The organism is Enterobacter sp. RHBSTW-00994 (assembly GCF_013782625.1).
Classification (GTDB): Bacteria; Pseudomonadota; Gammaproteobacteria; order Enterobacterales; family Enterobacteriaceae; genus Enterobacter.
The window spans coordinates 114,466-229,808 of sequence record NZ_CP056199.1; the positions used below are offsets into that span (position 1 = coordinate 114,466).

Annotated in this window: 102 protein-coding genes, 5 tRNA genes, 1 other RNA gene and 1 riboswitch (2 of these 109 only partly in view); of the genes, 55 read left to right on the plus strand and 53 right to left on the minus strand. The window is 52.0% G+C overall.

Going from position 1 to position 115,343, the window contains the following annotated elements:
* The 4 genes in view from rfaQ to rfaD are tightly spaced (at most 3 nt apart) and all read right to left on the minus strand, a layout consistent with a single transcriptional unit that may run on beyond the window.
* Positions 1-851, minus strand: the 5' portion of a protein-coding gene (gene rfaQ, locus HV346_RS00550) for a putative lipopolysaccharide heptosyltransferase III (RefSeq protein WP_181621711.1). Its footprint begins 253 nt before the window's first position; the window shows 851 of its 1,104 coding nt (coding positions 1-851); it begins with the start codon at positions 849-851; its stop codon lies beyond the left edge, outside the window.
* A complete protein-coding gene (rfaC, locus tag HV346_RS00555) occupies positions 844-1,830 on the minus strand; it encodes a lipopolysaccharide heptosyltransferase RfaC (protein WP_181621712.1) in 987 nt (328 codons plus the stop codon). Before rfaC ends, rfaQ begins: the two co-directional genes overlap by 8 nt.
* Before the next feature lie 3 nt (positions 1,831-1,833).
* Positions 1,834-2,880, minus strand: coding sequence for an ADP-heptose--LPS heptosyltransferase RfaF (gene rfaF / locus HV346_RS00560; protein ID WP_181621713.1), 1,047 nt, complete (start codon positions 2,878-2,880; stop codon positions 1,834-1,836).
* 2 nt (positions 2,881-2,882) lie between these two features.
* Positions 2,883-3,815, minus strand: a complete 933-nt coding sequence (rfaD, locus tag HV346_RS00565; protein WP_181621714.1) for an ADP-glyceromanno-heptose 6-epimerase — start codon at positions 3,813-3,815, stop codon at positions 2,883-2,885.
* Positions 3,816-4,030: 215 nt separating this feature from the next.
* Here rfaD and kbl point away from each other — a divergent pair, with 215 nt between their 5' ends.
* From kbl to HV346_RS00595, 6 genes are all read left to right on the plus strand, one after another.
* Positions 4,031-5,227 (plus strand): glycine C-acetyltransferase, encoded by a 1,197-nt coding sequence (gene kbl, locus HV346_RS00570; RefSeq protein ID WP_181621715.1) that lies wholly within the window; start codon positions 4,031-4,033, stop codon positions 5,225-5,227.
* Between the two features lie 9 nt (positions 5,228-5,236).
* On the plus strand, positions 5,237-6,262 hold the full coding sequence (gene tdh / locus HV346_RS00575) for an L-threonine 3-dehydrogenase (protein WP_181621716.1): 1,026 nt from the start codon (positions 5,237-5,239) through the stop codon (positions 6,260-6,262).
* Positions 6,263-6,441: 179 nt separating this feature from the next.
* Positions 6,442-8,022 carry a phosphoethanolamine transferase gene (locus HV346_RS00580; protein ID WP_181621717.1) on the plus strand — a complete coding sequence of 527 codons (1,581 nt, stop codon included), beginning with the start codon at positions 6,442-6,444 and terminating at the stop codon, positions 8,020-8,022.
* A gap of 183 nt (positions 8,023-8,205) precedes the next feature.
* Positions 8,206-9,336 (plus strand): O-antigen ligase family protein, encoded by a 1,131-nt coding sequence (locus HV346_RS00585; protein WP_346010419.1) that lies wholly within the window; start codon positions 8,206-8,208, stop codon positions 9,334-9,336.
* Between the two features lie 71 nt (positions 9,337-9,407).
* Positions 9,408-10,256 carry a glycosyltransferase gene (locus HV346_RS00590; RefSeq protein ID WP_181621718.1) on the plus strand — a complete coding sequence of 283 codons (849 nt, stop codon included), beginning with the start codon at positions 9,408-9,410 and terminating at the stop codon, positions 10,254-10,256.
* Positions 10,257-10,275: 19 nt separating this feature from the next.
* Positions 10,276-11,187: a capsular polysaccharide synthesis protein gene (locus HV346_RS00595; RefSeq protein ID WP_181621719.1), complete on the plus strand. Its 912-nt coding sequence runs from the start codon at positions 10,276-10,278 to the stop codon at positions 11,185-11,187.
* A gap of 35 nt (positions 11,188-11,222) precedes the next feature.
* Here the strand turns inward: HV346_RS00595 and HV346_RS00600 are convergent, their stop codons facing one another.
* The 3 genes from HV346_RS00600 to gpmM are packed head-to-tail and all read right to left on the minus strand — an operon-like array spanning position 11,223 to position 14,999.
* Positions 11,223-12,158 carry a divergent polysaccharide deacetylase family protein gene (locus HV346_RS00600; RefSeq protein WP_181621720.1) on the minus strand — a complete coding sequence of 312 codons (936 nt, stop codon included), beginning with the start codon at positions 12,156-12,158 and terminating at the stop codon, positions 11,223-11,225.
* A gap of 3 nt (positions 12,159-12,161) precedes the next feature.
* Entirely contained in the window at positions 12,162-13,421 is a 1,260-nt protein-coding gene (gene envC / locus HV346_RS00605) for a murein hydrolase activator EnvC (protein WP_249415159.1), read from the minus strand.
* A gap of 33 nt (positions 13,422-13,454) precedes the next feature.
* Positions 13,455-14,999 (minus strand): 2,3-bisphosphoglycerate-independent phosphoglycerate mutase, encoded by a 1,545-nt coding sequence (gene gpmM, locus HV346_RS00610; RefSeq protein ID WP_181621722.1) that lies wholly within the window; start codon positions 14,997-14,999, stop codon positions 13,455-13,457.
* A 248-nt stretch (positions 15,000-15,247) separates the two neighbouring features.
* Here gpmM and HV346_RS00615 point away from each other — a divergent pair, with 248 nt between their 5' ends.
* The 5 genes from HV346_RS00615 to cysE all read left to right on the plus strand — a co-directional run bounded on the left by HV346_RS00615 (position 15,248) and on the right by cysE (position 18,411).
* Positions 15,248-15,679, plus strand: a complete 432-nt coding sequence (locus HV346_RS00615; RefSeq protein ID WP_181621723.1) for a rhodanese-like domain-containing protein — start codon at positions 15,248-15,250, stop codon at positions 15,677-15,679.
* Between the two features lie 11 nt (positions 15,680-15,690).
* Positions 15,691-15,939, plus strand: coding sequence for a glutaredoxin 3 (grxC, locus tag HV346_RS00620; protein ID WP_181621724.1), 249 nt, complete (start codon positions 15,691-15,693; stop codon positions 15,937-15,939).
* A gap of 33 nt (positions 15,940-15,972) precedes the next feature.
* The gene (gene secB, locus HV346_RS00625; protein ID WP_181621725.1) at positions 15,973-16,440 is read left to right on the plus strand and encodes a protein-export chaperone SecB; all 468 of its coding nucleotides are present in this window, start codon (positions 15,973-15,975) and stop codon (positions 16,438-16,440) included.
* Positions 16,440-17,468 carry an NAD(P)H-dependent glycerol-3-phosphate dehydrogenase gene (gene gpsA / locus HV346_RS00630; RefSeq protein ID WP_181621726.1) on the plus strand — a complete coding sequence of 343 codons (1,029 nt, stop codon included), beginning with the start codon at positions 16,440-16,442 and terminating at the stop codon, positions 17,466-17,468. The genes secB and gpsA overlap by 1 nt, the downstream gene beginning before the upstream one ends.
* A gap of 121 nt (positions 17,469-17,589) precedes the next feature.
* On the plus strand, positions 17,590-18,411 hold the full coding sequence (gene cysE / locus HV346_RS00635; RefSeq protein ID WP_059180464.1) for a serine O-acetyltransferase: 822 nt from the start codon (positions 17,590-17,592) through the stop codon (positions 18,409-18,411).
* Here cysE and trmL read toward each other — a convergent pair.
* The 8 genes from trmL to HV346_RS00675 form a co-directional block, all read right to left on the minus strand.
* Positions 18,408-18,881: a tRNA (uridine(34)/cytosine(34)/5-carboxymethylaminomethyluridine(34)-2'-O)-methyltransferase TrmL gene (gene trmL, locus HV346_RS00640; protein WP_181621727.1), complete on the minus strand. Its 474-nt coding sequence runs from the start codon at positions 18,879-18,881 to the stop codon at positions 18,408-18,410. The two genes, cysE and trmL, sit on opposite strands and share 4 nt — an antisense overlap.
* A gap of 80 nt (positions 18,882-18,961) precedes the next feature.
* The gene (gene lldD, locus HV346_RS00645) at positions 18,962-20,149 is read right to left on the minus strand and encodes an FMN-dependent L-lactate dehydrogenase LldD (RefSeq protein ID WP_181621728.1); all 1,188 of its coding nucleotides are present in this window, start codon (positions 20,147-20,149) and stop codon (positions 18,962-18,964) included.
* Entirely contained in the window at positions 20,146-20,919 is a 774-nt protein-coding gene (gene lldR, locus HV346_RS00650; protein WP_181621729.1) for a transcriptional regulator LldR, read from the minus strand. Before lldR ends, lldD begins: the two co-directional genes overlap by 4 nt.
* The gene (gene lldP, locus HV346_RS00655) at positions 20,916-22,571 is read right to left on the minus strand and encodes an L-lactate permease (RefSeq protein ID WP_181621730.1); all 1,656 of its coding nucleotides are present in this window, start codon (positions 22,569-22,571) and stop codon (positions 20,916-20,918) included. The genes lldR and lldP overlap by 4 nt, the downstream gene beginning before the upstream one ends.
* Positions 22,572-22,853: 282 nt before the next feature.
* Complete coding sequence (locus HV346_RS00660; protein ID WP_181621731.1) at positions 22,854-23,216, minus strand: YibL family ribosome-associated protein; 363 nt, start codon at positions 23,214-23,216, stop codon at positions 22,854-22,856.
* A 58-nt stretch (positions 23,217-23,274) separates the two neighbouring features.
* Positions 23,275-23,865 carry a mannitol operon repressor MtlR gene (mtlR, locus tag HV346_RS00665; protein ID WP_181621732.1) on the minus strand — a complete coding sequence of 197 codons (591 nt, stop codon included), beginning with the start codon at positions 23,863-23,865 and terminating at the stop codon, positions 23,275-23,277.
* A complete protein-coding gene (mtlD, locus tag HV346_RS00670; RefSeq protein ID WP_181621733.1) occupies positions 23,862-25,010 on the minus strand; it encodes a mannitol-1-phosphate 5-dehydrogenase in 1,149 nt (382 codons plus the stop codon). The genes mtlR and mtlD overlap by 4 nt, the downstream gene beginning before the upstream one ends.
* Before the next feature lie 109 nt (positions 25,011-25,119).
* Positions 25,120-27,030 carry a PTS mannitol transporter subunit IICBA gene (locus HV346_RS00675; protein WP_181621734.1) on the minus strand — a complete coding sequence of 637 codons (1,911 nt, stop codon included), beginning with the start codon at positions 27,028-27,030 and terminating at the stop codon, positions 25,120-25,122.
* 659 nt (positions 27,031-27,689) lie between these two features.
* Between HV346_RS00675 and HV346_RS00680 the strand changes: the two genes are divergently transcribed.
* From HV346_RS00680 to yiaY, 6 genes are all read left to right on the plus strand, one after another.
* Positions 27,690-28,046 (plus strand): DUF3302 domain-containing protein, encoded by a 357-nt coding sequence (locus HV346_RS00680; RefSeq protein ID WP_181621735.1) that lies wholly within the window; start codon positions 27,690-27,692, stop codon positions 28,044-28,046.
* 2 nt (positions 28,047-28,048) lie between these two features.
* Complete coding sequence (locus tag HV346_RS00685) at positions 28,049-29,185, plus strand: HlyD family secretion protein (protein ID WP_181621736.1); 1,137 nt, start codon at positions 28,049-28,051, stop codon at positions 29,183-29,185.
* Positions 29,186-29,275: 90 nt separating this feature from the next.
* Positions 29,276-29,884, plus strand: a complete 609-nt coding sequence (locus tag HV346_RS00690) for a glutathione S-transferase (RefSeq protein WP_181621737.1) — start codon at positions 29,276-29,278, stop codon at positions 29,882-29,884.
* A gap of 101 nt (positions 29,885-29,985) precedes the next feature.
* Positions 29,986-31,371 (plus strand): L-seryl-tRNA(Sec) selenium transferase, encoded by a 1,386-nt coding sequence (gene selA / locus HV346_RS00695; protein ID WP_181621738.1) that lies wholly within the window; start codon positions 29,986-29,988, stop codon positions 31,369-31,371.
* On the plus strand, positions 31,368-33,239 hold the full coding sequence (gene selB / locus HV346_RS00700) for a selenocysteine-specific translation elongation factor (protein WP_181621739.1): 1,872 nt from the start codon (positions 31,368-31,370) through the stop codon (positions 33,237-33,239). The genes selA and selB overlap by 4 nt, the downstream gene beginning before the upstream one ends.
* Positions 33,240-33,390: 151 nt before the next feature.
* The gene (yiaY, locus tag HV346_RS00705) at positions 33,391-34,542 is read left to right on the plus strand and encodes an L-threonine dehydrogenase (protein WP_181621740.1); all 1,152 of its coding nucleotides are present in this window, start codon (positions 33,391-33,393) and stop codon (positions 34,540-34,542) included.
* 38 nt (positions 34,543-34,580) lie between these two features.
* Here yiaY and HV346_RS00710 read toward each other — a convergent pair whose 3' ends face one another.
* Positions 34,581-35,018: a glyoxalase gene (locus HV346_RS00710; protein WP_181621741.1), complete on the minus strand. Its 438-nt coding sequence runs from the start codon at positions 35,016-35,018 to the stop codon at positions 34,581-34,583.
* Positions 35,019-35,182: 164 nt separating this feature from the next.
* Here HV346_RS00710 and aldB point away from each other — a divergent pair, with 164 nt between their 5' ends.
* Entirely contained in the window at positions 35,183-36,721 is a 1,539-nt protein-coding gene (gene aldB / locus HV346_RS00715) for an aldehyde dehydrogenase AldB (protein ID WP_181621742.1), read from the plus strand.
* On the opposite strand, the gene HV346_RS00720 is transcribed toward aldB, so the two are convergent.
* Entirely contained in the window at positions 36,718-37,683 is a 966-nt protein-coding gene (locus tag HV346_RS00720) for a LysR family transcriptional regulator (RefSeq protein ID WP_181621743.1), read from the minus strand. The two genes, aldB and HV346_RS00720, sit on opposite strands and share 4 nt — an antisense overlap.
* Before the next feature lie 116 nt (positions 37,684-37,799).
* On the opposite strand from HV346_RS00720, the gene HV346_RS00725 reads away from it, so the two are divergent.
* The gene (locus HV346_RS00725; RefSeq protein WP_181621744.1) at positions 37,800-38,540 is read left to right on the plus strand and encodes a MipA/OmpV family protein; all 741 of its coding nucleotides are present in this window, start codon (positions 37,800-37,802) and stop codon (positions 38,538-38,540) included.
* A 227-nt stretch (positions 38,541-38,767) separates the two neighbouring features.
* On the opposite strand, the gene araD is transcribed toward HV346_RS00725, so the two are convergent.
* The 8 genes from araD to yiaK are packed head-to-tail and all read right to left on the minus strand — an operon-like array spanning position 38,768 to position 46,328.
* Positions 38,768-39,463 (minus strand): L-ribulose-5-phosphate 4-epimerase, encoded by a 696-nt coding sequence (gene araD, locus HV346_RS00730; RefSeq protein ID WP_181621745.1) that lies wholly within the window; start codon positions 39,461-39,463, stop codon positions 38,768-38,770.
* Positions 39,457-40,317: an L-ribulose-5-phosphate 3-epimerase gene (locus HV346_RS00735; RefSeq protein WP_181621746.1), complete on the minus strand. Its 861-nt coding sequence runs from the start codon at positions 40,315-40,317 to the stop codon at positions 39,457-39,459. Before HV346_RS00735 ends, araD begins: the two co-directional genes overlap by 7 nt.
* Positions 40,299-40,973: a 3-keto-L-gulonate-6-phosphate decarboxylase UlaD gene (gene ulaD, locus HV346_RS00740; RefSeq protein WP_181621747.1), complete on the minus strand. Its 675-nt coding sequence runs from the start codon at positions 40,971-40,973 to the stop codon at positions 40,299-40,301. The genes HV346_RS00735 and ulaD overlap by 19 nt, the downstream gene beginning before the upstream one ends.
* Entirely contained in the window at positions 40,970-42,475 is a 1,506-nt protein-coding gene (locus tag HV346_RS00745) for an FGGY-family carbohydrate kinase (RefSeq protein ID WP_181621748.1), read from the minus strand. Before HV346_RS00745 ends, ulaD begins: the two co-directional genes overlap by 4 nt.
* A 54-nt stretch (positions 42,476-42,529) precedes the next feature.
* Positions 42,530-43,849, minus strand: coding sequence for an MFS transporter (locus tag HV346_RS00750; RefSeq protein ID WP_181621749.1), 1,320 nt, complete (start codon positions 43,847-43,849; stop codon positions 42,530-42,532).
* Between the two features lie 47 nt (positions 43,850-43,896).
* Positions 43,897-44,823, minus strand: a complete 927-nt coding sequence (locus tag HV346_RS00755) for a DUF4862 family protein (RefSeq protein ID WP_181621750.1) — start codon at positions 44,821-44,823, stop codon at positions 43,897-43,899.
* 27 nt (positions 44,824-44,850) lie between these two features.
* Positions 44,851-45,318: a YhcH/YjgK/YiaL family protein gene (locus HV346_RS00760; protein ID WP_181621751.1), complete on the minus strand. Its 468-nt coding sequence runs from the start codon at positions 45,316-45,318 to the stop codon at positions 44,851-44,853.
* An 11-nt stretch (positions 45,319-45,329) separates the two neighbouring features.
* Complete coding sequence (yiaK, locus tag HV346_RS00765; protein ID WP_181621752.1) at positions 45,330-46,328, minus strand: 3-dehydro-L-gulonate 2-dehydrogenase; 999 nt, start codon at positions 46,326-46,328, stop codon at positions 45,330-45,332.
* Positions 46,329-46,554: 226 nt separating this feature from the next.
* On the opposite strand from yiaK, the gene yiaJ reads away from it, so the two are divergent.
* Together yiaJ and HV346_RS00775 are read left to right on the plus strand one after the other, a co-directional pair.
* A complete protein-coding gene (gene yiaJ, locus HV346_RS00770; RefSeq protein ID WP_181621753.1) occupies positions 46,555-47,370 on the plus strand; it encodes an IclR family transcriptional regulator YiaJ in 816 nt (271 codons plus the stop codon).
* A 126-nt stretch (positions 47,371-47,496) separates the two neighbouring features.
* A complete protein-coding gene (locus HV346_RS00775) occupies positions 47,497-47,958 on the plus strand; it encodes a 4Fe-4S dicluster domain-containing protein (protein WP_181623658.1) in 462 nt (153 codons plus the stop codon).
* Between the two features lie 361 nt (positions 47,959-48,319).
* On the opposite strand, the gene avtA is transcribed toward HV346_RS00775, so the two are convergent.
* Together avtA and HV346_RS00785 are read right to left on the minus strand one after the other, a co-directional pair.
* The gene (gene avtA, locus HV346_RS00780; RefSeq protein WP_181621754.1) at positions 48,320-49,576 is read right to left on the minus strand and encodes a valine--pyruvate transaminase; all 1,257 of its coding nucleotides are present in this window, start codon (positions 49,574-49,576) and stop codon (positions 48,320-48,322) included.
* A gap of 175 nt (positions 49,577-49,751) precedes the next feature.
* Positions 49,752-51,782: an alpha-amylase gene (locus HV346_RS00785; RefSeq protein WP_181621755.1), complete on the minus strand. Its 2,031-nt coding sequence runs from the start codon at positions 51,780-51,782 to the stop codon at positions 49,752-49,754.
* Positions 51,783-52,096: 314 nt separating this feature from the next.
* On the opposite strand from HV346_RS00785, the gene HV346_RS00790 reads away from it, so the two are divergent.
* A complete protein-coding gene (locus HV346_RS00790) occupies positions 52,097-52,924 on the plus strand; it encodes a protein bax (RefSeq protein WP_181621756.1) in 828 nt (275 codons plus the stop codon).
* Between the two features lie 45 nt (positions 52,925-52,969).
* On the opposite strand, the gene xylR is transcribed toward HV346_RS00790, so the two are convergent.
* The 4 genes from xylR to xylF all read right to left on the minus strand — a co-directional run bounded on the left by xylR (position 52,970) and on the right by xylF (position 57,948).
* Positions 52,970-54,148 (minus strand): D-xylose utilization transcriptional activator XylR, encoded by a 1,179-nt coding sequence (xylR, locus tag HV346_RS00795; protein ID WP_181621757.1) that lies wholly within the window; start codon positions 54,146-54,148, stop codon positions 52,970-52,972.
* Positions 54,149-54,182: 34 nt separating this feature from the next.
* Positions 54,183-55,364 (minus strand): xylose ABC transporter permease XylH, encoded by a 1,182-nt coding sequence (gene xylH, locus HV346_RS00800; RefSeq protein WP_181621758.1) that lies wholly within the window; start codon positions 55,362-55,364, stop codon positions 54,183-54,185.
* Positions 55,342-56,883, minus strand: coding sequence for a xylose ABC transporter ATP-binding protein (locus HV346_RS00805; protein ID WP_181621759.1), 1,542 nt, complete (start codon positions 56,881-56,883; stop codon positions 55,342-55,344). Before HV346_RS00805 ends, xylH begins: the two co-directional genes overlap by 23 nt.
* Before the next feature lie 72 nt (positions 56,884-56,955).
* Positions 56,956-57,948, minus strand: coding sequence for a D-xylose ABC transporter substrate-binding protein (xylF, locus tag HV346_RS00810; protein WP_181621760.1), 993 nt, complete (start codon positions 57,946-57,948; stop codon positions 56,956-56,958).
* Between the two features lie 372 nt (positions 57,949-58,320).
* Here xylF and xylA point away from each other — a divergent pair, with 372 nt between their 5' ends.
* Both xylA and xylB read left to right on the plus strand, forming a co-directional pair.
* Positions 58,321-59,643, plus strand: a complete 1,323-nt coding sequence (gene xylA / locus HV346_RS00815) for a xylose isomerase (protein ID WP_181621761.1) — start codon at positions 58,321-58,323, stop codon at positions 59,641-59,643.
* A gap of 71 nt (positions 59,644-59,714) precedes the next feature.
* Positions 59,715-61,169: a xylulokinase gene (gene xylB / locus HV346_RS00820; RefSeq protein ID WP_181621762.1), complete on the plus strand. Its 1,455-nt coding sequence runs from the start codon at positions 59,715-59,717 to the stop codon at positions 61,167-61,169.
* A gap of 47 nt (positions 61,170-61,216) precedes the next feature.
* Here xylB and HV346_RS00825 read toward each other — a convergent pair whose 3' ends face one another.
* On the minus strand, positions 61,217-62,212 hold the full coding sequence (locus HV346_RS00825) for an acyltransferase (protein WP_181621763.1): 996 nt from the start codon (positions 62,210-62,212) through the stop codon (positions 61,217-61,219).
* Positions 62,213-62,396: 184 nt separating this feature from the next.
* On the opposite strand from HV346_RS00825, the gene HV346_RS00830 reads away from it, so the two are divergent.
* The 3 genes from HV346_RS00830 (at position 62,397) to glyS (ending at position 65,853) form a co-directional block, all read left to right on the plus strand.
* The gene (locus tag HV346_RS00830; protein ID WP_181621764.1) at positions 62,397-62,702 is read left to right on the plus strand and encodes a YsaB family lipoprotein; all 306 of its coding nucleotides are present in this window, start codon (positions 62,397-62,399) and stop codon (positions 62,700-62,702) included.
* A gap of 160 nt (positions 62,703-62,862) precedes the next feature.
* Positions 62,863-63,774, plus strand: a complete 912-nt coding sequence (glyQ, locus tag HV346_RS00835; RefSeq protein WP_003860141.1) for a glycine--tRNA ligase subunit alpha — start codon at positions 62,863-62,865, stop codon at positions 63,772-63,774.
* Positions 63,775-63,783: 9 nt separating this feature from the next.
* Positions 63,784-65,853 carry a glycine--tRNA ligase subunit beta gene (glyS, locus tag HV346_RS00840; protein ID WP_181621765.1) on the plus strand — a complete coding sequence of 690 codons (2,070 nt, stop codon included), beginning with the start codon at positions 63,784-63,786 and terminating at the stop codon, positions 65,851-65,853.
* 13 nt (positions 65,854-65,866) lie between these two features.
* On the opposite strand, the gene HV346_RS23345 is transcribed toward glyS, so the two are convergent.
* Positions 65,867-66,247: a hypothetical protein gene (locus HV346_RS23345; protein ID WP_249415117.1), complete on the minus strand. Its 381-nt coding sequence runs from the start codon at positions 66,245-66,247 to the stop codon at positions 65,867-65,869.
* Positions 66,248-66,675: 428 nt separating this feature from the next.
* Between HV346_RS23345 and HV346_RS00850 the strand changes: the two genes are divergently transcribed.
* Positions 66,676-68,295 (plus strand): ABC-F family ATP-binding cassette domain-containing protein, encoded by a 1,620-nt coding sequence (locus tag HV346_RS00850; RefSeq protein ID WP_181621766.1) that lies wholly within the window; start codon positions 66,676-66,678, stop codon positions 68,293-68,295.
* Positions 68,296-68,337: 42 nt separating this feature from the next.
* On the opposite strand, the gene HV346_RS00855 is transcribed toward HV346_RS00850, so the two are convergent.
* The gene (locus tag HV346_RS00855; RefSeq protein ID WP_181621767.1) at positions 68,338-68,625 is read right to left on the minus strand and encodes an HTH-type transcriptional regulator; all 288 of its coding nucleotides are present in this window, start codon (positions 68,623-68,625) and stop codon (positions 68,338-68,340) included.
* Between the two features lie 331 nt (positions 68,626-68,956).
* On the opposite strand from HV346_RS00855, the gene HV346_RS00860 reads away from it, so the two are divergent.
* The gene (locus HV346_RS00860) at positions 68,957-69,667 is read left to right on the plus strand and encodes a DUF3053 domain-containing protein (protein WP_181621768.1); all 711 of its coding nucleotides are present in this window, start codon (positions 68,957-68,959) and stop codon (positions 69,665-69,667) included.
* Between the two features lie 252 nt (positions 69,668-69,919).
* On the plus strand, positions 69,920-70,132 hold the full coding sequence (gene cspA, locus HV346_RS00865; protein ID WP_006177792.1) for an RNA chaperone/antiterminator CspA: 213 nt from the start codon (positions 69,920-69,922) through the stop codon (positions 70,130-70,132).
* A 59-nt stretch (positions 70,133-70,191) separates the two neighbouring features.
* Here cspA and ghrB read toward each other — a convergent pair whose 3' ends face one another.
* The 6 genes from ghrB to HV346_RS00895 all read right to left on the minus strand — a co-directional run bounded on the left by ghrB (position 70,192) and on the right by HV346_RS00895 (position 76,194).
* A complete protein-coding gene (gene ghrB, locus HV346_RS00870; RefSeq protein ID WP_181621769.1) occupies positions 70,192-71,166 on the minus strand; it encodes a glyoxylate/hydroxypyruvate reductase GhrB in 975 nt (324 codons plus the stop codon).
* 26 nt (positions 71,167-71,192) lie between these two features.
* Positions 71,193-72,473 carry an MFS transporter gene (locus HV346_RS00875; RefSeq protein WP_181621770.1) on the minus strand — a complete coding sequence of 427 codons (1,281 nt, stop codon included), beginning with the start codon at positions 72,471-72,473 and terminating at the stop codon, positions 71,193-71,195.
* A 116-nt stretch (positions 72,474-72,589) separates the two neighbouring features.
* Positions 72,590-73,528 carry a sugar kinase gene (locus HV346_RS00880; RefSeq protein WP_181621771.1) on the minus strand — a complete coding sequence of 313 codons (939 nt, stop codon included), beginning with the start codon at positions 73,526-73,528 and terminating at the stop codon, positions 72,590-72,592.
* 4 nt (positions 73,529-73,532) lie between these two features.
* Positions 73,533-74,282, minus strand: coding sequence for a sugar phosphate isomerase/epimerase (locus HV346_RS00885; RefSeq protein ID WP_181621772.1), 750 nt, complete (start codon positions 74,280-74,282; stop codon positions 73,533-73,535).
* Positions 74,283-74,384: 102 nt separating this feature from the next.
* Positions 74,385-75,401 (minus strand): LacI family DNA-binding transcriptional regulator, encoded by a 1,017-nt coding sequence (locus HV346_RS00890; RefSeq protein WP_181621773.1) that lies wholly within the window; start codon positions 75,399-75,401, stop codon positions 74,385-74,387.
* Between the two features lie 130 nt (positions 75,402-75,531).
* Positions 75,532-76,194, minus strand: coding sequence for an OmpA family lipoprotein (locus HV346_RS00895; RefSeq protein WP_181621774.1), 663 nt, complete (start codon positions 76,192-76,194; stop codon positions 75,532-75,534).
* Between the two features lie 213 nt (positions 76,195-76,407).
* Between HV346_RS00895 and HV346_RS00900 the strand changes: the two genes are divergently transcribed.
* The gene (locus HV346_RS00900) at positions 76,408-78,687 is read left to right on the plus strand and encodes a molybdopterin guanine dinucleotide-containing S/N-oxide reductase (RefSeq protein WP_239006618.1); all 2,280 of its coding nucleotides are present in this window, start codon (positions 76,408-76,410) and stop codon (positions 78,685-78,687) included.
* Here the strand turns inward: HV346_RS00900 and HV346_RS00905 are convergent.
* Together HV346_RS00905 and tag are read right to left on the minus strand one after the other, a co-directional pair.
* Positions 78,650-79,096 (minus strand): N-acetyltransferase, encoded by a 447-nt coding sequence (locus tag HV346_RS00905; RefSeq protein ID WP_181621776.1) that lies wholly within the window; start codon positions 79,094-79,096, stop codon positions 78,650-78,652. The two genes, HV346_RS00900 and HV346_RS00905, sit on opposite strands and share 38 nt — an antisense overlap.
* Positions 79,074-79,655 carry a DNA-3-methyladenine glycosylase I gene (tag, locus tag HV346_RS00910; protein WP_181621777.1) on the minus strand — a complete coding sequence of 194 codons (582 nt, stop codon included), beginning with the start codon at positions 79,653-79,655 and terminating at the stop codon, positions 79,074-79,076. Before tag ends, HV346_RS00905 begins: the two co-directional genes overlap by 23 nt.
* Positions 79,656-79,815: 160 nt before the next feature.
* On the opposite strand from tag, the gene HV346_RS00915 reads away from it, so the two are divergent.
* The 10 genes from HV346_RS00915 (at position 79,816) to dppF (ending at position 90,571) form a co-directional block, all read left to right on the plus strand.
* A complete protein-coding gene (locus HV346_RS00915; RefSeq protein ID WP_181621778.1) occupies positions 79,816-80,520 on the plus strand; it encodes an autotransporter domain-containing protein in 705 nt (234 codons plus the stop codon).
* Positions 80,521-80,757: 237 nt separating this feature from the next.
* Complete coding sequence (locus HV346_RS00920) at positions 80,758-81,960, plus strand: MFS transporter (RefSeq protein ID WP_181621779.1); 1,203 nt, start codon at positions 80,758-80,760, stop codon at positions 81,958-81,960.
* Between the two features lie 261 nt (positions 81,961-82,221).
* Positions 82,222-83,913 (plus strand): kdo(2)-lipid A phosphoethanolamine 7''-transferase, encoded by a 1,692-nt coding sequence (gene eptB, locus HV346_RS00925; RefSeq protein ID WP_181621780.1) that lies wholly within the window; start codon positions 82,222-82,224, stop codon positions 83,911-83,913.
* Positions 83,914-84,004: 91 nt separating this feature from the next.
* A tRNA-Pro gene (locus tag HV346_RS00930) sits at positions 84,005-84,081 on the plus strand.
* 32 nt (positions 84,082-84,113) lie between these two features.
* A non-coding RNA gene (locus HV346_RS00935) (RtT sRNA) lies at positions 84,114-84,244 on the plus strand.
* A gap of 622 nt (positions 84,245-84,866) precedes the next feature.
* Positions 84,867-86,474 carry a dipeptide ABC transporter periplasmic-binding protein DppA gene (dppA, locus tag HV346_RS00940; RefSeq protein ID WP_181621781.1) on the plus strand — a complete coding sequence of 536 codons (1,608 nt, stop codon included), beginning with the start codon at positions 84,867-84,869 and terminating at the stop codon, positions 86,472-86,474.
* Positions 86,475-86,635: 161 nt separating this feature from the next.
* On the plus strand, positions 86,636-87,655 hold the full coding sequence (gene dppB / locus HV346_RS00945) for a dipeptide ABC transporter permease DppB (RefSeq protein WP_181621782.1): 1,020 nt from the start codon (positions 86,636-86,638) through the stop codon (positions 87,653-87,655).
* Between the two features lie 9 nt (positions 87,656-87,664).
* On the plus strand, positions 87,665-88,567 hold the full coding sequence (gene dppC, locus HV346_RS00950; protein WP_181621783.1) for a dipeptide ABC transporter permease DppC: 903 nt from the start codon (positions 87,665-87,667) through the stop codon (positions 88,565-88,567).
* Between the two features lie 10 nt (positions 88,568-88,577).
* Positions 88,578-89,561 (plus strand): dipeptide ABC transporter ATP-binding protein, encoded by a 984-nt coding sequence (dppD, locus tag HV346_RS00955; RefSeq protein WP_181621784.1) that lies wholly within the window; start codon positions 88,578-88,580, stop codon positions 89,559-89,561.
* Positions 89,558-90,571, plus strand: coding sequence for a dipeptide ABC transporter ATP-binding subunit DppF (gene dppF / locus HV346_RS00960; protein WP_181621785.1), 1,014 nt, complete (start codon positions 89,558-89,560; stop codon positions 90,569-90,571). The genes dppD and dppF overlap by 4 nt, the downstream gene beginning before the upstream one ends.
* A gap of 54 nt (positions 90,572-90,625) precedes the next feature.
* Here dppF and coaA read toward each other — a convergent pair whose 3' ends face one another.
* Positions 90,626-91,576: a type I pantothenate kinase gene (gene coaA / locus HV346_RS00965; protein ID WP_220131483.1), complete on the minus strand. Its 951-nt coding sequence runs from the start codon at positions 91,574-91,576 to the stop codon at positions 90,626-90,628.
* A 322-nt stretch (positions 91,577-91,898) separates the two neighbouring features.
* Between coaA and HV346_RS00970 the strand changes: the two genes are divergently transcribed.
* The 13 genes from HV346_RS00970 to rpoC all read left to right on the plus strand — a co-directional run bounded on the left by HV346_RS00970 (position 91,899) and on the right by rpoC (position 105,959).
* Positions 91,899-91,974: transfer RNA gene (locus tag HV346_RS00970), tRNA-Thr, on the plus strand.
* Between the two features lie 8 nt (positions 91,975-91,982).
* Positions 91,983-92,067: transfer RNA gene (locus HV346_RS00975), tRNA-Tyr, on the plus strand.
* A gap of 113 nt (positions 92,068-92,180) precedes the next feature.
* A tRNA-Gly gene (locus HV346_RS00980) sits at positions 92,181-92,255 on the plus strand.
* 5 nt (positions 92,256-92,260) lie between these two features.
* Positions 92,261-92,336 (plus strand) — tRNA-Thr (locus HV346_RS00985).
* Between the two features lie 118 nt (positions 92,337-92,454).
* A complete protein-coding gene (tuf, locus tag HV346_RS00990; protein ID WP_181621071.1) occupies positions 92,455-93,639 on the plus strand; it encodes an elongation factor Tu in 1,185 nt (394 codons plus the stop codon).
* Positions 93,640-93,867: 228 nt separating this feature from the next.
* Positions 93,868-94,251 carry a preprotein translocase subunit SecE gene (gene secE / locus HV346_RS00995; RefSeq protein ID WP_032644497.1) on the plus strand — a complete coding sequence of 128 codons (384 nt, stop codon included), beginning with the start codon at positions 93,868-93,870 and terminating at the stop codon, positions 94,249-94,251.
* 1 nt (position 94,252) lies between these two features.
* Positions 94,253-94,798, plus strand: coding sequence for a transcription termination/antitermination protein NusG (nusG, locus tag HV346_RS01000; protein WP_002438628.1), 546 nt, complete (start codon positions 94,253-94,255; stop codon positions 94,796-94,798).
* Between the two features lie 155 nt (positions 94,799-94,953).
* Positions 94,954-95,382, plus strand: coding sequence for a 50S ribosomal protein L11 (rplK, locus tag HV346_RS01005; RefSeq protein WP_004097640.1), 429 nt, complete (start codon positions 94,954-94,956; stop codon positions 95,380-95,382).
* Positions 95,383-95,385: 3 nt separating this feature from the next.
* A complete protein-coding gene (gene rplA, locus HV346_RS01010; RefSeq protein WP_181621787.1) occupies positions 95,386-96,090 on the plus strand; it encodes a 50S ribosomal protein L1 in 705 nt (234 codons plus the stop codon).
* A gap of 290 nt (positions 96,091-96,380) precedes the next feature.
* Positions 96,381-96,878, plus strand: a complete 498-nt coding sequence (rplJ, locus tag HV346_RS01015) for a 50S ribosomal protein L10 (protein WP_004097644.1) — start codon at positions 96,381-96,383, stop codon at positions 96,876-96,878.
* Positions 96,879-96,944: 66 nt separating this feature from the next.
* Positions 96,945-97,310: a 50S ribosomal protein L7/L12 gene (gene rplL, locus HV346_RS01020; RefSeq protein ID WP_000028879.1), complete on the plus strand. Its 366-nt coding sequence runs from the start codon at positions 96,945-96,947 to the stop codon at positions 97,308-97,310.
* Between the two features lie 320 nt (positions 97,311-97,630).
* Complete coding sequence (gene rpoB / locus HV346_RS01025) at positions 97,631-101,659, plus strand: DNA-directed RNA polymerase subunit beta (RefSeq protein ID WP_181621788.1); 4,029 nt, start codon at positions 97,631-97,633, stop codon at positions 101,657-101,659.
* Between the two features lie 76 nt (positions 101,660-101,735).
* Entirely contained in the window at positions 101,736-105,959 is a 4,224-nt protein-coding gene (rpoC, locus tag HV346_RS01030; protein WP_181621789.1) for a DNA-directed RNA polymerase subunit beta', read from the plus strand.
* Positions 105,960-106,048: 89 nt separating this feature from the next.
* Here rpoC and HV346_RS01035 read toward each other — a convergent pair whose 3' ends face one another.
* From HV346_RS01035 to rsd, 10 genes are all read right to left on the minus strand, one after another.
* On the minus strand, positions 106,049-106,366 hold the full coding sequence (locus HV346_RS01035; RefSeq protein WP_181621790.1) for a PTS lactose/cellobiose transporter subunit IIA: 318 nt from the start codon (positions 106,364-106,366) through the stop codon (positions 106,049-106,051).
* Entirely contained in the window at positions 106,366-106,674 is a 309-nt protein-coding gene (locus HV346_RS01040) for a PTS sugar transporter subunit IIB (protein ID WP_181621791.1), read from the minus strand. Before HV346_RS01040 ends, HV346_RS01035 begins: the two co-directional genes overlap by 1 nt.
* A gap of 180 nt (positions 106,675-106,854) precedes the next feature.
* Entirely contained in the window at positions 106,855-108,396 is a 1,542-nt protein-coding gene (locus HV346_RS01045; protein WP_181621792.1) for a sensor domain-containing diguanylate cyclase, read from the minus strand.
* A gap of 336 nt (positions 108,397-108,732) precedes the next feature.
* A complete protein-coding gene (thiH, locus tag HV346_RS01050; protein WP_181621793.1) occupies positions 108,733-109,866 on the minus strand; it encodes a 2-iminoacetate synthase ThiH in 1,134 nt (377 codons plus the stop codon).
* Positions 109,863-110,633: a thiazole synthase gene (gene thiG / locus HV346_RS01055; RefSeq protein ID WP_181621794.1), complete on the minus strand. Its 771-nt coding sequence runs from the start codon at positions 110,631-110,633 to the stop codon at positions 109,863-109,865. The genes thiH and thiG overlap by 4 nt, the downstream gene beginning before the upstream one ends.
* A gap of 1 nt (position 110,634) precedes the next feature.
* Positions 110,635-110,835 (minus strand): sulfur carrier protein ThiS, encoded by a 201-nt coding sequence (gene thiS / locus HV346_RS01060; RefSeq protein ID WP_181621795.1) that lies wholly within the window; start codon positions 110,833-110,835, stop codon positions 110,635-110,637.
* Positions 110,819-111,574, minus strand: coding sequence for a thiazole biosynthesis adenylyltransferase ThiF (locus HV346_RS01065; protein ID WP_181621796.1), 756 nt, complete (start codon positions 111,572-111,574; stop codon positions 110,819-110,821). Before HV346_RS01065 ends, thiS begins: the two co-directional genes overlap by 17 nt.
* Positions 111,561-112,202 carry a thiamine phosphate synthase gene (gene thiE / locus HV346_RS01070; RefSeq protein WP_181621797.1) on the minus strand — a complete coding sequence of 214 codons (642 nt, stop codon included), beginning with the start codon at positions 112,200-112,202 and terminating at the stop codon, positions 111,561-111,563. Before thiE ends, HV346_RS01065 begins: the two co-directional genes overlap by 14 nt.
* Positions 112,202-114,097, minus strand: coding sequence for a phosphomethylpyrimidine synthase ThiC (thiC, locus tag HV346_RS01075; protein WP_181621798.1), 1,896 nt, complete (start codon positions 114,095-114,097; stop codon positions 112,202-112,204). The genes thiE and thiC overlap by 1 nt, the downstream gene beginning before the upstream one ends.
* A gap of 80 nt (positions 114,098-114,177) precedes the next feature.
* Positions 114,178-114,299: riboswitch (TPP riboswitch) on the minus strand.
* Between the two features lie 53 nt (positions 114,300-114,352).
* Positions 114,353-114,850, minus strand: a complete 498-nt coding sequence (gene rsd / locus HV346_RS01080) for a sigma D regulator (RefSeq protein ID WP_181621799.1) — start codon at positions 114,848-114,850, stop codon at positions 114,353-114,355.
* Between the two features lie 96 nt (positions 114,851-114,946).
* Between rsd and nudC the strand changes: the two genes are divergently transcribed.
* Positions 114,947-115,343: the 5' portion of an NAD(+) diphosphatase gene (gene nudC / locus HV346_RS01085; RefSeq protein WP_181621800.1), read on the plus strand. It continues 377 nt past the right edge of the window; the window shows 397 of its 774 coding nt (coding positions 1-397); its start codon is at positions 114,947-114,949; its stop codon lies beyond the right edge, outside the window.

Here is a 115,343-nt window from a genome sequence, read left to right on the forward strand (position 1 = left end):
AAGTAAATACGCGCGTGTTTCATGAGCGCGCCCAGCTCTTTCAGGTTCAACTGGCCGCTTAAATCAAACACCGGCTGGGTGAGTGCGGCGCGCAGCTCATCCATATACGCAGTTTCTTCTTTTGACGGTGCTGCAGAGAGAATAATTGGCAGGCCACGCGCCGCCAGGTTATCGATGGTTGCCGCCAGTTTTTTGATATCCCAGGCCTTAAACATCCAGCGGGACGTTGGGTGCACCAGAATATAGGATTTACTGGCGAGTCCAAACCCGGCCAGTTTCTCCGCAACCGAGGCTTCTGCCGCATCGCCCGGTACAAACAGGGTATGCTTGTCTTCATCAGATTGCGGATGAATACCGATGCGCCGCAGTGCATCAAGATTCACTTCGACCATATGGCGGCTGTTGTCCTGAATCGCCGGGTAGAGCGTGGTGAAGGATTTCACCCAGCGACGACGCGACAGGCCACCGCGTTTATCCGGCTTAAAACCCACGGAGACACGCGGTTTCAGGCGACGCGCCAGGCGTGCGCCATGCCAGTGTTCGGTCAGGTTAATCAGCACATCGTACTGGCGACCTTTCAGGGTATTCAGTAGCGCACGATACAGACGAAGCTGTTCAAACCAGCCTTTTTTACGCCAGTTGCGGCCAATGGTATGTACTTGATCGATATACGGATGGCTGGTTAGCATCGCCTGGGTGTCGTCATACACCAGGGCATCCACTTCAACGTCCGGCCAGTTCTTTTTCAACACGGTAAAGACCGGCGAAGTTAGCAGAACATCACCGTGGTGACGCAGCTTAATGATCAGCACGCGCTTTGGTGGGCGCTCCGCTGAGAAAAAATCAGACATAGGCTCTCTCTGCTGCCAGCAAAGGCTCTAATTGCGCAAATACCGCAGCGGCGTTGAGGTCGCTCAGCTGCGATGAATGTTCCGGACGGCAGATATATTGATTTTTTCCGTAGCCGCCGATAAGGCCCGGGTCCGTTGGGCCGTAAAGCGTAATATTAGGACGATCCAGCGCCGCCGTCAGGTGGCTGAGGCCGGTATCGACAGAAACCACTGCCATTGCCCCCGCCAGTTCTTGTGCCACGCCATCCAGCTTCATGCGCGGCAGAACGTCCACGTAATCAAAGCCTTCAGCCAGACGTTTAGCACGCGCCTCTTCATGCGGCGCCCCCCACGGGAGCTTGATGCGCAGCCCGGCGTTGCCAAGCAAACCAATCAGGTCGCGCCAGTGTGTTTCTGGCCAGTGCTTGTCATCACGGGTGGTTGCATGCAGGAAAACTAAGTAAGGCGGGGCATCTTGCTGTGAAGCATGGAGGAAATGTTGCGAAATGGCGTAGTCGCCCTGGATGTCTGGTTTTGCATAGCCCAGGCTTTTGGCAAACAGCTCACGGGTGCGTTCTACGGCGTGCTGTTGTTTGGCTATATGATGACGACGGTTGTAGAACAGGCTCGCCAGCGGCTCGCGGGCGGTTTGCCAATCCATTCCGTGCTTCACGCCGTGTGCCAGACGAGTAACCAGCGCGGCGCTTTTTACCAGCCCTTGTGCGTCAATAATTGCATCATAGTGTTGCGCCTGCACTGCAGCGCGAAATGTGTTGCGTTCGGCTTTAATAGGGGCTGAGAACCAGGTTTTTCGCCAGCGACGAATCGCTACCGGGATCACGCGGTCAACTGATTCATGCCAGGTGGGGATCTGCGCGAAGCCTTCTTCCACGACCCAGTCAAAACGAATGCCGGGAATGGCCTGCATGGCGTCCGTCAGCGACGGTAGCGTATGCAGGACATCGCCCATGGAAGAGGTTTTAACGATCAATACCCGCATTCGTTATCCTTCATCGTTCAACAGCAAATCGTTGAGCTCTTCAAGAACGCGCTGCGGCGTAATGTCGATCAGGCTCTGATGATAACCTTCCGCCGCATCGCCTTTACGGACTTTGTGGTAGCCGGTAATCAGGCGGATCACCCGCGCTTTATTCGACAACGGCGGCGTAAAGTCCGGGCTACTCGGACCATAAAGGGCGACCAGCGGACGATTCAGTGCAGCGGCAACGTGCATCAGGCCTGAGTCGTTAGTGACGACGGCTTTACAGGCCGCAAGTAAAATCACCGCTTGTTCCAGTTGAGTTTCACCGGCCAGATTGCGACACCAGGCCTGCTGCTCGTTACTGAGTGTGGCCAGGATTTCGTTGCCTGCTTCGTGGTCTTTCGCCGAGCCAAACAGGACAATCTGATAGCCTTCGTCAATCAACTGCTTCGCCAGCTCGGCGTAGTGATAGTGCGGCCAGCGTTTTGCCGGGCCGAATTCAGCGCCTGGGCAAAAGCCGATCATCGGGCGTTCGGACGAGATACCAAAGGTGTTACAGGTCTGAGATTTCTCACCATCGTTAACCTGCAACTGTGGCCACAACAGCGGCTGTGGCAGATCTTTGGCGCTGCGCATTACCCCTTTGTCGTAGGCCAGAGCGACATAGCGTTCTACCATCAACGGCCAGGCTTCTTTATCCAGGACTCGCGCGTCATTCAGCAGGCCATAGCGCATTTCACCGCGCCAGCCGGTGCGATGAGGTACACCTGCAAAGAAAGGCACTAAGGCCGATTTGAACGAGTTTGGCAGGACGTAGGCGCGGTCATAGCGCTTGTCTCGCAGACTATGACCGAGCTTACGGCGTTCGCCAATTTCCAGCGCCCCGTGGCCAAGCGGCATCGGGATCGCGTCATTGACTTCCGGCATACGCGATAACAACGGACGACACCATGCCGGAGCCATCACGTCGATTACTGCCTGGGGATAGCGCGCCTTGAGCGTGCGATAGAGACTTTGCGACATCATCATGTCGCCCACCCATGACGGGCCTATCACCAAAATTTTCATACTTACGCGTCGCGGTTCAACCAGGCCATGTACTCCGTTACACCTTCTGCAACGGTCTTGAACGGCTTGTCATAGCCAGCAGCACGCAGGTTGGTCAGGTCGGCCTGAGTGAATGCCTGGTAGCGGCCTTTCAGTTTTTCCGGGAACGGAATGTACTCAAGGCTGCCTTTTTTGTGGTACGCCAGCGCAGCGTCTGCCACCGCCTGGAAGGATTCCGCGCGACCAGTACCCAGGTTGAAGATGCCGGATACGCCGTTTTCCCAGAACCACAGGTTCACTGCAGCAACGTCACCGACGTAAACGAAGTCGCGCTTAAAGCCATCACTGCCTTCGAACAATTTCGGGCTTTCGCCGTTGTTCAACTGAGTGTTCAGGTGGAATGCCACACTCGCCATGCTGCCTTTATGTCCTTCACGCGGCCCGTACACGTTGAAGTAACGGAAGCCGACAATTTGTGAGTTCGCTTCTGGCAGAACCTGGCGCACATATTCGTCGAACAGGAACTTTGAGTAGCCGTAGACGTTCAGTGGCTGTTCGTATTCACGGGACTCAATGAAGTCAGACGTACGGCCGCCGTACGTGGCTGCAGAAGAGGCATACAGGAACGGAATTTCACGCTCCAGGCAGTAGTGGAGGAGCTCTTTAGAGTACTGGTAATTGTTGTCCATCATGTACTTGCCATCCCACTCGGTGGTGGAGGAACAAGCACCTTCATGGAAGATGGCATCAATATCGTCGAACTCTTCACCTGCCATAATCTGGATAAGGAAATCTTCTTTATCCATGTAGTCGGCAATGTTCAGATCCACCAGGTTTACAAACTTAGTACCGTCTTTCAGGTTGTCCACTACCAGGATGTCGGTGATGCCTTTGTCATTGAGAGCTTTAACAATGTTGCTGCCGATAAAGCCCGCGCCGCCGGTAACGATGATCATAACTGTAACCTTTGAAGTGTGGAGTCCGGGGACAATCCCGGACGCTAATATTCATATCATATCATTACTATGGCGACCCTTCAGCCATTCACCGACATCGCGCAAGGGTACGCGTGATTTATGCTGCAAAAACGAGAAGAGATAATGTGTCATCTCGTCATGAAGTATAGCTTTGGGTAATATGTGCCGAAATTTGCCGAGTCTGGAGAATTGCAATGCGTGGTGATTTTTACAAACAGTTAAACAGCGACCTGGACACCGCACGTGCGGAAGGGTTGTTCAAAGAAGAGCGTATTATTACGTCTGCGCAGCAAGCGGACATCACTGTTGCTGATGGCAGCCATGTGATCAACTTTTGTGCGAACAACTACTTAGGTCTTGCGAATCACCCTGAGCTAATTGCCGCGGCTAAAAACGGCATGGACACCCACGGTTTTGGTATGGCTTCCGTCCGCTTTATTTGTGGTACTCAGGACAGCCACAAGCAGCTTGAGAAAAAGCTGGCTGAGTTCCTCGGTATGGAAGATGCGATTCTGTACTCCTCGTGCTTCGATGCTAACGGCGGTCTGTTTGAGACGTTGCTTGGCGCAGAAGATGCGATTATCTCCGACGCCCTGAACCACGCCTCTATCATCGACGGCGTGCGTCTGTGTAAAGCGAAACGCTTCCGCTATGCAAACAACGACATGGTCGAGCTGGAGGCGCGCCTGAAAGAAGCGCGTGAAGCCGGTGTGCGTCATGTACTGATCGCGACCGACGGTGTGTTCTCGATGGATGGCGTGATCGCCAACCTGAAAGGTGTGTGCGATCTGGCTGATAAATACGATGCGCTGGTGATGGTCGATGATTCCCATGCGGTTGGCTTTGTGGGCGAGAACGGCCGTGGTTCCCACGAATACTGTGACGTGATGGGCCGTGTGGACATCATTACCGGTACGCTGGGTAAAGCGCTGGGTGGGGCATCTGGTGGCTATACCGCAGCACGCAAAGAAGTGGTTGAGTGGCTGCGTCAGCGCTCTCGTCCGTATCTTTTCTCCAACTCGCTGGCGCCAGCCATTGTGGCGGCTTCCATCAAAGTGCTGGAAATGGTGGAAGTAGGCAGCGAACTGCGCGATCGCCTGTGGTCCAATGCCCGTTTGTTCCGCGAAAAAATGAGTGCTGCAGGTTTTACTCTGGCCGGTGCTGACCACGCGATCATCCCGGTGATGCTGGGCGATGCGGTCGTGGCGCAGAACTTTGCCCGTGAACTGCAAAAAGAAGGTATCTACGTGACCGGGTTCTTCTTCCCGGTTGTACCAAAAGGCCAGGCCCGTATCCGTACACAGATGTCTGCGGCGCATTCGCCTGAACAAATTGAGCGTGCGGTTGAAGCCTTTATCCGCATCGGCAAACAACTGGGCGTGATTGCCTAAGGATCTGTGATGAAAGCGTTATCCAAACTGAAAGCGGAAGAAGGAATTTGGATGACCGACGTGCCGGAGCCGGAAGTCGGTCATAACGATCTGCTGATCAAAATTCGTAAAACCGCCATCTGCGGCACTGACGTCCACATCTACAATTGGGATCAGTGGTCACAGAAGACTATTCCGGTTCCCATGGTTGTCGGTCATGAATATGTCGGCGAAGTGGTGGGTATTGGCCAGGAAGTGAAAGGTTTTAAAATTGGCGATCGCGTCTCCGGCGAAGGCCATATCACCTGTGGTCATTGCCGTAACTGCCGTGGTGGTCGTACTCACCTGTGCCGCAATACCGTCGGCGTAGGCGTAAACCGTCCTGGTTGTTTCGCGGAATATCTCGTGATCCCGGCATTCAACGCCTTTAAAATTCCGGACAACATCTCTGATGATTTAGCCTCTATCTTCGACCCGTTCGGTAACGCCGTGCACACGGCGCTGTCGTTTGATCTGGTGGGTGAAGATGTGCTGGTGTCTGGTGCAGGCCCGATTGGCATTATGGCAGCGGCTGTGGCGAAGCATGTCGGTGCACGTCACGTTGTGATTACCGATGTGAATGAATATCGCCTGTCGCTGGCACGTAAAATGGGTGTCACCCGTGCGGTAGATGTTTCTAAAGAGAGCTTGAACGACGTGATGGCTGAACTGGGCATGACCGAAGGCTTTGACGTGGGCCTGGAGATGTCCGGCGCACCACCGGCGTTTCGTACTATGCTCGACACCATGAACCACGGTGGTCGTATTGCGATGTTGGGTATTCCGCCATCGGATATGTCTATCGACTGGAACAACGTCATCTTTAAAGGCTTGTTCATCAAAGGCATCTATGGCCGTGAGATGTTCGAAACCTGGTACAAGATGGCGGCTCTGATTCAGTCAGGTCTGGATCTGTCACCGATTATTACGCATCGTTTCTCTATTGATGAGTTCCAGCAAGGCTTTGACGCAATGCGTTCTGGCCAGTCAGGAAAAGTGATCCTGAGCTGGGAGTAATCCTGCCGAATGACACCCGTATCTACGGGTGTCATTACCCCGATTTAGCGGTTTGACTTTCCAGAGGTTACTTGTTAACTTTTGGCGAATTTTTCTCCACCTGGTCTTTTTAGCGAGCTCATTTTTTGCAGTAATAATGATGTCGTCAGAAAAGATTTGGCCAGACTAATCAGGTCATTATGTCCACTCTGTTTTCACAAAAGTCTGTTGATACATCGTCGCGCGTCACGGGTAGTATTCTGATAGTGATTTCTTTGCTAATAGTGATTGGCGTTAACATTCTAAATGCGAAATATAATGCCGTAATTAACCGGACGTTGGTTTTTTTACTGATATTACTGACTGTTAAATGTATCCATAATAAATATATAAGAAATATTCTGGCCATCGTTTTATTAATTCCGGTTGCAGCTGATGTCACTCTTCAGTTATATGCCTGGAACAATTTTAATTCTGCATTTAGTTATGGATTCGCGCTCAGCGTATTAAATACCACATCGGGCGAAGCGAGTTCGATGCTGGGGTTGTACTGGCGTGATTGTCTCATTTTTGTTGCGCTCTCGGCACTGTTTATCTATACCGCTAATACGGGGGCATGGCCTGTTGCTCCACGTTTTCGCCGCTGGCCGGGCATTGTGTTGGGACTGACGGTCTTTGCCTTTTTTGCTCAGGCCTGGCAGCACCAACTCAGAAAGAGCAATGTTGAAAGCCTGACTCAGCGCGTTGTACAGGCGACACCCGTCAGCACGGCAAAAGTGTTTATGCAGGCGGTTGAAGATATTTCAGTCGTCGCCAATATTGGTAACAATATCCCTGATTATAAAATTACGCTGTCGGATACCGGTATCGATAACTATGTGCTGATTATTGGTGAATCGGAACGGACGGCGAACATGGGTATCTATGGTTATCAACGGGATACCACGCCGGAACTGGTGAAGCAGCAATCGCAACTCCTGTTATTCCGCAATGCGGTGACCCCTGCACCTGTCACGATCATGGCAGTGCCCCTGGCAATAACAGCCGATACGGTAAAAGCGAGAGATCCGCGTAAATACGGTGATAATGTCATCAATATCGCCAATAAAGCGGGATACGATACCTCCTGGTTTAGCCGCCAGGGAAAAGGTGGGGCGCATAACAACGTGATTACCGGGATTGCCATGAATGCTCGCCAGCATGAGTGGGTTGACGGTGGCTACGATGAAGATCTCTTGCCATTATTGAATGATGCGTTGAAAAAACCGGGTAAAAAAATCATTGTCCTGCACCTGTATGGTAGCCACGAGCCTGCCTGCCGTCGTTTCCCTGCCAGTGAATCCGTATTAAAAGGTGGCAGTGAAGCTGATGATTGTTATGACAATTCAGTGCGTTATACGGATAAGGTTATGGGCAAAATTTTTGCTGCACTGGACAACTCGCGTTCATCGGTCATGTACTTTTCCGATCATGGTTTAGTGCGTGATCCGCAGCGTTCAGTTGTGTATTCACATGGTGGCGTCAATCCACCGAGAGAAGCGCTGCATATCCCGATGTTTATCTGGTATAGCCATCAGGTTGATTCTAAAAATAAATTTACCGGGGACTACACAACCCCATGGTCTGCTGATGACGTCAATACGCTTGCCGAGTTGTGGCTCGGTATCCATCGACAGGGAGAACCGGTCAATTCCGTACAGTCATGGCTTTCCGGTTACAATAAAAATGTGTCAGTACTGGACACCACGGGTAAATTGTATGACTGGGGCAATATTCGTTAACACGGTTGCATTCAACGTATGACGACGTGTGCGCTTTGAGTAGATGGAATGATGATGATTGATGTGAAACGAGAAAAGATCCACTTTGCGTTAATGCAATTACTGTTCGGATTTTGCGTGATCGCGTTTGGCTGTGTTGTTGTTGAGCCAAACGCATCTGCGAAAGTGCTTAGCGCGGCGTGGATGACGGCACTGGTTATTTTTATCCTGGACATTAAAAATGTGAAAAAGCACGATGCTTTTTGGTTTTGTCTCGTGCTGTTTATCATCGGAGTCAGTGATTTAGTCTGGTACAGAATGTTCAAAGTGGATGGGAGTTCGGCCATTAACTCTTACCGTGCTTATCTTGAGGCCGGAAAAATATGCATATTCGGTGCTTTTTCTCTGTTTATCTTCGCGAATAATAACCACCTAAAAGTAGGCAGTAATAAAATCCATGCTCTGCTGGCGATCGTGTTGCAACTGAGCATTATAATATATGGTGGTTATCAGCATTTCTTCCTCGAAAGCCAAAGGGTCACGCTTTCTCTGGCGGGCGGCACGGATGCAACAGGGGCTGCATATACCATCACCTTTATTTCCTTCTACATTATTCTGGTTGCCCAACATAGCCTCAGTAAATGGAAAGAGTTTTTTATTCTTGGTCATTTCTTTATCACTTTCCTGATCCTGGTCGCGACTGAAACCCGTGCGGCAATTTTAACTTATCCCGTTATCTTCTTTGGTCTGCTGCTGGTGAAGTTTTACAAAGAGAAGCATATTCCCTGGAAAGGCGTTGCTGTTTTTCTTGTCGCTTTGCTGGCTGGTGCATTCATGATGAAAAACAGTCTGACGCACCGCTATAATGACTTTAACAATGATATCGTTGCCTATGATAAGGAAAACAGCACGACATCCATCGGAGCGCGTCTTGCGATGTGGGAAACCGGGTTGTCTGCGGCGAAAGATAATTACCTGTGGCAATCAACGGATGCGCGAAACGCAAAGATAGTTACCCAGATCGATAAGGACCCAAGCTTGTCCGGTGCGCTCGATTATATCCGTGGGCATCTGCATAATGAATTTATCGAGACCCTCTCATTAAAGGGACCATCGGGCGTTATTTTGTATATTCTGTTTATTATCTCCTTTGCCTGGTACGCGTTACGTAAACTGAATAGTATTATTTTATGCGCTTTTTTAGCTTCATTAATTTTATTCGGTTTAAGTGGTGTCATGTTCTATTCCAAAACTACACCTGTTGCCTGGATGTTGACACTTATTATGTCGGTTGTTTTCCTGGAGCAGAACAAGCACCGAAGTGTCATTAAGTAATCATTTTGATTCTCCGCCGGGAAAACGGTATTCTTCCGGTGGAGAAATGCCATTGACCAGACGAGCAGGCTATGAACGAACTGATATCGGTAATTATCACTACCTACAATCGAGAGGACTTACTGGAGCGTGCTATTCGCTCAGTAATCGCCCAAACATATCCTGCGGTAGAATTGATTATTGTTGATGATTGCTCGAACGAAAAAACACCACAATTGATAGAGCGCATAAGAGCGGAGTGTGAAACACGCTTTGTGAATTTCATTTATGAGCGCAATGCGAAAAATAGCGGCTCTAACTTCAGTCGCAACCGTGGTTATGCTCTGTCGCAGGGTGTTTTCGTGACCGGCCTTGATGATGATGATTACTTCTTGCCAGAGCGTTTGTCGAAACTGGTTTCTCGCTATGATGAAAACTACGCTTTCGTGACGGATACACTTGCCCGACTGGACAAAACCCACGGTACTTACCCTGACACCAATGATAAAAGAATTATAGGATTACAGGATGTTCTTTGTGAGAACGTCGTTGGTAACCAGGTTCTGACGACTCGCGAAAAGCTTTTGGGCGTCGGCGGATTTTCCCCTGAAATCAAACAGCAGCAGGATCGTGATGTCTGGATTAAATTAATCCTGAAATACGGCCCTGGCATTAAGTACAGCTTTACTACGGCAATGGTGGATGCGGAACACGGCAGTAACCGAATTACATCACAAATTAAAAAATACAATGCTTATCGTAAGCTTTATTTTAAATATCGCGAGCATATGTCTGAAGAGACAAAAAGTAATAACCTGTTCCAGCTAATGTCGTTTAGAGGATTTACCTCTAAACGAATGAATCGTTTATTACGTGGACATAAGAAAGACGCTAAGTTAAGAATGAAACTTTTCCGTCGCACATTAAAAGAAATGTTTTGAGTTGAAGTAAGGTGACGTGATGAACATCAATATGATTAATACACTCATCAAGAAAACCCGGCGCTGGTATAAGAAGACCGGGCTTTCTTTTTTTCAACGGGCGGCGTGGCATTTTGAGAAAAAGAAAAAAGAGGCGCTCTTTAGCGTCATCGATAGCCTGGGTATTCAGGCAGAACCGGTCGTTGAGGCTCACGCTGCGCAATCGCGTATCATCTGGATCTGCTGGTTTCAGGGGCTGGAGAGTGCGCCAGCGCTGGTTAAGCGTTGCATTGAATCCGTACAGCGTCATACACCAGACGCACAGGTCGTTATCCTGACGGATGATAATATTCCTGATTATCTCTCTTTGCCCGAACACATTAAAACGAAGTACCAGTCGGGGTTGATTAGTAAGGCACAATATTCGGACATTGTTCGCTGCTCTTTGCTGTATCAGTATGGTGGGATCTGGATGGATGCGACGGTTTTCATGAGTAAACCATTGCCTGAATCCTTCTATGAAAAACGCTTCTCATCGCTGCGTTTTGACCAGCATGAGGGCGCCGTGAGCCAGGGATACTGGACGGCGTATTTTCTTGCGGCTCAAAAGGGGAATGCGTTAGTCAGGCTGGTCCGGGATATTCTTTACAGTTACTGGCAGCATCACGATACCCTGATCGAATATTTCTTAATTGATTACAGCTTCTTATATGCCAGAGAGAGATATCCGCAGTTTCATCAGGTCATGGAAGAACAGCCGATTACCGGAAATAATCGCTTTTTGATTCGCCAGTTCATTTCTTCGGTCCCGGATGAGAAGGCTGTAGAGGTCTTGAAGCGTGATCCTGTGGGTATTTACAAACTCTCTCATAAAGAACAATACCGCACCATCGATAAGGGTCAGCCGACGGTTTACAGTCAAATTCTGGACGGTTCCTTCCGTCTTCAGTGATAAAAAAAGCCACCTTGCCAGGTGGCTTTTTAGTATCAGGATTTGTTACCCCAGCCCTGCCACTGTTGCTGAACGTATTTCACCAGCGTGCTTTCGCTGATGCTCTCCCCAATCACAGAGAAGAAATGCGTTGCGTAAACAGGTTCAAGCGGTTTTTTCGGTTTGCAGAGTTTTACGCCACGGAACGGATTGCGTGGCTGAGAAACGGGCTGTGTGGTGTTCAGGTTTGGCGTCGAGGTATCAACTTGTGGTTCGTTCAGCAGGTCACCAGGACGCACGAGAGTGATATCGCCAGGCAATGTCGGCAACATTTGTTGCAGGACGCGAACGGTTGTCGGATGCGGATGGCCGATGGCAATTGCGGAGCCATTGCGACGAGCCAGCTGTACCGCGCGATTAAACTGCACGCGGATATCCGCTTCGTTTTGCGTATCATCCAGGAACACCTTGCGCTTAATCACCTTCACGCCTGTTCCCTGAGCCGCCCGCATGGCCTGACTATTGCCGATGGTCATACTGTCGAGGAAATAGAGATTGTAACGTTCCAGCGCCTGCATCACCTTCAGCATACCCGGCAAACTGGATGTCATCGCGCTGCCCATATGGTTGTTCAGCCCAACGGCATACGGCACTTTGTTGTAAGCATCGTGGATAATTCGTGCGATCTCATCACTGCTCATGTCCGGGCGCAGAGTGTCTTTTTCCAGCGGTTGCTTGCTGATCGGGGCCATTGGGAGATGAATTAACACCTGATGCCCGCTGTTGTGGGCTTTGGTGGCCATCTCGCGCGCATGGGGAGCATTAGGGAGCACAGCAACAGAGATAGCGGAAGGCATTGCCAGAACCTGATTTTCGGTTTGTGGCCGATAACCGAAGTCATCAATCACAATGGCGAGTTTGCCTGCGAATGCCGGTGCTGCCAGCACCAGTGCGCTGGTGACGGAGAGAACAATTCGACGAAATTGAAGCAAAACTTATCTTCCCAACCACGGCTGTGGATTGACCGCCTGACCCTGGCGACGAATTTCGAAATAGAGTGACGGGCGGCCCTGACCGCCACTGCTGCCCACAAGGGCGATAGGTTGGCCTGCGCGCACTTGTGTGCCTACGCTGACCAGGGCGCTCTGATTGTAGCCGTAAAGACTCATATCGCCTTTACCGTGTTCGACCACCACGACAAGCCCGTAGCCCTGAAGCCAGTCGGCAAGGATCACGCGGCCATCGGCAATGGCTTTCACTTCGCTACCTTCGGATGCGCCGATAACAATCCCTTTCCAGCGTAGCTCGCCCTGGAGTTGTTCGCCATAGCGATGCAGGATCGAACCACGGACGGGCCAGAATGCCTGACCTCGTGGAGAGCCCAGACCTCCGGTACGCGACATCAGCGAGCGTTCACTGTCGGTTGGTTTGTAGGTAGTGCCTTTGCGGGAGGCTTCTTGCTGGCGATCGCGCACGGCCTGCGCATCGCGGGCCTCTTTCTCGGCGCGGGCTTTCGCTGCCGCTTCCGCACGCGCAATGCTGCTGCGCAGTTTGGATTCGTTGGCGCGCATCTCGCTCAACTGGCTCTGGCTTTCCTGGATAGAGGACTCCAGGCCGGCGAGTGTTTTCTTACGCTCGTTACGTGCCTGTTCAAGCCTGGCTTGCTGCGCCTGTTGATCGTAGAGCAGTGTTTGCTGCTGGCTCTGCTTCTCTTCCAGCTCGGCTTTTTGCGTGGTGACTTCTTCGCGCGTTTGCTTTAGCTGCGCAATAGTCTCCTGACGCGCCTGGTTCAGATAACCAAAATAGGCTTGTAAACGCTGGCCGCGTTGACTTTCCTCGCCGCTCAGTATGAGCTGAATACCCGTATGTTCACCCTGACGGAATGCCGCATCAAGCTGTGCAGCCAGGTTGCGTTCCTGGGCGTCCCGCTGGCGCTCCAGTTTTGCAATCGAAGCATTCATCTCATTGATTTGCTTATTTAACTGGGCCAGGGTGTTCTGGGTTTCACGCAGTTTGCGTGTGGCGACGGAAATGGCTTCTTCCTGCTGCTGGAGTTGGGCAAGCAGTGAGGCGCGTTGCTGTTGCTGCTGACGTACCGCACGCTCTTTGGCGGCGATATCAGCCTGAATAGATTTTAGCTGGTCGCGATCGTCCGCGTGGGCGGATGTCGCGCACAGCAATACGCCAGCGCTGAGTACGCTGGCGTAAAGCAGGGGCCTGACTGATAACCGTAACGGCTTCACGACCCATGTGATTGAAAAAATCGCCTTTCCCCTCATGGGGAGCGATTATTCCACGATGAACAGCGGCTTGCCAGTCATCTCTTGCGGGATTTCCATACCCATCAGCGTCAACATGGTTGGCGCGATGTCAGAAAGTTTGCCGCCTTCCACTGCTTTCAGGGCTTTATCACCCACGTAGATCAGCGGAACTGGCAAGTTGGTGTGTGCCGTGTGTGCCTGACCGGTTGCCGGGTCGCGCATCTGTTCTGCGTTACCATGATCGGCAGTAATCAACAGCTGACCACCTGCGTTTTCAACCGCTTTGACGACTTGTTCAACACAGTGATCCAGCGCTTCAACGGCTTTCACTGCCGCTTCCATCACACCGGTGTGGCCAACCATGTCACCATTTGGATAGTTACAGATGATGGTGTCGTACTTACCGCTTTCGATAGCCTCAACCAGTTTTTCAGTCAGTTCGGCGGAGCTCATTTCTGGCTGTAAATCGTAGGTAGCCACTTTTGGTGAGTTGATCAGAATACGGTCTTCGCCTTTGAACGGTTCTTCAACGCCACCGTTAAAGAAGAAGGTGACGTGAGCATATTTCTCGGTTTCGGAGATACGCAACTGAGTTTTATCGTTCTTCGCCATCCACTCACCGAGGGTGTTCGCCAGCGATGCAGGTGGGTAAGCGCAAGGGGCTTTGATGTCGGCGGCGTATTCCGTGAGTTGAATGAAGTCGAGCTTAACCACTTTTTTACGAGCAAAGCCGTCGAAATCGGTGTTCACGAATGCACGAGTGATTTCGCGCGCACGGTCAGCACGGAAGTTCATGAAAATCAGCGCATCGCCGTCTTCCATTGCTGCATCCGCCTGGCCTTTCGCACGGATCACGGTTGCTTTCACAAACTCGTCGTTCTCATCGCGCGCGTAAGCAGCTTCCAGGCCTTCAACGGCGGTAGCGAACTGGAACTCACCTTTTGCCTGAGTCATCAGGTCATAAGCTTGTTCAACGCGATCCCAGCGATTGTCACGATCCATTGCGTAGTAACGGCCAATGATGGATGCCACGCGGCCTTTGCCTAGCGCGGCAAACTTGTCTTCGAAGGCTTGTAATGAGGACTTCGCGCTACGTGGTGGCGTATCACGGCCATCCAGGAAAGCGTGCAGGTAGATTTTTTCAGCACCGCGTTCAGCGGCCAGCTCAACCATTGCCATGATGTGCTCTTCATGGCTGTGAACGCCACCTGCGGAGAGCAGGCCCATGATATGAACCGCTTTGCCAGCGGCTACCGCTTTATCTACAGCACCGCTCAGCACGGGGTTCGTGAAGAAAGTACGTTCTTTGATTTCAACGTCCAGACGGGTCAGATCCTGATACACAATACGACCCGCGCCCAGGTTTACGTGACCCACTTCGGAGTTACCCATCTGGCGATCAGGCAGGCCCACTTCCAGGCCAGACGCGTCAATCAGGGTATGCGGACGTTTTGCCCACAGTGCATCCATGACAGGGGTTTTGGCGTTGAAAATGGCGTTATCCTGGCTGTCTTCACGATAGCCATAACCATCCAGAATCACCAGTACCATAGGTTTTTTAGAAACCGACATTGCGACAACCTCATGCTCAAGAGACAAAAAATTTGCGTAATTTTACTACAGCTGAATCGATCAAATAGCCGCAGAAGATCAAAGAATGCGTAGGGGCAAGGTTCTTCTCCGGTCATTTTGAGGCTTTTTTTTCGTGGCATGCCGCAGAAAATGGATTAGCTTATTGTCGCTGGCTGTATTTGCCACAACGCACAGGTATACTCCTGTCCTGGTTTTTTTAATCACTTAGTCGGGAGTTGTTACCCCCCATGCAAGAAATTATGCAATTTGTTAGCCGCCATCCGGTGCTGAGCATCGCGTGGATTGGTCTGCTGGTCGCTGTGCTTTTCATGACCTTTAAAGGCCTGACGTCTAAAGTTAAGGTTATTACTCGTGGTGAAGCAACGCGTCTTATCAACAAAGAAGACGCCGTGGTTGTCGACCTGCGTCAGCGTGACGATTTCCGTAAAGGCCACATTGCAGGTTCTGTTAACTTGCTGCCTGCTGAAATCAAAGCAAATAATGTTGGTGAGCTGGAAAAACATAAAGCTCAGCCCATTATTGTTGTTGACGGTACTGGCATGCAGGCTCAGGAATCTGCCAGCGCGCTGAATAAAGCAGGTTTCGAAAACGTTTCTGTACTGAAAGAAGGTATTTCCGGCTGGAGCGGGGAAAATCTTCCGTTGGTTCGCGGTAAATAAGGAGTTCAGTCATGGCCCATATTGAGATCTACACCAAAGCAACCTGTCCGTTTTGCCACCGTGCAAAAGCGCTGTTGAACAGCAAAGGCGCAACGTTCCAGGAACTGCCTATTGATGGTGACGCGACAAAACGCGAAGAGATGATTCAACGTAGTGGTCGTACGACGGTTCCGCAGATTTTTATTGATGCGCAGCACATTGGCGGCTGTGATGACTTGTATGCGCTTGATGCGCGTGGTGGACTTGATCCCCTGCTGTAAGAGCGTTTTAGGACAATTAAAAAGGGTTTTTCCATGTCAGAACAAAACAACACAGAAATGACTTTCCAGATTCAGCGCATCTACACCAAAGATGTCTCTTTTGAAGCACCAAATGCACCGCACGTTTTCCAGAAAGATTGGCAGCCAGAGGTTAAACTTGATCTTGATACCGCATCTACCCAATTGGCGGATGATGTGTATGAAGTCGTACTGCGTGTAACCGTCACCGCTTCCCTGGGTGAAGAAACTGCGTTCCTGTGTGAAGTTCAGCAGGGTGGTATCTTCTCAGTTGGCGGTATTGAAGGTAATCAACTGGCGCACTGCCTGGGTGCATACTGCCCGAACATCCTGTTCCCGTATGCTCGCGAATGCATCACCAGCCTGGTTTCTCGCGGTACGTTCCCGCAACTGAACCTTGCGCCAGTAAACTTCGATGCGCTGTTCATGAACTATCTGCAGCAGCAGTCTGGCGAAGGTGCTGAACAACATCAGGATGCCTGATGAGCACAGTTAATGCGTCAATGACTGTGATCGGTGCCGGCTCATACGGCACCGCTCTTGCCATCACTCTGGCAAGAAATGGTCACGAAGTGGTCCTGTGGGGCCACGATCCCAAACATATCGCAACGTTGCAGCACGATCGCTGCAACGTTGCGTTTCTCCCTGATGTGCCTTTCCCTGATTCACTGCATCTCGAAAGCGATCTCGCGGCTGCTCTGGCCGCCAGCCGTAACATCCTGATCGTGGTTCCGAGCCATGTGTTTGGTGAAGTTCTGCGTCAGATTAAGCCGCTGATGCGGCCGGATGCACGTATTGTCTGGGCTACGAAAGGGCTGGAAGCTGAAACCGGGCGTCTGCTGCAGGATGTTGCTCGAGAAGCGCTGGGCGACGTTATCCCGCTGGCGGTGATTTCCGGGCCAACATTTGCTAAAGAGCTGGCAGCAGGCTTGCCTACGGCTATCTCACTGGCTTCTACCGATCAGACTTTCTCCGACGATCTCCAGCATCTACTGCACTGCGGTAAAAGTTTCCGTGTCTACAGTAACCCCGATTTTATCGGTGTGCAGCTGGGCGGTGCGGTGAAAAACGTTATCGCGATTGGTGCGGGGATGTCTGACGGTATTGGCTTTGGTGCAAACGCGCGAACAGCTCTCATCACCCGCGGGTTAACCGAAATGTCGCGTCTCGGCGCGGCGCTTGGTGCTGATCCTGCCACCTTCATGGGGATGGCGGGTTTAGGCGATCTGGTTCTGACCTGTACTGACAACCAGTCTCGTAACCGCCGTTTTGGCATGATGCTTGGACAGGGCATGGATGTGAAAGGCGCGCAGGAGAAGATTGGTCAGGTGGTGGAAGGCTACCGCAATACCAAAGAAGTACGGGAATTGGCGCACCGTTTTGGTGTCGAAATGCCAATAACCGAGGAAATTTATCAGGTATTGTATTGCGGAAAAAATGCGCGCGAGGCAGCATTGACCTTATTAGGTCGTGCGCGCAAGGACGAGCGTAGCAATATCTCCCCGCAATAATTCGCGCAGCCAACGTACATGCTGCCTGAAGTAAGGTGGAGATAGTCGCAGGGAACCGTTGTCACCCAACGATACGGCCAGCAAAGACTGGCCGATCGTTCTATTACGTCTGGAGTAAGCAATGCCGTGTGAAGAACTGGATATCGTCTGGAACAATATAAAAGCCGAAGCCCGGGCTTTGGCTGACTGTGAGCCTATGCTTGCCAGTTTCTACCACGCGACGCTACTCAAGCACGAAAATCTCGGCAGCGCCCTGAGCTATATGCTTGCCAACAAGCTGGCCTCTTCGATTATGCCTGCTATCGCCATTCGTGAAGTGGTGGAAGAGGCCTATGCCGCTGATCCAGAAATGATCGCCTCTGCCGCCTGTGACATTCAGGCTGTGCGCACGCGTGACCCGGCGGTGGATAAATACTCTACGCCGCTGCTGTACTTGAAAGGCTTCCACGCCTTACAGGCATACCGTATCGGTCACTGGCTGTGGAATGAAGGTCGCCGTGCGCTGGCTATCTTCCTGCAAAACCAGGTGTCCGTTACCTTCCAGGTCGATATTCACCCGGCCGCGAAAATTGGGCGGGGCATTATGCTCGACCACGCCACCGGGATTGTGGTGGGTGAAACAGCGGTGATCGAAGATGACGTTTCAATCCTCCAGTCCGTAACGCTTGGCGGTACGGGCAAAACCAGTGGCGATCGTCATCCGAAAATTCGTGAAGGGGTGATGATTGGCGCGGGGGCAAAGATCCTCGGCAATATCGAAGTCGGCCGCGGAGCGAAAATTGGCGCGGGTTCTGTGGTACTGCAACCAGTTCCGCCGCACACCACGGCTGCTGGCGTACCGGCACGTATTGTCGGTAAGCCAGAGAGCGATAAGCCTGCGATGGATATGGATCAGCACTTCAACGGCATTCACCATACGTTCGAGTATGGTGACGGCATCTAGCTTCTCAGTATGGCGCCAGGATATCCCAGCTGGCGCCAGGCTTCATACACCACCACCGACACCGCATTAGACAGGTTCATGCTACGGCTGTCTGGCATCATCGGAATTCGAATTTTTTGTTCTGCTGGCAGGGCATCCAGAATGGTTGCTGGCAGACCACGGGTTTCCGGGCCAAACATCAGATAATCCCCTTCCTGGTAGCTCACCGCACTGTGAGCCGGAGTGCCTTTGGTCGTCAGGGCAAATATGCGCTGTGGGTTTTCGGCGGCCATAAACGCAGCATAATCGTGGTGGCGAACCACTGCCGTAAATTCGTGATAATCCAGCCCTGCACGGCGCAGACGCTTGTCATCCCACGTAAAGCCCATCGGCTCAATAATATGCAGACGAAAACCGGTGTTAGCGCACAGGCGAATGATATTTCCGGTATTGGGTGGAATTTCTGGTTCGAATAAGACGATGTTAAGCATACTGCCCCCTTAATTGCGGGGCAGAATAACATCCCCTCTCCCCTTTGGGGAGAGGGTTAAAGGGCCGGATCGCACAACGCTTAAGCCGCATTCCCCTGCGACAGTGGGGCCAGAGCTTTCTGGCGTTTCCCCAGTTCTTGCACCAGCGAATCCTGGCTGATTTCGCTAATCGACTTCGCGCCAGTCAGGGTCATCGCCACTTTCATCTCTTTCTCTATGAGGTTCAGCAGGTTTGCCACACCCGCCTGGCCGTGGGTCGCCAGGGCATACAGATACGCACGTCCCAGCAGCACGCTATCCGCCCCCAGGGCAATCATGCGCACTACGTCCAGCCCGTTGCGAATACCGCTGTCGGCCAGGATGGCGATATCGCCTTTCACCGCATCGGCAATGGCTGGCAGCGCGCGGGCAGAAGAGAGTACGCCATCCAACTGACGTCCTCCGTGGTTAGAGACCACAATCCCGTCCGCGCCAAAGCGGACAGCATCGCGGGCATCTTCTGGGTCAAGGATCCCTTTGATCACCATCGGGCCATCCCAGAATTCACGGATCCACTCGAGGTCTTTCCAGGAGATGGACGGATCGAAGTTATTCGCCAGCCAGCCAATGTAATCCTCGAGCCCGGTTGGTTTACCGAGATAGGCGGAGATATTTCCCAGATCGTGTGGACGACCATTCAAACCCACATCCCACGCCCATTGTGGATGGGTAACAGCTTGCCAGTAACGGCGAATAGCGGCATTCGGGCCGCTCATACCGGAGTGAGCATCGCGATAGCGCGCGCCAGGTGTTGGCATATCAACGGTAAAGACCAGCGTTGAGCACCCTGCGGCTTTAGCACGCTCCAGCGCATTACGCATAAAACCACGATCGCGCAAAACGTACAGCTGGAACCACATTGGACGTTTGATGGTGGGCGCGACTTCTTCAATCGGGCAGACCGAGACCGTCGAGAGGGTAAACGGAATACCTTTCGCATCCGCCGCTGCTGCTGCCTGTACTTCCCCCCGACGGGCATACATGCCGCACAGACCAACAGGGGCGAGGGCAACAGGCATAGAGAGCGTTTCGTTGAACAGCTTCGTCTCAAGGCTCAGGTCAGACATATTCTTCAACACGCGCTGGCGCAGGGCCACTTCCGACAGGTCTTCCACGTTACGGCGCAGTGTGTGCTCGGCATAGGCCCCGCCATCGATGTAGTGAAACAGGAATGGCGGCAAAATGCGCTGCGCTGCTGCGCGATAGTCACTGGCTGCAGAAATAATCATGCTTTGTTCTCCCTGGAAATATCATGATCGCCAGGCAGACGGGTAATGCGCGCCTGTCGGGCCTGATCTTCATCAAATCGTTTAATGGTGGTATGGACGAAACCCAGGTGCGCCATCATCGCTTTGCGTGCGGCCTCGGCATCACCTGTCAGAATGGCGTTGAGCACCGCTTCGTGCTGCTCGGTCAATTGAGCAAAGACCGGCGGGACCAGATACATACGCTGACGACTCTGCTTCACGGAAGATTGCAGCAGGTCAAAGAAGCCGCGCATTGTCTGGAGCAGGACGATGTTGTGCGATGCCTCGGCAATCGCCAGATGAAAACGCACGTCGGCCTGTGAGGCGATATCCGGATCGCTGCTTTGTGTCGCATCAAAACAGGTTTTGAGCTTCTCTTTATCAGCATCGGTTGCCCGCATGGCCGCATGCCAGGCGGTGCTGGCTTCGATGGCATGACGCGCTTCGAGAATGTCGAAGCTGTAGTCCGGGTCGTTTTCCATCAACGTTTTGAGCGGTTGAACGATATTTTGTTCGGACCAGTCGTCATGCTGCCAGCGCACAAACGTGCCGCCGCCTCGGCGGCTGAGCAGCACCCCTTCGTTTACCAGTGTCGCCAGCGCTTCACGCAGTGAGTTACGCGATACGCCAAGCTGGGCGGCAAGTTGACGTTCAGCGGGCAACTTCATGCCCGCCTCCAGCTGTTGTTCTTCAATCAGCGCCCGCACGCGAGAGGCTATCTCGTCGGACAGGCGTCTGGGCATCACTATCATGGAATCATCCAGGTTAAGACATAGGCCTGTAGCGTGGTGATCACGCCCACCATGCAGGTGAATATCAGGCTGTGTTTGACGGTAAAGCGGAACAGGTCAGACTCTTTGCCCACCAGTCCAACGGCAGCACAGGCAATGGCAATGGACTGCGGAGAGATCATCTTGCCGGTCACGCCACCCGTGGTGTTTGCTGCAACAAGGAGCACATCTGAAACGCCAATCTGCTGTGCGGCGGTCGCCTGCAATGCAGCAAACAGGGCGTTGGATGATGTATCAGAACCGGTCAGGAACACCCCCAGCCAGCCAAGGAACGGTGAGAAGAAGGTGAATGCGTGGCTGGTATGGGCGAGAGCCAGCGCCAGCGTCGATGACAGGCCTGAATAGTTCGAGATAAATGCGAACGCCAGTACCATCCCAATGGAGTAAATCGGTAACGCCAGCTCTTTAATGGTGCTGAAAAAGGTTTGTACCGCAGCCGCAGGCTTCATGCGTAGCCAGATGACAGACAGGATAGCGGCAAACAGAATGGCTGTACCCGTGGCAGAGAACCAGTCGAATTTGTATACCGCAGCATATGGCGTCGCGGCGTGAACCACTGGCGGCATGCGAGCAACCATTTTGTCGAGGAACGGCACGGAGATGTTGATCACCATGTCGTACAGCGCGCCGCCAGGAGCAAACAGCGCTTTAAACGGTGGCACGCTCCACAGCGTCACGGTGGCGGTCAGAAACAGGAACGGCGACCATGCGCGAAGCACCTGGCCCGCGGTATAGCCTGTGCGCGCCAGCGTTTGATCAACCTGTGACGCGCCCATATCAGCAAAACGGAAAATGCGCACTGGCTGCCAGCGTTTGAGGAACAGGGTCAGACAGACCAGTGAAACCAGGGAAGAGATGATGTCCGGTAACTCAGGGCCGAGGAAGTTTGAGCTCAGATACTGGGCAATGGCAAACGATCCGCCCGCAACCATGACGGCAGGCCAGGTCTCTTTCACGCCACGCCAGCCATCCATAATCGCCATGATCCAGAACAGCACAATAATGGTCAGGAAGGGCAACTGACGTCCTACCATCTGGCCGATCTCAAAGCTGTCCAGCCCGGTCACCTGTCCGGCAACCAGAATCGGAATGCCCATTGCACCAAACGCCACAGGTGCGGTGTTAACGATAAGACACAGACCCGCGGCATAAAGCGGGTTAAAGCCCAGTCCCACCAGCAGTGCGGCGGTGATCGCCACAGGCGCCCCGAAACCTGCCGCCCCTTCAAGGAAGGCGCCGAAGGAGAAGCCGACAATCAGCATCTGTAAACGCTGGTCCGGTGTGATGGAGAGAATCGACGAGCGGATGATGTCGAACTGCCCGGTCTTGACCGATATTTTATAGACAAATACCGCCGCAATAATGATCCAGGCGATGGGCCACAGACCGTAGAAGAAGCCATATACAACAGAGGCCAGCGCGTGATCTACGGGCATTTTGTAGAAGAGCAGGGCAACCGCCAGCGCAATGGCGACGGTATAGGTGGCGGCAAGATACCCCTTCAGTTTGAGCTTAATCAGCGCAAAGAAGAAGAACAGGATCGGTAGCGATGCGATCAGACTAGACAACCAGATATTCCCGGCCGGATCGTAGTTTTGTTGCCAGAGGCTCATGCAGGTCTCCTGAGTACCACACGTTCTGCTTCGCGGGTGAGTCTCCGCTCATCTCTGCGTCACACAGTGCGTAAAAGTGGTACTACCAATATTGTGATGTAGGGTGAATGACAATGAATGGTTAATCAGATGTTATGAATGAGCAATGGTTTTGTGAGCGAAAATTATGGAAATGTGAAGCCGAGGACAGTTGTCTGGGGAATTGGTTGGGCCAATTTTGCGTGGGAAGAGGAGGAGGCTGTGCGGTTTTCGCCCTCTCCTGGCAGGAGAGGGCTGGGGAAATCAGAATGCTGTCTTACTAAACCCTGTCATCTCTTTCAGGCCCATTTCACGGCCAAGTTCGGTCATCGGGTGTACTACCACCAGGCCGCGCACGCTTTTTTTCAGCTTGCCCATATCGGCCTGCTCTTTTTTGGTGATTGCGCGACGGTGTGGCATGTTCATCAGTTTTTGCGCTTCTTTGCTCAGCTTCTGGTTCTTCACGTCGCGCAGGCGTTCGATTTCAGTTTCCAGCGTAGCGGTCTCTTTTTCCAGCTCGGCATACTTCTCGGCGGAATCGACCAGGGAGAGGCTTGCCATCTGGTGACGGATCAGATCCAGACGATCGCTCAGGCGTTTAATTTCGTTCTTTTCGACTTCTTTCATGACAAATGACTCTAAATCGGGGGAATTTACAGGAAAGGATACACCAATGTGTGCAGGCTTACTTCTGAAACGCTTTTTTTAAGCTGATTCGGGAAATCAGCTCAGTCAGGGAAAGGACCATTGTAGAACGAACAACTTGCTGATAACGCAGCTTTTGCATCGCATACAGCTCAGGGTCGCTGTTATCAAAATGGGGAGCGGAAGGAAGTGCACTTACGCAGTGCAACTCACCGAATGGCCCCAGAATCTCATCATCGGTAAAGGTGTATTCATTACCATCATGATTCAACTCTTCGCGCAGCGCCATCAGCAACTCAGCATCTTCATACTCCGGCCTGCTGAGCACGCCAAGACCATAAATCAGCTTCAGGCGAACCGATAAATCGCCCAGCGGTCCATCTCCGTCCAGTAACGGTTCTACAGCATATTTTACCGCGTAGTCGTCTTTGCGAAACACCTGAAGAACCAGAATATTCACCGCCTCAGTTAACAACTCGACGGCGGCGATCAGGAAACTTCGTACGGTTTTGCCAGCATTCAGACGCTCAAGCACACGATTTTCAAAGGCCTGGGTTTGTTCCATTATTGGCTGCATATCTGACAATCTGTAATTTAGGCGCAGGGTTTCCTGCGCCGCATTCTGCATCATTTGGTTGCGTTGTATGCGTTAACCGCCTCCGCCACCACATCACTGTTGGCATCCAGACCAGAAATCTGCGCCAGCGCGGCCTGAGGGCCTTTATCATCAATAAGCTGAGCCAGCTCAATGGCCTGCGGATCTTGCTCGCTGCGGTAGTGCATCGCAGCAGAAATCCCTTTTACCAGGTTGGCATGCGGTAAGTCATACTCCAGCGTACCCAGCAGCGGCTTAATCAGGCGATCGCCCGCGCTCAGTTTACGCAGAGGCTGACGGCCAACGCGTTCAACATCATCTTTCAGATACGGGTTTTCAAAACGACCGAGGATTTTCTGGATGTATGCTGCATGTTTTTCAGCATCGAAATCGTAGCGTTTGATCAGCACTGCGCCACTTTCATCCATTGCCCCTTTTACCACAGCGCGAATTTTCTCATCGAGAATCGCGTCACGGATGGTCTGATGACCGGCCAATTTTCCGAGGTACGCGGTTATAGCATGCCCGGTGTTCAGCGTGAAGAGTTTACGTTCGACAAATGCCATCAGGTTATCAGTTAATTCCATACCTGGAATAACAGGCAGCGCGCCTTTGAACTGAGTTTTGTCGACAATCCACTCGCTGAAGGTTTCAACGGTGACTTCCAGCGGGTCATGGGTCGCAGACTCCGACGGCGGAACAATACGGTCGACAGCGGAATCGACAAAGCCAACGTGGGCTTCAACCCAGGCTTTATCTTCATCGGCAACGGCCGCCATAACGTGACCTTTCAATTGGGTCGTGCCGCGTACCATATTTTCACAGGCAATAATGTTCAGCGGGGTGTCGATACCTTGCGCTTTACGTTTTGCCAGACCTTTCGCCACAGCAGGGGCAATACGTTCCAAAACCACGGGACCCACGGCGGTTGTCACCAAATCAACATGGGCAATCAGGTCGATAACGTCGTCGCCAATGCTACTCACAGCGTTAACGCCAGATACCGTTTCAATCTGTTCGTTTTCTCCCACCACGTGGACCTGATAGCTATGACGGGCATTCAGGGCGTCGAGCACCACCTGGTTCACATCGGCGAATGTCAGCGTAATTCCCGCGTCTGCCAGCAGTTTGCCGATAAAACCACGACCGATATTACCTGCGCCAAAATGTAATGCTTTCATAGTATTAACCTTCATCAATGTTTTTACCCGAGAGGGCTGGGGTGAGGAACCGCATGCATTTCCCCTCACCCTAGCCCTCTCCCCAAAGGGGAGAGGGAGGAGAACAAGATTACTTGTTCAGCAGAGCCAGTACTTCTTCCACGCTGGTGGTGCTGGCCAGACGTTCGATGACGGATTCATCATCAAGCGCGTTGGTCAGGCTGGTAATCACCTGAATATGCTCGTTGTTGCGAGCAGCGATACCAATCACCAGACGGGCGATGTCGTCTTCTTCTTCACCGAAGCGAACCCCCTGTGGGTACTGACAGAACACAACACCTGTTTTCAGTACGCGATCTTTTGCTTCAACCGTACCGTGTGGAACCGCGATGGATTCACCCAGGTAAGTCGGGGTCAGTTTTTCACGTTCAAGCATGGCCTCAACGTATTCCGGCTGAACGTAACCGCCTTTCACCAGTTGCTCACCGGCAAAGCGAATGGCCTCTTCTTTGTGGGTCGCGGTACGACCGAGGAAGATGTTCTCCGCGCCCAGTTTGAACAAGTGGCTGTTGTTCGCATCGAAGCTGTCTTTCAGGCTGTCACGGACTTTAACTTCGTTATCTTCATGGCGCTGGGCGGCAACCAGACGTTCAGTCAGGCTCGCGTACAGACCGCTATCGAGGAAGTTGGTCAGCGAAATATGCTGCGCCTGTGGAACCTGACGCATGGCGCGTTCGGTCAGATCGCGGTGCGTGATAACCAGGTCGACATCTGGTGGCAGGCTGTTGATTGCGCTGTTGGTCACGGAGATGTTGGTCAGGCCCGCATCCTGGACTTTCTTGCGCAGTACACCCGCACCCATTGCGCTGGACCCCATACCGGCATCACAGGCAACGATGATTTTACGCACATGGCTCAGATCGTTAGAAACATCGCCTGCAGCCAGTGGGGTTGCAGCACCTTTGGATTCCGCTTTCATATCCTGCATACGGCGTGTAGCGGCTTCGATATCGTCTTCTTCTTTTACCTTGCTGGTTTTCAGCAGGATAGAAGAGACCACGAAGGAGACGGCCATTGCTGCACAGATTGCTGCGATGTTAGCGAAGTAAGCACCTTTCGGCGTCATCGCCAGTACCGCCAGGATGGAACCTGGAGATGCCGGAGAAACCAGACCACCACCCAGCACGCTCAGGGTGAACACACCGGTCATACCACCGAGGATAACGGCCAGGATCAGACGTGGGTTCATCAGTACGTATGGGAAGTAAATTTCGTGGATACCGCCCAGGAAGTGGATGATAGCCGCACCGCCAGCAGACTGCTTCGCACTACCACGACCAAAGAACATGTACGCCAGCAGAACACCCATACCCGGGCCTGGGTTGGCTTCAATCAGGAAGAAGATAGACTTCCCGAGGTCATGAGATTGCTGGATACCCAGCGGTGAGAAGATACCGTGGTTGATCGCGTTGTTGAGGAACAGGATTTTTGCGGGTTCAACAAAGATTGACGCCAGCGGCAGCATGTCGTGCGCAACCATGAAGTTAACGCCTGCTGCCAGAATTTTGGACAGCACTTCAACTGCAGGGCCAATACCGAGGAATGCCAGAATCGCCAGGATCATACCGATGATGCCAGCGGAGAAGTTGTTCACCAGCATTTCGAAGCCGGATTTGATCTTGCCATCAACCCAAACGTCGAATTTCTTGATGGCCCAGCCACCCAGAGGGCCCGCAATCATCGCGCCAAGGAACATCGGCATATCAGCACCGACGATCACACCCATCGTGGTGATCGCACCCACGACGCCACCACGGTCACCACCGACCAGACGACCACCGGTAAAACCGATGAGCAGCGGCAGCAGATAAGTAATCATTGGGCCAACAAGTTTCGCCAGCGTTTCGTTCGGCAACCATCCTGTTGGAATAAATAACGCGGTGATAATACCCCACGCGATAAACGCGCCGATATTTGGCATCACCATGTTGCTGAGGAAACGACCAAAGCTTTGTACTTTGATCTTGAAATCGGATGACATAAAACACCCCTTCTTCTGTTTACGCTTAGGCTTGCGGCCCGAGGTTTATTGTTAATGCGCGGCGGCAGAGGTAGCCGAGCCCTGTTCTGATGCTGTGAAATCTGGCACTGAATCGTTCAACTGTCCAGACAGTGAAAAATTGTGTGATCCGAGTCACGTAAATGTAGGGGGTGTGGTATTTAATGAAGTGATCTTCATCACAAAAATTGAGTGTAAAAAAAATACAACGGATAGAAATGAACCATTATGGCATCTGTTTTGTGATTAAAATCACACAATCACTTTGCTGAATTGTTTGTAAATTGTGATTTGATTCACAAAAAATATTCAAGCAGATCTTTCTGGCTGTGATCAAAGGCTAACTCTGTTTACGGTTCGATGACGGGATGTAAGTGAGCAACATTTAGGGCTAAAAATAGCTCGTCAAAATGTGGTATGGAAAAAAGCAAAAACCTGGATTACGCTCATATTGTAAACTGTAGTCTATTATTTTCAGGATATATTTTGACACGCTTATAAACTTGCGCGGAGATATAATAAAAAACCATACTCCCCGGCTCTGATATATAGGTGCGAGCTTTTGTGCCTAAATGAATTAATTTGGTCGCGAACCATTTTATTATTTTAATGAGTTGATAAAGTTTTTTAGTGAGGCAAATATGTTTCTCAACTATTTTGCGCTGGGCGTATTGATCTTCGTATTCCTGGTTCTGTTTTATGGAATCATCGCGATCCATGATATCCCCTATAATATGGCCAAAAAGCGTAATCATCCCCATGCTGATGCTATCCATACGGCGGGCTGGATAAGCCTGTTCACTTTGCACGCTATTTGGCCGTTCCTCTGGATTTGGGCAACGCTGTACCAGCCAGAGCGAGGCTGGGGGATGCAAAACCACATCTCGTCGCCCGATGAGGTCCCCGGCATGGACGTACTTTCTAAACGCGTCGCTGAGTTAGAAAAAAAACTGGCTGCGGTAAATGTTACCGCCGATAAGAACACAGCGGAGCGTTAATCATGGATCTGTTGATTATATTGACCTATGTGGCGTTCGCCTGGGCAATTTTTAAAATATTCCGCATTCCCGTGAACCAATGGACGCTTGCAACCGCCACATTAGGTGGTGTGTTTATTGTGGCAGGATTGATTTTATTGATGAACTATAACCACCCGTATACGTTTATGGCACAGAAAGCGGTTATTTCGATTCCGATTACGCCACAGGTAACAGGGGTCGTGAGCGAGGTGACAGATAAAAATAACCAGCTCATTAAAAAAGGTGAGGTGTTATTTAAACTCGATCCGGTACGTTATCAGGCGCGAGTCGACAGATTGCAGGCTGACCTGGTGACGGCGACGCACAATATTGATGTGCTGAAAGCCCAACTCTCTGAAGCACAAGCCAATACCACTCGCGTGTCGGCAGAACGTGACCGCCTGTATAAAGATTACCAGCGTTACCTGAAGGGGAGCCAGGCGAAAGTTAATCCCTTCTCTGAGAGTGATATCGATACCGCACGGCAAAATTACCTGGCGCAGGATGCGCTGGTGAAAGGCTCAGTTGCAGAGCAGACACAGATTCAAAGCCAGTTAGACAGTATGGTTAATGGCGAACAGTCGCAGATTGCCTCCCTGCGGGCGCAACTGGCGGAAGCCAAATACAATCTGGATCAAACCATCGTGCGTGCGCCCAGCAATGGTTATGTTACACAGGTATTGATCCGCCCAGGAACTTACGCCGCTGCGCTGCCACTGCGCCCGGTGATGGTGTTTATTCCCGAGCAGAAACGCCAGATTGTTGCGCAGTTCCGTCAGAACTCCTTGTTGCGCCTGAAGCCGGGTGATGAGGCAGAAGTCGTGTTCAATGCCCTGCCAGGCCAGGTGTTCTCCGGTAAACTCACCAGTATTCTGCCCGTCGTACCTGGTGGTTCCTACCAGGCTCAGGGAGCATTACAGTCGTTGACGGTTGTTCCGGGGACCGATGGTGTACTGGCAACGATAGAGCTGGCTCCGAATGCCGATGTGGATGCGTTGCCTGACGGTATTTATGCACAGGTTGCAGTCTATTCGGACCATTTTGCTCACGTCTCGGTGATGCGTAAGGTGCTGTTGCGCATGACCAGCTGGATGCACTATCTCTATCTCGATCACTAACCTCCAGAGGCAGGAATGCGATATGCATACCTGCCTTTTTTTCGTTGCGTGTTCCATACTGACCTCTTTGCGAACATCAAGGAGCAGGCAATGAAACTTATCGGCAGTTATACCAGTCCTTTTGTGCGAAAAATTTCGATTCTCTTACTGGAGAAGGGCATTGCGTTTGAGTTTGTTAATGAACAGCCCTACAACGCGGAAAATGGCGTCGCCCAGTACAATCCTTTGGGGAAGGTTCCGGCGCTGGTCACGGATGAGGGTGAGTACTGGTTCGACTCGCCGATCATTGCGGAATACATTGAGTTGTTAGGCATTGCCCCGGCGATGCTGCCATCTGAGCCAAAAGAGGCTCTTGCCGTGAAACAGATTGAAGCCCTGGCCGATGGTATCATGGATGCGGCGCTGGTCTCTGTGCGTGAACAGGCGCGCCCTGCGGCTCAACAGTCTGAAGCCGAGCTATTACGTCAGCGTGAAAAGATTAGCCGCAGTCTCGATATGTGCGAAACGCTCATTCGGGAGGGAAAAATACGATGTGATAGCCTGAATCTGGCGACAATCGCCATTGCCTGTGCGATTGGCTATCTCAATTTCCGTCATGTCTCTCCTGGCTGGTGTGTGGAACGTCCACTGCTGGTGAAGCTCGCGGATACCCTCTTCCAGCGTGAAAGTTTTGCCCGTACGGAACCGCCAAAGGCTTGACTCGGGTTATAACACTTCACGGCTGGGCGCTGTAGAATCCCTCCCCACAGGACTCTCCTCCCGCCGGGAGGGGGGATGATTTTCAATCGCCAGGCGTTGTCATGACTACTCATCATTCTCTTTATAGCCTTATTCCTGCTACCGATCGCCTGCTCCGTGAGCCTCTTTTCCTTACGGTGCTGGAAAGATTCGGCCATTCTGCAACGGTCGATATGCTGCGACAGCTACAGGAGGAGGCCCGTGGATCGATCCAGGCAGAAAACGCCTTGCCAGCCTGGTGTGCTGACTGGAGACAGGAAGCCGAAAAGAGGTTGGCAGCGAAATTGCAGAATGCTTTGCGCCCGGTGATAAACCTCACGGGTACAGTACTGCATACCAATCTGGGGCGTGCTCCGCAGGCAGAAGAGGCGGTGAATGCTGTGGCGCAAGCTATGCGTTCACCCGTCACACTGGAGTACGATCTTGACGGTGCTGGACGAGGGCATCGCGATCGAGCACTGGCGGATATTCTCTGTCAGCTCACCGGAGCCGAAGATGCCTGCATTGTGAATAACAATGCGGCAGCCGTGCTATTGATGCTGGCGGCAACAGCCAGTGGCAAAGAGGTGGTGGTGTCGCGGGGTGAGCTGGTTGAGATTGGTGGCGCGTTCCGCATTCCTGATGTGATGCGCCAGGCGGGCTGTACGTTGCATGAGGTGGGTACAACGAACCGGACGCATGCCAAAGATTATCGTGCCGCAGTGAACGAAAATACGGCCCTGCTGATGAAAGTGCATACCAGTAATTATCAGATTGAGGGCTTTACCAAAACGGTTGCAGAGGCTGAGCTGGCAGAGATTGGTCATGAGCTTGATGTGCCCGTGATTGTTGACCTGGGTAGCGGTTCGCTGGTGGATCTTAGCCTGTACGGGCTGCCGAAAGAACCAATGCCGCAGGAGATGATTGCGACGGGCGTGAGCCTGGTCAGTTTTTCTGGCGACAAATTGCTGGGAGGGCCTCAGGCGGGGATTATCGTCGGTAAGCGTGAGCTGATTGCGAAGTTGCAGCAACACCCTCTAAAACGCGCTTTGCGTGCGGATAAAATGACGCTGGCAGCACTGGAAGCCACGCTCAGGCTCTACCTCCACCCGGAGAAACTGGCGCAACGCTTGCCGACACTGCGTCTGCTTACGCGGGATGCCGCTGCCATCCGTGCCCAGGCGGAGCGGCTACAGGCAATGATTGCACCACAGTACCCCGATTTTGAGGTTCGCGTAGAACCTTGCCAGTCACAGATTGGTAGCGGCTCGCTTCCGGTAGACAGGCTGCCCAGCGCGGCGCTAACGTTTACGCCCGGTAACGGGCGTGGTAGCCAGCTTGAAACGTTGTCTGAACGCTTACGCGCACGGTCAACGCCGATCATTGGCCGTATTTATGATGGCCGCCTGTGGCTGGATCTACGCTGTCTTGAAAATGAAGAGCGATTTCTGGAGATGATGTTGAAATGATTATTGCCACCGCCGGTCACGTTGACCACGGAAAAACCACGTTATTGCAGGCCATTACCGGCGTAAATGCTGACCGCCTGCCGGAAGAGAAAAAACGAGGCATGACCATCGATCTGGGCTATGCCTACTGGCCGCAGCCCGATGGCCGCGTTCTGGGTTTTATTGATGTCCCCGGCCACGAAAAATTTCTTTCCAATATGTTGGCGGGTGTGGGCGGCATTGACCACGCACTGCTGGTGGTGGCATGTGACGATGGCGTGATGGCGCAAACCCGGGAGCATCTGGCGATCCTGCAACTGACAGGCAACCCGCAACTCACTGTTGTGCTAACCAAAGCCGACCGCGTGGATGAGGCGCGTATCGATGCGGTGCATGCAGAAGTTCAGGCCACGCTGCGTGATTATGGTTTTGCCGATGCGCCCCTTTACGTGACGGTGGCAACCGAAGGACGCGGTATTGATGAACTACGTGAATATTTACAGCATCTTACTGCACGTGAGCACGCCAGTGACCACAGCTTTCGTTTAGCCATCGACAGAGCATTTACCGTAAAAGGCGCAGGACTGGTCGTCACCGGTACGGCGTTAAGTGGTGAAGTGAATGTGGGCGATACGTTATGGTTGACGGGCGTTAACAAACCGATGCGTGTTCGTGCGTTGCATGCGCAAAACCAGCCTGTTGAACAGGCCCATGCCGGACAGCGTATCGCACTGAATATCGCAGGTGATGCTGAAAAAGAGCAGCTTAATCGCGGGGACTGGTTGCTGGCCGATGCGCCACCTGAGCCTTCAGAACGAGTGATTGTTTCCCTTCAGGCCCATATCCCGTTAAGCCAATGGCAACCGCTGCATATTCACCATGCCGCCAGCCATGTGACCGGGCGCGTGTCATTGCTTGAAAATGACCTCGCGGAACTGGTCTTTGATTCGCCGCTATGGCTTGCGGATAACGATCGCCTGGTGCTGAGGGATATTTCTGCCAGGGTGACTCTCGCCGGGGCGCGAGTTGTGACACTGAATCCGCCGCGCCGCGGTAAACGTAAACCTGAATACCTGCAGTGGCTGGCAGCCCTGGCGCAGGCAAAAGAGGATGCTGCTGCACTCGGGATCCATCTTAATCGCGGTGCGGTAAACCTGGCGGACTTTGCCTGGGCACGTCAGTTAAGTGGTGAAGGCTTACGCAAGCTGACCCAGCAGCCAGGCTTCATCCAGGCAGGTTACAGCCTGTTGAATGCCGTCGTGGCCGCGACATGGCAGAGAAAAATCCTCAATACGCTTGCTACCTATCACCAGCAACACCTGGATGAACCAGGCCCTGGGCGGGAAAGATTGCGACGTATGGCTCTGCCGATGGAAGATGATGCCCTGGTTCTGCTGTTGATTGAGCAGATGCGGGAAAGTGGTGTCATCCACAGTCACCACGGCTGGCTGCATCTGCCTGATCACAAAGCGGGCTTTACGGCCGAGCAACAGGCGGTATGGCAAAAAGTCGCCCCCCTGTTTGCTGATGAGCCCTGGTGGGTGCGTGATTTAGCGCAGCATAGCTCCACCGATGAAGCCATGATGCGGCAGGTACTGCGCCTTGCGGCACAGCAGGGGCTTATCGTGGCGATCGTTAAAGATCGCTATTACCGTAACGATCGTATCGTGGCGTTTGCCAGTTTGATTCGCGAGCTGGATCTGGAGCGAGGTTCAACGTGTGCTGCGGATTTCCGCGATCGACTCAACGTCGGGCGTAAATTGGCCATTCAAATTCTGGAATATTTTAACCGGATTGGTTTTACGCGACGTCGTGGGAATGACCATTTGCTTCGGGACTCATTATTATTCCCGGAAGCAAACTCTGTGATTAATACAGAAAATAAATAGATATAAGTTGATTTATATATTAATAAACACTTTCGTAGGCTTAAAATTATTCAACTTGCGAAAGTGCATACAAAAATAGGTTTTTGATCAACTTTTTAAATTTATCTTTTACGTATGCTTCCGGCTCTTTTTATTCCTTTGAGGAAATATCATGGCTGCATCCGTATTTTATATTCCGTCCGTGAATATTATTGGTTCTGATTCATTAGGCAGCGCAATGGATACCATGCGCGCTTACGGCTGGCGTCGCGCACTGATTGTGACTGATGCGATGTTGAGTAAGCTGGGAATGGCCGCTGAGATTCAAATTGCACTGAAAGAGCGCGATATCACCAGTGTTATTTATGATGGTACACACCCTAACCCGACGACTGCCAATGTGGCGGCAGGTCTGGCTATGTTAAAAGAAAATAAATGTGATTGTGTTATTTCCCTGGGCGGTGGTTCACCACATGATTGCGCAAAAGGTATTGCGCTGGTGGCGGCTAATGGCGGCGATATTCGCGATTATGAAGGGGTTGATCGTTCGGAAAAACCACAATTACCGATGATTGCCATTAATACCACCGCAGGCACGGCTTCTGAGATGACGCGTTTCTGCATTATTACCGATGAAGCTCGCCATATTAAAATGGCTATTGTCGATAAACATGTGACCCCGGTGCTGTCTGTAAATGATTCATCACTGATGGTCGGTATGCCTAAGTCGCTGACGGCGGCAACCGGTATGGATGCGTTAACCCACGCCATTGAAGCGTATGTCTCAATTGCCGCAACGCCGATTACCGATGCATGCGCGCTGAAAGCCGTGACCATGATTGCTGAAAACCTGATTCAGGCTGTTGAAGAGGGGAGTGATGCAGAGGCGCGTGAAGCGATGGCCTACGCGCAATTCCTGGCAGGAATGGCGTTTAACAATGCCTCTTTGGGCTATGTACATGCCATGGCGCACCAGTTGGGCGGGTTCTACGATCTGCCGCACGGGGTGTGCAACGCCGTGCTTCTGCCACATGTTCAGGTCTTTAACTGCAAGGTTGCGGCGGCTCGTCTGCGTGACTGTGCAAGCGCCATGGGTGTGGACGTTAGTCATATGGATGCTGAGCAGGGCGCTCAGGCGTGTATCGCAGAAATTCGTGCCCTGGCAGGCAAAGTGAATATTCCGGCTGGTCTGCGCGATTTAGGCGTGAAGGAAGAGGATATTCCTGTTCTGGCGACTAATGCTCTGAAAGATGCGTGCGGGTTTACTAACCCAATCCAGGCTACGCACGACGAAATCATGGCGATTTATCGCGCTGCAATGTAATTGTGTTTTACGGGCCTGTGAATACAGGCCTTTTTTACTTACCCGCGCAACCAGGGGGTAATCGTTACCCCGGTCAGCAGGCCTTCCGGGCTAAGTAACCGGGTGACGGTCTGTCCCCACGGTTCTTCCCGTTTTGCAATGAGCAAAGTGTACCCTTGTGTGATGAGTGCATCGGTTGCGGTGTCGATATCCTGCACTTCAAACTCGATCCAGGCCTGAGGAACAGGCACGTCTGCAGGCCATTGTTCTGAACCAAAACAAGAGCTGGCAGCCTGAGAAAGTGGCCAGAGCGCAAAGTGCTTCACACCGGAGAGTTGGTCCTGCTCCGTGAGCAAATAATCTTCGTTGCCTTCCATGGGCTTTAGCGGTAGCCCAAGTGTTCGCAGGTAAAAAGATGTACTGGTCTCGGTATGGCGGGTGATTGGCCCAAAACCTGCGACAAACAACACCTCGACACCTGTTATTTCATGTTCCATTTCCTCTCCCTGAAGATCGATTTGAGTGGCACATCACTATTACAAATTACGTTGTTGTTTACTCCTCTTTAATCCGTGATACCCGTCGTAAAGCTGTAAACGACTGGCGAGAAAATCGCCAGTCGTGACTACCCTTGTTAGACACCAACAGCAAGGAGATGGTCATGACGAATAATCCTCCCTCATCACGTATTCAGCCTGGCGAGTATGGTTTTCCCCTTAAGTTAAAACCCCGATATGACAACTTCATTGGCGGCGACTGGGTCGCGCCTGTCGACGGTGAATACTATTCGAACCTGACGCCTGTTACCGGTCAGCCGCTGTGCGAGATCGCCAGCTCAGGCAAAAAGGACATCGATCTGGCGCTGGATGCGGCACACAAGATTAAGGACCAATGGGGGCACACGTCTGTCCAGGACAGAGCCGCCATTTTGTTCAAAATTGCCGATCGAATGGAGCAGAACCTGGAGCTACTGGCCACGGCAGAAACGTGGGATAACGGTAAACCGATCCGTGAAACCATGGCTGCGGATGTGCCGCTGGCAATTGATCATTTCCGTTATTTCGCCTCCTGTATTCGTGCTCAGGAAGGGGGGATAAGCGAGGTGGATAACGACACTGTCGCTTACCACTTCCATGAACCTCTGGGCGTGGTTGGACAAATCATCCCGTGGAACTTCCCGTTGCTGATGGCGAGCTGGAAGATGGCCCCGGCGCTGGCGGCGGGCAACTGCGTGGTGCTTAAACCTGCACGCTTAACGCCGCTGTCGGTATTACTGCTGATGGAGGTGATTGGTGATCTGTTGCCGCCAGGGGTTATCAACGTGGTTAACGGTGCTGGTGGGGAGATAGGTGAATATCTCGCCACCTCAAAACGCATTGCGAAGGTGGCGTTTACCGGGTCAACAGAAGTCGGCCAGCAAATCATGCAGTATGCGACCCAGAACATCATTCCGGTGACGCTGGAACTGGGCGGAAAATCGCCGAACATTTTCTTTGCAGACGTTATGGATGAAGAAGATGCCTTCTTCGATAAGGCGCTGGAAGGGTTCGCGTTATTTGCCTTCAACCAGGGTGAAGTTTGTACCTGCCCAAGCCGTGCGCTGGTGCAGGAATCTATCTATGAGCGTTTTATGGAACGTGCCATTCGCCGCGTGGAGGCGATCCGCAGCGGTAACCCGCTGGATAGCGTCACACAGATGGGTGCGCAGGTTTCACATGGCCAGCTCGATACCATCCTCAATTACATTGATATTGGTAAGAAAGAGGGGGCAGACGTTCTGACCGGTGGGCGGCGTAAGTTGTTAGGGGGGGATCTCAACGAGGGCTACTATCTTGAGCCGACCATCCTGTTTGGTAAGAACAACATGCGCGTCTTCCAGGAGGAGATTTTTGGCCCGGTACTGGCTGTGACAACCTTCAAAACGATGGAGGAAGCGCTGGAGATTGCCAACGATACGCAATATGGGCTGGGTGCTGGCGTCTGGAGCCGCAACGGTAATTTGGCCTATAAAATGGGACGTGGAATTCAGGCCGGACGTGTCTGGACCAACTGTTATCACGCTTACCCGGCACACGCGGCATTTGGTGGTTACAAACAGTCGGGGATTGGGCGCGAAACGCACAAAATGATGCTGGAGCATTACCAGCAAACGAAGTGTCTGTTGGTCAGTTATTCTGATAAACCGCTCGGGCTGTTTTAATCATCCAGTCCAGGCCGCCCTCTGGCGGCCTGGCTGATTTGCTGGCGCAGGCAGTTTAGTACGCCATCCAGGACGTATTGTACTCGCCAGGGTTGATATTCGCGTTTGCGGAATATGGCGGTGAGATCAAGCCACCACTCTTCCTGATGGGGGAAGCATGGCACGAGTGAGCCATGTTTAAGCTCTTTTCTCAGGCTCTCTTTGGGGGCGAAAACAATGCCAAGGTTATTTCTGGCCAGTTCCAGCGCGGCCTGAGTATTATCGCAAATATAATTCCCGGTGACTTTGTAATCGAGAATATCATCGCTGCCATGTGCCCTGAAACGCCAGATGTTAGCATCATCAACCAGCATCGAGTCGATTAATATACACGAGTGATGAATTAATTCATCAGGGCCACTTATTGGGTTTTTATTTAAATATTCTTCGGTGGCAAAAGCGGTGACGGAATATTTGGTAAGGACGCTTGCCACCAGATTTTCATCTTTTGGCGGTGCATAGGTAATTAAAATATCGCAGTCGTCGGGAAATGATACACCCTCAGAAAATTCATTACGATCAAGATTATATGTTTTCAACGAGAGACGGATATCGCCGATCTCTTCAATCTTGTGAATCACATGGCGAGCCAGATAGGTCACGATACCGGTAGGCGCATAGATGGTGACTTTTCCTCGTTTTTCATGTTTGTAATCTGCAATAAAATTAATGAGTTGGCTATTTTTTTCCAGTGAAGCATTTACATAGGGTAGTAAAGCCTCACCAAACTGTGTAAGCGCCAGCTGGCGGGTGGTGCGTTCAAAAACCTTTAGGCCAACACGCGTTTCAAAATCAGATAAATATTTACTCACATTGGCCTGCGCCATCCCTAATAATGCAGCGGCATCACCAATGCTGCGAGTCGCGGCAATGACTGAAATCATTTTCAATTCACGAGGTTTTAATTGTAGTTTATTCATCATGCGCGCTCATCTATATGATTTTATATATAATATTATATAAACTGCGTCGTTGCATTGGTAAATTTGTAACCATTATTATTCGCCCCGCTTGATTGGCGTATAATGGATTGCATGGAATGATTATCAAAAAGAATTTGCTCATCGCCGCCGCATTATTTTCGACATCATCAGCGATGGCTGATGAGTTTTCCCTTGGCGCAGGGGCAGTATTTAATGAATCACCGTATAAAGGGTATAACGAAAACACCTCAGCCGTACCGTTAATCAGTTATGAAGGTGATCACTTTTATGTTCGCCAGACTGCGGCCGGCTGGATTGTGTGGAAAGACAGCAAAAATGAAATTAGCCTGACCGCAGCCTGGATGCCGCTGCATTTCGATCCTGACGATAATGATGATCATGCCATGAAACAGTTGGATGAACGTAAAGCCTCTGTGTTTCTGGGCGGTGCATATTATCGTCATGAACACTGGGGTAGCCTGAAATTCGCGGTTGGCGCTGACGCGATGGATGAAAGTGGGGGGGTCGTCGGTGAGTTGTCCTATTTCCATCCTCTGCGCATGGAACGTCTGACCCTGACTCCTTCCGTAGGTGTTTTCTATTATGACGAAAGCTTCAATGACTACTATTACGGTGTTTCCGGCAGTGAGTCTCGCCGTAGCGGTCTGAATGAATACGCCGCAGGCGACAGCTGGAGCCCGTATATTGGCCTTTCCGCCAAATATCAACTGACGCAGAGCCTGTTCGTCAATGCCAGCGCGGTGTATACCGTATTGCCCGATGACGTAAAAAACAGCCCAATGGTTGACCGTGATGACAGTTTCGTCCTGATGACGGGGATGAGCTGGCGTTTCTGAGGGATGAGAACAGCACCCAGGAACGAGGCTTGAGCCTGATTTGCCTGGCGCTGCTGCGCTTATCTGATCTGGCGGGTTTTCTCAGATCCACATAAGCGCAACGCCGCCGGGCATTTTATTGCAGCAGTAGCTGCAATTTTTTTAGCAATATCACGCGTTATGCTTTCTTTCCACTCAGGGTTTTCCATGCAGGAGTAACACCAGGCGAACAGTGCAGGATGTTGCGGTTATTGTCCGTAATACGCATTCGCCCCGTGTTTGCGCAGATAGTGTTTATCCAGTAGCTCCTGCTGCATCACCGGAAGCTGAGGAGCAAGCTGGCGCGAAAACAGGCCCATATAGGCGCACTCCTCCAGTACCACAGCATTATGCACGGCATCAGCGGCATTTTTCCCCCAGGCAAATGGGCCGTGGGAGTGAACCAGTACCGCCGGGATCTGCATGGGGCTCAGGTCGCGCTCTTCGAAGGTTTTGATGATCACTTCCCCTGTCTGGTATTCGTATTCACCTTCAATTTCTGTCGTGGTCATCAGACGCGTGCAAGGGATTGCACCGTAGAAGTAGTCGGCGTGCGTGGTTCCCCAGGCGGGTAAATCCAGCCCCGCCTGTGACCAGATGGTAGCGTGGCGCGAGTGGGTATGGACAATACCGCCAATTTCCGGGTAACGACGATACAGTGCGAGGTGGGTTGGCGTATCGGAAGAGGGTTTTTTACTGCCCTCCACCACGTTTCCCGTAGCAATGTCCACGACGACCATATCATTCGCGGTCATCACCTCGTACTCCACGCCGGACGGTTTGATCACCATCAGGCCGCGTTCACGATCAACGGCACTAACGTTGCCCCAGGTGAATGTCACCAGTTGGTGGGCCGGTAGCGCCAGGTTTGCCGCCAGCACTTCCGCTTTGAGTTGTTCTAACATGTCATGCCTCCTTCCTGCATACGAGCCTCTATCCAGCGACGCGCCTGTATAATTTCCAGAACCGGCTCTTTGGCTTTTTCGGTCCACATTTCAATGAGAAATGCCCCGCGATAATTCAGTTGATTCAGGGTGTTAAATACACCGACAAAATCAACACACCCTTCGCCGAATGGCACATCGCGAAACTGTCCAGGGCTTTGCTCGGTAACTGGCTGGGTATCTTTCAGATGGATGGCGGCGATACGGTCAATGCCCAGCGTGAGCTCGGCGGTGACATCGTTGCCCCACGCACTCAGGTTGCCGACGTCCGGGTACACGCTAAACCACGGTGAGGCCAGCATGTCATCCCACTTTTTCCATTTGCTGATGGAGTTCATAAACGCGGTATCCATGATCTCTACTGCCAGCATCACTTGTGCCGCAGCGGCCTGTTCCACCGCCCACGCCAGCCCTTCGGCAAAGCGTTGCTGTGTACCTTCGTCATGTTCTTCGTAATAAACGTCATACCCTGCCAGTTGAATGGTGCGGATGCCTAAATCCCGCGCCAGCCTGATGGCTTTCGTCATGATCTCGCGAGCACGTTCGCGTACGGCTTCATCCCGGCTGCCGAAGGGGAAGCGGCGGTGGGCAGACAAACACATTGACGGGATCGATACCCCGGTCTCCAGCATCGCCTCAACCAACGAAGCCCGCTGCGTCGTACTCCATTCGAGGCGCGACAAGCGCTCGTCGGTTTCATCTACCGACATTTCGACGAAATCGAAGCCGCAACTTTTCGCCAGAACCAGACGCTCCGCCCAGGTGAGGTCTTTCGACAGCGCTTTTTCATAAATGCCTAACGGGTGCTGGCGCATGATGATTCTCCCCAGATGTTGCGGATTTGCGTGTGGAATTCGTGTGCGACTTGCGGTGGATTGGCTGCGCCTGCCAGCGCCCGTCCGGCGATAAATGCCTTAACGTTGATCTGCTTAAACAGCGGCAGATCGGCAGGGGTAATACCGCCGGTAATGGAAAGCTGCAAACCGATATCCGACAGTGCTTTCATTTTGGCGAGATCCGCTTCCCCCCACTGCTGGCCGCTGGCCTGGGCATCACGCCCACGGTGGTAGATCGCCTGTTTCACTCCCACGCGATACCACGCACGAGCATCCTCCAGCGTCCAGTTGCCAAACAATTCCATCTGGATTTCGCCGCCGCAGGCTGTTGCTACCTCATGGCCTTTTTCGACGGTCGCCAGCGGTGCAGCGCAGATGATGGTCATCCAGTTCGCGCCAGCCCCAAATGCTTGCTGCGCCAGCGTTTCACCAGCATCAGCAACCTTCCAGTCGGCTACGATAATTTTCTCCGGGCACTGGGTGCGTAATGCCCGCACAGCGTTTAACCCTTCGGTCAGACACAAAATTGTGCCTGCTTCGACGATATCGACGTGGCCCTGCAACAGAGCGACATCACGCTGTGCCGCCGGAAGAGAGGTATGGTCGAGCGCCAGTTGAAGTAATGGTCGGCTCATAAGTCGTACTCCTTAATGCGGGCGTGATAGCCCTGTAATGCTGAAATCAGTCGCTGGTAACGGTGATATTTACGCTGGTAGGCCGCATGGGCGCACATGTCGGGTTCAACCACCCGGATATCATGTTTGAGGGCACGTTGTGCCGCGTAAAAATCGGGATAAATACCTGTGCCGACGAGGGCTGCCAGTGCCGCGCCGGAACAGCCTGTTTCTTCAACCTGTGGCAGTTCAATGGCCAGGCCGCTGACATCAGCCAGCATTTGCATCCACACATCCGAATGGGTTGGGCCGCCTGTAACGCGCAATGTCTGCACATGGGTAAAGCGTTCGAGCATGCGATTGAGGTGCGTCATATGGCTGAACACCACGCCCTCATACACGGCCTGCAACAGGTGTGCGCGGGTGTGTAAGGCCTGCATTCCGTAAAACCCGCTGGTCATTTCCAGCCCGGCATTACTGCCGTAGAGAAAAGGCAGGAAGAACACATCGCTTTCGGCTTTTGGCAGGCTGGCAACAGCCTGGTTTATCTCCCCGAACGACATGTCACCCCATTGCGCGGTCAACCATTCCAGATTGCCGGATGAGGTTGGACTGGCCTCGTGGACGATGTACTGCTGTGGGTGAACGTAACGGCCATACACATATGGAAAGGGTTCGTTATCGCGAATACCGTTAGCGATACCGCTGGTCACGGCCCAGGTTCCCATGACTGCGTTAAGCGTATTTTCATCGTGCAGTCCGGCGCAGATCGCGGTGGAAACCACATCAAACAGTCCACCAACGACGGGGGTTCCCGCCGTGAGACCGGTCAGTGCGGCTGCCTGAGCGGTGATTTCCCCGCAAATTTCTGCTGAACCGAAAATGGGTGGGAGTGCACTATCAATTTCACCGATCCCGAGCCAGCGAGTGAGCTGTGGATCGTATTTGCCGGTGTTCATGTTGTAGAGATTGGATTCCGAGATATTGCTCTCTTCACACCCTTTTACGCCCGTCAGACACCAGCGCAGATAATCGTGCGCCATCATTACGCAGCCGATCTGCTGATACCGCTGTGGCTCATTCTCTTTAACCCAGCGCAAAAGCGACGCAGGGTGTCCCGTCCAGAGCGTCTGGCGCGTGTGGGGATAGAGCGTTTCGGGAATACCGTCCTGCTGCCAGCGCTGCACAATATCCAGCGCTCTGCGATCTGATGAGAGCATGGCATGGCCTAGCGGCTGGTCATTTTTATCAAGAAGAAACAGCCCCTTACCCTGTGCAGAGATACCAATGCCCTTGATCTGTTCTCCACTGACGCTCGCTTTTTTGAGTAACAGCGCGACGGTTGCATGGCAGTGCTGCCAGAGCTGGTGCATATCCCGTTCGGCATAGCCGGGGCGTGGGCTGAGGGTGGCGACAGACCGCCGCTCAATACAGACTTCTTTTCCCTGGCTGTTATACAAACCGGCTTTCAGATAAGTACCGCCACAATCGATACCCAGCCAGAAGGGTTCTTTTTCACTCATCTTTGACTCTCTTGTATTTCACCCTCTCCCTGTGGGAGAGGGTGGTGTGAGGCATCAGGCTGCACGCTTATGCGGATTCACCGTGGGATTGGGTTCTGCACCGGCATCGCATTTCGCTGGTAACAGCAGCGCCAGCAGTGAGGCCAGAGCCAGGGAAATGGCCAGGCAGTAAACCCCGGCATCTTTGCTGTACAAGGTGATCAGCACGCCGACGGCATACGGGCCACAGAATCCACCGAGGTTACCCAGGGCGTTAATCACCCCGCGTGCACCGCCGGCCATCTCTGCACTGAACAGACGAGCCGGAATGGTCCAGAACACTCCCGCAGCGGATTGCAGGAAGAAGCCACAGCCCACCAGCGCGGCATAGGCCAGCCAGATGTTTTCTTTCAACGCGACGGAGAGGAACATACAAATCGCAAAACCAATCAGCGGCAGTGAGACGAACAGCTTGCGCTTGCCTGTGCGGTCAGACAGTGTGGAGAACAGGAACATACCTGCAATTGCACCGATGTAAGGCAGTACAGCAAGCATTCCGACCTGACCAATGCTGGAATGTGTCAGCTCTTTCAGGATGGTGGGTAGCCAGAGGGTATAACCGTAAATTCCGGTCTGGTAGAAGAAGTTAAGCGCGATGAGCTGCCACATGGTTTTGTCGGACAGCACTGCACTCAGCGACGCGTTTTTCACCTCTTTACCCGCAATGGCGCGTTGCTCCGCCGCCAGGGTTTGCACCAGATAGTTTTTCTCTGCCTCGGAGATCCAGCGCGCTTCCTGTGGTCGGTCATAGACTGTCAATGCCCACAGTACCAGCACAACAATAGACATCAGACCTTCGATGATGAACAGCCAGCGCCAGTCGAGTGCAGTAATGATCCATCCGGATAGCGGTGCGGTGATGATTCCCGCAATAGGAACAAACATAATCACAATGGCGTTAGCGCGGCCCCGTTCGGCATCCGGGAACCAGTTACTGATCATCGTGAGCACAACCGGTAGCATCCCGCCTTCTGCCACCCCGAGTAAAAAGCGCAGTACCAGCAGTTGGTACTGGTTGGTGACGACACCGGTCAGTACCGAAATGACCGCCCAGGCAACCAGCGACCAACCGATGAATTTTTTACCACTGCCGTGTACGGCAATCTTGCCGCCGGGAACTTGCAGGAACAGATAACCGATGAAGAATATCCCGCCAGCCAGACCTGCCATGGTGGCAGAAATACCCAGCTCTTCATCCATGCCGCCAGGCATAGCAAAAGCGATGTTCACACGGTCCATATAAGAAATAATGCAGGCAATGAGAATCGGTGGGATGATTCTGAGCCAGCGCTGACGCGGAATATCCGCATGTTGGGCATTAGAGGAAGTGTTCATATTTAACGTCTCATTAAATGTAACCGGAAAAAGATTATTTTTTATTGTTATTTCGTTGCTTTATTTAGAGCGCTAATACCGTCGCGCAAAATGGCGATGCGATGGCTGACGTCAGCATTAGCATTTATTTCCAGTAATTTAATACCGGAGAATTTCAATGTTGCGGTGTTCGCCGCAGTAAATAATGTTTTTGCATGATCAGTTGTCATTAAACTGTCGGCGCAGAATGAAGAAAAGGGTGCGTGGAGATCCTGCCAGTCACCATACTCCCCGCCTGCAGTTGTACCCGAAAACATCAATGCGCCCAATTTTCCAGCGTTGAGCGTGGCCTGGACATGCTCGAGGGGTAAGGTCGTATTGCGTCCTTCAATGGCTGAGCGTGCCCAGTTAATACACACGCTGATGTCTGTTGCTTTTACCACATCCAGCACCTGCGCTAACGGTAAAAACCCTTTGCGTGGTGCGCTGCCGGTCATGGCATCACAATGTTCAAGTACCAGATCGCATGACCAGTCCCAGCTCACGATTTCGCGGATGGAGCGGGAGAAGGCGTCAGTCGCTTGATCAACCGACACGTTACCTGCCTGAGGCGCTGCCTGCATCTCAAGCGTGATCACTTTTCCTGGATAACGAGCATTCACCGCATGAATTTTCTGACGCAAGTGGCGGTAAAATTCGATGCTGGCTTTGCGTTGATCTTCATCGGCAGAGGCCAGGCCAAACCCGCCGTTCGTGCCACGGCGTCGCATGGTTTCCATGACTGCAGTGACCACGATTTGCCAGTCCCCTGGCGTGTGACGAAACAGCCATTCATCACCATAAGGGTGGAGATCCTCAAGGCAAGGCTGTTCCAGACCGCGGATATGCGGCGTATCAGCAAGTTCTCGCCAGAATGCCTGTTCTTCTTGTTCCCCTTTCTGGTGAAACGAGGGTGCGCAGGGGTACGCACCAATGATAAAACCGGCGTGATTCATGGTATTTTCCTGTATTGATCAGATGAATTAATTTAATTCGCTGATAGCCACTTTCACTACAATCTTACGAATTGCAGATTCCTTGTTTTTAATACAGGCAGGACGGTGTACATCCTGCGGGAAAAATATGGCGTAACTGCCTGGTATCATTTCTATAAACGATTCATTTTCACTGGCGTGATAAAAGATAATATCGCGCTGTTCCAGAAGTGATTCGCTTATTTCGTTATTGCCGGTATCAATGGCAATACCAATTTTTTCTTCGCCCCATGCCAGAAATTGAATATCAAGATAGCGGCGGTGTACTTCAGGCCGGTTCTCGTGCTGCTCTCTGGTGTGGAGATCGAGCACCTGCGCAAAGATGTTGCGCCCGTCGATCTCTACCACGCCTGGCGCAAGCGTTGAGAAATCCGTGGTGCGCAGAAAATCGAGCGCTTTTTCAATCGCCAGCGGCAGGCGACAGGGGTTTGGTTGCGAAATATGTCCGAATATCATGATGTCACTCCTTACAGCGACTGAATTTTCGCCCACACGCTGTCGTCGACCGTAATGCCGTTGCGGCGGTTTTCTTCGAGCAGACGCGTAAATTCATGCCCTGGCAGACGGATAGCGACGTTTTCGTCGGAACGGTCGGCGGTGGTGATGAAATCCATGATCCGCTGGAGTTTGGCGTCACGGGTTGGGCCGTCAATCAGCTTATCGACTTCAATGGCGATGAAGATCTGCGACACGCCATACTCATCGCTGTTGTCCTGAGTGACTTCTGCCACGGATGAGCCGTTTGAGAGCAGGGTGGCGATCATGTCGAGCACGATGGATAAACCGGAGCCTTTCCAGTAGCCCATTGGCAGGATGCGACGGTTTTTCTCGATCACGCCAGGCTCTTTTGTGAGGTTGCCTTCATCATCAAATCCGCCATCTACCGGCAGTTCGCGCCCGGCCAGGCGATTCACTTCCAGCATGCCGTAGGAGAACATCGACATGGACATGTCTACCATCGTGATAGGCGTGGAGGGGATGGCGACGATCAGCGGGTTTGTCCCGATACGACACTCTTTTGCGCCCCACGGTGGCATAACGGCAATAGAGTTGGTCCAGCAGATCCCGATGTAACCTTTCTCGGCAGCCTGCCAGCCGTAGCTACCGCCACGCATCCAGTGGTTCGCATTACGCAGTGCCACCAGGCCAATTCCGTGGTCGGAGGCCAGCTCGGTGGCGCGATCCATCATCTTTTTCGCCGTCAGATTGCCGATTGAACGTTGGGCATCCCACTGTTCGATCGCACCCAGCGTGGTGACACGCTTCGGCTGGGCGTCAGGAATAATGTCGCCAGCATCGAGTTGCTGGATAAAACGTGGAAAACGATTCACGCCATGAGAATAGACGCCGGATTCTGTGGTGCGGGCAAACATTTCAGCGCACGCCTCAGCGGTGTCGGCTTTCACTCCGCGATCGAGCAAAACCCGATTGAACGCGTTTTTTAACTCTTCAAAGGTCACTTTCATCCCTGTTCTCCTGTTCTTTTTTAGGGGGAGGTGTGAGTGCTTTTTTATCTCTAAATTTCACTATGCGAAATCTGATTTCAAATATAGCGATCAATTTTTGTCAGATCAACGACATTCATGTTTTTCAAAATCGATTAAAATCAAATGGTTGTGTTTTTTATGCTGAGATCGTGAACTGAGCCACACTTTGCGCTACCATCAGGGCGCGATAAAAAGGAGCTATTTAATGAGCATGAAAGAGAGCGAAATGACGCAAGAAAAAGAGAGGCCAGCCGGTAGCCAGAGCTTGTTTCGCGGCCTGATGCTGATTGAGATCCTCAGTAACTATCCGAATGGTTGTCCGCTAGCGCATTTATCTGAGCTTGCCGGGCTAAACAAGAGCACCGTGCATCGGTTGCTGCAAGGCCTGCAGTCGTGCGGCTATGTGACCCCAGCGCCTGCGGCGGGTAGCTATCGCCTGACCACGAAATTTATCGCCGTGGGGCAAAAAGCATTGTCGTCACTGAATATTATTCATGTGGCGGCTCCACACCTTGAAGCGCTGAACATCGCGACCGGCGAAACGGTGAATTTCTCCAGCCGGGAAGATGATCACGCCATTCTGATTTATAAGCTGGAACCGACGACCGGGATGCTGCGTACGCGCGCTTATATCGGCCAGCATATGCCGCTGTATTGTTCCGCGATGGGTAAAATCTACATGGCGTTTGGCCATCAGGATTACGTCGCGAGCTACTGGGATAGCCACCAGGAGCAGATCCAGCCGCTGACCCGCAATACCATCACTGAACTGAGCGCGATGTATGATGAACTGGCTGAAATCCGCGATCACAGTATGGCGATGGATAAAGAAGAGAATGAGCTGGGGGTATCCTGTATCGCTGTGCCAGTCTTTGATATTCATGGCCGCGTGCCATTCGCGATCTCCATTTCTCTTTCCACATCCCGCATGAAGCAGATTGGTGAAAAGAACTTGCTGAAACCTCTGCGTGAAACTGCTGAAGCCATCTCGCGCGAACTCGGCTTCACCGTTCGCGATTAAGCTTCTGGCAAAAGGCCAGATACGATGGCAGATGCCACAAATCTGGTCTCTTTCCCTTGCGCGATCAAAGCGCGACTTTCCGCTTTTCTGGCAATCTGGTTTTTTACCAATGGACGGAGCCGGGAAATGAACCGTTTTATTCTTGCGGATTCGGGAAAATGTATAGGTTGTCGCACTTGTGAAGTGGCTTGTGTCGTGGCGCATCAGCCCGAACAAGATTGCGCCCGGCTTTCGTCAGAACGCTTCGTCCCGCGAATTCAGGTTGTCAAAGGGAGTACCTTTTCCACTGCGGTTGCCTGCCATCACTGCGAAGATCCACCCTGCGGTAATGTCTGCCCTACAGGGGCAATTCGTCGTGAACGGGACAGCATCAGCGTCGATCAGCAGCGCTGCATTGGTTGTAAAAGTTGCGTCCTGGCGTGTCCGTTTGGCGCGATGCAGGTTGTTATGCAGGATGCTCACGCCCAGGCGATTAAGTGCGATTTATGTCAGCATCGCACGCAAGGACCGGCATGCGTTGAAGCGTGCCCGACTCAGGCGCTGTCTTGTATTGATGTCACCCCGCTACGCGCGGCAAGGCTACAGTAATTTATTGAAATTACATGAAAATGTCAGGTTATCGTCCCCGTCATCTCCTGCCAATACCGGATGTTGTGAACTGATGTGGGCCATTGGTATTCAGTCCCGGCGCAGGATAACGGGTGTGCTGATTCAGTGAGTCAGATGATAGGTGTGACCGTGTAGTCTGGCCTGAAGAGCGTAATCATCCTGCCTGTCGCTGTAATCCACGCCTTCTGTGACGTTAAATTGCGTTTTTTTTGTCAATACAATGGGATAGCCAAAATGCACCCCGCTGTTTATTTTTTCCGCAGTCGAAGAGGATTTATCATTAATTCAAGTTGCCGAGCGCGAAAAATAAGGCTCTTCGATTTGAAGAGCCTTATTTCTGTTAACAATGGCTTTCTTGCCAGGCAATGTTGATCTCTTCGGCGAGGATTTTCACTCCTGCTTCAATCTTCTCAGGGTCTGGGACATAGTTCATGCGCATACACTGGTGTGTGTGCGGCCAGGGTTTATCCAGCCCTGGGAAGAAATAGTCACCAGGAACCATCAAGACACCACGTTTTTTCAAACGCTGATAGAGCAATTCGGTCGTGACAGGCAGGTCTTTAAACCATAACCACAGGAATATTGCCCCTTCTGGTTTATGTATCAGGCAACGTTCTTCAGGCAAATAGCGACGAATGATCGCAATCGTCTCCTGAACTCGCTGGTAATAGAAAGGTTTAATGACGTCATTGGACAGACGCAGCAGGTCATTGCGTTTGATCATCTCGCACATCATCGCCGGGCCGATGCCGCCGGGTGAGAGACTGATAATGCCATTCATATTGGTAATAGCAGTGATGATTTTTTCATTGGCAATGATGATCCCGCAGCGACTGCCAGGAAGCCCGAGTTTGGAGAGGCTCATACACAACACGATGTTCGGATTCCACAGCGGACGGGCTTCGCTGAAGATAATGCCAGGGAACGGTACGCCGTAAGCATTATCGATGACCAGCGGGATGCCATGTTGATTGGCCAACATATCCAGCTTTATCAACTCGTCATCGGTAATCACGTTGCCGGTTGGGTTGGTTGGGCGCGACACGCAGATCATGCCCGTATCTTCACCAATGTGTAGATGCTCGAAATCGACGTGATATTTGAACTGACCTTCCGGGAGCAGCTCGATATTGGGACGCGCGGAGACAAACAGATCTTCTTCCAGGCCTGAATCGGCATAACCGATATACTCCGGAGTGAGCGGGAAGAGCACTTTTTTGGTACTGCCGTCGGCGCGGCGTCCTGCGAACAGGTTAAACAAGTAGAAAAATGCGCTTTGGCTGCCGTTTGTCAGTGCAATATTCTGTGGATCAATATCCCAGCCTAGCTCTTCGCGTAGCATGTCTGCGAGCAACGTAAGTAGCTCGGTTTTCCCCTGAGGCCCATCGTAATTGCACAGCGCCTCAGTGGCTTTTCCGCTTTCCAGCATCTGAGCCAGCAGAGTCTGGAAATATTCATTCATGGCCGGGATTTGTGCCGGGTTTCCGCCGCCGAGCATGATTGCGCCCGGTGTGCGCAGCCCGTCGTTGAGATCCTCCATCAGGCGGGTAATGCCTGAATGGCGGGTAAATTTGTCGCCGAAAAGTGAAAACGTCATAGCAGGTGATCTGTCGGGCTTATTTTAAAAGTGGGTAACCATAACGCTAGCATCGTGCGGGTGCAAATCGAGAGATGTGGCTTGGTTTGTTGTTTTGTTTGGTTGGTTTGTATTTGTGTGGTGAATTATTCTGTGACGCACCCTCTCCTCAAAAAGGAGAGGGTTAGGGGCGTGGTTACTGATTCCCCGCCCACACCACCATCGCTTTATCGCCATTGTGCTCACGCACGAAGCCATAGCCCTGCTTGAGCGATAAGGTCGTCTGCTTTCCTTCCCCTATTGCAGGATGACGAGCGCGGAATTGCCCCAGAATCTGCCAGTGGGAGACGGTTAAGGATTGCTTACCCGTAACGTCCTTCCAGTTCATGTCTGAGCGCGTTCCCTGAAGCGGGTCTGAGCCGGTTGGGCCAAACGGGCGTTCAGATTCATCTCCGTAATAGATTTGTACGCTACCCGGTGTCAGCAGAAGCAGTTCTGCTGCGCGCTGACCACCTTCGCGGAACAGACGGGTGTCGTGTGAGGAGAGATAACTCAGCACATTGAATCCCTGGAGCTTCTCTGCCATTTGCTGCCAGGTTAAATCGATATCGGCCAGGCAATCGACGGCTTTTGCTGCTTGTTCCTGGTAATCAAAATTGATCATCGCATCGAAACCGTGGCGATAATATTCGCTTTGCATCACGCCGTGCCCCCAGGATTCTCCGGTCATCCAGAAGGGCGCATCGTCGAGTTTTTTGTCCGGATTGGCCAGCTTCCAGGCGGCGAGTGCCTGGCTTGCCTGATCTTTGAGCTGCTGCCATGCCGGTAACTCGACGTGTTTCGCGGTATCCACCCGGAAACCGTCGATGCCATAGTCACGTACCCACTGGCTCAGCCAGTGAGTCAGATAATCCCTTGGGGTATACCCTGCGATCTCTTTCGCGTGTGTGTCGGGCTTATGTTGATAAAAGTTCGGCAGGCCAGAAGGTATGGTGGATTCTGTTTTTAGATCCGGTAAAAACGCCAGTGACATGGTTAAATCGTCATAGCCTGGGCTGTCGTAATCACCAATATCTGTGCGGATCCATTTCTTCCCCCACCATTTTTCCCATGCGGCTTTGTCGCTGAAATTAATGTAATCATTAAAGCTGTGCCAGCTTTGCCCGACACCGGGTTTCCAGTCAGTCCAGTGTGTGCCCAGCGTTTTTTTCAGCTCTTCACCTTGCAGATATAACGCACCAAACTGGAACTCCTGCATATCGGCAAGTGTGGCGTACCCGGTGTGATTCATGACAATGTCGAACAGGATCCGAATACCGCGCTTGTGGGCTTCATCGACAAGATGGTGCAAATCGTCTTCGTTGCCCATATTGGCGTCGAGCTTTGTCCAGTCCTGTGTGTAGTAGCCGTGATAGGCGTAGTGGGGGAAATCCCCTTTTGTTCCGCCGCCCACCCAACCGTGGATTTGCTCCAGTGGAGAGCTTATCCAGAGTGCATTGACGCCCAGTTGCTGTAAATAATCGAGCTTACTGGCCAGCCCTTTGAGGTCGCCGCCGTGGAAGGTCCCAATCTCTTGCATACCATCTTTATGCCGACCATAGCTGTTGTCGTTGGTTGGATCGCCGTTAACAAAGCGATCCGTCAGAACAAAATAGACGGTGGCATTTTGCCAGCTAAAGGAGGCAGGTTTGTCGGTTTCGGCACGTTCCAGCAGCAGTAGACCGTTGCTGTTAGCCGCAGGTTGCAGTGTGATTTTCCCGTTTTGTACCGTGGCGGTTTGTTTACTGTAGAAATCACGAACTTTTGACCCTTCCGGGAAGGTGCTATTGACCTCAATAGTTAACGGTTTCCCGTCCCACTTTGGACACTGGCGAGTGACGTTTGCGATGGGTTTTTCTGCTGCGCTTTGGATCGACAGCATTAAGGTGGGTGTCCCGGAGCGCGTGTCTACGCGCATCTGATAATCACCCTCACGGAATAAACGCCACTGTGGCGGCGTGCCTTCGCAAGGTTTAAGCGACAGCATCTCATTGAGTTTTATTGCTTCAGTAGGCTGCCAGCACGTGTTGTCAAAACTTAGCGTGAGAGGGCGCGTACCCTTCGCCAGCGTTGCATGGCTGGTGAACACCCCGGTTCCTTCAGTATGAAATGTATCAAAACCGGGGGATGTCCAGTCTGCATTTGCCATAGCGGGTAATAACAGAAGAGCCAAAGCGGAGCGTTTCATTCCATTTTCCTGTCGCGGCATTTTTGACCAGTGTGCCACCTGATTCAGGTGAAAAACTCATCCTCCGGCGCTTTCTACCAGGAGGATGTGGAAGGATGAGTGATCGCGCGCAAAATTAGACAGTTATCTGCGATATCGCACACAATTTCGCGGGAATGATGGGTAAGTGAGCAACTTTTTGATGACATAGTTTCGGAATTGGACTATTTCTTTAGATGCTCTTGAAGTCTATTTTTGTTATGATTTGAGATTCCGCTCTCAAATTTGTGAAAAAAATAAGGTGTTGGAATGCTTATATCCGACCAGGAGACCTAATGATATCGACTCCCATTCGACGATTTGGGGCTACGATACTCATGTTACTCACCGTGTCATTTTCAGGTGGGGTGCTTGCGAAAACGCACACGGATACATCGAGTCACAAAGCCCACGTCATAAAGACGACGAGTAAAAGTAAGGTTAGCAGTAAACAAGAGTATTCTCGCAATAGTGCAAAGAGCAGTTCACTTCCTGATTTGCGAAAATACCCTTCCGGGACACCAAGGAAAAAAGCGTTTCTCCGGACGGTAATGCCTTATATTACAAGTCAAAATACTGCGATTACCGCAGATCGTAACTGGCTTATCTCCAAGCAGTACGATAGCCGCTGGTCGCCGTCTGAGCGTACGCGTCTGAAAGACATTGCGAAGCGCTATAAAGTGAGCTGGAACGGTAATACGCGTCGTGTTCCGTGGAACTCACTGTTAGAGCGTGTGGATATCATTCCTGGCAGCATGGTGGCGACGATGGCTGCAGCCGAGAGTGGCTGGGGGACATCAAAACTGGCCCGTAGCAATAACAACCTCTTTGGCATGAAATGCGTTAAAGGGCGTTGTAACAATGCACCAGGCGCAGTGAAAGGCTACTCGCAGTTTGAATCGGTTAAAGATTCTGTGAGCGCCTATGTGGTGAATCTGAATACGCACCCGGCTTACTCTTCGTTCCGCAAATCACGTGCTCAGTTGCGTAAGGCGGATCAGGAAGTAACGGCAAGCACCATGATCCACAAGCTGAAAGGGTACTCCACGCAGGGACAGAGCTATAACAACTATCTGTTCGCGATGTACCAGGATAACCAGCGCTTAATCGCCGCTCATATGTAATCCTCAAAAAACGCCTTCCAGTGGAAGGCGTTTTTCTTTTCTGCACTATATCAGCACTTCACTGTGGCGCTCCCGATACTCCTTGGGCGTGGTGTCATACTCTTTCTTGAACACCGAATAAAAGTACTGTAACGAAGGGTAGCCGCACATCTGTGATATTTCGTTGATCGACAGCGACGTTGAGATCAGCAAACTACGTGCTTTTTCCAGCTTCTCTGCATGGATCACGGCGTGAATGGTTTCACCCACCTCTTCTTTAAAACGTTTCTCCAGGTTGGAACGAGAAATTCCCACTGAGTCCAGCACCTGGTCGACCTTGATCCCTTTGCAGGCGTGATTGCGGATGTAATGCATAGCCTGAATAACGGCAGGGTCGTTCAGCGAACGGTAGTCGGTCGAGCGGCGCTCCACCACGCGAACCGGTGGAACCAGTAAGCGCTGGAGAGGCAACGTTTCATTGTCCAGTAATCGGTGGAGTAGTTTCGCGGCCTGGTAACCCATCTGACGCGTTCCTTGTGCCACCGATGACAGTGCCACGCGTGAGAGATAACGCGTGAGCTCTTCGTTATCGATACCAATAACGCACAGTTTTTCGGGTACAGGGATATGCAAATGTTCGCATACCTGCAACACGTGACGCGCACGGGCATCTGTCACGGCAATAATCCCGGTTTGTGGCGGTAGCGTTTGCAGCCAGTCGGCCAGGCGGTTTTGCGCGTGCTGCCAGTTTTCAGGGGCGGTTTCCAGCCCCTGATACACCACGCCACGGTACTTTTCTTTGGCAACTAACTGACAGAAAGCGTACTCGCGTTCCATTGCCCAGCGTTTACCGCTTGAGGATGGCAGGCCATAAAAAGCAAAGCGATGTACCCCTTTCTCCTTCAAATGCAAAAAGGCACTTTCGACCAGGGCATGATTATCGGTGGCAATGTAGTGAACCGGTGGATAATGTTCTGGTGTGTGATAAGAGCCGCCGACGCCTACGATGGGGACCTCGACGTCAGCGAGAAGCCGCTCGATAATGGGATCGTCATAATCTGCGATGACGCCATCGCCAAGCCAGTCCCTGATGTTTTCAAGGCGAGTCCGGAAATCTTCTTCGATGAAGATATCCCACTCGGATTGCGACGCCTGCAAATATTCGCCAACCCCTTCAACGACCTGACGATCGTAGGCTTTGTTAGCATTGAATAACAATGTAATGCGGTGACGCTTCTCGAACATGGCTGACTTTCCCAAATAAGTGGCAACGCGGTGTTCATGCCCGTCGCTTGGTTGCGGAATCCATCCAGACCGCCAGCAACAGAATGGCTCCTTTGACGATATACTGCCAGAAGGTCGGAACATCCATCATACTCATTCCGTTGTCCAGCGACGCCATAATAAATGCGCCCATCACAGCCCCTGCAACACTGCCTACACCGCCTGCGAGGCTGGTTCCACCAATCACGCAGGCGGCGATGGCATCCAGCTCCGCGATGTTACCTGCAGACGGTGAACCTGCCCCCAGACGTGAGCTAAGAATTAACCCTGCAATAGCCACCATCAGGCCATTGATTGCAAAGACGGCGAGTTTGGTGCGTTCAACATTAATGCCTGACAGGCGAGCAGCTTCGAGATTGCCGCCGATGGCATAAATGCGACGACCAAATGCAGTGCGGGTAGCCATAAACATCCCCGCCAGCAGTAAAAGTGCCAGCAGTAGCACAGGGGTAGGAACACCACGATAATCATTCAGCAACCAGATAGCTCCCAGCACGATGATGGCGGTGATGGCCTGGCGTCCAACAACCGCTGTAGATGCAGGAGAGGCTAGCCCCAGAGCCTGACGGCGCATTCGCCCGCGCCACTGCCAGGCAACAAACGCCATTAAACCGATCACGCCCAGCGTAAATCCGACACCATCAGAGAGGTAGCTCTGACCAATTTGCGACATGGATGCGCTGGTGGGCGATACGGTTGTGCCATTGGTGATCCCAATCAACACTCCCCGGAATGCCAGCATCCCCGCAAGGGTGACAATAAATGAGGGGACTTTACGATATGCCACCCACCAGCCATTCCACGCACCAAGCAACAGGCCCAGTATCAGTGTGACGACAATTGTCAGGGGCAGCGGCCAGCCGAGCCACACGTCAAAAATAGCCGCGACGCCACCGAGTAAGCCCATCATTGACCCTACGGAAAGATCGATTTCGGCTGAAATAATAACGAACACCATCCCCACAGCCAGAATGCCGGTAATCGCGGTCTGGCGAAGCAGGTTAGAAACGTTGCGTGCGCTCAGGTAGGAGCCATCGGTCATCCAGGTGAAGAACAACATAATGGCAATGATCGCCGCGATCATCACGAAGACCTGTAAATTGAGCGTCTTAAGCCCAGAGAAGGCACTGCCCATTGGAACAGCGGCTTTGATATCAGGCGGATTGCTTTTCGACATGGCGTTCGCTCCTTAATGCGGCTTCCATCACCTTCTCCTGCGTCAGGTTTTGGTTGTTCAGATTGGCTTTAAGCTTCCCTTCGTGCATGACCAGCACCCGATCGCTCAGGCCCAGCACTTCAGGTAGCTCAGACGAGATGACAATGACGGCAATGCCTTGCTGCACGAGCTGATTAATCAGTTTGTAGATTTCGTATTTCGCGCCGATATCAATTCCGCGCGTAGGTTCATCCAGGATCAATATTCGGGGATTGAGCAACAGGCATCGCGCCAGTATCGCTTTCTGCTGATTGCCGCCGCTCAAACGTCCAATGGCCAGCTCGGGTGAGGAGGTCTTAACCTTGAGACGTGTTAACGACTGAAGAATACAGTGCTGCTCTGCGGCATCGTCCAGGCTACTTAGCGCCCCTGAAAACTGGTCAAGTGCTGCCAGTGTGATGTTTTTCCCGACAGCCATAACCGGCACGATGCCGTCTTTTTTACGATCTTCAGGGACCATGGCGATACCCTGCGCAATCGCCTGCTGGCAGGAGTGGATATGAACCTGCTGCCCATCAATATGAATTTTGCCCTCCCAACGCCCAGGCCATACGCCAAACAGGCACTGTACAGCTTCGGTTCGCCCCGCACCGACTAAACCGGCAATTCCCAGGATCTCACCGCGATGAAGCGAAAAAGAGATGTCGTTAACACGCTTGATATGGCGGTTAACGGGATGCCATGCCGTCAGATTTTCAACGCGTAAGATCTCGTCTCCGATGGTGTGAGGTTCATTAGGATATAACGCGGTTAGCTCACGGCCGACCATCATCGTGATGATGTCATCTTCGCTCATGCCCGACGCAGTACGCGTCCCGATATGCTGCCCATCGCGTATCACGCAGATGGTGTCAGAAATGGCTTTGACTTCGTTGAGCTTGTGGGAAATGTAGATGCAAGCGATGCCGTGGTTTTGCAGATCGCGGATGATATTGAGCAGAACGGCGGTCTCCTGCTCTGTAAGTGATGCGGTCGGCTCATCAAGGATCAGCAAGCGAACCTGTTTGTTCAGCGCCTTGGCAATTTCGACCAGTTGCTGCTGACCGAGGCCCAGGTCACCTACGCGTGTGTCGGGGGAAATCGACAGGCTTACCTGAGCCAGCAGTTTTTCGCAGCGTAGCGTCATGGTGTCGTAATCAAGCACGCCATAACGTGAAATCTCTGCCCCCAGGAAGATATTTTCCAGCACCGTGAGGTGCTTCACCAGCGCCAGTTCCTGGTGAATGATGGCGATACCTTTGCGTTCGGTATCACGGATGTGCGTGGCTTGTATGACTTCACCGGCAAAAACAATTTCACCATCGTAACTGCCGTGAGGGTAGATCCCACAAAGCACCTTCATCAGTGTGGATTTACCGGAACCATTTTCACCACACAGTGAAACAACTTCACCAGGATTCAGGCGCAGGCTAACGTTATCGACAGCTTTCACCGCGCCAAAGGCCTTGGTGATACTTTTCATTTCAAGTAAGTAAGGCATAACTGCTCCACGTGACCCGAAGGAAGAACAGCACAAGTCGATGCGCCCCTGCAGTGCAGGGGCAGCGCTGGATTACAGTTCACTCTTTTTATGGAAACCGTCTTTAATCACGGTGGCGTCAATATTCTCTTTATTGACTTCAATTGGAGTAAGCAGACGAGCCGGCACATCTTTCAATCCATTGTTCAGCGAGGCATCTGCTTTAGGTTGTTTACCATTGCCTAATTCAACGGCTATTTCTGCTGCGGTATTCGCAAGCTCGGTAATAGGTTTATAGACCGTCATTGTCTGTGTACCGGCAATAATGCGCTTCACGCCTGCGAGATCGGCATCCTGGCCTGAAATAGCGACTTTTCCGGCAAGACCTTGTGCGCTGAGCGCCTGAATTGCCCCGCCTGCCGTTGCATCGTTGGAGGCGACGACCGCATCAATTTTGTTATTGTTGGCCGTTAATGCGTTCTCCATAATTTTCAGCGCATTTTCAGGCAGCCAGCCATCGGCCCATTGGTCGCCAACTACTTTAATTTTCCCGTCGTCGATAAAGGGCTTGAGAACTTTCATCTGGCCTTCGCGGAATAATTTGGCGTTGTTATCAACAGGCGAGCCACCCATCAGGAAATAATTTCCTTGTGGCACTTTGTTAACCAGGCTTTGTGCCTGTAGCTCACCCACTTTTTCGTTATCAAAGGAAATGTAATAATCAATATCGGCGTTATTAATCATTCGGTCATAGGCTAAAACTTTAATGCCTTCTTGTTTCGCCTCTTTAACAACATTACTTAACACCTGGCCGTTATAAGGAATAATGACCAGAACATCGACGCCACGGTTGATCATATTTTCAATTTGTGACATTTGCGTTTCTTCATTGCCGTTAGCCGACTGAACAAACACACTTGCGCCGAGCGATTCGGCTTTCTTCACAAAAATATCGCGATCTTTTTGCCAGCGTTCAAGACGCAGATCATCAATGGCCATGCCAATTTTTACTTCTTTAGCATGCCCGGTGAAGCTTGCAAGCAGGAGAGTAGTGCAGAGAGTAAGGGACAGATTCTTTATCTTCATAATTATAGTGCCTTTTGTAGGGTTATGTTGCTGCTGAGATAAAAGAAACATTCACTGCTGTAGACGCAGCAAATTTTTAACGTGGAATGGCTGGCTGGCAATTACAGATTTTTATCTTCTCATTATGATATTTGGTTTATTTCTGAATTTATGACCGCGATCTGATTTTAAAATGCGTAACTTACTAATTACATACGAATCTGGAATAAGTGCCGAGAAATAGTTCGCTTGCGCATTATTTTGAGAGCCAGCGCACATTTGCGTATTCTCTCAATAGCAGTGTGAAATAACGTAATTGAGCAAGCGCGAATGTGTATTCACTATTACTTAAGTCTCGACTACTCGCCGCATCCCTTGATTATGGAGCTGAATATGCAAGCTTATTTTGACCAACTTGATCGCGTTCGTTACGAAGGCCCAAAATCCACCAACCCTTTAGCATTTCGTCACTACAATCCGGACGAGTTGGTGCTGGGTAAGCGTATGGAAGATCATCTGCGCTTTGCCGCCTGTTACTGGCATACCTTCTGCTGGAATGGGGCCGATATGTTCGGTGTGGGCTCCTTTAATCGTCCATGGCAGCAGCCAGGTGAAGCGCTTGAGCTGGCGAAACGTAAAGCCGATGTCGCGTTCGAGTTTTTCCACAAACTGAATGTGCCGTATTACTGCTTCCACGATGTGGATGTGTCGCCAGAAGGAGCGTCGCTGAAAGAGTATCTGAATAACTTCGCCCAGATGGTTGACGTGTTGGCTGAAAAACAACAGCAAAGTGGCGTGAAGCTACTGTGGGGCACGGCAAACTGCTTCACCAACCCACGCTACGGCGCGGGTGCGGCGACTAATCCTGACCCTGAAGTGTTCAGTTGGGCCAGCACGCAGGTTGTCACTGCCATGAATGCCACGCACCAACTGGGGGGCGAAAACTACGTACTTTGGGGGGGGCGTGAAGGCTATGAAACGCTGCTCAACACCGACCTGCGCCAGGAACGCGAACAGATTGGCCGCTTTATGCAGATGGTGGTCGACCATAAACACAAAATTGGTTTCCGTGGCACGCTGCTGATTGAGCCGAAACCGCAAGAGCCGACCAAGCATCAATATGATTATGACGTTGCCACCGTATACGGCTTCCTGAAGCAGTTTGGTCTGGAAAAAGAGATCAAAGTGAACATCGAAGCTAACCACGCCACGCTTGCAGGCCACTCATTCCATCACGAAATTGCCTCTGCCATTGCGCTGGGCATCTTTGGTTCTGTCGATGCGAACCGTGGTGATGCCCAGTTGGGCTGGGATACCGATCAGTTCCCGAATAGCGTTGAAGAGAATGCGCTGGTGATGTACGAAATTATCAAAGCGGGTGGTTTCACGACCGGCGGCCTCAACTTTGATGCCAAAGTCCGCCGCCAGAGCACCGATAAATATGATCTGTTCTACGGACATATTGGCGCGATGGATACTATGGCGCTGGCGCTGAAAGTGGCTGCTCGGATGATTGAAGATGGCGAACTGGATAAACGTGTAGCGAAGCGTTACAGCGGCTGGAACAGTGAGCTGGGACAGCAAATTTTGAAAGGTCAGTTATCCCTTGCGGACATTGCGAAGTACGCTGAGCAACACAACCTGGCCCCACAGCACCAGAGTGGACATCAGGAACTGCTCGAGAACCTGGTGAACCATTATCTGTTCGACAAATAATGAATAGTTAAGACGTAGTCAGGCCCGGCAGCGTCACGCTACCGGGCATTTCTGTAAAAGGAGTCACCGCAATGTATATCGGGATTGATCTTGGCACATCGGGTGTGAAAGCCATCCTGCTGAGCGAGCAGGGCGACGTGTTGGCAACACAAACAGAAAAGCTGAATGTTTCACGCCCACATCCGTTATGGTCGGAGCAGGACCCGGAACAGTGGTGGTTGGCAACGGATCGTGCAATCAAGGCTCTCCGCGAGCAACACAGCCTGCGTGAGGTAAAAGCGCTGGGCATTGCCGGGCAAATGCATGGTGCAACATTGCTGGATAACCAGCATCGCGTGCTACGGCCCGCGATCTTATGGAACGATGGCCGTTGTGGCGAAGAGTGCGCGATCCTTGAAGAGCGCGTGCCGACGTCCCGTGATATCACGGGGAACCTGATGATGCCGGGGTTTACTGCACCTAAGTTACTTTGGGTACAACGGCATGAACCGGATATTTTCCGACAAGTCGCGAAGGTCCTGTTGCCGAAGGATTATCTGCGTTTTCGCATGACGGGTGATTTTGCCAGCGATATGTCTGATGCCGCAGGGACGATGTGGCTTGATGTCGCTAAACGTGACTGGAGCGAGGCGATGCTTGCGGCCTGTCACCTGACTCGGGATCATATGCCTGCACTTTTTGAAGGCTGCGACATCACGGGCACGTTACAGGCGGCTATTGCCGAACGCTGGAATATACCTGCCGTACCGGTTGTTGCTGGTGGCGGTGATAATGCGGCGGGCGCGGTTGGTGTGGGGATGGTTGACGCCGGGCAAGCGATGCTCTCACTCGGGACTTCCGGTGTCTATTTTGCAGTCAGCGACGGTTATCGCAGTAACCCTGACAGTGCCGTTCACAGCTTTTGCCATGCTCTTCCAGGCAAATGGCACTTGATGTCAGTAATGCTGAGTGCCGCATCTTGCCTGGACTGGGCAGCGAAACTCACCGGCATTGCGGATGTGCCAGCGCTGATATCAGCTGCGCAGCAGGCGGATGAGTCTGCCGGCGCCGTATGGTTCTTACCTTATCTTTCTGGAGAGCGCACGCCGCATAATAATCCTGAAGCGAAAGGTGTTTTTTTTGGCTTAACACACCAGCATGGTCCTGCCGAGTTAGCACGAGCCGTCCTTGAAGGTGTGGGCTATGCACTGGCTGACGGGATGGATGTGGTCCATGACTGTGGGCTGAAACCTTCGAGTATCACCCTGATTGGTGGGGGGGCGCGGAGCAGTTACTGGCGACAGATGTTGTCAGATATTAGCGGATTGCAGCTTGATTATCGTACGGGGGGAGATGTCGGGCCTGCACTGGGAGCCGCCAGGTTGGCACAAATCGCCATTCACCCGGATCAACCGCTTGCTGAGTTATTGCCACAGTTGCCGCTGGAGCAGCGTCATCAGCCCGATGTGTCCCGTCATGCCTGCTACGCTGAACGGCGAGATGTTTTCCGCAGAATTTATCAGCAGCTATTACCTCTGATGTCCTGAAAAACAGATCCCGACAGAACGTATCTGTCGGGATCGTTATGAAAAAACTAACTCACAAACCGGCGTGCATCGACGCGTTGCAGCAGCATCGACAACAGTAAACTGACAATAAGCGTGACGGAAAAAATCCAGGCGATATCCAGTATTGGCCAGCTTTTGAACTCAACACCTTGTGTACGCAGGGCGTGGATCACCAGGGCATGAAAACCGTAAATGCCCAGAGAATGGCGTGAGATAAAACCCAGAACAGGAAGTGGGCGTTCGTTTAGCGTGTTTTTGGCAAGGATCAGCAGTGACACCGCGCAGATAAAGACCACTGGACCACAATAAAGATACCAGGTATCGGCAAAGTTGCCGCGCCATTGCAGCTCATAAAGCGTCCCGCGCGAAATAATAAATACGCCGATGATAAACAACGAGGCACAAATTCCGTTCAGCCAGGGTTTACGCGTCTCCATCATCCCAATCGCCCTGCCCAGCATGCCGTACAGCACGTAGTAAAACGTATCGCCGCTGATATAGAGGTTGACGGGCAACCACTCAAAGCCGCCGATTTTTTGCGAAAGCGTGTTGGGATTCGCCACTACGCCAATCACGACCATCAGCGCCAGCAGCATTTTTCCGCTCACTTTTTTTACCTGAATCAGTGGTGAAACCAGGTAGATAACGATAATGGCGAAGAAAAACCACAGGTGATAGAACACCGGCTTTTGCAGCAGCAGTTTCAGTGACAATCCGGCATTAATTGGGGTAAACAGCAGGATATAGAGGAGAGCAACCGCGCTGTAAAAAAGCAGGCATGAGGCAATACGTGCGAAATGTCTGGGGCGGGCGCTCCGTTCGCCAAAAAAGAGAAAACCGGAGATCATAAAGAACAGCGGCACACTGACACGAGAGGCAGAGTTCAGCACATTGGCGATATCCCAGTTAACGTGACTGATACTGTGCGCGTTGGTGACATACCAGGTTGTGGTATGGATCATGACGACCATCAGACACGCAATGCCTCGCAGGTTATCAATCCAGTTAATTTTTGACTGCATCAGTTCCTCTATGTCTTTTATAAATACAGTGTGACTGTCATTGTGTGAGCGTCTTTCACTGGATAATTCCGAGTTTTATTTTGCGGGCTTGTATGAGGGCCACGAGATTCGCAGAATGCGAAGCCGTAATCTATAAAGACGTTGATACTAAAAATAACAGCCAGAGACCAGGGCAGTGATAAAAATGATGATGAAGCGCACGGTGTCACTCTTTCTACTGACCCTGCTTGCCGGATGCAGTGCTTCGCAAGAGGTTCCGGTACAAAAAGCACAACAAGGAAAAGTGAGTGTGAAACGCTCTTTGGATATGGAGCAATTGTGTAAAGATCAGGCTGCCTACCGCTATAACACCGGTTTGAAGAAGATCGATGTCACCGGGTTTGAACAGTTTCAGGGGAGCTATGAGATGCGGGGCTATACATCCCGTAAAGAGGGCTTTGTCTGCTCTTTTGATTCGGATGGTCAGTTTTTACATCTCTCTATGCGCTAACGTGTAGGTGCACACATCGGCCAGATCCCTTATGTACTCTGGCTGAAAGGCTTATTTCCCAATTTTCCCTAAACAAACCCGTTTCGTACTGTATATCTTGCAGTCAGCGGGTATACTGATCCCTTCCATTTAAAACCACACGTATCCAGCACGACATACTATGCAAAAGTTTGATACCAAGACCTTTCAGGGCCTGATCCTGACCTTACAGGATTACTGGGCTCGCCAGGGCTGTACCATTGTTCAACCTTTGGACATGGAAGTAGGCGCAGGCACTTCACACCCGATGACCAGCTTACGTGCGTTGGGGCCAGAACCGATGGCAACCGCCTATGTGCAGCCATCCCGCCGTCCTACTGATGGCCGTTATGGCGAAAACCCAAACCGTCTGCAGCACTACTATCAGTTCCAGGTGGTGATTAAGCCTTCTCCGGATAATATTCAGGAACTGTACCTCGGATCGCTGAAAGAGCTGGGTATGGACCCAACCATTCACGACATTCGTTTCGTGGAAGATAACTGGGAAAACCCAACGCTGGGCGCATGGGGTCTGGGTTGGGAAGTGTGGCTGAACGGTATGGAAGTGACGCAGTTCACCTACTTCCAGCAGGTTGGTGGTCTGGAATGTAAGCCAATTACGGGTGAAATCACCTACGGTCTGGAACGTCTGGCCATGTACATTCAGGGCGTAGACAGCGTTTACGACCTGGTCTGGAGCGACGGTCCGTTGGGTAAAACCACCTACGGCGACGTGTTCCATCAGAACGAAGTGGAGCAATCCACCTATAACTTCGAATACGCGGATGTGGACTTCCTGTTCACCTGCTTCGAGCAGTACGAGAAAGAAGCGCAGCAGTTGCTGGCGCTGGAAACTCCGCTGCCGCTGCCAGCCTACGAGCGTATTCTGAAGGCCGCCCACAGCTTCAACCTGCTGGACGCCCGCAAAGCGATCTCCGTGACTGAACGTCAGCGTTATATTCTGCGTATTCGTACGCTGACCAAAGCCGTTGCAGAAGCTTACTACGCGTCCCGTGAAGCCCTTGGCTTCCCGATGTGCAACCGAAACAAATAAGAGGCGGCGATGTCTGAGAAAACTTTCCTGGTGGAAATTGGTACTGAAGAGTTGCCACCAAAAGCCCTGCGCAGCCTGGCGGAATCTTTTGCTGCGAACGTGACTGCGGAGCTGGATAACGCTGGCCTCGCTCACGGTAATGTTGAATGGTTTGCGGCTCCACGCCGTCTGGCGCTGAAAGTGGCAAACCTTGCTGCGTCTCAGCCCGACCGTGAAGTTGAAAAACGCGGCCCGGCGATTGCCCAGGCGTTCGACGCTAGCGGTCACCCGAGCAAAGCGGCAGAAGGTTGGGCACGTGGTTGCGGGATCACCGTTGACCAGGCCGAACGTCTGACTACCGATAAAGGTGAATGGCTGCTGTACCGTGCTCATGTGAAAGGTGAAAGCGCTGAAGCGTTGCTGCCAAACATGATTGCGACGTCCCTGGCGAAATTGCCGATCCCGAAACTGATGCGCTGGGGCGACTCCGATGTGCATTTCGTACGTCCTGTGCACACCGTGACGCTGCTGCTGGGTGATACCGTTATTCCTGCCACCATTCTGGGTGTTGCGTCCGATCGTGTGATCCGCGGCCACCGTTTTATGGGCGAGCCAGAGTTCACCATCGATAATGCCGATCAGTATCCTGCTATCCTGCTGGAACGCGGTAAAGTCATTGCTGACTACGAACTGCGTAAAGCCAAAATCAAAGCGGACGCTGAAGAAGCGGCACGTAAAATCGGTGGTAACGCCGATCTGAGTGAAAGCCTGCTGGAAGAAGTGACCTCTCTGGTTGAATGGCCGGTTGTGCTGACGGCGAAATTCGAAGAGAAGTTCCTCGCGGTTCCTGCTGAAGCGCTGGTTTACACCATGAAGGGTGACCAGAAATACTTCCCGGTTTACGCTAACGACGGCAAACTGCTGCCAAACTTCATCTTTGTGGCCAACATTGAGTCCAAAGATCCGGTACAGATTATCTCCGGTAACGAAAAAGTGGTTCGCCCACGTCTGGCGGATGCGGAGTTCTTCTTTAACACCGACCGTAAAAAACGTCTGGAAGATCACCTGCCACGTCTGCAGACCGTATTGTTCCAGCAACAACTGGGTACGCTGCGTGACAAAACGGACCGTATCGCGGAGTTGTCTGGCTGGATCGCACGTGAAATCGGCGCAGACGTTAATCACGCCACCCGTGCTGGTTTGCTGTCCAAATGCGACCTGATGACCAACATGGTGTTCGAGTTTACGGATACTCAGGGTGTGATGGGCATGCACTATGCTCGTCACGATGGCGAAGCAGAAGATGTCGCTGTTGCGCTGAACGAGCAGTATCAGCCGCGCTTTGCGGGTGATGATCTGCCGTCTAACCCGGTAGCCTGTGCAGTGGCGATTGCCGATAAGATGGACACCCTGGCGGGTATCTTCGGTATCGGTCAGCATCCGAAAGGGGACAAAGACCCGTTCGCGCTGCGTCGTGCCGCACTGGGTGTGCTGCGTATCATCGTTGAGAAGAACCTGAACCTCGATCTTCAGACCCTGACGGAAGAAGCTGTACGCCTGTACGGCGACAAGCTGACGAATGCTAACGTTGTGGATGATGTTATCGACTTTATGCTGGGTCGCTTCCGTGCCTGGTATCAGGACGAAGGTTACACTGTCGATATTATTCAGGCGGTACTGGCACGTCGCCCAACCCGTCCGGCAGATTTCGATGCGCGTATGAAGGCGGTTTCGCATTTCCGTACTCTGGAAGCGGCATCCGCGCTGGCTGCGGCTAACAAGCGTGTTTCCAACATTCTGGCAAAATCCGACGAGACTCTGAACGAGCGTGTGAACGCTGCGACGCTGAAAGAGCCGGAAGAGATTGCTCTGGCGATGCAGGTTGTTGTGCTGCGCGATAAGCTAGAGCCATACTTCGCGGAAGGCCGCTACCAGGAAGCGCTGGTTGAACTGGCTGAACTGCGTGATGTTATCGACGCCTTCTTTGAGAAAGTGATGGTAAACGTAGAAGATAAAGATCTGCGTATTAACCGTCTCTCTATGCTCGAAAAACTGCGTGAATTGTTCCTGCGCGTGGCGGATATTTCATTGCTGCAGTAATGTTTGCGATACTCTAAAAAACCCGCTTCGGCGGGTTTTTTGTTTTCATTGGCCGAATCAGCATAGCGCTATCCGGCAGGTTCAGCCGTTCGCTATTACCTTCATCGGTTTTTAGCCAGCGTGGCGTTTTCAGCGTATCAGAAAAATAGCCGATCAGTTCGCATAACAAATCTGCCATTACGATTTCTGACTGTCGCGGCAATGACCCGTTCATCAGCAGTTGCGTAATTTCCTGACAGTAACGCCCCAGTTGATCGGATTCTGGCTCAGAAGAGGGCACTTGGGAGGAGAGTTCCTCCACGGTCAGGCTTGCTTTTAAACCTTCCCCGGCGCATCTTTCGATGCCTCTGCTCAGCCGACTATTGAGATGTAGCGAAGCATGCTGCCCAACCATGTGCCGCCGATAAGATAAGTCAGGATGCTAATCCCGACACCTGATTTTGCAGGTGCGAGAAGAACCTACTGCTCATCAAAACAGGTGGCAACAGATTTACTCTATGTAACTGAAAATATTACCATTTATGGAAAGAGGCTCGCAAAATTACAGCAATGAGAACCCTGCTGTGGATAAACATCTTACAGCGATGTCCTGTCTCTCTCCACAGGGGCGAGAGGACTGTTCAGTGCCCGCATTTTATATGGCGATCCCCTTGCCCAAAAATTAACCTTGAAACGCTCAGCAAACTCCCGTTATTCTTACCCCGTTAAATTTCGCCCTCTGGAGCGCCCCCCAAAAATGAACAAACACGACTGATGAATTTCGATCCTTGCTAAACGCCACCGCGTCGGCAGGGGATGTTTTGATTTCATTCAGGAGTGCTTATGGCTCATTTTGCGCAGTCCCCTTCTTTTATTTTGCATCAGGTCACCTGTCAGTTTGCGACGGGCGATACCCTTTTTGGTCCGCTGAATCTGTCGCTGGAGTCCTCCCTGTGCGCGCTGGTTGGCCGTAACGGCAGTGGTAAAACACGTTTATTACGTCTGCTGGCGGGCCTTGAACAACCAACGACCGGTCACATCGAGCGTTTTGGTACGCATGTCTGCGTGGCTCAACAACATGAGATTTCCCCGCAAACGACGCTGGCCGACCTGCTCGGTTATGACGCGGTCTTTGCTGCCCGCAAACGCATCGACAGCGGTGATTATCTTCCCGAGGATCTGGAGTGTCTCGATGGATTCTGGGATCTCCCCGAGCGGCTAAACGACGCATTCATTAACGCTAACCTTCCGCCCTTTGAGCCCGATAAATGCGCGTCAGAGTTGAGTGGTGGCGAGCGCATGCGGGCGCTGCTTTGCGGAGCATTCAGTGCAGATGCCGACTATTTATTGCTGGATGAGCCCACAAATCATCTGGATCGTCACAGCCGGGAGTGGTTCTACAGTCAGCTTACGCAACAGCGTGGTGGAGTCCTGGTCGCTTCACATGACCGTGAGTTACTGGCCCTGGTTCCGCGCATACTTGAACTGAGTGCGTCAGGCCTGCAAAGCTACGGCGGAAATTATGCTGACTATCAACGCCAGCGTGATGCCGGGCAGCAGGCTGCCCGCGCTGCGCTAGAGCATGCTGCCACAGAGCGCAAACGTACCCGTGCCCGGATGCAAAAAGAGCACGATGACAGCCAACGGCGTTCAGCCAAAACGCTCCGCACGGTAGACTCACTGAATATTGCTTCGTTTGAACGCATCAAATACAAAATGGCGGCGAAAGAGCGCATTGGTGCATGGCGCAAACAGCATAGCGATCAAAATGATGCGCTAAACGCTGCCGTGAATCAGGCGCGGGAGCGTGTTGAAGAGGATGATCCGGTGATATTTACGCTGCCGGGAAGCCGTATCGCGACGGGTAAGCAGGTGCTGGATCTTGAGGATATGGTATTGCCATATGTGGACATTCCGCCGATAAACTGGCGCATGGCTGGGCCGATGCGTGTCGCGTTGCGCGGGCCAAACGGTTGCGGGAAATCGACGCTGTTAAAAGCGATCCTCGGTGAAGTATTGCCGCGATCGGGAATTTGTCGGTTGTCGGTAAAAACAGCCTATCTTGACCAGCATCTGTCAAAACTGGATCTGTCACTTTCTGTGATGGCACACCTCAACCTGAGCAATACGCCACTGGAAGAAGGCATGATACGGACCCGATTAGCCCAGCTTCAGCTTGGCGCAGAAAAAGTGTCGCTTCCGCTGGCGGAGCTTAGTGGAGGTGAACGCCTGAAGGCTGCCCTGGCCTGCGTGTTGTGGCGAGAGGATGCAGCACAGTTACTGCTGTTGGATGAGCCGACCAATCACCTGGATCTGGCTTCCGTTGAAGCGATTGAAGCGGCACTGGCCGATTTCCCTGGTGCTCTGGTGGTCGTCTCCCATGATGATACTTTTCTGCATGGGCTGACGTTGACGCATAACATGGTGTGGAATGATAAAGGGTGGCGTTGTGAAAACCTCTGAAACACAAACCCCCGCATATGCGGGGGCGATAACACAGGTTTATTAGGCTATCTGCTTGCTGAGTGCAGGGTTGGCCTGTATCAGGCGCATCAGCTTTAACTCGGTTGGCGTGGGTTTTTCACGTTTTGATTCCCATTCCATCACCATGGCTACGCTAACACCCATTGCTCTGGCGAATTCATCTGTCTGAAGTCCTGTCCCTTTGCGCAATCGCTCAAATTCTGTAAAGGGATTGGATTTTTGGGGCAAGGTAATCGTCTGCGGTACATCTTTAAACACAATCTGTTCCAGACTGCTCAGCAGTTCAAACATAGGATCTTTATATTCCATTGAGAACTCCTCTTAAATCACACAGCGGGATCGTGAACATCAGAGAGCCAGTTAAGAATAGTCGGTAAAGGATAGGCAGGAGCCCCGGGTGTGTGATTAATCGTGCTGTTGTCCTGGCTTTACGCGTTTCAGCAGAAGAGGTATCCAGGCTAATTGACTGATTATTCAAAAACAGGGCTCGCAGAGTATTTTTTTGTAAATCGTCAGTACGAAAACGGCAATAGCCGTTTTGCATGAAAAGAGTATCTTGCAGGCCTGACCTGGACTATCCTTGTCAGCGTCGGGCATGCCTGTGCCGGTGTGCGCTTTTTAGGGTGAAAGGAGTAATAAAATGGCGACAGGAAAGTCCTGCTCTCGCTGGTTTGCGCCTATTGCGGCGTTGTTAATGGTAGTTAGCCTGAGTGGGTGTTTCGATAAAGAAGGCGATCAGCGCAAGGCGTTTATCGATTTTCTACAGAATACCGTGATGCGCAGCGGTGAACATCTTCCAACGCTGACTGCGGATCAGAAAAAACAGTTTGGTCCCTTCGTGTCCGATTACGCCATCCTTTATGGTTATTCACAGCAGGTGAATCAGGCGATGGACTCGGGTCTGCGTCCGGTGCTGGACAGCGTCAACGCTATTCGCGTGCCGCAGGATTATATGACTCAGCGTGAGCCGCTGCGTCAGTCTAACGGTGCGCTGGGTGTTTTGAGCCAGCAACTGCAGAATGCAAAGATGCAGGCTGATGCCTCGCGTTCCGCCTTAAAGCAGGGTGATGATCTGAAACCTGTCTTTGACAAGATTTATGAGAAAGTGGTGACGAAACCCGCTGATGCCATGCAACCGTTGATTCCGGCTGCGCAGATTTTCACCCAACAGTTGGTGCAGGTTGGGGACTATATTTCCCAGCAAGGGACTCAGGTGAGCTTTGTCTCTAATGGCATCCAGTTCCCGACGTCGCAGCAGGCGAGCCAGTACAATACGCTGATTGGGCCGCTGGCCTCGCAGCACCAGGCCTTTAGTCAGGCATGGAGTGCGGCGGTGACAGCCACGGAGTAACACGAGCAACGAAAAAAACCCCGCTATAAGCGGGGTTTTTTATTCATATTAAAAATAATACTTGTCTTTCATGTACCACATCGGTATAACTATGTCCGTCGGTTTGTTACACAGACCTAAAGCAGTTTAGTAAAGCAGTCCAGATTGTTATCCATAGATACCCTTCGTAGTGACCCTTCCTTCATCGCTTAAAAATCTGTAACGCAACCATCGTGCCGGAAGGCAAAACAAATTTTTAATAAGGTAATTTCTATGTCTGGTAAAATGACTGGTCTGGTAAAATGGTTCAACGCTGATAAAGGTTTCGGCTTCATCACTCCTGACGATGGCTCTAAAGATGTATTCGTACACTTCTCTGCTATCCAGAACGAAGGCTACAAATCTTTGGACGAAGGTCAGAAAGTTTCTTTCACCATCGAAAGCGGCGCTAAAGGCCCAGCAGCTGGTAACGTTGTAAGCCTGTAAGCTTCCAACTCAGCAGCACAAGAATTTAAAAACCCGCCTTCTGGCGGGTTTTTTCGTTTCTACTGCTGAACCTGCGGGTTAACACAGTTTTTCTCAACTTTTCCGCTGAGAGCGGCAATCAGATTGTCCACTGCAGTTGCGGCCATGTTGTAGCGAGTTTCATGGGTGGCAGAGCCGATGTGAGGCAGGGCAACCACGTTGGGCAGCGTCAGCAGCGGGGAATCAACCGGCAGCGGCTCTTGCTCGAATACATCCAGCCCAGCAGCATGGATCTCCCCGTTTTGCAGTGCTTCAATCAGTGCTTTCTCATCGACCACCGGACCACGGCCCGCATTAATGAAAATGGCCGATTTCTTCATTTTGCCAAATTCAGCCTTGCCAATCAGATGATGGGTTTCTTCCGTCAGCGGCAGGATCAGACAAACGTAGTCAGCTTCCTGCAACAAGGTATCTAAATCACAGTAACGCGCGTTAAAGCGCTCTTCGGCTTCGTTGTGATGACGGCGTGCGTTATACAGAATCGGCATATTGAAACCGAAATGCGCACGTTGTGCGAGAGACAGGCCAATGCGTCCCATGCCGACGATCCCCAGCGTTTTACCGTGGACGTCCACGCCAAACCAGTCCGGGCCGATACCTTTGGTCCATTCACCCGCTTTCACACGTTCGGCCACTTCGACCACGCGACGGGCAGTGCTCAGCACCAGCGCCATCAGTGTGTCCGCCACTGTTTCCGTCAGGGCATAGGGCGTATGCATCAGCAGGATCTTGCGGGCGTTCAGTGCATCGACATCGAAGTTGTCGTACCCCACGGAAATGGTCGAGGTAGCACGAAGCTTCGGCATTTTCTCCAGCAGTGCGATATCTACTTTCTCGCTTGAACCCAGCAAACCTTCAGCGCTGGCAAACGCCGTTGCGTGTTGTGCTACGGTATCCGGGCTCAGGTTCTTCACCTGGGTAACAGTGAAGTGTTCTTCCAGGCGTTTTTGCAGATCTTCAGGCAGTGCTTTATACAAAATGACGGACGGCTTCATGCTAATCTCCGTTGATTTTAAAGGATTCAGGCGTGGCGTGCGCCGATGGGTAGTTGTTGATTATTAGCAGGCTTAACAATCAAAGTAAGCCACACTGACGCGAAAAGCGCTACCCCCATAAATATGTACGAGGCCGAAGGGCTACCGGTTGCACCATTCAGGTAGCCAACAAACCAGGAGCCGAAGAACGACCCGAGCGCGCCCATGCTGTTGATGAGCGCCATTGCGCCACCTGCCACGTTACGCGGCAGCATTTCCGGAATAATGGCAAAGAACGGGCCATACGGGGCATACATGGCAGCACCGGCAATAACCAGTAGCGTGTAAGAAGCCCAAAAGTGGTTTGTGCCAACAGCCCATGAACCAATGAACGCGCAGGCCGCGATCAGCAGCAGTGGCCAGACAAACAGTTTGCGGTTTTGCAGCTTGTCCGATGCCCAGGACGCGACAATCATCGCGATGGTTGCTGCCAGATAAGGGACGGATGAGAGCCAGCCCACTTCCACCATGCCAAGGTTTTCACCACCACTCCGGATAATTGACGGCAGCCACAGAACGAAACCGTACACCCCAATACTCCAGGTGAAATATTGCATGCACAGCAGAATAACGTTGCGGGAACGGAATGCCTCTCCGTAGTTGCGCACCGCTTTCAGGCCCTGCTGTTCTTTATCCAGTTGCGCTTGCAGCGCAGCTTTTTCCTCTTCGGAAAGCCACGTCGCCTGGGTTGGTTTATCTTTCACAAGCACCCACCAGCAAAATGCCCAGATAACAGCCGGAACACCTTCGATGATAAACATCTCGCGCCAGCCGAAAGATTGAATCAGGTAGCCGGACACCACCGACATCCACAGGACCGTAACCGGGTTCCCGAGGATCAGGAAGGTGTTAGCGCGAGAACGTTCGGATTTGGTAAACCAGTTGCTAATGTAGATAAGCATCGCGGGCATCACGGCCGCCTCGACGACGCCGAGGATAAAGCGAATGGCAGCAAGCGCCGGGATGTTATGCACCACCCCCGTCAATGAGGCACAACCTCCCCAAAGAATCAAACAGACGAAAATGAGTTTTCGCACGCTGCGGCGCTCTGCATAGATAGCGCCAGGGATCTGGAAGAAGAAGTAGCCCAGGAAGAAAAGGGCGCCTAACAGTGATGAGACGCCTTTGGTGATCCCCAGGTCTTCGGTGATCCCTGCGGCGGATGCGAAACTGAAGTTTGCACGATCAAGGTACGCCAGGCTGTACGTGATAAACACGATCGGCATGATGTACCACCAGCGTTTGACTGCATTGGTCGAACTGTTCATAGGCTTGCCTCTGTTGTTGAGGTTTGTACCGCCGTTGTATGTAGGGTACACGGTGGTTTCATTGTGTGGTGTGGGTTTTCCCCTCACCCAGGCTCTCTCCCTAAAGGAGAGGATATTTATGCGTCGAGCTGCGCGCGCGTAGGTAATCCTTCACTGTCGCCCTGCACCTGAATCGCCAGCGACCCAATCTTGTTGCCCCGCGTGACGGCCTGATGCAGCGTTTGACCTTCCAGCAGGCTGCTGATCACGCCCACGGCGAAACCATCCCCTGCGCCGACGGTATCGACTACGTTTTCAACTTTTATCGCCGCAACAGCACCTTGTTCACCATTGGTCGTTTTAAACCATGCGCCATCGGCCCCGGTTTTCAGGACCACGGTTTTTACACCCTGATTCAGGTAAAAATCTGCAATCGCGTCGGGCGTATTTTTCCCTGTAAGGATCATCCCTTCTTTGAGGCCTGGCAGTACCCAGTCGGCCTGGAAAGCCAGATGATTCAACTTCTCGATCATCTCCGTTTCGCTTTTCCACAGCACCGGACGCAGGTTTGGATCGAAAGAGATGGTTTTACCTTGTGCCTTCATGCTTGCCGCCGCGTGATCGAGCAATTCATATGAGCTGGCAGAGAGTGCCGCAGCGACACCGCTCAGGTGAAGGTGTCGTGCGCCCGCAAAATGGTCAGCATGATAATCTGCGATGGACAGGTGGCTTGCTGCTGATCCTTTACGGAAATATTCAACGATGGGATCGGTTCCATTTTCAACTTTAGATTTAAGCTGAAAACCGGTTGCGAAGCGTTCGTCTTGTGTGACGCCTGCAGGATCAATTCCTTCCTTATTCAGTGTGTCCAGAACGAACTGGCCGAAACTGTCTGTGCCCACGCGGCTCACCCAGCTTACTTTCAGGCCCAGGCGTGCCAGACCGGTCGCAACGTTCAACTCTGCACCTGCCACGCGTTTGATAAAGTGGTTTACGGCGCTCAGCTCCCCTGTTTCTGTAGCAACAAACATGGCCATGGCTTCGCCGATGGTGATAACGTCCAGCGTCTTTTGCATCGTCTTATTCCTCACGCAGCAGGTTAACGTAATGGCGTGTGATGGCGGTTAAATCCGGGCCTTCCAGCGGAAACTCAATTCCGCGCGGCGCATCGACAGGTAACTGGTTGAGCAGATCCAGCCAGCGGGCATCAGCATGATCGGGCGCGATGGCGCGGAAATGCTGGTTATGCGGGACTGCGGCCTTGACATGGATATAGCTCACCGCGGGGGCGAGGTGGCGTGCGGCTTCTTCCGGCGAATCGCCCGCCCACAGCCAGTTTCCCATATCGAAAGTGAGTGTAATGGGCAGTTCCATAACCCGACAGGCGGCTTTGAAGCGTTGCATGGGAGCGAGTTGACCGCAGTCGGTTTGATCATTTTCGACAACTAACGCCATGCCGCTTTCGCGAAGCTGTGCGCGGAGTTCCTCCAGCGAGTGCTTATCCTGGAAATACCCCAGAGAAACTTTCAGCCACAGGGCATTTAGCGTGCTGGCTTCGGCAAGGTAGCGCGACAGGTCCGGGTTGAGTGAGCCGTCAGGCATAAACAGGGCGGCAGGGGCGGAGTAGCAGACCAGTAATCCCAGCAGCTCAATGGATTCGCTCAATGCAGGCAAAGCCTGCAACTCCTGAGGACTGAATAATTCACGGCGGATCTCTACCCCGTCGGCCCCTGCGGCGGCAATCACCGGCAGGATCGCCCGTTGACCGCCAGCTTGTCGCACCTGATCCGCGCCATACGCGGCGGTAACTACCATAATTTTCCTGCTCATTGGCTGACTCCATCGCAATATCAATATGTATTACGCTAGATGGAACCGGTTCCAAAGAAAAGGTCAGGATGTTGAATTTATGATCGGCATCACGAAGGGGAGTTAACGGGCCGTAGAGCCGCGGACAATCAGTTCACCGGAGAAGACTTGCTCGCGTACAACATCGCTGGCGCCTTCAATGCGGCGAACGACCTGTTCGACCGCAGCAAAACCAATTTGCCAGGTCGGTTGTTTGAGGGTCGTAATCCCTACGCCCGCAAGTTCTGCCCACTCAAGTTCATCAAACCCGAGCAGGCCGATATCACTTCCCCAGTGCAGGCCAATCCGCTTGAGTGAACGAGCAACCTGAAGAGTGAGTGCTCCGTTGGCGGAGATAACGGCTTTGCGCATGCCGCGATGGCGGGTGTGGAACTGGCGGAGGATATTGTCGATCTGTTCAGATTCATGCAGTGGTGTTTCGGCATTTTCCGCGATCACGCCAGGATAGCGTGCCAGCGTAGCACGGAAGGCACTCAGGCGATCCCGGCGGGTGTTCACCGTGCCCAGCGGCTCACTCAGGAACAAAATGGCCTCGAAGCCTTGTTCAATAAGGTGTTCTGTCGCTGTGGTTGCTGCTTGCGTGTTATCCAGCCCGACCACATCACAGGCAAATTCCGGAATTTTACGATCGATAAGTACCATCGGCAGAGAGGATTGTTGCAGGCGATTTAGCCCTTCCTCGCGCATGCCAACGGCATTGACGACAATACCTTCCACCTGATAACTGCGTAGTAAATCAAGATAATGCAGTTCCTGGTCAACTTCGTTATTGGTGTTACAGACCAGCGGAGTGAACCCTTTTTCACGACAGGCCGCTTCAATGCCGCTCAGCACGTTAACGGAATAGGGGTTGGTGATGTCGGCAATAATCAGGCCGATAAGTCGGGTCCGGCCATGTTTCAGGCCACGAGCCATAAGGCTTGGGTGATAATCCAGTTCGGCGATAGCTTGTTCAATACGTGCCAGCAGCGCGTCGGACAGCAGGTGTTTCTCGCCATTAAGATAGCGTGAAATACTGGTCTTACCCGTTTTAGCGGCTTTTGCCACATCGCTGATGGTGGCCCGTGTTGATTTGCTCATCGCTGATTTCCCTGACTTTAGTGAGAACACCTTAGCGTGAAAATCAACGATGGCAAGCGGTTCATACTGGAGTGTGAGGCCTGATGTCCTTACTCCAACCCTCTCCCTGGGGAGAGGGGGAATACGAAATCTACTGGATCGGGCTCAGCGTGATCTCTACACGGCGGTTCTGTGCTTTACCTTCAGCCGTGCTGTTGCTGGCAATCGGGTTTGCCGGGCCCATACCGCTGGTACGGATACGGTTAGCGTCAACGCCCTGGGTAATCAGCGAACTGGCGACCGAGTCGGCACGTTGCTGTGACAGGCGTTTGTTCAGATCCTGGCTGCCAGTGCTGTCGGTGTATCCGATCACGTTCACGGCAGTCTTATTGTACTCTTTCAGAACCATTGCCACGCCCGTGAGGGTATTTGCTCCGGCAGGTTTCAGCGTCGCGCTGTTGCTGTCGAAGGTCACGTTATTTGGCATGTTCAGGATGATGTTATCGCCGCTACGCGTCACGCTCACGCCTGTCCCCTGCATTTTGTCGCGCAGTTTCGCTTCCTGCACATCCATGTAATAACCCACGCCCCCGCCCAGTGCAGCGCCTGCTGCTGCGCCGATCAGAGCGCCTTTGCCGCGATCTTTCTTGGAGGAGGAGAGTGCGCCAACACCTGCGCCAACCAGCGAGCCAAGGCCTGCGCCGATGCCCGCTTTGCCCGCTTCACGTTCACCGGTGTAAGGGTTTGTTGTGCAGCCTGATAAAGCTAAAGTCCCGCTCACCAGAGCGGCAATGACGAGTACGCGTTTTTTCATCTTCTTTCCTTAATCCTTTTTATTCTTTGCCACGACGAGGCTGGCGGTTGATTATGACGTCCAGATATGTCGAAAATTCCGGGGATAACTCCGAAATTTGTGTCAAACCATAAACAGCCTCATCTAAGAAGGCCGTAAACCTGCACGCAACCAGGAGCGCACGCTTTGACCACCTCAACAAAAACTATTCTGACCGCCGCCCACTGGGGACCGATGCTGGTCGAAACCGATGGCGAGAACGTGTTGTCATCCCGTGGGGCATTACCCACTCAACACCCTAACTCCTTACAAACCGTGGTTCGCGATCAGGTACACAGTAAAACCCGCGTCCGCTGGCCGATGGTGCGTAAAGGCTTCCTGGCATCACCGGATCAACCGCAGGGAGTGCGTGGTCAGGATAAGTTTGTCCGCGTGAGCTGGGATGACGCGCTTGCGCTGATTCATGCGCAGCATAAACGGATCCGCGACAGCTACGGCCCGTCGTCGATTTTTGCAGGTTCCTACGGCTGGCGCTCAAACGGGGTATTACATAAAGCGGCAACGCTACTGCAACGCTATATGAGCCTGGCGGGAGGATACACCGGGCATCTGGGGGATTACTCGACCGGTGCGGCGCAGGCCATCATGCCCTATGTCGTCGGAGGCAATGAAGTTTATCAACAGCAAACCAGCTGGCCGTTGGTACTGGAACATACGGATGTGATCGTGCTGTGGAGCGCTAACCCGCTCAATACGCTCAAGATTGCGTGGAATGCCACCGATGAACAGGGTATTCCGTATTTTGATGCGTTGCGTAAAAGCGGTAAACGCGTGATTTGCATTGACCCAATGCGTTCCGAGACGATGGATTTCCTGGGCGACAGTGCCGAATGGATTGCGCCGCATATGGGGACTGACGTGGCGATGATGCTGGGTATCGCTCATACGCTGGTCGAAAATGGCTGGCAGGATGAGGCATTTCTTGCTCGCTGCACCACGGGCTATGACAAATTTGCGGACTATCTGACGGGGAAAACCGATGGCACGGCGAAAACCGCAGAGTGGGCTGCGGAAATTTGTGGCGTAAATGCAGACAAAATTCGCGAACTTGCCAAATTATTCCATACCAACACCACGATGTTGATGTCGGGGTGGGGGATGCAGCGTCAGCAGTTCGGTGAGCAAAAACACTGGATGCTGGTGACACTGGCCGCCATGCTCGGGCAGATTGGCACACCGGGTGGCGGTTTTGGCCTCTCCTATCACTTTGCAAATGGCGGAAACCCAACGCGTAAAGCCGCGGTGCTGGCGTCAATGCAAGGATCCGTACAGGATGGCATTGATGCTGTGGATAAAATTCCGGTGGCGCGCATCGTGGAGGCGCTGGAAAATCCTGGTGGTTTTTATCAACACAATGGCATGGATCGTCATTTCCCGGATATCCGTTTTGTCTGGTGGGCGGGTGGCGCAAACTTTACCCATCATCAGGATACAAACCGTTTGATTCGCGCGTGGCAGAAGCCAGAGCTGGTTGTGATTTCGGAGTGCTTCTGGACGGCCGCAGCCAAGCACGCGGACATTGTGTTACCTGCGACGACATCATTTGAACGTAACGACCTGACCATGACCGGGGACTACAGCAACCAGCATATGGTTCCGATGAAGCGTGTGGTGGCCCCACGTGATGAAGCGCGTGATGACCTGGAGGTGTTTGCCGAACTCAGCGAACGCTGGGAGCCGGGAGGACGAGCGCGTTTCACTGAAGGGAAGTCCGATCTCGAATGGCTGGAAACGTTCTACCAGATTGCCGGGCAGCGTGGGGAAGCGCAGGGCGTCACCTTGCCACCGTTTGCTGAATTCTGGGAGGCGAATGCGATCTTCGAGATGCCGGAAAGCGAGCAAAATGCCCAGTTTGTTCGTTTTGCTGATTTCCGCCGTGACCCGCAGAATCATCCGCTGAAGACCGAAAGCGGGAAAATTGAGATCTACAGCCAGCGTATTGCCAGCTTCAGTTATGCCGACTGTCCACCACACCCGATGTGGCTGGAGCCAGATGAATGGCACGGGAATGCGCAGCCGCAGCAACTTCAGATTTTGTCGGCGCATCCGGCGCACCGTCTGCACAGCCAGCTTAACTACACGTCACTGCGTGAACAGTATGCGGTCGCTGGGCGCGAGCCTATTACGCTCCATAAAGACGACGCGAAAGCGCGTGGCATTGTTGATGGTGATGTGGTGCGCGTCTGGAACCAGCGTGGACAGGTGTTGGCAGGCGCGGTTGTCAGCGACGGGATTAAACCCGGTGTGATTTGCATCCATCAGGGAGCCTGGCCAGACCTGGAACGGAGTGAAGGTGGCATTTGTAAAAATGGGGCCGTCAACGTGCTAACCAAAGATCTCCCCAGCTCTAAGCTGGGGAATGGTTGTTCAGGGAACACGGCACTGGCCTGGGTAGAGAAATATCAGGGACCCGAACTTACGTTAACGGCGTTTGATCCACCTGCCAGCTCATGATCCATGTCGGGTGTTGGGTATCATCCTGCCAGGCGCTGTCTTCAATACGAAAGCCCTGCGCATGGTAGAAATTCACCGCCCGGACATTCTTCTGGTACACCTCAAGGCTTAAATAGGGATAGCGCTGTTGAACATAATTCAGCAGCGCATGCCCAATCCCTTTTCCGATAAAGGCCGGTGCGACAAACAGTGCTCCGACAAACTGTGATTGCATCACGCTGATGAACCCGCGTGGGCATCCGTCCTGTTCCCAGATCCAGGTCTCCGCTGAAGGGAGGTAGACATCACGTACGATGCTTTCACTCTCTTTCCAGTAGTTTGCATCGATAAAGGGATGTGCTTCGGTTGTGCTCTCAAGCCATAAGCTCAAAAGTGGGGCAAGGTCATCACTTTGCCATTTGCGGATCATCGTGGCCCCCTGGATGACAGAAACAGCCGGTGATATGGTCGTTGACCAGACCGCAAGCCTGCATAAAGGAATAGCAGATGGTTGTGCCCACAAATTTAAAGCCACGCTTCTTCAGCGCCTTAGATAAAGCATCTGAAGCGGGTGTGGACGTGGGGATCTCTGCAAGCGTTGCGGCCTGCGTGATCTTTGGGTTGTGATCCACAAATGACCAGACAAAATCTGAAAAGGATTCGCCGTTTTGCTCCATGGTCAGGTACGCACGCGCATTACCGATGATGGCCTGAATTTTACCGCGATGGCGGATAATGCTGGCATCCAGAACCAGTCTTTCAACATCCTGTTCGGTCATGCTGGCAATCGTGACAGGATCAAAGTGATGGAAGGCAGCACGGTAATTTTCCCGCTTTTTCAGAACCGTAATCCATGACAGGCCTGCCTGTTGGCCTTCAAGACAGATCATCTCGAAGAGTTTCTTTCCGTCGGTTTCCGGCACGCCCCATTCCTGATCGTGATAATCGATATAGAGCTGATCCTGGCTTACCCAGCCGCAACGTTGCATAGGTTATCTCCCTTATTGATACTGAAATCGCAAAAATTTCAATCTGCCCGGCTTGACGTGTCTGCTAAAGAGACAATAGTTAATACAGGGCTATGCCCTCACATCTCTTCCTAAACAATGACAAATATCGCCGAATTCGGCTCTTTCTGGAGTCGCTTTGATGATGATAAAAAAAATCAGTGGCCGCCATGCTGTTTCTGGCCTGGTGGGTGTATCAGTCTGCTTGCTTTTTTGTAACACAGCTTATGCCTGGCAACAGGAATATATCGTTTCAGATACACAAAGTAATACGGCTGAACGCTATACATGGGATGCCGATCACCAACCGCGTTATGACGATATTCTCGCGGAGCGTATTCAGACGTCGCAAAATGCAGTGGGCCTTACTCTCAATTTGCCATCTGACGCGGTGGTAGACGTGCCTACGTCAATGAGTGTGGGATTGAATTTTCCGATTGCCGACCATTTTACCACCGGGCCGGTTATGGCCTGGCGTTATGACGGTTCAGCGCCGACGATGTATAACGAGTTTGGCGATAACCCGACGACGCAATCTCTCACCGATCCGCTCTGGCATGCAAGCGTCAGCACGCTCGGCTGGCGTGTCGACACGCAATATGGCGATCTTCGTCCCTGGGCGCAGGTAAGCTATAACCAGCAGTTTGGTGAAAATCAGTGGAAGTCTCAGTTTGGAATGGCACAGTCTCCAGCACCTATGCAGTATGGCAACTGGGTTGATGTCACCGTTGGGGCCGATGTGTTGTTAAACCCGCATATGGCGGCGTATGCATCGTTGTCTCAGGCTGATAACACGACAACGGGCGCAGACTTTCTTTACACACTTGGTGTGAGCGCCAGATTCTAGTGTGTTACGTTTTTAAACGTTATGATAACATCTTCAGTACAATGACAGTCGGGGCTGCAGCGATAGTATGCACTAACACATGCTGGCACAGTTTCCCGACCAGGTCATTCATTCCCGATTCCAGGCATTTCATTCCGCTCCTCCTGCATTTCATGCCGTTTTCCCCCAGGTAATTGACGGTTTTGTTTATCGTTGTCTGCAGCGAATTCCCTTATTTTTTCTTGCAGGACAACTGCCATGAACACATCAACTTATAACCGCACACGCTGGCTGACTCTATTTGGAACTATCGTGACGCAGTTTGCGTTGGGATCGGTCTATACATGGAGTCTGTTTAATAGCGCGCTTTCCGATAAGCTCGGCGCACCGGTCAGCCAGGTCGCATTCTCCTTCGGTCTACTGAGCCTTGGCCTTGCTCTTTCCTCTTCTGTCGCGGGTAAATTACAAGAACGTTTTGGTGTTAAGCGCGTCACCATGGCATCCGGCATTCTGTTGGGGGTTGGGTTCTTCCTCACGGCTCACTCTCATAATTTAATGATGCTCTGGCTAAGCGCCGGGGTGTTGGTTGGTCTGGCAGACGGTGCAGGGTATTTGCTGACGCTGTCTAACTGCGTGAAATGGTTTCCTGAACGTAAAGGGCTGATCTCGGCCTTCGCGATTGGCTCCTATGGACTGGGCAGTCTGGGTTTCAAATTTATCGACTCACATCTGCTGGCCTCCGTTGGCCTGGAGAAAACTTTCATGATCTGGGGTGTGATCGTGTTGGTGATGATCCTGTTTGGTGCAACGTTGATGAAAGATGCGCCTCAGCAGGAAGTCAAATCCGTGAATGGTGTGATGGAAAATGATTTCACGCTGGCGCAATCCATGCGTAAACCGCAGTACTGGATGCTGGCGGTCATGTTCCTGACGGCCTGCATGAGCGGTTTATATGTGATTGGTGTGGCGAAAGATATTGCGCAGGGAATGGTTAAACTGGATGCGCTCACTGCCGCCAATGCGGTCACGGTCATCTCTATTGCTAACCTGTCTGGCCGTCTGGTGCTGGGGATACTGTCAGATAAAATGTCCCGTATTCGTGTGATTACGATTGGGCAGGTGGTATCGCTGGTGGGTATGGCGGCACTGCTCTTTGCACCGCTGAACGAAGCCACGTTCTTTGCCGCGATTGCCTGTGTCGCTTTTAACTTTGGGGGAACCATAACCGTCTTCCCATCGCTGGTGAGTGAATTCTTCGGCTTGAATAACCTCGCGAAAAACTACGGTGTGATTTACTTAGGCTTTGGTATTGGCAGTATCTGCGGTTCGCTTATTGCGTCCCTGTTCGGTGGGTTCTATGTGACCTTCTGTGTGATTTTTGCCTTGCTGATTCTTTCCCTGGCATTGTCGACAACGATTCGCCAGCCGCAGCGCGAAGTGTTTAACGAAGCGCACGCCTAATTTATCCTTTTAAAAAGGCCGGATTTCCGGCCTTTTTTGTCTCTGAAATCCAATGGTTTTTTATTGTTGTTCAGTCCGGCATTCATTTTTTGTAAATATCTGTACCGATCACACTCTCTGCTGCCACTTTTTTCTTCCGCTGTGGTCTACTGACCACGCTTGTAGACGTTTCCGATAACGATTCCCTGAGCGATTATTTAATCTGTTCACTTTTGATACATCAGTGAACGGCGTTACTGTCCCTTTTTCCGGGTTGCTTGCATGAAATACATTAAATCGATGGCACAACAAAAGCTGAGTTTTTTGCTGGCGTTGTACATCGGACTGTTTATGAATGGCGCGGTGTTCTTCCGTCGGTTTGACGGTTACGCGCAAGATTTTACCGCCTGGAAAGGAATTGCCGCGGTTGTTGAATTGGTTGCTGCTGTGCTGGCTACATTCTGTTTGCTTCGTGTGCTCTCACTCTTTGGTCGCCGTGTGTGGCGGGTACTCGCTTCGTTTGTTGTGTTGTGTTCGGCAGGCGCCAGCTATTACATGACCTTTATGAACGTGGTGATTGGCTATGGCATCATCGCCTCGGTCATGACCACGGATATCGACCTGTCGAAAGAGGTGGTGGGCCTGCACTTTGTGCTCTGGCTGCTTGCTGTGAGTGCTTTACCGCTGTTACTCATCTGGAGTAACCGCTGCCGGTACACGCTGATTCACCAGATCCGCACGCCGGGGCAACGTATCCGAAGTGTTGCATTGGTGCTGCTGGCCGGGTTGATGGTCTGGGGACCGATTCGCCTTCTGGAAGTGAAGCAGAAGTACGATGAGCGTACCTCAGGTGTGGATCTGCCAAGCTATGGCGGCGTTGTCGCCAACTCTTATCTACCTTCTAACTGGATTTCTGCACTGGGGCTTTATGCCTGGGCGCAGGTGGATGAGTCTTCTGATAACAAATCGCTGATGAATCCGGCGAAGAAGTTTACCTACGTGGCTCCAAAAGATATCGACGATACCTATGTCGTCTTTATTATCGGGGAAACGACACGCTGGGATCATATGGGTATTCTGGGTTATGGTCGTGATACCACGCCAAAACTGGCTCAGGAGAAAAACCTGGTCGCCTTCCGGGGGTACTCTTGCGACACTGCCACCAAACTCTCCTTGCGTTGCATGTTTGTGCGACAGGGCGGGGCGAGTGATAACCCACAGCGTACACTAAAAGAGCAGAATGTGTTCTCGGTTCTGCGCCAGCTTGGGTTTACCTCTGATCTCTACGCCATGCAGAGCGAGATGTGGTTCTACAGCAATACCATGGCGCAAAACATTGCGTACCGTGAGCAAATTGGAGCTGAACCCCGTAACCGTGGCAAGAGCGTGGACGACATGCTGCTGATCGATGAAATGAAGATCTCCCTGAACGGGAATCCGGATGGCAAGCACATGATCATCCTGCATACCAAAGGGTCGCACTTCAACTACACCCAACGTTATCCGCGCAGTTTCGCGAAATGGACGCCGGAGTGCGTCGGTGTGGACAAAGATTGTACGAAGGAACAGCTGATCAACTCGTTCGATAACTCGGTTACCTATGTTGATCACTTTATTGATACGGTGATTGATCAGGTGCGCGATAAGAAAGCGATTGTTTTCTATGCGGCTGACCACGGCGAGTCCATCAATGAATATGAACATCTGCACGGTACGCCGCGTAAGATGGCTCCGCCGGAACAGTTCCGTGTGCCAATGATGGTCTGGATGTCGGATAAATATCTGGAAGACCCGGCGAAAGCGAAGATGTTTGCGCACCTGAAAAAAGAGGCGGATATGAAAGTTCCGCGTCGTCATGTGGAGCTGTACGACACCATCATGGGTTGCCTGGGTTATACCTCATCAAACGGTGGGATTAACGAAAATAACAACTGGTGCAATATCCCTGATAATACTGCAGAAGCCGCTAAATAACCGGTCTGGCGAGTTTATCGCCAATCAGATGGCTTTTTTATGATAAGGGATTGACGAGGGCGCACCTCAGCAGTAAGATGCGCTCCGCATTCGGCGAGTAGCGCAGCTTGGTAGCGCAACTGGTTTGGGACCAGTGGGTCGGAGGTTCGAATCCTCTCTCGCCGACCACATTCGAAACCCTGCTCTTAGAGCAGGGTTTTTTGCATCTTAAGCTAATAAGGATGAGAATCTCCGGGGAAGGAGGTTCGACCCGAACGAAGCGAGAGAACGTAGCTTTAGCAACGGCTCGCAGGGAGAGCCACGCAGTAGTGAGTCATCCTCTCTTCGACCACAGTTAAAAAAGGGCTAACCGCAAGGTGAGCCCTTTTTGCATTATGGATTTATCCACGCCAATACGGAAAAATATCCCTGATCCCCGTATCAACCTGTCTGTTAACGATTTTGTGACATAATCCATTGTATTTTTTTATATATAGATTGATCTTTTTTCGCGTTGCTTATGGATAACCTCAGCATTTTCCGCTGTGCGTTTTAACGTTCGCGGCATTAAGTGCTCAGATAATCGCCATTCTGTAAGAAAATTTACGTAATATGAATAAATGTTAATCACTGACTGTTGCGAAATATGAAGATGTTTGTGCTGCAACATGACGAGTAGCATAAATTTCCCTGCTGAAAATATACCGACAAAGTTTTTTTAATCTTTGTTTACGGTTTCTCACACTCAACGTAAATCCCCGTCACCTGTATTGACGTTTTCACATTCTGTTGACAGATTGTAGGGCACGAGGGGCATTTCAGGGAGGATCTGCGCTGCAACTCTGTCGCTCTTCTGAAAGGATTCTCCATCCCTTATAACGCCTTCGGGCATCTCCGACCGGACCGGGTAAAAAATAAATAAAGGTCAGGCGGTGTAACACAACAAAAGCAAAACATCACATTGGAGCAGAATAATGAGTATTTCCTTGAAGAAGTCAGGGATGCTGAAGCTTGGTCTGAGCCTGGTGGCTCTCACCGTCGCAGCAAGCGTACAGGCAAAAACCCTGGTTTACTGTTCTGAAGGCTCGCCGGAAGGCTTTAACCCACAGCTTTTTACCTCTGGTACGACGTATGACGCAAGCTCCGTACCAATCTATAACCGTCTGGTTGAATTCAAAATAGGTACTACGGAAGTTATTCCTGGCCTGGCTGAGAAGTGGGAAGTCAGTGAAGACGGCAAAACCTATACCTTCCATTTACGCCAGGGCGTGAAATGGCAAGACAGTAAAGACTTCAAACCTACACGTGATTTTAACGCTGACGACGTCGTATTCTCCTTCGACCGACAGAAAAACGCGCAAAACCCGTATCACAAAGTATCTGGCGGTAGCTATGAATACTTCGAAGGTATGGGCCTGCCGGACCTGATCACCGACGTGAAAAAAGTGGACGATAATACCGTTCAGTTCGTACTGACTCGTCCGGAAGCCCCATTCCTGGCTGACCTGGCAATGGACTTCGCTTCTATTCTGTCAAAAGAATATGCGGATAACATGCTGAAAGCGGGCACGCCGGAAAAAGTGGATCTGGACCCAATCGGTACAGGGCCGTTCCAGCTGCTGCAGTACCAGAAAGACTCCCGTATTCTGTATAAAGCCTTCCCAGGTTATTGGGGCACTAAGCCGCAGATCGACCGTCTGGTCTTCTCCATCACGCCTGATGCTTCTGTGCGTTATGCAAAACTGCAGAAAAATGAGTGCCAGGTGATGCCGTATCCGAACCCGGCTGATATTGCTCGCATGAAGCAGGATAAAAACATCAACCTGCTGGAGCAGGCAGGCCTGAACGTGGGTTACCTCTCCTTCAACACCGAGAAGAAACCGTTTGATGACGTAAAAGTGCGTCAGGCGCTGACTTACGCGGTAAACAAAGACGCGATCATCAAAGCCGTATACCAGGGCGCTGGTGTGGCCGCGAAAAACCTGATTCCACCAACCATGTGGGGCTATAACGACGACGTGAAGGATTACACCTACGACGTCGAGAAAGCAAAAGCGCTGCTGAAAGAAGCGGGCCAGGATAAAGGATTTACCGTTGAACTGTGGGCGATGCCTGTACAGCGTCCGTACAACCCGAATGCTCGCCGTATGGCTGAAATGGTCCAGGCTGACTGGGCAAAAATCGGCGTACAAGCCAAGATCGTGACTTACGAGTGGGGCGAATACCTGAAACGTGCTAAAGCCGGTGAACACCAGGCTGTGATGATGGGCTGGACTGGTGACAATGGGGATCCGGACAACTTCTTCGCTACCCTGTTCAGCTGTGATGCGGCCAAACAAGGTTCTAACTACTCTCGCTGGTGTTACAAACCGTTTGAAGATCTGATTCAGCCGGCACGTGCAACTGACGACCACAACAAGCGTATTGAACTGTACAAACAGGCTCAGGTTGTGATGCATGATCAGGCTCCGGCACTGATCGTGGCTCACTCCACTGTGTATGAGCCGGTCCGTAAAGAAGTCAAAGGCTATGTTGTTGATCCGCTGGGTAAACACCACTTCGAAAACGTATCTGTTGAATAATAAGTAGGGTGTACCCCTCTCCCAACGGGAGAGGGCAGGGGTGAGGGGCGAGCAGCCTTTCCCCTTACCCTAACCCTCTCCCTGTGGGAGAGGGAATTTACATTTGTGAGCAATACAGACGTCACGCCCCTGGTTGTGCGTCATCAGAGAGAATCCGGGTTATGTTGCAGTTTATCCTCCGACGTCTGGGACTTGTCATCCCTACGTTTATCGGTATCACCCTTCTCACTTTTGCCTTCGTTCATATGATCCCCGGTGACCCGGTAATGATTATGGCGGGCGAGCGTGGTATTTCCCCTGAACGCCATGCGCAGTTGCTGGCCGAGCTTGGTCTGAACAAGCCACTGTGGCAGCAATACCTCAATTATATTTGGGGTGTATTACACGGTGATTTAGGCATTTCACTGAAAAGCCGTCTTCCGGTGTGGGACGAGTTCGTACCGCGTTTTAAAGCAACGCTGGAACTTGGCATCTGCGCCATGATTTTTGCGACCGCTGTGGGTATTCCTGTTGGCGTTCTGGCTGCCGTTAAGCGCGGGTCTATTTTCGATCACACCGCTGTTGGCCTGGCACTGACGGGCTACTCCATGCCTATTTTCTGGTGGGGCATGATGCTGATCATGCTGGTCTCTGTGCAGTGGAACCTGACGCCAGTTTCCGGGCGAGTCAGCGATATGGTCTTCCTCGACGATTCTAATCCGCTGACCGGATTTATGCTGATTGATACCGCTATCTGGGGTGAGCAGGGTAATTTCATCGATGCGGTGGCGCATATGATTCTGCCTGCCATGGTGCTCGGCACAATCCCGCTGGCGGTAATCGTGCGTATGACGCGATCCTCCATGCTGGAAGTTTTGGGCGAAGACTATATCCGTACCGCACGCGCCAAGGGGCTGACCCGTATGCGTGTCATCATCGTTCATGCGTTGCGTAATGCAATGCTGCCAGTGGTAACGGTTATTGGTCTGCAGGTAGGGACGTTGTTGGCCGGTGCAATTCTGACCGAAACCATTTTCTCCTGGCCTGGTCTTGGGCGTTGGTTGATAGATGCACTGCAACGCCGTGATTACCCGGTTGTGCAGGGCGGTGTTCTGCTGGTAGCGACGATGATTATTCTCGTTAACCTGCTGGTCGATCTGCTCTACGGCGTGGTGAACCCGCGTATTCGGCATAAGAAGTAAGGGGCCATCATGTCACAAGTAACTCAAAATAAAGTGGTCGCTGCGCCGGTTCCGATGACACCGTTGCAGGAATTCTGGCACTACTTCAAACGCAACAAAGGTGCGGTAGTCGGCCTGGTATATGTGGTCATCATGATCATTATCGCGATATTCGCGAATGTCCTTGCACCGTATAACCCAGCAGACCAGTTCCGTGACGTTCTGTTATCGCCGCCAGCCTGGCAGGATGGCGGTACGTTTGCGCACCTTCTTGGAACAGATGATGTTGGCCGTGATGTGCTGTCGCGCTTGATGTACGGTGCTCGTTTGTCACTGCTGGTGGGTTGTCTGGTCGTGGTGCTGTCGTTGATTCTGGGGGTCGTCCTCGGGCTGGTGGCCGGTTATTTCGGTGGCCTCGTTGACAACATTATTATGCGTATCGTCGATATTATGCTGGCGTTGCCGAGCCTGTTGCTGGCATTGGTCCTGGTGGCCGTCTTTGGGCCATCGATAGGTAATGCCGCGTTAGCACTAACGTTCGTGGCACTTCCGCACTACGTGCGCTTAACGCGTGCCGCAGTGCTGGTTGAAGTTAACCGTGATTACGTGACGGCATCTCGTGTGGCAGGTGCGGGTGCAATGCGTCAGATGTTCGTGAATATTCTCCCTAACTGTCTTGCGCCGCTGATTGTTCAGGCGTCTCTTGGCTTCTCTAACGCCATTCTCGATATGGCAGCTCTTGGCTTCCTTGGCATGGGTGCGCAGCCACCAACACCGGAGTGGGGCACGATGCTCTCCGATGTGTTGCAGTTCGCGCAAAGCGCCTGGTGGGTCGTCACCTTCCCGGGTCTGGCGATTTTGCTGACGGTGCTGGCATTTAACCTGATGGGTGATGGCCTGCGTGATGCACTTGATCCCAAACTGAAGCAGTAAGAGGCACGAGATGGCGTTATTAAATGTAGATAAATTATCGGTGCACTTCGGTGACGAAGGCACACCGTTTCGCGCCGTAGACCGCATCAGTTACAGCGTGAACCAAGGCGAAGTAGTGGGTATTGTTGGTGAGTCAGGTTCGGGTAAGTCGGTAAGCTCGCTGGCAATCATGGGGTTGATTGACTATCCCGGTCGTGTGATGGCGGAGAGCCTGGCCTTTGACGGACAGGATCTGCAACGCATTTCCGAGAAACAACGTCGCCAGTTGGTGGGCGCTGAAGTCGCCATGATCTTCCAGGACCCGATGACCAGCCTCAACCCATGCTACACCGTCGGTTTCCAGATAATGGAAGCGATTAAGGTGCATCAGGGTGGTAATAAGAAAACCCGCCGTCAGCGTGCGATCGATCTGCTGACACAGGTCGGTATACCGGATCCAGGCTCGCGTCTCGACGTGTATCCTCACCAGTTGTCCGGTGGGATGAGTCAGCGTGTAATGATTGCCATGGCGATCGCCTGTCGGCCAAAACTGCTGATTGCCGATGAACCAACAACGGCGCTGGATGTGACGATTCAGGCGCAGATCATCGAGCTGCTGCTCGAGTTGCAGCAGAAAGAGAATATGGCACTGGTGCTGATCACGCATGACCTGGCGTTGGTGGCGGAAGCAGCGCATAAAATTATCGTGATGTATGCCGGGCAGGTTGTGGAGACGGGAGCCGCGAATGATATCTTCCGCGCACCACGTCACCCTTATACTCAGGCGTTGTTACGGGCACTCCCGGAATTTGCTCAGGATAAAGCGCGTCTGGCGTCATTGCCGGGTGTGGTTCCGGGTAAATATGACCGTCCTGAGGGGTGTTTGCTCAACCCTCGTTGCCCGTATGCGACCGATAAATGCCGTTCTGTAGAGCCGGAGCTTGCACTACTTGGTGACGGCCGCCAGTCGAAATGCCATTACCCACTCGATGATGCCGGGAGGCCAACACTATGAGTACGCAACAGGCCGCCGCGCAACAACTGCTGTTGCAGGCTATCGATCTGAAAAAACATTATCCGGTGAAGAAGGGACCATTCTCTCCTGAACGCCTGGTAAAAGCGCTGGATGGCGTATCGTTCACGCTGGAGCGTGGTAAAACGCTGGCGGTGGTGGGAGAGTCCGGCTGTGGGAAATCCACGCTGGGTCGACTGCTGACAATGATAGAAACGCCCACAGGCGGCGAGCTCTATTATCAGGGGCAGGATCTGCTTAAGCATGACCCGCATGCGCAGAAACTGCGTCGCCAGAAAATCCAGATTGTCTTCCAGAACCCGTATGGCTCGCTTAACCCACGCAAGAAAGTGGGGCAGATTCTGGAAGAACCGCTGCTGATTAATACCAGCCTCTCCAAAGAGCAGCGCCGTGAGAAAGCGTTGGCGATGATGGCGAAAGTGGGTTTGAAAACCGAACATTACGATCGCTATCCGCATATGTTCTCCGGCGGTCAGCGTCAACGTATTGCGATTGCTCGCGGACTGATGCTTGATCCGGATGTGGTGATTGCCGATGAGCCGGTCTCTGCGCTTGATGTTTCTGTTCGTGCACAGGTTCTGAACCTGATGATGGACTTACAGCAGGAACTGGGGCTGTCGTATGTGTTTATTTCACATGATCTGTCAGTGGTGGAGCACATTGCTGATGAAGTGATGGTGATGTATTTAGGTCGCTGTGTGGAGAAGGGGACCAAAGACCAGATCTTTAATAATCCTCGTCATCCGTACACCCAGGCACTACTGTCTGCGACACCGCGTTTGAATCCGGATGATCGTCGCGAGCGCATTAAATTGACGGGCGAGCTACCAAGCCCGCTGAATCCGCCTCCGGGATGTGCCTTCAACGCCCGTTGTCGTCGTCGCTTTGGGCCTTGCACGCAGTTGCAGCCGCAGTTGAAAGATTACGGTGGTCAACTGGTAGCGTGCTTCGCAGTTGATCAGGATGAAAACGGCGAAAAACCTCACGTGTGATGCAGAAGTAAAAAACCGGCGATTTTCGCCGGTTTTTTTATGTCAGCTTATCGCTTATTTCCGCAAACGAATCTGGTCGACAGCATGTTTCTCGCTCTTGGTGAGGATCAAGCTGGCGCGTTCGCGCGTGGGCAGAATATTTTCTTTCAGGTTGACGTAGTTAATCTCATTCCATAACGACATCGCGACATTAGTGGCCTCTTCTTTTGAGAGCTGCGCATAGTTATGGAAATAGGAGTCGGGGTCAGTGAATGCACCTTCGCGGAATTTCAGGAAACGGTTGATGTACCAGCTTTGCAGCAAGTCTTCAGGCGCATCGACATAGATAGAGAAGTCGACGAAATCGGAGACGAAGACATGATGCGGGTCATGCGGGTAATCCATTCCGCTCTGCAGGACATTCAGCCCTTCCAGAATCAGGATATCCGGCTGGGCAACAGTTTTATCTCCACCGGGGATACGGTCATAGATCAGATGTGAATAAACAGGTGCAGTCACATTCGGTGCACCGGATTTCAGATCGGAGACGAACTTCACCAAACGGTGCATATCATAAGAAAGAGGGAAGCCCTTTTTCTTCATCAGACCACGTTCCTTTAACACCTCGTTGGGGTGCAGGAAACCATCTGTGGTAATCAGCTCAACGCTACGATGCTCCGGCCAGCGGCTCAGCAGCGCCTGAAGAACGCGGGCTGTGGTACTTTTACCTACGGCGACGCTACCTGCAATACTAATGATATAAGGAATGCGCTGACCGTTTGTGCCGAGAAACTGCTCCAGTACCGCCTGCCGACGCAGGTTGGAACTGATATAGAAGTTAAGCAATCGAGATAATGGTAAATAGATCTCTGCCACCTCTTCCAGCGACAGGTCTTCGTTTATCCCTTTTAACCGCGCTATTTCACCTTCCGTCAGCGTCATGGGAACGGAATCACGCAAGGCAGCCCATTGGCTACGGTTAAATTGAAGATAGGGTGTCATTAACGTTTGCTCTTTTTTGCTCATAAGCATGCTTTAGTGAGTCATTGGTAATCCATCCGCGCAATGACTCATCAGATAGTAGTTAATTTTGGACAATGGGCAGGAGGTTAACACCAGATGACAGGAATAATAAGAAAAAATATGGGAAAGCGATGCGTTACGCGGGAGCCATCACGCTACGGTATAGACGCAGGAAATAGTGCATAAATGCTGGTTTTTTGACCGTGTTTGCATGAATTTACAGCGATTAACCCTCTCTTCGCACAAAATATGAGCGAAAGAACGTTTTATGCAATTTTTTAGTTGCATGACTGCTCATGTCTCCATAAAATGCGCGCTACTTGATGCCGACTTAGCTCAGTAGGTAGAGCAACTGACTTGTAATCAGTAGGTCACCAGTTCGATTCCGGTAGTCGGCACCATCAAGTCCGGTGGGGTTCCCGAGCGGCCAAAGGGAGCAGACTGTAAATCTGCCGTCACAGACTTCGAAGGTTCGAATCCTTCCCCCACCACCACTTTCTGGCAGCGTTATCGCCGCCTGAGCGGGTTAAAAAATTAATCAGCTCAAACAAAAAGAGAGAAATCTCTTTTTTGTTACAGAAAGAACTGGGTAGCCGAGTTTCAGGATGCGGGCATCGTATAATGGCTATTACCTCAGCCTTCCAAGCTGATGATGCGGGTTCGATTCCCGCTGCCCGCTCCAAACGTGCTGATATGGCTCAGTTGGTAGAGCGCACCCTTGGTAAGGGTGAGGTCCCCAGTTCGACTCTGGGTATCAGCACCACTTCACTTATCCCTCCCTTTTCTCTCTGTTTCAATTTAAATATATTCAACAGTTCAGGCATTTCGCCTGGTTGATGTGGTGATATCACCGATTTATCCGTGTCTTAGAGGGACAATCGATGTCTAAAGAAAAGTTTGAACGTACAAAACCGCACGTTAACGTCGGTACTATCGGCCACGTTGACCATGGTAAAACAACGCTGACCGCTGCAATCACTACCGTTCTGGCTAAAACCTACGGTGGTGCTGCTCGTGCTTTCGACCAGATCGATAACGCACCAGAAGAAAAAGCTCGTGGTATCACCATCAACACTTCCCACGTTGAATATGACACCCCGACTCGCCACTACGCACACGTAGACTGCCCAGGCCACGCCGACTATGTTAAAAACATGATCACCGGTGCTGCGCAGATGGACGGCGCGATCCTGGTTGTTGCTGCGACTGACGGCCCTATGCCTCAGACCCGTGAGCACATCCTGCTGGGTCGTCAGGTAGGCGTTCCTTACATCATCGTGTTCCTGAACAAATGCGACATGGTTGATGACGAAGAGCTGCTGGAACTGGTAGAAATGGAAGTTCGCGAACTTCTGTCTCAGTACGATTTCCCAGGTGATGACACCCCAATCATCCGTGGTTCTGCTCTGAAAGCGCTGGAAGGCGAAGCAGAGTGGGAAGCGAAAATCATCGAACTGGCTGGCTTCCTCGATTCTTACATCCCAGAACCAGAACGTGCGATTGACAAGCCATTCCTGCTGCCAATCGAAGACGTATTCTCCATCTCCGGTCGTGGTACTGTTGTTACCGGTCGTGTAGAGCGCGGTATCGTTAAAGTGGGTGAAGAAGTTGAAATCGTAGGTATCAAAGAGACTGCCAAGTCTACCTGTACCGGCGTTGAAATGTTCCGCAAACTGCTGGACGAAGGCCGTGCTGGTGAGAACGTTGGTGTTCTGCTGCGTGGTATCAAACGTGAAGAAATCGAACGTGGTCAGGTACTGGCTAAGCCAGGCTCTATCAAGCCGCACACCAAGTTCGAATCTGAAGTGTACATTCTGTCCAAAGATGAAGGCGGCCGTCATACTCCGTTCTTCAAAGGCTACCGTCCACAGTTCTACTTCCGTACAACTGACGTGACCGGTACTATCGAACTGCCAGAAGGCGTTGAGATGGTAATGCCAGGCGACAACATCAAAATGGTTGTTACCCTGATCCACCCAATCGCGATGGATGACGGTCTGCGTTTCGCAATCCGTGAAGGTGGTCGTACCGTTGGTGCGGGCGTGGTTGCTAAAGTTCTCGGCTAATCGCTGATAACATTTGACGCAATGCGCATGAAAAGGGCATCATTTGATGCCCTTTTTGCACGCTTTCACACCAGAACCTGGCTCATCAGTGATTTTTTTTGTCATAATCATTGCTGAGACAGGCTCTGTAGAGGGCGTTTAGTCCGAAACTCAATAGAGCATTCGGTTAGGTTCTCCTCGCAATCGCGGGGTGAAATTATTTGTAGAATTCTTCTGACAGGTTGGTTTATGAGTGCGAATACCGAAGCTCAAGGGAGCGGGCGCGGCCTGGAAGCGATGAAGTGGATCGCTGTTGCCGTGCTGCTGATTGTGGCAATCGTTGGCAACTATCTTTATCGTGACATGATGCTGCCGCTACGCGCGCTGGCAGTGGTGATTCTGATTGCTGCAGCGGGCGGTGTCGCGCTGTTGACGACTAAAGGTAAAGCGACTGTTGCGTTTGCGCGCGAAGCGCGTACCGAAGTCCGCAAGGTGATTTGGCCAACTCGCCAGGAAACATTGCACACCACACTGATTGTGGCAGCAGTGACTGCGGTAATGTCACTGATCCTGTGGGGACTGGATGGTATTCTGGTTCGCCTGGTATCCTTTATCACTGGCCTGAGGTTCTAAGATGTCTGAAGCCCCTAAAAAGCGTTGGTACGTCGTTCAGGCGTTTTCCGGTTTTGAAGGCCGCGTAGCCACGTCGCTGCGTGAGCATATCAAATTACACAATATGGAAGAGTTGTTTGGCGAAGTCATGGTTCCAACCGAAGAAGTGGTTGAGATCCGTGGTGGTCAGCGCCGCAAAAGCGAGCGTAAATTCTTCCCTGGCTACGTGCTGGTTCAGATGGTCATGAACGACGCAAGCTGGCATCTGGTGCGTAGCGTGCCGCGCGTAATGGGCTTTATCGGTGGCACGTCCGACCGTCCAGCACCAATCAGCGACAAAGAAGTTGATGCAATCATGAACCGCCTGCAGCAGGTTGGCGATAAGCCGCGTCCGAAAACGCTGTTTGAGCCGGGTGAAATGGTGCGTGTTAGCGACGGTCCGTTTGCTGACTTTAACGGTGTGGTTGAAGAAGTGGACTACGAGAAGTCCCGTCTGAAAGTTTCTGTTTCTATCTTCGGTCGTGCGACCCCGGTAGAGCTGGACTTTGCTCAGGTAGAAAAAGCCTAAGTAGCGATCAAAAAAGCGACGATTTAATCGTTGCACAGGGCGCGAGATTGGAATACAATTTCGCGCCTTTTGTTTTTATGGGCCAGGCCCGTAAAACGATTTTTTATCACGGGGAGCCTCACTGAGGCGTTATAACCCACTTAGAGGAAGTTAACATGGCTAAGAAAGTACAAGCCTACGTCAAGCTGCAGGTTGCAGCTGGTATGGCGAACCCAAGTCCACCGGTTGGTCCAGCACTGGGTCAGCAGGGCGTAAACATCATGGAATTCTGCAAAGCGTTTAACGCCAAAACCGAATCCCTGGAAAAAGGTCTGCCAATTCCAGTCGTCATCACTGTTTACGCTGACCGTTCTTTCACTTTCGTTACCAAAACCCCTCCAGCAGCAGTTCTGCTGAAGAAAGCGGCTGGTATCAAGTCTGGTTCCGGTAAACCGAACAAAGACAAAGTGGGTAAAATTTCCCGCGCTCAGCTGCAGGAAATCGCGCAGACCAAAGCTGCCGACATGACTGGTTCCGACATTGAAGCGATGACCCGCTCCATTGAAGGTACTGCACGTTCCATGGGCCTGGTAGTGGAGGACTAAGAAATGGCTAAACTGACCAAGCGCATGTCCGTGATCCGTGACAAAGTTGATGCGACCAAACAGTACGACATCAACGAAGCAATCGCACTGCTGAAAGAACTGGCTACTGCTAAGTTCGTAGAAAGCGTTGACGTTGCTGTTAACCTGGGCATTGATGCTCGTAAATCTGATCAGAACGTTCGTGGCGCGACTGTACTGCCACACGGTACTGGCCGTTCCGTTCGCGTAGCTGTATTTGCTCAGGGTGCAAACGCTGAAGCTGCTAAAGCTGCCGGCGCTGAACTGGTAGGTATGGAAGATCTGGCTGATCAGATCAAAAAAGGCGAAATGAACTTTGACGTTGTTATTGCTTCTCCGGATGCAATGCGCGTTGTTGGCCAGTTGGGCCAGGTTCTGGGTCCACGTGGCCTGATGCCAAACCCGAAAGTGGGTACTGTAACGCCTAACGTTGCTGAAGCGGTTAAGAATGCTAAAGCGGGTCAGGTTCGTTATCGTAACGACAAAAACGGCATCATCCACACCACCATCGGTAAAGTGGACTTCGATACTGATAAACTGAAAGAAAACCTGGAATCTCTGCTGGTTGCGCTGAAAAAAGCTAAACCAACTCAGGCTAAAGGCGTGTACATCAAGAAAATCAGCATCTCCACCACCATGGGTGCAGGTGTTGCAGTTGACCAAGCTGGCCTGACTGCTGTTGCAAACTAATACCTTTACGTGGGCGGTGATTTTGTCTACAATCTTACCCCCATGTTTGCTAGCGAAAGTTAGCAGGTAAAAAGATTTGTTCGTTGGAGCCTGGCCTATCCAGGCCTCCGTCGAAGACCGCAGGTGTTTCGCAAGAAACTTAATCCCCTGCGTAGACGGTGACAGAACGCTAAGATTATTTTTGAATACTCTGGCTTGTTTCTGCTCACCGTATTAAGACGCTCTTTCGTTTGGAAGAGTGAAGTGAGTTCCGGAACATGAGTTCCGGCAAACATCCAGGAGCAAAGCTAATGGCTTTAAATCTTCAAGACAAACAAGCGATTGTTGCTGAAGTCAGCGAAGTAGCCAAAGGCGCGCTGTCTGCAGTAGTTGCGGATTCCCGTGGCGTTACTGTAGACAAAATGACTGAACTGCGTAAAGCAGGTCGTGAAGCTGGCGTATACATGCGTGTTGTTCGTAACACCCTGCTGCGTCGCGTAGTTGAAGGTACTCCGTTCGAGTGCCTGAAAGACACGTTTGTTGGTCCGACCCTGATTGCATACTCTATGGAACACCCGGGCGCAGCTGCTCGTCTGTTCAAAGAGTTCGCGAAAGCGAATGCAAAATTTGAGGTCAAAGCTGCAGCCTTTGAAGGTGAGTTGATCCCGGCATCGCAAATCGATCGCCTGGCAACCCTGCCGACCTACGAAGAAGCAATTGCACGCCTGATGGCAACCATGAAAGAAGCTTCGGCTGGCAAACTGGTTCGCACTCTGGCTGCTGTACGCGATGCGAAAGAAGCTGCTTAATTGCAGTTATCTTTATCAAGTATTCGCTTACGTATAAACTTATTCTGATTTTCAGGAACAATTTAAATGTCTATCACTAAAGATCAAATCATTGAAGCAGTTGCAGCTATGTCCGTAATGGACGTTGTAGAACTGATCTCTGCAATGGAAGAAAAATTCGGTGTTTCCGCTGCTGCTGCTGTAGCTGTTGCTGCGGGTCCAGTTGAAGCTGCTGAAGAAAAAACTGAATTCGACGTAATTCTGAAAGCTGCTGGCGCTAACAAAGTTGCTGTTATCAAAGCAGTACGTGGCGCAACTGGCCTGGGTCTGAAAGAAGCTAAAGACCTGGTAGAATCTGCTCCAGCCGCTCTGAAAGAAGGCGTGAGCAAAGATGACGCTGAAGCACTGAAAAAATCTCTGGAAGAAGCTGGCGCTGAAGTTGAAGTTAAATAAGCCAACCCTTCCGGTTGCAGCCTGAGAAATTAGGCTGATGGCTGGTGACTTTTTAGTCACCAGCCTTTTTGCGCTGTAAGGCACTAGTAGCATTTCACACTGTTTGACTGCTGGTTGTCCTGACAATGCTTGTTTCTATCGACGTCTTAATATACTGCGACAGGGTGCTCGCTCTGTGTAAATCGCAACGAAATGGTTTAAGCGTGATAGCAACAGGTATTGCGGAAAGTATTCAATTTTCCGATCAACAAAATGGTGTTGCACAAACTGTCCCTTCGTCGGACAGATGGGTCGACTTGTCAGCGAGCTGAGGAACCCTAATGGTTTACTCCTATACCGAGAAAAAACGTATTCGTAAGGATTTTGGTAAACGTCCACAAGTTCTGGATATACCTTATCTCCTTTCTATCCAGCTTGACTCGTTCCAGAAGTTTATCGAGCAAGATCCTGAAGGGCAGTATGGTCTGGAAGCAGCTTTCCGTTCCGTATTCCCGATTAAAAGCTATAGCGGTAATTCTGAGCTGCAATACGTCAGCTACCGCCTTGGCGAACCGGTGTTTGACGTTCAGGAATGTCAGATCCGTGGCGTGACCTATTCCGCACCGCTGCGTGTAAAACTGCGTCTGGTGATCTACGAGCGCGAAGCGCCTGAAGGCACTGTTAAAGACATTAAAGAACAAGAAGTCTACATGGGTGAAATTCCACTCATGACAGACAACGGTACTTTCGTTATCAACGGTACTGAGCGTGTTATCGTTTCCCAGCTGCATCGTAGCCCGGGCGTCTTCTTCGACAGCGATAAGGGTAAAACACACTCATCCGGTAAAGTACTGTATAACGCGCGCATCATTCCTTACCGTGGTTCATGGCTGGACTTTGAGTTCGATCCAAAAGACAACCTGTTTGTCCGTATCGACCGTCGTCGTAAACTGCCAGCAACCATTATTCTGCGTGCGCTGCAATATACCACTGAGCAGATCCTTGACCTGTTCTTTGAGAAAGTCGTTTTCGAAATCCGCGACAACAAGCTGCAAATGGAGCTGGTGCCGGAACGTCTGCGTGGTGAGACCGCGTCGTTCGACATTGAATCCGACGGCAAAGTGTATGTGGAAAAAGGCCGTCGTATTACTGCGCGTCACATCCGTCAGCTGGAAAAAGATGATATCAAACTCATCGAAGTACCGGTTGAGTACATCGCAGGAAAAGTAGCCGCGAAAGATTACGTTGATGAATCAACGGGTGAACTGATCTGCCCAGCCAACATGGAGCTGAGCCTCGATCTGTTAGCCAAGCTGAGCCAGTCTGGTCACAAACGTATTGAAACGCTGTTCACTAACGATCTGGATCACGGTGCGTACATCTCCGAGACTGTTCGCGTCGATCCAACCAACGATCGCCTGAGCGCGCTGGTAGAAATCTACCGCATGATGCGTCCTGGTGAGCCGCCAACTCGTGAAGCGGCTGAAAGCCTGTTTGAGAACCTGTTCTTCTCCGAAGACCGCTATGACCTGTCTGCGGTTGGCCGTATGAAGTTCAACCGTTCTCTGCTGCGTGACGAGATCGAAGGTTCCGGTATCCTGAGCAAAGAAGACATCATCGAAGTGATGAAAAAGCTCATTGATATCCGTAACGGTAAAGGCGAAGTGGATGATATCGACCACCTCGGCAACCGTCGTATCCGTTCCGTTGGTGAAATGGCGGAAAACCAGTTCCGTGTTGGCCTGGTGCGTGTAGAGCGTGCGGTGAAAGAGCGTCTGTCTCTGGGCGATCTGGATACCCTGATGCCTCAGGATATGATCAACGCTAAGCCTATCTCTGCAGCAGTGAAAGAGTTCTTCGGTTCCAGCCAGCTGTCTCAGTTTATGGACCAGAACAACCCGCTGTCTGAGATTACGCACAAACGTCGTATCTCTGCCCTCGGCCCAGGCGGCTTGACCCGTGAACGTGCAGGCTTTGAAGTTCGAGACGTACACCCGACTCACTACGGTCGCGTGTGCCCAATCGAAACGCCTGAAGGTCCAAACATCGGTCTGATCAACTCCCTGTCTGTTTACGCACAGACTAACGAATACGGTTTCCTTGAGACGCCGTACCGTAAAGTGACTGACGGTGTTGTGACTGACGAAATTCATTACCTGTCTGCTATTGAAGAAGGTAACTACGTCATCGCTCAGGCGAACTCCAACCTGGATGACGAAGGCCACTTTGAAGAAGACCTGGTAACGTGCCGTAGCAAAGGCGAATCCAGCTTGTTCAGCCGTGATCAGGTTGACTACATGGACGTTTCCACCCAACAGGTGGTTTCTGTCGGTGCATCCCTGATCCCGTTCCTGGAACACGATGACGCCAACCGTGCATTGATGGGTGCAAACATGCAACGTCAGGCTGTTCCAACTCTGCGCGCTGATAAGCCGCTGGTTGGTACAGGTATGGAGCGTGCTGTTGCTGTTGACTCCGGTGTTACTGCGGTTGCTAAACGTGGCGGTACTGTTCAGTACGTGGATGCTTCTCGTATCGTTATCAAAGTTAACGAAGACGAAATGTACCCAGGCGAAGCGGGTATCGACATCTATAACCTGACGAAGTACACCCGTTCTAACCAGAACACCTGCATCAACCAGATGCCGTGCGTGTCTCTGGGTGAGCCAATTGAGCGCGGCGACGTGCTGGCAGATGGCCCGTCCACCGATCTCGGTGAACTGGCGCTTGGTCAGAACATGCGTGTAGCGTTCATGCCGTGGAATGGCTACAACTTCGAAGACTCCATCCTCGTTTCCGAGCGTGTGGTTCAGGAAGATCGCTTCACGACTATCCACATCCAGGAACTGGCGTGTGTGTCTCGTGACACCAAGCTGGGGCCAGAAGAGATCACCGCTGACATCCCTAACGTGGGTGAAGCTGCGCTCTCCAAACTGGATGAGTCCGGTATTGTTTACATCGGTGCGGAAGTGACCGGCGGTGACATTCTGGTTGGTAAGGTAACGCCTAAAGGTGAAACCCAACTGACACCAGAAGAGAAACTGCTGCGTGCAATCTTCGGTGAGAAAGCGTCTGACGTTAAAGACTCTTCTCTGCGCGTACCAAACGGTGTTTCCGGTACGGTTATCGATGTTCAGGTCTTCACCCGTGACGGCGTTGAGAAAGATAAACGCGCACTGGAAATCGAAGAGATGCAGCTGAAGCAGGCTAAAAAAGACCTGTCTGAAGAACTGCAGATCCTCGAAGCGGGTCTGTTCAGTCGTATCTACGCGGTACTGGTTGCTGGCGGTGTTGAAGCTGAGAAGCTCGATAAACTGCCACGTGATCGCTGGCTGGAACTGGGCCTGACCGATGAAGAGAAACAAAATCAGCTGGAACAACTGGCTGAGCAGTATGACGAACTGAAACACGAGTTCGAGAAAAAACTCGAAGCGAAACGCCGCAAAATCACTCAGGGCGACGATCTGGCACCAGGCGTGCTGAAGATTGTTAAGGTGTATCTGGCCGTTAAACGTCAGATCCAGCCTGGTGATAAGATGGCAGGTCGTCACGGTAACAAAGGTGTTATCTCTAAGATCAACCCGATCGAAGATATGCCGCACGATGCTAACGGTACGCCGGTAGATATCGTACTGAACCCGCTGGGTGTACCGTCTCGTATGAACATTGGTCAGATTCTGGAAACCCACCTGGGTATGGCTGCGAAGGGTATTGGCGACAAGATTAACGCCATGCTGAAACAGCAAGAAGAAGTCGCGAAACTTCGCGAATTCATCCAGCGTGCGTACGATCTGGGCACGGATGTTCGTCAGAAAGTTGACCTGAACACCTTCAGCGATGATGAAGTTCTGCGTCTGGCTGAAAACCTGAAAAAAGGTATGCCGATCGCAACGCCAGTATTTGATGGTGCGAAAGAGTCAGAAATCAAGGAACTGTTACAGCTGGGTGGTCTGCCAACTTCTGGTCAGATCACGCTGTTCGACGGCCGTACTGGTGAGCAATTCGAGCGCCAGGTTACCGTTGGCTACATGTACATGCTGAAACTGAACCACCTGGTTGATGACAAGATGCATGCGCGTTCTACCGGTTCTTACAGCCTGGTTACTCAGCAGCCGCTGGGTGGTAAGGCACAGTTCGGTGGTCAGCGCTTCGGTGAGATGGAAGTGTGGGCGCTGGAAGCATATGGCGCAGCATACACCCTGCAGGAAATGCTTACCGTTAAGTCTGATGACGTGAATGGTCGTACCAAGATGTATAAAAACATCGTGGACGGCAACCATCAGATGGAACCAGGTATGCCGGAATCCTTCAACGTACTGTTGAAAGAGATCCGCTCGCTGGGTATCAACATCGAGCTGGAAGACGAGTAACTCTCGCTCAAACAGGTCACTGGTGTCGGGATAATCCTCGACACCAGATTGTGCTAACTCCGACGGGAGCAAATCCGTGAAAGACTTATTAAAGTTTCTGAAAGCGCAAACTAAAACCGAAGAGTTTGATGCGATCAAAATTGCTCTGGCCTCGCCAGACATGATCCGTTCATGGTCTTTCGGTGAAGTTAAGAAGCCGGAAACCATCAACTACCGTACGTTCAAACCTGAGCGTGACGGCCTTTTCTGTGCGCGTATTTTCGGGCCAGTAAAAGACTACGAGTGCCTGTGCGGTAAGTACAAGCGCCTGAAACACCGTGGTGTGATCTGTGAGAAGTGCGGCGTTGAAGTGACCCAGACTAAAGTGCGCCGTGAGCGCATGGGCCACATCGAGCTGGCGTCTCCAACGGCTCACATCTGGTTCCTGAAATCTCTGCCGTCCCGTATCGGCCTGCTGCTGGATATGCCGCTGCGCGATATCGAACGTGTTCTGTACTTCGAATCTTATGTTGTTATCGAAGGCGGTATGACGAACCTGGAACGTAACCAGATTCTGACCGAAGAACAGTATCTGGACGCGCTGGAAGAGTTCGGTGATGAATTCGACGCGAAGATGGGTGCTGAAGCTATCCAGGCCCTGCTGAAGAGCATGGATCTGGAGCAAGAGTGTGAAACTCTGCGCGAAGAGCTGAACGAAACCAACTCCGAAACCAAGCGTAAAAAGCTGACCAAACGCATTAAGCTGCTGGAAGCCTTTGTTCAGTCTGGTAACAAACCTGAGTGGATGATCCTGACCGTTCTGCCGGTACTGCCGCCAGATCTGCGTCCGCTGGTTCCGCTGGATGGTGGCCGTTTCGCAACGTCTGACCTGAACGATCTGTATCGTCGTGTGATCAACCGTAACAACCGTCTGAAACGACTGTTGGATCTGGCTGCGCCTGACATCATCGTACGTAACGAAAAACGTATGCTGCAGGAAGCGGTTGATGCCCTGCTGGATAACGGTCGTCGCGGTCGTGCGATCACCGGTTCTAACAAACGTCCTCTGAAATCTTTGGCCGATATGATCAAAGGTAAACAGGGTCGTTTCCGTCAGAACCTGCTCGGTAAGCGTGTTGACTACTCCGGTCGTTCTGTAATCACCGTAGGTCCATACCTGCGTCTGCATCAGTGCGGTCTGCCGAAGAAAATGGCATTGGAGCTGTTCAAACCGTTCATCTACGGCAAGCTGGAACTGCGTGGTCTCGCCACCACCATCAAAGCCGCTAAGAAAATGGTTGAGCGTGAAGAAGCTGTTGTTTGGGATATCCTGGACGAAGTGATCCGCGAACACCCGGTACTGCTGAACCGTGCACCAACCCTGCACCGTTTGGGTATCCAGGCGTTTGAACCGGTACTGATCGAAGGTAAAGCTATCCAGCTGCACCCGCTGGTTTGTGCGGCATATAACGCCGACTTCGATGGTGACCAGATGGCTGTTCACGTACCGCTGACGCTGGAAGCCCAGCTTGAAGCGCGTGCGCTGATGATGTCTACCAACAACATCCTGTCCCCAGCGAACGGCGAGCCAATCATCGTTCCTTCTCAGGACGTTGTATTGGGTCTGTACTACATGACCCGTGACTGTGTTAACGCCAAAGGCGAAGGCATGGTGCTGACAGGCCCTAAAGAAGCTGAGCGTATTTATCGCGCTGGCCTGGCCTCTCTGCATGCGCGCGTTAAAGTGCGTATCACCGAATATGAAAAAGATGAAAACGGCGAATTCGTTGCGAAAACCAGCCTGAAAGACACGACCGTTGGCCGTGCCATTCTGTGGATGATCGTGCCGAAAGGTCTGCCTTTCACCATCGTCAACCAGGCGCTGGGTAAAAAGGCAATCTCCAAAATGCTGAACACCTGTTACCGCATTCTGGGTCTGAAGCCGACCGTTATCTTCGCTGACCAGACAATGTACACCGGCTTTGCTTATGCAGCGCGTTCAGGTGCATCTGTTGGTATTGATGACATGGTCATCCCAGAGAAGAAACACGAGATCATCTCTGAAGCGGAAGCTGAAGTTGCTGAGATCCAGGAGCAGTTCCAGTCTGGTCTGGTTACCGCAGGCGAACGCTATAACAAAGTTATCGATATCTGGGCTGCGGCGAACGATCGTGTATCCAAAGCGATGATGGACAACCTGCAAACCGAAACCGTGATTAACCGTGACGGTCAGGAAGAGCAGCAGGTTTCCTTCAACAGCATCTACATGATGGCCGACTCTGGTGCGCGTGGTTCTGCGGCACAGATTCGTCAGCTGGCAGGTATGCGTGGTCTGATGGCGAAGCCGGATGGCTCCATCATCGAAACGCCGATCACCGCGAACTTCCGTGAAGGTCTGAACGTACTCCAGTACTTCATCTCCACGCACGGTGCGCGTAAAGGTCTGGCGGATACCGCACTGAAAACGGCAAACTCCGGTTATCTGACGCGTCGTCTGGTTGACGTTGCACAGGATCTGGTGGTTACCGAAGACGACTGTGGCACGCTGGAAGGTATCACCATGACCCCGGTTATCGAGGGTGGTGATGTTAAAGAGCCGCTGCGCGATCGTGTTCTGGGTCGTGTTACTGCTGAAGACGTTCTTAAGCCGGGTACGGCAGACATTCTGGTTCCACGTAACACACTGCTGCATGAGCATTGGTGTGATCTGCTGGAAGAGAACTCTGTTGACTCCGTGAAAGTTCGTTCCGTTGTATCCTGTGACACCGACTTTGGTGTCTGTGCGCACTGCTATGGTCGTGACCTGGCGCGTGGTCACATCATCAATAAAGGTGAAGCAATCGGTGTTATCGCGGCACAGTCCATCGGTGAACCGGGTACACAGCTGACGATGCGTACATTCCACATCGGTGGTGCGGCATCTCGTGCGGCTGCTGAATCCAGTATTCAGGTGAAAAACAAAGGTAGCATCCGTCTGAGCAATGCGAAGTCGGTTGTGAACTCTGCCGGTAAACTGGTAGTGACCTCCCGTAATACTGAGCTGAAACTGATCGACGAATTCGGTCGTACCAAAGAAAGCTATAAAGTGCCTTACGGTTCCGTTATGGCTAAAGGTGATGGCGAGCAGGTTGCTGGCGGCGAAACCGTTGCAAACTGGGATCCGCACACCATGCCAGTCATCACCGAAGTAAGTGGTTTCATCCGCTTCACTGATATGATCGACGGTCAGACCATTACTCGTCAGACCGACGAATTGACCGGTCTGTCTTCTCTGGTGGTTCTGGATTCTGCTGAACGTACTGCGGGTGGTAAAGACCTGCGTCCGGCACTGAAAATTGTTGATGCCAATGGTAACGACGTTCTGATCCCAGGTACTGATATGCCTGCTCAGTACTTCCTGCCGGGTAAAGCGATTGTTCAGCTGGAAGATGGTACTCAGATTCACTCTGGTGACGCCCTGGCGCGTATTCCTCAGGAATCCAGCGGTACTAAGGATATCACCGGTGGTCTGCCACGCGTAGCCGACCTGTTCGAAGCACGTCGTCCGAAAGAGCCTGCAATTCTGGCGGAAATTACCGGTATCATTTCCTTCGGTAAAGAAACCAAGGGCAAACGTCGTCTGGTTATCACGCCGTTAGACGGTAGCGAGCCATACGAAGAGATGATTCCAAAATGGCGTCAGCTCAACGTGTTTGAAGGTGAACGTGTAGAACGTGGTGACGTGGTTTCCGACGGTCCGGAAGCACCGCACGACATCCTGCGTCTTCGTGGCGTACACGCGGTAACGCGTTATATCACCAACGAAGTACAGGACGTTTATCGTCTGCAAGGCGTTAAGATTAACGATAAACACATTGAAGTTATCGTTCGTCAGATGCTGCGTAAAGCAACCATCGAAAGCGCTGGTAGCTCCGACTTCCTGGAAGGCGAGCAGGTGGAATACTCTCGCGTCAAGATCGCCAACCGCGATCTGGAAGCGAACGGCAAAGTGGCGGCAACCTATGCACGCGACCTGCTGGGTATCACCAAAGCGTCTCTGGCAACCGAGTCCTTCATCTCCGCAGCATCGTTCCAGGAGACCACGCGTGTCCTGACTGAAGCAGCTGTTGCGGGTAAACGTGATGAACTGCGCGGTCTGAAAGAGAACGTAATCGTGGGTCGTCTGATTCCGGCTGGTACGGGTTATGCGTACCATCAGGATCGTATGCGTCGTCGTGCAGCGGGTGAAACTCCGGTTGCACCGCAGGTAACTGCTGAAGATGCAACGGCGAGCCTGGCAGAACTGCTGAACGCAGGTCTGGGCGGTTCCGACAACGATTAATCGTTGATGCAGCTAATAAAAAAACCCGCTTCGGCGGGTTTTTTTATGGGAGTTATAGGTCCGGTAAGCGTCGTCCCACCGGTTTTTTTTCAATTAATCAGTGGCAGTCGGCGGTAAAGTTCAATCATATCGCCCGCCAGGTCCTGAATGACCATCGCATTCATCAGATGATCCTGTGAGTGTACAGTGATCAGATTGACCGGCAGTTTCCCTGTACCTTCATCAAGACCAATAAGTTGCGTCTGGATAGTGTGCGCATGTTTCACGTATTCACGTGACTCTTCCATCGCTTTTTCGGCTTCGTCAAAGTCGCCTTTGCGCGCCAGCTGCAATGCCGTAAGAGCAGCGCTGCGTGCTGCACCTGCGTTGACCAGCAGTTCCATGATGGTAGTTTCTAAATCTTCCATTATGACTCCAGAATTTTGAGCGCTTTTTCCAGTACGGCATCACCTTTCATCATGCCGTAATCCATCATGTCGATCACCGCGACAGGTTTGCCAAGCGGTTCAGCCTGAGCCTGAAGTTTTGCCAGTTCGTATTTTACCTGTGGCCCCAGTAACACGATGTCGGCAGCGGCAATATTGTCTTTAAACTCCGCGACGGGCACGGCTTTGATGTTTACTTCGATTCCTTTTTTCTGCGCAGCGTCTTTCATGCGCTGAACCAGCATGCTGGTCGACATGCCCGCTGCACAGCATAAAACGATGTTTTTCATAGTCAGCCTCGATGTACATGTGTTTATTGATAATTATCGCGAGCAGATAGCTTCAACAACCGCTTTACCGTGATTGTGTGTCAGGCATCACAAAGAAATCTGGTTTTTTCTGAAACCGGTTACAATTTTAACGCAGAAAGAAATGTGCCCGCAGAAACGGGCACAGAAAAGGGGGAGTTATTAGCTGTCTGATGTGTTTAAAATCTGATTTTTGCCCTGTTGTTTGGCGCGGTAGAGCGCGCTATCGACGCTGCCAACAAACTGCTCCAGCGGCTCGAATTGCCACTCACCGAGCCCGGCACTAAAGGTCACATGAAGATTTTCTTCCCGCCAGATGCGTTTTTCAACCGCAATGCGCCATCCTTCCAGAATCGCGGAAGCTGAATTGAGTAACTCTGCCGGGAAGATAACGGCAAATTCCTCACCACCATAGCGATACACGGAAATATTATGCGGCTGCATGACTTGCAGCCCTTCACGTGCCACGTTACGCAGGACGATATCGCCGCTCAGATGGCCCAGGGTATCGTTGATGGATTTAAAGTTATCGATATCAACCAATGCCAGCGCGAAGGGTTGATGGTTATTCATCAGTTCAGCGATATCACTGTCGAATGCCCGACGATTCTTACAGCCCGTCAGCGCATCGTGGGTGGCCTGGCGAACATAAGCCATTTCGCGCTCTTTATTTGACTGAATCGTATGACTGAGCATTGCCTCAAGACGAGGGGTTCGACTGACATCCCCAGTCTTTATCGCATTAATGATGTTCATCAGGATGGTGCTTGAGGCATGACGTAAGTACAGCCCAAACAGGATGATAATTATCGCAGCCAGTGAAAATCCCCATCCTATGATGGTCGTTTCATGGCGAGTCAGCTCGTTAAGGGTGGCCCCGGAGACCTGGTAGATCACGAACCAGTCCGGGTTGGTAAAGGAATAGTAGTAATACCAGGTTCGGGTTTTCTTGTCATAGATATGCCCTTCGCCGCTGGTCATTTGCTCCATCAGCTTTTCACTGACATGTCTCTTAAAGAGCATGCCAGAGTCAGGGTGCAGAACGACTTTTCCATCGCGCTCTACAATGTAAAATTCACCCTGTACCGGGGCAACCATCTGACGCAAGGTATAGCTCATTGACGTTAAATCGAGATGAAATGCCAGCGTGCCTTTTAGTCTTCCCCCTGGAGATATCACAGGCTTATAGATTGTGATCGTGGGGTGCTTGAGAAAATAATCAATATAGGGGCTGGTATATCGACTGAACGAGCTTGTTTCTGCCTGGGCAATAAACCAGGGGCGGGTGCGTGCATCAAAGGTTGCACTTTTATTGGTAGACAGCACTTCGGGTGCGCGAAGATAGTGTCCTGCAGTGTCTGCCAGTGAGATCGACGAAACCATTGGCATCAGGTTTTGCAGTTGCATCAGGAGCTGCAGCCCTTTCTCAGGATCACCATTGATGGTGTTGTCGAGTTGGTTATTTCGGGAAAAGAAGGTCACTGCATGAGCAAGGATATAGTCATTCTCGCGTAAAATTGACTCCGTATAATTCACCGCCAGATTATGGGTGAAGTTGCGATTGATCTTATGATAATCCTCAAGAAAATCACTTCGCTGGGTGAAAGTAATAAACACAGCAATCAACACGAAGCTGAGCAGGATACCTGAGAAACTCACCATAATCGGTGTAGTAAAAGAAAGTTTTCTGCTTTTAAGTGCCATGAGTTGTAAGTCGTTCCAGAAATGTTAAGCGTTAAAACGAACACTCCTTGCTAGCCGTGCTAATTCAAGGATATTGCTCGTTAATTATACTGCCACCTCCTGAAGGTAGGATGATTTATCTTAAGAATAGATAAGAAAGTGATTATTTTTTTGGTCTATTCAACTTTAGTTTATGTCCTTCTGATGAAGGCAGGGCGAAACGAGGAAGAAGCTTTTCGCCCTGGTCAGCGTCCGTTGCTAACGACGTAAGAGTAAAAAAAAGGGGGAAACCTGACAATTGTGCAATCGTGATTCCCCGAGCGGCCACGTAATCTTTTGATGCAGTTACATGCCGTTTCAGCGTACGTGCGAGGTACGCCCCAGCCAGCTGTCCCAGTCTTTCCATACCGGTTGTAGACCTTGCGCAGTCAGCGCATCAGCCACGTCCTCAGGGCGACGACCATCATGAGGGGCAAACTGCTCCAGCTCGGGATGATCGTCAGCATAGCCACCCGGCTGCGTTTTGGAAAAGGCACTGACGTTGTTAATTGCAAGGGGGATCACCTGGTCACGAAATGCCGGAGATTCCCGTGTTGAGAGAGATAATTCGACTTCCGGCGCTAACAGACGAAATGCGCAGATAGTTTGCACCAGCTGGCGTTCATCCATCAGCGAGGCAGGTTCGACTCCACCTGCGCAGGGACGCAACCGCGGGAAGGAGATGGAGTAGCGACTCTGCCAGTAGTACTGTTGAAGCCACAGTAAATGTTCAGCAACCATATAGCAGTCCACTCGCCAGCTATCAGACAGGCCAATGAGTGCACCCAGGCCGATTTTATCGATTCCGGCGCGTCCCAACCGGTCCGGCGTCTCAAGACGGAAAAAGAAATCCTGCTTTTTCCCCTTCAGATGATGCTGCGCGTACATCGCTTCATGGTACGTTTCCTGGTATACCATTACGCCATCCAGTCCGAGGGTTTTCAGCTCTGTATAGTCTTCCTGTGACAGAGGCTGGACTTCCATCTGTAGCGACGCAAATTCGCGGCGAATGGCAGGCAGGTGCTGGCGGAAATAATCCATCCCGACCTTCCCCTGGTGTTCTCCGGTGACCAGCAGTAGATGCTCGAAACCCATCTCCCGAATAGCCGCACACTCGCGCGCGATTTCGCCTTCATCAAGCGTTTTACGCTTAATACGGTTGCTCATGGAAAAGCCGCAGTAGGTACAGTCGTTGGCGCACAGGTTGGAAAGATAAAGCGGAACGTAAAAACTGACCGTATTGCCAAACCGTTGTCGGGTAAGCCGCTGCGCGCGCTGTGCCATTGGCTCCAGATATGCGCTGGCCGCAGGCGAAAGCAGGGCCATCATATCTTCACGGGTGACATGACGTGTGGTTAACGCGCGCTCAACATCGGCTGGCGTTTTACTGTTGATTCGCAGGCGAATATCGTCCCAGTTGAGTTGTCGCCAGCGGTCGGTAAACGTACTCATGATAATGCCCCCAGAAATCCGGTCAGGGGGCTGGTGGCTTGTGCCTGAAAACTGCGTGAACCAGGACCAGACTGGCGTGCCAACATACCGGCTTCCACTGCCAGACGGAAAGCGCGGGCCATCATCACTGGATCGTCAGCCACTGCAATCGCCGTGTTGACCAGAACGGCATCCGCACCCATTTCCAGAGCCTGGGTTGCATGGCTCGGGACACCAATACCGGCATCCACAACAACAGGTACGGTTGCCTGCTCGATAATGATTTCCAGCATTGCGCGTGTTTCCAGCCCCTGGTTGGAGCCAATAGGCGCGCCTAATGGCATCACTGCCGCACAACCCACTTCTTCCAGCCGTTTGCATAACACAGGGTCCGCGCCGCAATAAGGCAGGACGATAAACCCTTGCTTCACCAGCTTTTCTGCCGCTTTCAGCGTTTCGATTGGGTCGGGAAGAAGCCAGCGAACGTCAGGATGGATTTCCAGCTTTAGCCAGTGGGTTCCGAGCGCTTCCCGTGCTAACTGGGCGGCAAAGATAGCCTCTTCGGCGGTTTTTGCTCCTGAGGTGTTTGGCAGCAGCGTGACGCCAGCTGCCAGCAGTGGGGCAAGGATAGCGTCGTTGTGATTACGCAGGTCTACCCGTTTCATCGCCAGAGTGACAAGCTGGCTGCCGCTTTCGCGGATGGCATCGACCATCAACTGTGGAGAGGCAAATTTTCCGGTTCCGGTAAACAGATGTGAATCAAATATTTTGTCGGCAATGCGTAACATCTCAACCCCCTGCGATAACCTGAAACAGCAGGATATGGTCGCCTTCGCGCACCTGCTGATGCTCCCACTGCTCACGCGGCAGGATCTGTTGATTAAGCGCCAGGGCAGCACCTGGCTTTAGCTGACGTAACGTGTCGAGTAACGCGGCAATAGTCAGCCCCTCATCACACTGCATCGGCTCATCGTTAAACAGAATGCGCATGGTGGCCTCCGCAGACCGGGCAATGGTGGGCCCGCTGTAAGGCCAGATGCCGCCAGCCGCTGGATCGGGCATCAAACAGTCGCAGAGTATTGCGTTCCGTCTCCATGCCGCTGAGCAGCTTGAGTGCCTCCAGCGCCTGCAGTGTTCCCATGACACCCACGACCGGGCCAAGGATGCCAGCCGTGCGGCAGTTGCGCTCAGGCTCGATGTCATCTGGCCATAAGCAGCGGTAACATCCCTGTGCCCACGGTGGTGTCAGAACCATCATTTGCCCGCCAAAACCGACCGCACTGGCGGTGATCAGTGGCGTATTGTTCTCTACACAGGCGGCGTTAATGGCCTGGCGCGTTGCCATGTTGTCGGTGCAGTCCAGCACCACACTGGCAAGCGCGACTTCGTGCTGCAGTTTTTCCCCACTTAGCCGCTCCTGAATTGCGATCAGGTCAATATCAGGATTCAACTGATTCAACCTTTGTCGGGTGATATGCGCTTTAGGCTGGTCGATATCCTCCGTCGTAAAGAGAATTTGGCGCTGGAGATTGCTCAGATGTACGTCATCGTCATCGGCGAGCACCAGCGTACCGACTCCAGCGCCTGCCAGGTACAGGGCCGCCGGTGCGCCTAATCCGCCAAGACCAACAACCAGCACCCGGCTGGCGAGCAGTTTTTGCTGGCCGTCGATAGCGATGTCATCCAGCAGGATCTGACGGCTGTAACGCATAAAATCATGGTCGTTCATCGCCTTCTCCTGCCAGTTCTAAGAGCTGTGCTGTCGCGGCTTGCCAGTCGGTAGCCTGGGTTATGGCACTGACAACGGCGATACTGCCGACGCCGGTCGCCAGAACAGCAGAAGCGCGTTCAAGGCTGATCCCGCCGATGGCGACAGTAGGGTAATCCGCCAGACGCTGGATATGGCCAGCCAGTTGCACCAGCCCCTGAGGGGCTGACGGCATCTGTTTGGTTTGTGTCGGAAAGACGTGACCGAGTGCGATATAGGATGGGCGGGCGTCCAGTGCGATATCAATTTCCATATCGTCGTGCGTCGAGACGCCAAGGCGCAAATCCGCCTGGCGAATGGCGCGGAGATCAGTTGTCTCCAGATCTTCCTGACCGAGATGCACGCCATAGGCCTTGTGCTTGATCGCCAGTTGCCAGTAATCGTTGATAAAGAGGCGGGCATCATAACGATGTCCGAGTTCAATGGCTGCGACCACGTCGGCCTCCACCTCTTCATCCCGTTTGTCTTTGATGCGAAGCTGGATCGTACGTACGCCTGCTTCCAGCAGACGCTTAATCCACTCCACACTATCCACCACCGGATAAAGCCCTAAACGGAAAGGCACGGGGGGAAAATCGGGCTGATACATTACGCCTCCTCTTTTTTGAGGTAGATTTCGCCGCCTTTGGCGCGGAAGTTTTCTGACATATCTGCCATACCCACTTCGATGGTTTGGGCTGCCGCGTAATCGCGTACTTCCTGGCTGATTTTCATCGAACAGAATTTTGGCCCGCACATGGAGCAGAAGTGTGCCACTTTGCCTGATTCCTGCGGCAGCGTTTCATCGTGGTAGGCGCGGGCGGTGAACGGATCTAGCGCCAGGTTAAACTGGTCTTCCCAGCGGAATTCAAAGCGCGCTTTCGACATGGCGTTATCGCGGATCTGGGCCCCCGGATGGCCTTTGGCCAGATCCGCTGCGTGAGCGGCGATTTTGTAGGTAATTAGCCCTTGCTTCACGTCCTCTTTGTTTGGCAAACCGAGATGCTCTTTCGGCGTCACGTAGCAGAGCATGGCACAGCCGAACCAGCCGATCATCGCTGCACCAATCCCGGAGGTGAAATGGTCGTAACCTGGAGCGATATCGGTCGTAAGTGGCCCCAGAGTGTAGAACGGCGCTTCATGGCAGTGTTCCAGCTCTTCGGTCATATTGCGGCGGATCATCTGCATCGGCACGTGGCCCGGGCCTTCAATCATCACCTGGACGTCATACTCCCAGGCGATTTTGGTCAGCTCTCCCAGAGTGTGCAGCTCGGCAAATTGTGCCTCATCGTTAGCATCACGAATGGAGCCAGGACGCAGGCCGTCACCCAGCGACAGTGAAACATCGTATGCGGCGCAGATTTCGCAAATTTCGCGGAAGTGTTCGTAGAGGAAGTTTTCCTGGTGATGCGACAGACACCACTTTGCCATGATAGATCCACCGCGAGAGACAATTCCGGTCAAGCGTTTGGCGGTCATCGGCACGTAACGTAACAGGACACCCGCGTGAATCGTGAAGTAGTCAACGCCTTGCTCGGCCTGCTCCAGTAAGGTATCGCGGAAAGCTTCCCAGGTGAGATCTTCAGCGATCCCGTTCACCTTCTCCAGCGCCTGGTAGATCGGAACCGTACCTATTGGCACAGGGCTGTTACGCAGGATCCATTCGCGGGTCTCGTGAATATAACGGCCCGTGGACAGGTCCATCACGGTATCGGCTCCCCAGCGTGTCGACCAGACCAGTTTTTCCACCTCCTCTTCGATGGAGGAGGTCACTGCTGAGTTGCCAATGTTGGCATTGACCTTGACCAGGAAGTTACGGCCAATGATCATTGGCTCTGATTCCGGGTGGTTGATATTGGCAGGAATAATGGCGCGGCCAGCGGCGACTTCATTGCGCACAAATTCCGGTGTAATGTTCTCAGGCAGGCGTGCGCCAAAACCTTCGCCTGGGTGCTGGTGGCGCAACACTTCACTGCGGATACGCTCACGCCCCATGTTTTCGCGAATAGCGATAAATTCCATCTCAGGCGTCACGATGCCCTGGCGTGCGTAGTGCAGCTGCGTCACGCATTTACCTGCTTTCGCGCGTTTTGGCGTCAGCAGGCCTGTAAAGCGCAGTTCATCCAGGCCATCATCAGCCAGACGCTCTTTTGTGTAAGCAGAACTGCGATCGGAGAGTGATTCACTGTCGTTACGGGCATCTATCCACGGTTGGCGCATCTTTGCCAGACCGCGCTGAACGTTAATTGCGATCTCCGTATCGCCGTAGGGACCCGACGGATCGTATACCGGGATGGCTTCATTCTCTTCAAACTGCGGATTATCTTTGGTCCCGCCAATGAGCGTTGGGCTCAGTTGGATTTCGCGCATGGGTACGCGGATATCGGGTTGGGAGCCTGTGATATAGATACGTTTTGAGTTCGGGAACGCTGTGCCTTCCAGCGTATCGATGAAGTGTTGTGCTTGCGCGCGTTGTTCGCGGCGGGTCAGTTTAGGTGCAGACATAGCTCATTCCAAAAGTGAAGGACATGGCTTGTCAGACGACGGATGAAGCAAGAGGAAGGATCGCCCAAAGGCGATACAACAGCAGATTGACTCTTGTTCCCTTCGCAGGTATTAGCCTGATCAGGTTCCGCGGATCCCGAATTAACGGTCTCAGCCCGTACATCTGTATACACATCAGTACTGGGCACTCCGACAAGAAAACACTCCTGCAGTGCAGGAGCGGTGTTTGTAAACTACTCGTTAACGACTAAGAACTCAAGCAGGCCGCGCGATGTTATCTTCGTTGCTGGCTTTCAAATTGTTATCCAGTACGAGGGCGATCAGCTTGTCTTCCAGCGTAAATCGCGCTTCCATGGCTTCGCCGAGATCGGATAACGCCTGCTGAAATTCCAGGTAGTTATCATGGTCAATCGCGTTTTCGAGTGTGGAATCGTAATAATCCATGATTTTCTGGGTATTGGCTTCCAGCAACGGATAAAGCTTGGTTGCTGTTAAATACGGGCTGCTACCTTCCATTTCGCGGATAATGCGTTCATAAATGTTGAAATGGCCGTCGGACAGGTAGTCGACCAGGCTCTGACAAAAATCATCCAGTGCTTTTTCGTTCAGCCGCATATAGGATTCTTTGCCAGGCTTAATACCGACCAGATTGTAATAAGCTACGAGCAGATGCTTGCGCACATGTAGCCAGCGATCCACCAGTTTATTACTTCCTCCAACGCGCTCTGTCAGGCTTTCTAGCTGGTTTAACATGTTCGACTCCGCAAGGTTTAGAATTAAAGCTGCTCACCCAAAAATGTCATCACAATGCTAACAACATGTCAGTGAAGCGAAGGTAGTGCAATAGATATGGATCGTATTATTGAAAAATCGGATCGCGGCTGGTGGTTCATCAGCCACGAACAAAAATTATGGTTGCCTGCCGGAGAAATACCATATGGCGCGGCAGGAAATTTCGATCTTGTGGGGCAAAGCGCACTCAGGATCGGCGAATGGCAGGGCGATCCCGCGTGGTTGATCCAACAGCCACGACGTCAGGAGATGGGATCGGTTCGCCAGGTACTTGATCTTGATGTCGGCCTGTTCCAGTTAGCGGGCCGGGCTGTGCAACTGGCTGAATTTTATCGTTCGCATAAATATTGTGGCTACTGCGGTCACACCATGCACTCAAGCAAAACCGAATGGGCGATGCTGTGCAGCCACTGTCGCGAGCGCTATTACCCACAAATTGCGCCGTGCATTATCG

Bases quoted from the DNA above. Each gene is read 5' to 3' on its own strand.
- tdh (WP_181621716.1), top strand. From the start codon at position 5,237: ATGAAAGCGTTATCCAAACTGAAAGCGGAAGAAGGAATTTGGATGACC.
- HV346_RS00595 (WP_181621719.1), top strand. From the start codon at position 10,276: ATGAACATCAATATGATTAATACACTCATCAAGAAAACCCGGCGCTGG.
- cysE (WP_059180464.1), top strand. From the start codon at position 17,590: ATGCCGTGTGAAGAACTGGATATCGTCTGGAACAATATAAAAGCCGAA.
- dppD (WP_181621784.1), top strand. From the start codon at position 88,578: ATGGCGTTATTAAATGTAGATAAATTATCGGTGCACTTCGGTGACGAA.
- dppA (WP_181621781.1), top strand. From the start codon at position 84,867: ATGAGTATTTCCTTGAAGAAGTCAGGGATGCTGAAGCTTGGTCTGAGC.
- coaA (WP_220131483.1), bottom strand. From the start codon at position 91,576: ATGAGCAAAAAAGAGCAAACGTTAATGACACCCTATCTTCAATTTAAC.
- rplA (WP_181621787.1), top strand. From the start codon at position 95,386: ATGGCTAAACTGACCAAGCGCATGTCCGTGATCCGTGACAAAGTTGAT.
- rplK (WP_004097640.1), top strand. From the start codon at position 94,954: ATGGCTAAGAAAGTACAAGCCTACGTCAAGCTGCAGGTTGCAGCTGGT.
- mtlR (WP_181621732.1), bottom strand. From the start codon at position 23,865: ATGATGCAGAATGCGGCGCAGGAAACCCTGCGCCTAAATTACAGATTG.
- glyQ (WP_003860141.1), top strand. From the start codon at position 62,863: ATGCAAAAGTTTGATACCAAGACCTTTCAGGGCCTGATCCTGACCTTA.
- nusG (WP_002438628.1), top strand. From the start codon at position 94,253: ATGTCTGAAGCCCCTAAAAAGCGTTGGTACGTCGTTCAGGCGTTTTCC.
- xylF (WP_181621760.1), bottom strand. From the start codon at position 57,948: ATGAAGATAAAGAATCTGTCCCTTACTCTCTGCACTACTCTCCTGCTT.
- HV346_RS00710 (WP_181621741.1), bottom strand. From the start codon at position 35,018: ATGGAACATGAAATAACAGGTGTCGAGGTGTTGTTTGTCGCAGGTTTT.
- rplJ (WP_004097644.1), top strand. From the start codon at position 96,381: ATGGCTTTAAATCTTCAAGACAAACAAGCGATTGTTGCTGAAGTCAGC.
- lldR (WP_181621729.1), bottom strand. From the start codon at position 20,919: ATGATAGTGATGCCCAGACGCCTGTCCGACGAGATAGCCTCTCGCGTG.
- rfaF (WP_181621713.1), bottom strand. From the start codon at position 2,880: ATGAAAATTTTGGTGATAGGCCCGTCATGGGTGGGCGACATGATGATG.
- HV346_RS00685 (WP_181621736.1), top strand. From the start codon at position 28,049: ATGGATCTGTTGATTATATTGACCTATGTGGCGTTCGCCTGGGCAATT.
- HV346_RS00805 (WP_181621759.1), bottom strand. From the start codon at position 56,883: ATGCCTTACTTACTTGAAATGAAAAGTATCACCAAGGCCTTTGGCGCG.
- tag (WP_181621777.1), bottom strand. From the start codon at position 79,655: ATGCAACGTTGCGGCTGGGTAAGCCAGGATCAGCTCTATATCGATTAT.
- HV346_RS00890 (WP_181621773.1), bottom strand. From the start codon at position 75,401: ATGAGCAAATCAACACGGGCCACCATCAGCGATGTGGCAAAAGCCGCT.
- HV346_RS00785 (WP_181621755.1), bottom strand. From the start codon at position 51,782: ATGAAACGCTCCGCTTTGGCTCTTCTGTTATTACCCGCTATGGCAAAT.
- yiaJ (WP_181621753.1), top strand. From the start codon at position 46,555: ATGAGCATGAAAGAGAGCGAAATGACGCAAGAAAAAGAGAGGCCAGCC.
- HV346_RS00825 (WP_181621763.1), bottom strand. From the start codon at position 62,212: ATGCAGTCAAAAATTAACTGGATTGATAACCTGCGAGGCATTGCGTGT.
- HV346_RS00585 (WP_346010419.1), top strand. From the start codon at position 8,206: ATGACGGCACTGGTTATTTTTATCCTGGACATTAAAAATGTGAAAAAG.
- HV346_RS00875 (WP_181621770.1), bottom strand. From the start codon at position 72,473: ATGAACAGTTCGACCAATGCAGTCAAACGCTGGTGGTACATCATGCCG.
- HV346_RS00920 (WP_181621779.1), top strand. From the start codon at position 80,758: ATGAACACATCAACTTATAACCGCACACGCTGGCTGACTCTATTTGGA.
- thiE (WP_181621797.1), bottom strand. From the start codon at position 112,202: ATGTATCAGCCCGATTTTCCCCCCGTGCCTTTCCGTTTAGGGCTTTAT.
- rfaC (WP_181621712.1), bottom strand. From the start codon at position 1,830: ATGCGGGTATTGATCGTTAAAACCTCTTCCATGGGCGATGTCCTGCAT.
- HV346_RS00745 (WP_181621748.1), bottom strand. From the start codon at position 42,475: ATGAGTGAAAAAGAACCCTTCTGGCTGGGTATCGATTGTGGCGGTACT.
- rsd (WP_181621799.1), bottom strand. From the start codon at position 114,850: ATGTTAAACCAGCTAGAAAGCCTGACAGAGCGCGTTGGAGGAAGTAAT.
- HV346_RS00660 (WP_181621731.1), bottom strand. From the start codon at position 23,216: ATGAAAGAAGTCGAAAAGAACGAAATTAAACGCCTGAGCGATCGTCTG.
- HV346_RS00725 (WP_181621744.1), top strand. From the start codon at position 37,800: ATGATTATCAAAAAGAATTTGCTCATCGCCGCCGCATTATTTTCGACA.
- thiG (WP_181621794.1), bottom strand. From the start codon at position 110,633: ATGTTACGCATTGCCGACAAAATATTTGATTCACATCTGTTTACCGGA.
- HV346_RS00720 (WP_181621743.1), bottom strand. From the start codon at position 37,683: ATGATGAATAAACTACAATTAAAACCTCGTGAATTGAAAATGATTTCA.
- HV346_RS01065 (WP_181621796.1), bottom strand. From the start codon at position 111,574: ATGAACGACCATGATTTTATGCGTTACAGCCGTCAGATCCTGCTGGAT.
- cspA (WP_006177792.1), top strand. From the start codon at position 69,920: ATGTCTGGTAAAATGACTGGTCTGGTAAAATGGTTCAACGCTGATAAA.
- xylB (WP_181621762.1), top strand. From the start codon at position 59,715: ATGTATATCGGGATTGATCTTGGCACATCGGGTGTGAAAGCCATCCTG.
- HV346_RS00895 (WP_181621774.1), bottom strand. From the start codon at position 76,194: ATGAAAAAACGCGTACTCGTCATTGCCGCTCTGGTGAGCGGGACTTTA.
- yiaK (WP_181621752.1), bottom strand. From the start codon at position 46,328: ATGAAAGTGACCTTTGAAGAGTTAAAAAACGCGTTCAATCGGGTTTTG.
- HV346_RS00675 (WP_181621734.1), bottom strand. From the start codon at position 27,030: ATGTCATCCGATTTCAAGATCAAAGTACAAAGCTTTGGTCGTTTCCTC.
- HV346_RS00580 (WP_181621717.1), top strand. From the start codon at position 6,442: ATGTCCACTCTGTTTTCACAAAAGTCTGTTGATACATCGTCGCGCGTC.
- HV346_RS00775 (WP_181623658.1), top strand. From the start codon at position 47,497: ATGAACCGTTTTATTCTTGCGGATTCGGGAAAATGTATAGGTTGTCGC.
- yiaY (WP_181621740.1), top strand. From the start codon at position 33,391: ATGGCTGCATCCGTATTTTATATTCCGTCCGTGAATATTATTGGTTCT.
- HV346_RS00885 (WP_181621772.1), bottom strand. From the start codon at position 74,282: ATGAGCAGGAAAATTATGGTAGTTACCGCCGCGTATGGCGCGGATCAG.
- secE (WP_032644497.1), top strand. From the start codon at position 93,868: ATGAGTGCGAATACCGAAGCTCAAGGGAGCGGGCGCGGCCTGGAAGCG.
- HV346_RS00760 (WP_181621751.1), bottom strand. From the start codon at position 45,318: ATGATATTCGGACATATTTCGCAACCAAACCCCTGTCGCCTGCCGCTG.
- lldD (WP_181621728.1), bottom strand. From the start codon at position 20,149: ATGATTATTTCTGCAGCCAGTGACTATCGCGCAGCAGCGCAGCGCATT.
- HV346_RS00880 (WP_181621771.1), bottom strand. From the start codon at position 73,528: ATGCAAAAGACGCTGGACGTTATCACCATCGGCGAAGCCATGGCCATG.
- xylA (WP_181621761.1), top strand. From the start codon at position 58,321: ATGCAAGCTTATTTTGACCAACTTGATCGCGTTCGTTACGAAGGCCCA.
- secB (WP_181621725.1), top strand. From the start codon at position 15,973: ATGTCAGAACAAAACAACACAGAAATGACTTTCCAGATTCAGCGCATC.
- HV346_RS00755 (WP_181621750.1), bottom strand. From the start codon at position 44,823: ATGAATCACGCCGGTTTTATCATTGGTGCGTACCCCTGCGCACCCTCG.
- selB (WP_181621739.1), top strand. From the start codon at position 31,368: ATGATTATTGCCACCGCCGGTCACGTTGACCACGGAAAAACCACGTTA.
- HV346_RS01040 (WP_181621791.1), bottom strand. From the start codon at position 106,674: ATGAAAAACATCGTTTTATGCTGTGCAGCGGGCATGTCGACCAGCATG.
- HV346_RS01045 (WP_181621792.1), bottom strand. From the start codon at position 108,396: ATGGCACTTAAAAGCAGAAAACTTTCTTTTACTACACCGATTATGGTG.
- gpmM (WP_181621722.1), bottom strand. From the start codon at position 14,999: ATGTCGGTTTCTAAAAAACCTATGGTACTGGTGATTCTGGATGGTTAT.
- ulaD (WP_181621747.1), bottom strand. From the start codon at position 40,973: ATGAGCCGACCATTACTTCAACTGGCGCTCGACCATACCTCTCTTCCG.
- HV346_RS00590 (WP_181621718.1), top strand. From the start codon at position 9,408: ATGAACGAACTGATATCGGTAATTATCACTACCTACAATCGAGAGGAC.
- gpsA (WP_181621726.1), top strand. From the start codon at position 16,440: ATGAGCACAGTTAATGCGTCAATGACTGTGATCGGTGCCGGCTCATAC.
- rplL (WP_000028879.1), top strand. From the start codon at position 96,945: ATGTCTATCACTAAAGATCAAATCATTGAAGCAGTTGCAGCTATGTCC.
- dppF (WP_181621785.1), top strand. From the start codon at position 89,558: ATGAGTACGCAACAGGCCGCCGCGCAACAACTGCTGTTGCAGGCTATC.
- thiC (WP_181621798.1), bottom strand. From the start codon at position 114,097: ATGTCTGCACCTAAACTGACCCGCCGCGAACAACGCGCGCAAGCACAA.
- ghrB (WP_181621769.1), bottom strand. From the start codon at position 71,166: ATGAAGCCGTCCGTCATTTTGTATAAAGCACTGCCTGAAGATCTGCAA.
- HV346_RS00735 (WP_181621746.1), bottom strand. From the start codon at position 40,317: ATGCGCCAGCACCCGTTAGGCATTTATGAAAAAGCGCTGTCGAAAGAC.
- aldB (WP_181621742.1), top strand. From the start codon at position 35,183: ATGACGAATAATCCTCCCTCATCACGTATTCAGCCTGGCGAGTATGGT.
- mtlD (WP_181621733.1), bottom strand. From the start codon at position 25,010: ATGAAAGCATTACATTTTGGCGCAGGTAATATCGGTCGTGGTTTTATC.
- rfaD (WP_181621714.1), bottom strand. From the start codon at position 3,815: ATGATCATCGTTACCGGCGGCGCGGGCTTTATCGGCAGCAACATTGTT.
- thiH (WP_181621793.1), bottom strand. From the start codon at position 109,866: ATGAGTACGTTTACCGACCGCTGGCGACAACTCAACTGGGACGATATT.
- thiS (WP_181621795.1), bottom strand. From the start codon at position 110,835: ATGCGCATTCTGTTTAACGATGAGCCGATGCAGTGTGATGAGGGGCTG.
- lldP (WP_181621730.1), bottom strand. From the start codon at position 22,571: ATGAGCCTCTGGCAACAAAACTACGATCCGGCCGGGAATATCTGGTTG.
- HV346_RS00680 (WP_181621735.1), top strand. From the start codon at position 27,690: ATGTTTCTCAACTATTTTGCGCTGGGCGTATTGATCTTCGTATTCCTG.
- HV346_RS00915 (WP_181621778.1), top strand. From the start codon at position 79,816: ATGATGATAAAAAAAATCAGTGGCCGCCATGCTGTTTCTGGCCTGGTG.
- HV346_RS00905 (WP_181621776.1), bottom strand. From the start codon at position 79,096: ATGATCCGCAAATGGCAAAGTGATGACCTTGCCCCACTTTTGAGCTTA.
- glyS (WP_181621765.1), top strand. From the start codon at position 63,784: ATGTCTGAGAAAACTTTCCTGGTGGAAATTGGTACTGAAGAGTTGCCA.
- trmL (WP_181621727.1), bottom strand. From the start codon at position 18,881: ATGCTTAACATCGTCTTATTCGAACCAGAAATTCCACCCAATACCGGA.
- grxC (WP_181621724.1), top strand. From the start codon at position 15,691: ATGGCCCATATTGAGATCTACACCAAAGCAACCTGTCCGTTTTGCCAC.
- HV346_RS01035 (WP_181621790.1), bottom strand. From the start codon at position 106,366: ATGGAAGATTTAGAAACTACCATCATGGAACTGCTGGTCAACGCAGGT.
- HV346_RS00615 (WP_181621723.1), top strand. From the start codon at position 15,248: ATGCAAGAAATTATGCAATTTGTTAGCCGCCATCCGGTGCTGAGCATC.
- rpoB (WP_181621788.1), top strand. From the start codon at position 97,631: ATGGTTTACTCCTATACCGAGAAAAAACGTATTCGTAAGGATTTTGGT.
- selA (WP_181621738.1), top strand. From the start codon at position 29,986: ATGACTACTCATCATTCTCTTTATAGCCTTATTCCTGCTACCGATCGC.
- xylH (WP_181621758.1), bottom strand. From the start codon at position 55,364: ATGTCGAAAAGCAATCCGCCTGATATCAAAGCCGCTGTTCCAATGGGC.
- araD (WP_181621745.1), bottom strand. From the start codon at position 39,463: ATGTTAGAACAACTCAAAGCGGAAGTGCTGGCGGCAAACCTGGCGCTA.
- dppC (WP_181621783.1), top strand. From the start codon at position 87,665: ATGTCACAAGTAACTCAAAATAAAGTGGTCGCTGCGCCGGTTCCGATG.
- HV346_RS00860 (WP_181621768.1), top strand. From the start codon at position 68,957: ATGGCGACAGGAAAGTCCTGCTCTCGCTGGTTTGCGCCTATTGCGGCG.
- HV346_RS00900 (WP_239006618.1), top strand. From the start codon at position 76,408: ATGCTGGTCGAAACCGATGGCGAGAACGTGTTGTCATCCCGTGGGGCA.
- HV346_RS00830 (WP_181621764.1), top strand. From the start codon at position 62,397: ATGATGATGAAGCGCACGGTGTCACTCTTTCTACTGACCCTGCTTGCC.
- eptB (WP_181621780.1), top strand. From the start codon at position 82,222: ATGAAATACATTAAATCGATGGCACAACAAAAGCTGAGTTTTTTGCTG.
- HV346_RS23345 (WP_249415117.1), bottom strand. From the start codon at position 66,247: ATGGTTGGGCAGCATGCTTCGCTACATCTCAATAGTCGGCTGAGCAGA.
- tuf (WP_181621071.1), top strand. From the start codon at position 92,455: ATGTCTAAAGAAAAGTTTGAACGTACAAAACCGCACGTTAACGTCGGT.
- dppB (WP_181621782.1), top strand. From the start codon at position 86,636: ATGTTGCAGTTTATCCTCCGACGTCTGGGACTTGTCATCCCTACGTTT.
- avtA (WP_181621754.1), bottom strand. From the start codon at position 49,576: ATGACGTTTTCACTTTTCGGCGACAAATTTACCCGCCATTCAGGCATT.
- HV346_RS00855 (WP_181621767.1), bottom strand. From the start codon at position 68,625: ATGGAATATAAAGATCCTATGTTTGAACTGCTGAGCAGTCTGGAACAG.
- kbl (WP_181621715.1), top strand. From the start codon at position 4,031: ATGCGTGGTGATTTTTACAAACAGTTAAACAGCGACCTGGACACCGCA.
- HV346_RS00750 (WP_181621749.1), bottom strand. From the start codon at position 43,849: ATGAACACTTCCTCTAATGCCCAACATGCGGATATTCCGCGTCAGCGC.
- HV346_RS00850 (WP_181621766.1), top strand. From the start codon at position 66,676: ATGGCTCATTTTGCGCAGTCCCCTTCTTTTATTTTGCATCAGGTCACC.
- HV346_RS00790 (WP_181621756.1), top strand. From the start codon at position 52,097: ATGATATCGACTCCCATTCGACGATTTGGGGCTACGATACTCATGTTA.
- HV346_RS00690 (WP_181621737.1), top strand. From the start codon at position 29,276: ATGAAACTTATCGGCAGTTATACCAGTCCTTTTGTGCGAAAAATTTCG.
- xylR (WP_181621757.1), bottom strand. From the start codon at position 54,148: ATGTTCGAGAAGCGTCACCGCATTACATTGTTATTCAATGCTAACAAA.